This window comes from Myroides oncorhynchi (assembly GCF_020905415.1).
Lineage (GTDB): Bacteria > Bacteroidota > Bacteroidia > Flavobacteriales > Flavobacteriaceae > Flavobacterium > Flavobacterium oncorhynchi_A.
This window is the reverse complement of sequence record NZ_JAJJMP010000001.1, coordinates 3,665,047-3,780,389: the sequence shown is the minus strand read 5'-3', so window position 1 is coordinate 3,780,389 and position 115,343 is coordinate 3,665,047. Positions and strand designations below refer to the sequence as shown.

The following is a 115,343-nucleotide window of genomic DNA, read 5'->3' as shown; positions in this document are numbered from 1 at the left end:
ATGTACAAGGATATTAACGCAATGCAAAAGGTCAACAGAGACCGTTACAGCTATTCGATAGGGAATATGTTCTTGGCGTATAACCGCTATGAGTCTAATTCTTTTGAACGCGTAAAGCATAAGATACAGAATGCCATCAAGCACGAGTACCGCCTAAGCAAACTAGAACTTGATTTGCTAGAATATACTGTGTGGACCAAAGAAAGTATTGAGACAAGAGGTCGCCTGATGATGGAAGCGTTTATCGAACGTTGGGAATTACCGATGATCCAAGACACAGAGATGAAGAAGTTGCTATTAGATGAGGTTTAATTAACATGGTTTACAGTTGTCGGTTAACAGTGTATAGTTTTAAATTTGCGTTTAAAAGCCTATTATTCTTATAAATGTAGAGACGATTACCTTGCGTTTAATCGTTACGTAATAGTCTCCCAACTTTGCGTTATAATATTATCCCATATAACAAAAACACCAAATTATATAAGCACTATACCATTTAGTTCAAGTATTTTTGCCTTATCAAAATACCAAAATACAATGAACACATCACACAAACCGGATATATACCACTATCTATTAGCTTTTGTTTTTATTCTTTTGATGGTCGTAGTGGCTACTTATTTTCAAGATCCAGAGATAGTACTTCCTGAAGTAGCAGCATTAGCAGTAGGTCTATGGGTATTCCAAGAGAAAGCGTGGCTAAGACAGCCAGATAAGATATTTATATTACCTTCATTAACTGCTCTTATGGGCTTTGGATTAAATATGTTAGCACTTCCTTATATCGTTAAGATAGTGGTTATTTTAGTCTTGATGCTTTTAGTGATCAGAGTAGTGAACTACAGTTTACCACCTGCATTAGCTACAGGATTTCTACCGATAGTAACTAATGCACACGCGTGGTCTTTTATCTATGCTATTTTAGTGACTACTTTTGTATTAATGATTGTGGTATATGTATTAAAGCTAAATAAAGGAATAGATCCCAAAGGCAAGGTTAACACAAAGATGATGTATCCTTATGTCCTTATAAGCTTAGTTTGGATAGTGATTGCTTATTACACAGGTAACGAGCAGATGGCAGTCATCCCGCCTATCGCTGTAGTACTATATGAATCATTAAATATGAAAATGTATTCTCTTAAGATCGCTGTAAAGCAAGTCGCTATTCTAACACTTGCCATAGGTATAGGCGTACTACTATATCAGTTTATTGAGCATTGGCTAGTCTTAGCCTCGTTATTTATGGTATTGATGTATGGGCTATCACAACTGTTTAAAATACGTGTACCGGCGGTATATGCCTTTCCATTTTTAGTCTATGTATTCCCTGCAGAGAAGGTACTTAATCTTCCTATCGCTACATTTGTTGTAGCTACTTTTTCTTTCGGAGCAGTCTATGTGTTTAGAGCTTACGTACAACCTAGATTAGTTACACAAAGCAAGGTTAATGGATGATAGTTATCAGTTAACTGTGTAGAGTTTTAAACTTGCGTTTAAAAGATTATCATTCTTATGAAGTGATAAATTGAAGTGTTTTTTATGTATAATATATTATTCATATTAAATATTTTTGGTATATTTGAATAATATAATATTCAATATATGTTTGATGTACTTACTATAAAAGAGGTTAAGAATACCATCGGGGAATGGTGTAAACAACTGCGTAAAGAATCTAATATGTCACAGCAGGAACTAGCCAATGAACTAGCGATGTCACGTATTACGATATCAAATCTAGAGAATGGAGACAACTGTACGTTAGATACACTCTTAAAAGTATTACAGTACTATGATCAGATGCAAGGACTGTATCAATTCATTAATCAAAAAGCAGAAATAACAGACTCATTGTATTAATTATGGCAAAGAATCAGATTATTAGTGTGTTTTATCAGGGCATAGAAGTTGGTAAATTAGGTTATGATGAAGATAAGCGTAAGGCCTCTTTTCAGTATCATCCTAGTTTTATAGACGATCATTATAAATCGTTGTTTCCTTTTGTTATTAGAAAAACTAAGAATGTCCAATTGTTTGATGAGTATGCAGGAGAGACTTTTCGTGGTTTACCACCTATGATAGCTGATTCATTACCTGATATGTTTGGTAATATTGTTTTTAAAGAATGGTTAGAGGCTAGTCATAGAGAGATGTCCTCTATCTCGCCATTAGAGCAGTTGACCTATGTTGGCTGTCGTGGGATGGGAGCTTTAGAGTATATGCCGATAAAAGAGGTTGGTCAATCAGCAACTATTGATATTCGTGAGATTACAGATGTGGTGAAAAAAGTGATGGATGTTAAGACCTCTATTCAAGAAAAAGGACTAAGTGATTCAGCTCTGTTAAACATTTTTAAAATAGGGACTTCAGCAGGTGGTGCTCGTCCTAAGATATTAGTATCTGAACACAAGGTGACAGGAGAATTAATCCCAGGAGATAGAGTGACCTCAGATGAATATAATCACTACTTGATCAAGTTAGACATTGATGAGAGAGCACACTATTCTAAAGAAAAGATAGAGTATATTTATTATCAGATAGCTACAGAGATAGGGATAGAGATGATGCCGTCTAAGTTAATTGATGATAAGCACTTTGTAACTATTCGTTTTGATAGACAGAACGGAGAGAAACAACATATTCTAACAGCATCGGGGATGACAGGGTGGGATTTTACAAAACCTGATAATTCATCGTATGACAATCTATTTAAGTTAGCAGTAGCTCTTAAACTTCCACATAGGGATATACAGGTATTGTTTAAACGGATGGTATTTAATGTTGTATTTGCTAACATAGATGACCATTTAAAGAACTTTAGTTTTATCTATAATCCCAAGGAGGATAAATGGAATCTATCACCTGCTTATGATTTGACTTACCCTTTAGATGCGTTAATGAATTACACTCGTATAAGTAGAGCTATGTCTATTAATGGAAAGCGTACAAATATTACCATTGATGATTTAATGCATATAGCAAAAGAGTTTGCTATAAAGGAGGCAGGTAATATAGTCAAAGAAGTTCAGAATGCAACAGTTCTATTTAGAAGCTATAGCGTAGAGCATCAGATTCCTAATAAGGTTATTGATGTTATAGAACGAGCATTTATTCGTTTAGTGTAATAGTTAACTGTTTTAAACTTGCATTTAAGAAATTATCATACTTATTAATGATAATTGAAATGTTCTTTTATACCGTGATTATCGCTACGCAATAGTCTCCCGACTTTGCATCATTAATGTACTATCTCAACATAATTACCTTATGAGGAGATAAAGTACCACTTACTATTATAATCTAATTAACAGCTATTTATACGATTAATCAACTTAGAACGTTATCATAAGAATTACTTTTATGTAAATTCTTATGCTATGAGAAAGATACTATTATACACTGTACTCGCAGGAGTGTTATTGACTTCGTGTGGTCAAAAAAGAGAGGCAGAAGATCGCCTTGATATGTCTATAGCAGAGACCACTGCGGATGTATCAGAGGAGGTCTCTAATACAGAGACCTGGAAGAAATCCTCTATCGATGAGAATGCGATGCGTATACAAGTTGGTGATGAAGATTTTTTACCTCTAGAGGATGCGCAAGTAGCCGTACAGGTAGATGGAAGCCGTGTACGTGTGTTGATAGACGCATACTTCTATAACGATAAAGGCAACGGACTAGAGGGAACCTTTAAACTAAAGTTGCCTGCTGATGCAGTACCTTATTATTTCGCTTTTGGTGAAGCAACTATGCTTGATAGTGATAGAGGTAGAAGATCAGCCAAAGACATTGACTCAGCGACGTTATTTAATTATAATACAGACAATTTTGATTTGTCTTATGAGACACTACCTACTCGTAGAGATCAGCATAACACTCGTGAAGCAAAGATAGTAGAGAAGGAGACTGCCTCTGAGGCTTACTATGGTACTAGAGTCAGAAGAGTAGACCCTGCACTTATGGAATGGTCAGGAGCAGATATGTTTAACTGCCGTATATACCCATTACAACAAGATAGACTTCACCACGTCGTAGTTGGTTACGATATTAGTATGGTAGAGGCTACTACTTTTCGTGAGTTTGGACTACAGTTGCCTGTGGTGAATAACCAAATGCGTGTTGACTTAGCACTTGCTAATGACAAGTTATATACAATCTCTGATCGTGATAAGGCGACGATAGTGCACAAGAATAATAAACAATATCTAACTTATCATAACCCTAGTATTAAGGCTATAAATATTAAGCTTAATACCATAGAACCTATTGCTTTAGTACAGAAAGATAACGAAGGAGAGTATATCGCAGGTACGATGCGTGTATCACTGCCTAAAGTAGAGAACACAGATATTGCCCCTGATGTAGTCTTTATGTTAGATACCTCTTTAAGTTCTAATCCACAGCTTTTCGGCATATGGGTTAACCTGATGACGGAGGTATTGGAAAAGAATGAAGATGTGATAAAGCGTTTCTCAGTACTTAATTTTAATATAGGAACTACGTGGTATAAAGAAGAATATACAACGAATACGAAAGCGAATAGAGCTGCGTTAAAGACTTATCTTGACAACTTAGCACTTGAGGGAGCTACAGACTTAGGCCGTGCCTTAAAAGAAGCTTCTACACCTCGATGGTTAGCCGCTACTTCTACTCCTAAGAATATATTACTGCTAAGTGATGGTGATCTAAATTGGGGGAATGAGTCTAAGGATGCTTTACTGAGTAATATCAAATCAGGTGATCGCATCTATACTTTTAAGACAGGGATAGCAGGAGCGAATAGTGAGGTGTTAAATTACCTGAGTCATAAAACAGGAGGTAGTAACTTCACAGCGAACAGCGGTGAGCAGTTAGTAGAAAGTGCAAAAGCATTGCGCTATAAGACTTGGAACATAAATAGTATATCAGGTGGTTCTGTTAGCGATATCTTGATAGAGGGTGGTGTGACAGACTTGTACGATGGACAAGTATTACAGTTCGGTGCTCGTGGTGATATGAGTATGCCGATCGTGATTAAAGCTTCTTCAGGTAAGAGCATGGCTACTATAGAGTTTAAGCCTTCTTATAGAGTGTCTTCTGATCTAGCATCTCGTATCTATGGTAAGATAGCTGTAGGCAACCTTGATCAAATAGGGGATGCGCTAAAGTCAGCTGTGGTTAATTATTCAATCAACTTTAGAATGGTGAGTAACTATACTTCATTTTTGATGTTAGAGACCCCACGTGATTATGAGAACTATGGGATTAACCAGGGGAGTAAAGCGAAAGACTTCGTACGTGATTTTACGGTTAGTGAACTAATGAAAGAGTTCTTACATGCTAGTCCTTTTGATGTGAAGAAGTTATTTGAGAATTGGATTGTTACTTTGCAAAAACAAAATATACTAGGCAAAGATGACGATATGCTGAAGAGTTATTTGGAGTCTATGACTAATGAAGACTTTATAATCAAACCTAAAGACCAAAAGTATAAGATATGGTCTAAGCAGCAGCAGACTTCTGCTGAAGGCGATGTGTTAAGTGATGCAGATGTGACCTTTGATAAACTATATGAGTTAGCAAACTTAAGAGCGCATAATAAGATGGATGCTGACGCCTTAAAGCTATTGAGTTCTATCGTAGAGAAGAATGGTGGAGATACTGATGTACTTAGAGATTTATTGACCTATACGATGAATATAGGATATGGATACGACGCTTATTACCTAGGTCAGAAAGTATTAAAGACACGTGAGCAAGACCGATTGATCTACTTTAATATGGCTAGAGCATTAGAGCAGACTAACCCTAAGTTGGCATTAATCTTCTATTACATCGGAACTTCTAATGGGTTTAAACGAGGAGATTACGGAAGTATTAAAGCGATTAATGGACTATTTGCCTCTAATTTTATTAAACAACTAGAAACAAAGAATTCAAATCAGTCGATAAAAGACAAGATGTTCGTCAAACAACTTAAAAGCCAAGTAAACGATGATTATATAGCCGAATTCAAAGGAGAGATAGAGAATGATCTTGTTGCTTTAGTATATTGGAACGTGGAGAGTACAGATCTTGACTTACACGTCTTAGAATCGAATAGAGAAGAATGCTCTTACCGCAATAGAAATACTAAGCAAGGTGGACATATCTCTCTAGATGTAAGACAAGGGTATGGACCTGAGATGTACGTATTGCCAAAAGCGAAGTCAGGGAAGTACGAGATCGCGATTAACTACTTCGCACAGAATGACGTTAAGACTAGATCAGTTGCTAAAGCCTATGTTGAGGTATATAAATACTTCGGTACAAGCAAACAACAAGTCACTAAAAAGACCATTATCCTAAAAGAACGCAAAGAAAAAGAGATAGTAGAAACAATCAAATTTTAAATAGTATAGTATTCAAAGCCGCCTTAACTGAGGTGGCTTTTTTGTTTACAGTAATCGGTTAACAGTTTTTAACTTGCGTTTAAAAGATAATTCCCCTTACGAAGTGATAATTAAAGTGTACTTTCATAAATCCCTTCCCTCTTCCTGATATCTGCTAAATAAGTGCGTATTTATTGCTCAATGTTTGCTCAGAGGGCCTTATTCAGCAAGAAACCCTCACGGTTACTTCTCGCATTGCCCAATGAGATAGTAGACGAAATGTGTATAGCATTCACTACCCTAATGGCGAAGGCAATCATTCCTAATTCATCATTTTTAATTCCTAATTAACCTCTCCGGACTAGCTTTTTTCTTTAAACTGGCTTCCATATAGTCCACCTAGTCGCTCTAGTTTTGTGCCATAAACGAACACAAGATGAAACAACTATTAAATACTATCGTAGCGAATGACACCCTACATAGCAAATGGCTAAATGCCTTGTCCTTTATGGAGAATACAGGGGCTCGTAAGATATCTGCCTGCGAGAATCCATATGAGGTAACTTTCCTTCAACTCAAGCACGTCACAGAGGAGCACAGACACGCCTACTACCTAAAGAAGCAAATCAAAAAGCTATCCGTTCCTTTTCCGGAGCGATATGATACTGTTAGCTTATTAGCACCTATACAAACACAACAATACTTGCAGCGCCTCGATATCTTCTGTGTGAGATACCTAAAGGAGACTTTACAGTTAAGTGGTGCGTCACTTCGCTTTGCCGCTTATTTGCTAGTGACTTATGCGATCGAGGTACGAGCTGATTTGCTCTATCCTATTTACCAAGAGGTATTAGAAACGCATTCATCTAAGGTGATGGTCAAGTCAATAATAGCGGAGGAACAAGGACATCTAGAGGAAATGATCATTCAGCTGGAAGCATTTTCTCCTGATTGGGAGAAGCATGCTGAGGTGATCCTTCACTATGAACAGCAACTTAGTCTAGCGTGGTTAGAGGCAATTACAAATGAGATAGCTTAAGGGATGGAGATATTGCCTTTATCCTTAAGGAATCGCCTTCAAGAGCGGATTGCTCAAGGAAACTACCGCCAACTAAGACAATATAGCTCTATAGCGACAGACTTCTTCTCTAATGATTATCTCGGACTGAGTCAAAACAAGGCGTTTGAGCAGCGTTTATTAGATGCGGTATATGCTAACCCAAAGCTATTAGGCGGAAGTACAGGATCTCGGCTTATTAGTGGGAACTCACAGATAGTGGAGGATGTAGAGCAGTATATCGCTACGATACACAGAATAGAATCAGCCTTGTTATTTGGATCGGGGTATCAGGCAAATCTCGCTCTTTTTGGCAATCTGCCGACTCCTAGAGATACTATTATCGTAGATGAGTATATCCATCGGTCAGTACATGATGGGTGTTCATTATCTAGAGCGAGCAAATGGAAGTTTAAGCACAACGACTTGCTAGATCTAGAACGGCTACTTCAGCAAGCCACAGGAGAGGTATACGTGGCGATAGAGAGTCTTTATTCGATGGAGGGAGACTTAGCTCCTTTAGAAGAGATCGTTGTTTTAACGCAGAGATATGGCGCTTTTTTGATAGTGGATGAAGCACACGCTATCGGAGTCTATGGATTAGGTAGAGTAAGTGAGTTGGGGTTATGTCTTCAGGTATTTGCAACTGTGGTAACCTATGGCAAGGCGATGGGAGTACACGGAGCAAGTGTTCTAGGTAGTGCAGCATTAAAGTCAGCACTAGTAAACTTCGGTTCGCCCTTTATCTATAGCACTTCGCCAAGCCCTCTGATGGCTGTGAGTATGAGGGTAGCGTATGAGTTTATCTTGACTCATAAAGACTTGCAAAAGAAACTTCAAGGAGTAATCCATACTTATCAGTCTTTAGCTCCTAAGGGTATGTCTGTAACTGCTAGTCCGATACAAACTATTCGTTTAAACAAGGTAAATAACGTCACTGATTTAATGACTGATTTACAAAAGGCAGCCATCAATGTCTGTGTGATTAGACCACCTACTGTAGCGGTGGGTACGGAGCGTTTGCGCATATGCTTACATACATTTAATACACAAGAAGAGATTATACAACTATTTCAAATTATAAAACAACACAATGGAACCCATTAAACTTTTCGTCACAGGAATAGGCACAGGTATTGGCAAGACAGTCGTATCTGCCGTATTAGTAGATAAATTTAAAGCAGACTATTGGAAACCAATCCAATCAGGTGATTTGCACGATTCAGACAGTATGAAAGTCAAAGCACTATCTGAAGGCACTGTTATTCATAAAGAACGCTACGCATTAAAGATACCTGCTTCACCACACGAGTCTGCTGAGAGAGAGGGGATAACGATACAGTTAACCGACTTCACACTGCCTGAGACGAATAATAACCTTATCGTAGAGGGTGCAGGAGGGCTATTTGTACCTATTAATTCGGATGTCTATATGATCGACCTAATCGCTCATCTTAACCTCCCTGTAGTCTTAGTCACTAGGGATTATCTCGGGTGTATTAACCACACGATACTGTCTATAGAAGCATTAAAATCAAGGGGAATACTTATCACTTATCTAGTGTTTAACGGGAAGTTCAACCCTTATTCTATGGAGGCTATTAAAAGGGGGATAGGTGAGGAGACGGAGGTTATGTATGTTGATGAAAAGGTTTACAGTTGACGGTTTACAGTTTGATTCTGCGTTTAAAAGATGATATATCTTGAAGAATGTATATCTACAAAGGTGGGGAATTAAGAATTGTTGCCTTCGGCATAGGGTGATGTGGTCTGTGGATATAGACGTCACGACATCACAAAAAAACAACATCACAAAAAAACAACATCACAAAAAAACAATAAAATGACAAAACAACAAGAATTAGTAGATAGAGACTATGCAGTTAATTGGCATCCGTATACGCAGATGAAAACGGCAAATAATATTATCCCTATCGTTAGGGGGCAGGGGAGTTATATATTCGACGCGAATGGCAAGCAATATATAGATGCGGTGTCTTCGTGGTGGGTGACTTTACATGGACACGCACACCCTTATATCGCCAAGAAGTTAAGTGAGCAAGTAACTACGTTAGAGCAAGTGATCTTTGCGGGGTTTACACATCAGCCCGCGATAGAGTTGTCAGAGCGATTATTAGCGTTATTACCTGAGAGTCAAACGAAGGCTTTTTATACAGATAATGGGTCTACAGCTATAGAAGTAGCACTTAAAATGGCACTACAAGCTGATTATAACAAAGGAGGAAATAAGCACAAGGTTATCGCATTTAAGAATGGGTATCACGGAGATACTTTCGGCGCAATGTCTGTGAGTGGTAGGGGGATTTGGACTGATCCTTTTGGAGAGATGTTGTTTGAAGTACTGTTTATAGATACGCCTACAGAGGATAATCTAGCACAGACTAAGGCATTTATCGATATGTACGCCTCTGAGATGATATGCTTTATCTATGAGCCTTTAGTGCAAGGCGCAGGGGGAATGCTGATGCATAAGGCAGAGCATCTATCGGCGTTAATGAAACACTGTAAAGAGAGAGAGATACTCTTGATACAAGATGAGATATTTGTCGGTTTTGGGAGGACAGGTAAGCTATTTGCTGTGGATCACTTGACTGAGACACCTGATGTGATGTGCTTCTCTAAGGGGTTAACAGGAGGTACGCTACCTCTAGGGATGACTACGTGTACAGAAGAGATTTACCAAGCTTTTTATACAGAAGATAAGACGAAAGCCTTGTTTCATGGGCATTCGTTTACGGCTAGTCCACTAGCCTGTACAGCAGCATTAGCGAGTATGGATCTACTATTAGAACAAAACACCCAAGATAATATCACTCGAATAGCAAGTAAACACAAGGCATTTATCAATCAGTTAAAACAGCACACTAAGGTGTTAGATGCCCGTCAGTGTGGAACTATTTTTGCGATGGAATGGAAGACTTCAGAGCATACTTCTTACTTCAGTGATATGCATGATATATTATATCCCTTCTTCTTGGAGCGTGGAGTGTTAATGCGACCTCTTGGAAATATCATGTATCTTGTGCCACCCTATTGTACATCCGACGAAGATTTGGATTATATATATAGCTGTATATTAGAGGCTTTGTCGATGATGTAAGTCAGTGATTAAACAGTTATAATGATTGTTTTTTTTCTTCTTTATTACTCTTAAAATAACTCCTTAAAAAAGCATAAAATAAAGATGATAATTTAAGTTTTTCTTCACATATACTTTGATAAATTTGCACCGCTTTTAGCGTGATGAATTATAGAGGTAGTTTTGATTGGCATTATTATTGTCTAATAGAGATAAAAAGTAAAACAATGAAGAGTTATTTATTAGTTACATTATCTGTATTTAGCTTGTTAGCTTTTGCTGGTAATTATAGTTCGGTAAGCTATGCTACCTGTACAGGTTCATCAAATTGTAAAACGTGTAAGAATTGCAAATACTGCAAGCACTGTTCTCAGAAGGGGAATAGTTGTGGAGTGTGTAAGTAGTGATTTTTTATAACGTATATCAAGGCTAAAGCAAGGTCTTACTTAGGTTGAGGTATTTTAAATAGGATAATGAAACAAATCGTTCTGTTATTTGCGGGTCTAACATTATTGTTGTTCGCTTGCAAAAAAAGTGCCGGGTCACACGGTTTTACCATTTATGGTGAGAGTGACTATTATACAGATGGAACTTACTGCGCAGAGATTAAGTATGCGAATCCTTTTACAGGAAGTAGCAGTACGTATCAGTTGAGCGTAGAAGTGAAAGGTGGAAACTTGACTGAAATCAATTGGCCTGAGGAAGGCTGGTTAGATAAGGCAAACTTTGCTCCTCAGAACATTACAGATGGAGAGTGTGCGTTCACTAGTGAACGTGGGTATAAGTACACTGTGACCTTAGGAAGTAAAGGAGGAGACTGTTATGATGATAGTATCGAACTTCAGCAGCGAGTGAATGAAGATACAGCGCAGGTAACTTGTCCTGACTGTGGAGAGATGAAGAAGATTAAAGAGAAACGCTGCCTATACTGTACTAATGGACTTGTATTAGAAGACAATTGGGATAGATATATGTAGAAAAATAAAGTAGATGAATAAAACCGATGTTGCGAAAGCGATGTCGGTTTCTTGTTTTAAAAGCAAAAGAACTAACTGAGTAAACAATTACAGTATTTCAGAAAATAAAATTTAAAATAAAAAAACGCCTCTAAAGCATTTGCCTAAGAGGTGTCTTTTGTATAATAGGTATTTAAGGGAATATCTTATTCTGCTAAATAATCATCTAATATATCTAGTGAAGGAGCGAAGAATAAAGTACCTGATATAGCTTTACTAAAGTCTAGTATTCTGTCATAGTTACCTACAGGCTCGCCTATAAACATATTTTTAAGCATCTTTTCTGTTGTACTGAACGTAGATGCGTACGAGATGAAGTACGTCCCTGCCTGTCCTTTAGAAGGATTAGCATAAGGCATATTAGCTCTGATGATCTTTAGTTCGTTACCATCTTCATCTTCGATAGCTGTTAAAGCAGTATGCGCATTAGAAGGTTTTTTATGTTCTTCCATTTCGATATCTGTTGTTTTATAACGCCCCATTACTTTCTCTTGTTCTTCCACAGATAGGTTATCCCAGTCTTTCATGAAGTGGATATACTTCTGAACAAATAGGTAGCTACCTCCTTTATAGTTAGGTTCGCTGTCACTCACAATCCCGAAGTAGTTTCTGTCTTCTCCATTAGGGTTCTCAGTGCCATCAACAAAACCGATAATCGCACGCCCATCCCAATACTTGAACCCTTGTACTTCATCGATGCACTCTGCTACAGGAAGTAGTACTTTAGAAATCGCCATTGCCATATCATAGCATATCGCAGAATTAACAGCGCTTAAGTGTAAGTGTAGATCTGCATCAGTAGATACAGCGGTGTGTTTATCTCCTTTTATTTCTTTAAAAGGGACTAGCTCTTTAGGCAGTGGAGTAGGAAGACCAAGCTTTAACCAAGCATCGTGGCTAATCCCTAAGATACAACTCGTAGGACCTTCTGTTATACGAACTTTAAATGAACTATTAAGATTATTTACTAATCCACACAAAGCTTCAAAAGCTTCTTTAATCTCAGCTCCTTCTTTAAACTTCCAAACCGAAAAAATAGTATTGTTATTCGGATAATCAGTAACATTCTGTGGTTTTTGACTCATTTTATTTGTTTTAATAGTTAATGTAAGTCATGTAAAGATACCTATTTTTTAGGCAAAACGGAGGGATTATGCTTTTAAATAAGAGGTTTATGATTCAATATATTTGTTTAGTTTTGTTTAAAATTAAGTATTGTATGCAAATAGTATTGTGGGGTATAGTGAGTTTAGCTTTTTTAGGAAGTTTAGCTATGTTCGTTCCATCGCTTATGTCTCTTGGTTCACCTAAATCAAAAGACCTTAAAGGACTTTATTATTGGAATAATTTGGTTTCAAAAACATTCTGTGTCTTAGTGATGCTTTATCCGATTTTATTTTTGATAGCAGTTATGTTTTATAACTTTCTTAATACTCCTGTTCTTCCATGGTTAGTTATCTATACCATTCTTTTAGTTGGATTTTTTATAGGTTGGCATATGTTAGATAAAAAAGTGAATGGTTTGATAAAAAAGACTTAACTCTCTAATGATATAATCTCCTATAAATAATGCACATTGCGAATATTTATTCTTATATATGTTAAAATTATTTTTTAACATTCCTATAAGGTTTAGTGCTTAGTTGTTTTTATTTTGAATAATAGTTTTGTATTTATCCTTCTTTGTACATATTGTTTAAAATACGCTGTGAAAAGCTAGAGTATATCACGGACTGTTGTAATTAGTGGACTATTAGTATATGTGACTTTTTTGTACCTTCTCATCACAATATGATAAATTATAAGGTTTTTGAAAATGTCTTTTTTAACAAAAATAGCTATATGAGACAGGGGGAACTCAATAAAAGAGTCAAAAAAAGTAGCCCTGTAAAACTATTTTTCTTTCTTCTAACAGTATTTCTTATTTTATGCATTCCTTTTTATCAAGAAATGCTTTTGAAAGAGTCGTTTAATTTTTTCCCTTTACTAGCTAATATTATTTTGGTATCTCTTTTGCCTTTTTTTACGTATTCTCTAGTTAAAAGAGAAGCTTATAAGTTAATTATAGTAGGAGTTGTTTTTTTGGTTCTAAATCTGGTAGAACACCATTTTAATTGGTTAGAGATATGCTTGTTTAACCTTTATAGTGTGATGTATATTTTGTTTTTTTATTGTTATGCTAAAAAGATTACTATAGAGAATAGATTTCAGAAGGGATATACGTGTTTTATTAATTATTTTCTCATTTTTTATGTTGTACTCTTGAACGTTGGAATCGTTTTTGATACTTTCTATCACACTATACATGCCGAGCAGTTTATGTACTTTAATATTGGTATTAAGTCGATTATCTTATTTATTAGTGTGCTTACCTTATGTTCATATATGATAACTGTATTAGTGAAGACTAGTAAAATATTAAGAGTAGACACTGTGATACAATTAAAAGAGTATCTGAATTTTAAATAAACAGATATCATATATGTAGATCGTAAGCTAAATAAAAGTAGTTGTGTTTCAATTCCGAATAGAATGAGGCAGACAAATTTTAGAAGATAACCATAAGGTTTAATTTCTAATAGAACTGTACATAAATTATATAAGCTCCCCCCCAAGCGTTTAAATTATGATTTTATTATTCTTAATAGTATTACTTTTTGTTAGTTATGTCCTTGTTTTTAGTCATAATATGTCCAAGGAGATTGGAGATAAAAAGGTATTTTACCTCTCTTGTATTCTTGTAGTATTAGCATTTCTAGTTTATTTCATCAAGCGAGATAAAATTGCTTTAAATTTCTCCTTAGGAGCTTTTTTAGGACTGACTATAGGTCCATTATTACTATTGTTATTAAAGAATAAGGAGAGTAAGATTTATTACCATTTGCTTCCTCTTATTATCTTTTCTGCAGTAGATATATTGAGTTTCTTTTTTGTTCCTTCTTTTTATTCGTGGTATTTGCCATTTGTAGATGATATTCTCTTTGCAACAGTAGCATTGAGCTGCATAATCTATGGAAGTTATGGTTATCTCTACGTAGTTCAAGAGGAACTCAGTTTTGAGCACAATAGCATTGTTATTTCTTATATCGTATTAGTATTCAGTTGTGCTTTCTTTTTTGGTTTGCTTTTTTTTAAATCTCCATCAGCATTTGATATAGATTATGTGTATATGATATACTGCTTCTTCCTGATAGGAGTGGCGTTGTTGACAGAACTCAACGTTGCTTTAAGCTGTAGAAAGCAGAAAACTGATTCTCGTATCTTAGATCAAATGGAGTATCTTATAAAAGGGGAAGGAAAGCAAGTCGTTTGGTCAGAATTCTTACAAGAGTTACCTGATGAGCATAGAGAGACTAAGAAGGAAGTGGGGGACACAGAGAAGCAAGAACGAATAGAAATTATTCGCCAGAAGCTGTCTAAAGATTTGATAGAAACCAAACTTTACTTAGAGCCTGATCTAACGATAGATCAATTAGCTACTGTTATATGTATCAGTAAAAAGGAATTGGTATTGTATTTTAAAAATAGCCATTCAACTAATTTTAGACAGTATATTAATCGATTAAAAGTAGAATATGCAGTTAATCTGATTCAAGAAAAAAATAAGGATATCACAGTAGAAGAACTAGCATTTTATTGTGGGTTTAATACTCGGTTATCTTTTTATAGAGCCTTTGTTCAGTGGTATGGTTTTCCACCTTCAGCTTTATTAGATAAGTAAAAATAGTCAGTTTCGTGCTGATCCAAGCGGTATTCAATATAGAGTACCGCTTTTCTTTTTAAGGAGTGTATTCAGTGATTTTGAAAGAAAAGTAGTAAACCATACCTTAATTTACCAATATCTACCTCTAGACTCGTTCTATTGTATAGAAATTCAAATAATGATGTTTTTAGTTGTTAAAAAAGTAAACTAAATAAAGTGATACTGTGCTTTTTTAACGTTTGATATTCTTAAAGTATGTACCATTAGGCTTTAGATGAGGAGAGAGAGCCTGTTTTGATACATGGAATTAACATAAGGCTTCTAGTTTTGTTTTTCAAGTTTAAGTATATAAACACTCTTCAAATCCTATTTATTTAGATATCTATTTTTATTAAATGTAGCATGTGTTACCCTTTGGATAGTTTTTGGACTAATAAGAATATTACAAATTTTTTATTGTGTCTATCAAAGTAGTCAAAAAAGTGAAGAGTTTTTTTCTTTTAAAGAGATTTTATGTACAGAGTTTAATTGTTTTCTATTTACAATTTATTATGGTTCTACTGTTTTTGATTCTCCTTTTTTTTGTTAGCTATGTTGTTCTTTTTAGTTTTAATAAATCAAAACGCAATATAGATAAGAAGATTTTTTTTCTATGTTGTATTTTAGTTTTATCCTCTTTTCTAGTGTATCTGATAAAGAGAGATAAGGGGATTATTAGTTTTTACTTAAGCGCTTATTTTGCGTTGACAATAGGTCCTTTATTGTTTTTGCTATTATATAATGTCTCTATTAGGATTTTATGGCATCTATTACCTTTTATAGTTTTTCCAATATTTTGTTTGTTGTCGAAGCTATTTTTACCTAATTCTGAATATTTACTTTCGATAGATAGAATACTTTATGTGTTGATAGTAGTAAGTTGTTTGTTATATGGAAGTTATGGTTATTTATATATGATAAAATATGAATTAGATTTTAAAAAAAATAGTGTGATTGTGAGTTATATTTTATTAGTGTTAAGTTGTTCTTTCTTCTATGCTGTGCTGACATTTAAGCCTATTGGAGTTTTTGATGCCGATTATATTTATGTATTCTATTGTCTTATTTTGCTTATTGTTTCTTTTTTAGATGCTATGAATAGTTATATAATTAATAATTATAAGGGAAGATTAAAGATAAAAAGTGAAGCAATACAGTTATTAATAGGAGAGCAAGAAGGCCCAAACTTAGATAATCAACCAGAACTTGAAGAGCTAGAAGTATCAATAGAATGTAACAAAAAAGAGGTTGACGAACTTTGTTTGGACACAAAGGAATTTCAATTTACTATGGAGAAAGAACAGCGCATGATGGTTATTCGTCAGAAGTTATTTGAACAGTTGATTGAAAGTAAACTTTATTTGAATGTAGATTTGACCTTACAAAAGCTTTCTGAAGTATTAGAAATAGATAAGAAGGAATTGTCAGAGTACTTTAAAGAATCTAATTCTATAAGCTTTAGACAATATATAAACCGGCTAAGGGTAGAGTATGCAGTGGGATTAATTAAAGAAAAAAATAAGGATGTGACAGTAGAGGAATTAACTAGTTTTTGTGGATTTAATAATAGATTGTCTTTCTATCGTGCATTTGTTCAGGTATATGGTTTTCCCCCTTCTGCTTTGTTGAGTAAGTAATGAAGATTTTAGATACTTATTTTAGAAGTATTGCTTCTGAATTAATAAAATACTTTGGATTTTAAAAGATAATATATGTTAAAATAAAATATTAACATATATATATATAATTTTAAATATATGATTTTTAAATGAATTATATTTTATGTTTGTTCTTTTAAAATAGATTTATGTGTTGTTTATTAGCTTTTTTGTTTGTTCTTTTTTTTGATTTACATTTAATAACTATTCGCGCAAAGTGACTTTTTGATAATTTTAAGTCTTAAGTTGTACAGATGTTGATTCAATGTGAATTATTGTATTAAAAAAATATATGTAATGCGACTTATGTTTGTTAATAAAATAGCTAAGAAATGTTTATCAAAGTACATGCTTTATGTATTATTACTGGTTTTTGTTACCTTCTGCTTAGTATTCTATACAAGTACAATAGAGTGTACGGAGTTTAATATTTTTCCATGGGTGGGTAGTATTATCTTACTTTCTCTTACTCCTACAGTTAATAATAGAATGATATTGTCAGAGCTATACAGTATTTTAATATTGGGAATAGCTGTTATTATTGTACATACATTTTTTCATTTAGAGATTTGGTTAGAAGATTCATTGTTTAACTTTTTTAGTATTATGTATTTCTTGTTTTATTTTACTCGCATTAGTAGAATTGCAATTGAAGATAAAATACATCGAGGATATATTCATTTTATTAATTTCTTTTTGTTATTTGACTTTATACTCTTTAATGTAGATTCTCTATTAGGACTGTTATTCAGAGAGTCTATAGCCTTACATATAAAGTATATAGATATAGGAATAGATGCTGTTATCCTGTTTATTTCTTGTATTACTTTGTTAAGCTTAATAATTAATAAATTAATATTGAAAAAGAAGTCATTCACTTATAAAATATCAAGTAAAACAGATCTAGATGTGGAAGAAGCAAAAGATCAAATAATTATAAGTCAACCATTAGTAATCTTTACAGAAGAGGAGGTGTTAATTGTAAAAAAGATAGCTGATTTTTTTGAACAAGACTTATCTTATTTAGAAAATGATTTTTCTTTGAGTAGATTATGCGAATTGATAATTGAGGATAACAGAAGTACGGTTAGTAGAGTAATTAATGACTGTTTAAATACGACATTTTATAAATTAGTTGGTAAATATAGGGTTAATCATTCCCTTAGATTATTAGAAAGGAAGGAGAATTGGACATTAGATGTAGTTGCAAATAGTTGTGGATTTAAATCTGTAAATACTTTTAAAAAGCATTTTGTTGATTGTGTTGGAATAACGCCTAATGAATATAGAATGGTTGGTTTTTAGATGATATTCTTTTCTGCTAATACTTGAGAATAATTACATATCTCCATATCGTTTAATTATGAAGTGACTTTGTAAGTTTATTTTTAGGAGAAATTTATCCTTATTTTAAAAGTAGATCTTAATTACATAAGTGAAGTAGTCTTGACTTTTGGAAAATAAAGAAGGGTTATAGAAATTTGTGTCGCTAAACAAACAAAACCTACAACCCCATGTACCAAGTACTCCACAAAGATAGTATAGAATAAGATATAGTACCACACTTACTCCTACCAAAAAGAGGGTTTAAATCAAAAGCTCTACTTTATGAGATAGTTAATGCAATATTATATAAACTAAAAACAGGTATCCAGTGGAGTTATTTGCCAGCTCAAGCTTTATTTAGTACTCAAGTATTAAGTCATAAAACAGTATTTGGTCATTTCTGTAATTGGTGCAAAGCTGGTGTATGGCAATCTTGTTGGAGTGAATTATTAAAAAAGAATAAGTCTTTTATTGATTTATCAAGTGGAGATTTAGATGGAAGTCATACCACAGCTTTAAGAGGAGGTGAACAGGTTGCTTATCAAGGTAGGAAAAAACATAAGACGACAAACTCCTTATATTTTACAAATCGTCAAGGCATACCTTTAGTTATGTTAGAACCAATAGCTGGAAATCACAATGATTTATTTGATAAAGAAATCTGTTTTGAAGATATAACCAATCAATTAACTAAAGCAGAAATACCTCTATCGGGATTGTTTATTAATGCTGATGCTGGGTTTGATTCACAGAAACTTAGAAAAATATTTATTGTAAGAACGAATGCTCGGGTAGATAGTTTTCGTTCTTTACTCAATAGATTTGACACCACACTTTCTAGTTGGATGGCGTGGAATTTCTTGGCTTTTATTGTTATAGGACTAAAGAAATTTAAGAAAACTAAAAAGTCAAGATGACTTCAAGTGATAAACGGCTATCAATTTTTAATTGGTAGCCGTTTTTTTTGTATAATCTATCTCTAGCTTTTTCATGACTAAAATTTAGACTTGGTAAGGAGTAGTACTTAAAAGAATAGAAAGAAATATATAGTATACTATTCTTGTTTTTTATTTTGAGAATATGATATTATCATTAAATACTAGAGCTGTTTTTTTTTACAAGTAAAAGCCAACGTTCTTGATTATCCTTGTCCTATTGTTACCCCTTCTTTTTGTACTAATCTACTTTAGTAAAGTTAGCAAAACATTGACATTTTTATGCAAAACTAAGAGTAAAAGAGTTAATAATAATTAAATATAACTGACATAATATTTCAAAATTAGTTTTGTATTTACTTTGTTGATTAGTAGTGTATTGTGTTTTTGTTTCATTCGTTAAACCATGTATCAGTACGTTTCATTTAATCATTTTATTCTCTTTTTGATACAATTATTAACAATTGGTGTAAATATATTTGCTTGTCAATAATTTCTGAACAAGGAGTTAATTGTATTTCTATTCTTTAGTACTTTTTACGGAATAGGATGTAGTAATATAAATCAAGTATTGTTAGGTTGAAATAAATTGTAGAGAAATATATGAAAAAAAGAGTACTATCTGTAGCTGCTTTATTAGTAAGTAGTTTTGCTGCTAATGCACAAGTAGGGATTGGAACTTTGACTCCAAACAAATCGGCAGAGTTAACTATTGAATCAACCAATAGAGGGTTATTGATTCCACGCATTGCATTAAAGGACAGTAAAGATGTTGTTACAATTAGCGAGTTTCCTAAAAATGGAATTAATAGCATGCTTGTGTACAATACTGCTACTGTTAAGAATGATTTGAAACCAGGATATTATTATTGGTATATCGATAAGTGGAATCGATTAACTACTGTTGCAGATATTCCTGATGCTGTAATTAATAATTACCAAGAGATTTTCAACAATAAGAATATTGTTGAAGAGATTACTAATATTATTAATACAACTAAAGGCAATGTTGTTTATGAAGGTGATAAATTATACTACATAAGCGATAATGGTGAAAAAGTAGAAATAAAAGAGAAAGTTACTAAGATAGAGTATGATGAAACTTCTGGAGATTATATTTTCTATAATGAAGATGCAATTGACAGAAATGGAAATCCTATTTTAAATAAAGGATATAGGATTAAACTTCCTAAGAGCGTAATTAAAAACTTCAAGGAGATTGTTAACAATGAAATAGTTAAGAAAGAACTGTATGAAGTAATTAACAACAGCTATGTAGGTGGGAATGTTTATTATGATGGGAATTCATTTACTTATGTAACAAAAGAAGGAGAAGTAAAGAATATTTCCTTTAACGATATCGTTAAAGGAAATGAAACGGTTACTACATTGGTAGATAATGGAAATGGAACATTTACATATACAAATGAAAAAGGTGATGCTGTCACTATTGATTTAGCAAAGGGACCTAAAGGAGATAAAGGGGCCGATGGGAAGTCTGCTTTAGAAATTTGGCAAAGTTTACCTGGTAATGATGGAAAGGATGGAGAAGCTTTTATAGCGGCTATAAAAGGTGACAAAGGAGAAAAAGGAGACACAGGTTTCAAGTCAGAGTCACAACCAGGTAAGACAGGTGAACCAGGGAAACCAGGAGAAGCTGGCGGGCCAGGAGAAGGCGTGACTATTGTACACAATGATTCAGGAGTATGGGTTTATGACCCAACGACAAATACGTGGACAAACATCTTAGGTCCTAAAGGAGACAAGGGAGATACAGGATTCAAATCAGAGTCATTACCAGGTCAGAGTGGAACACCAGGGACACCAGGAGATACAGGTAATCCAGGAGCACCAGGAGAAGGCGTGACTATTGTACACAATGATTCAGGAGTATGGGTATATGACCCAACGACAAATACGTGGACAAACATCTTAGGTCCTAAGGGAGACAAGGGAGATAATGGTTTCAAAGGTCAAGATATGACAGGAGCTCCAGGAACACCAGGAGCAGAGGGAATGCCTGGAACACCAGGGGATACAGGTAATCCAGGAGCGCCAGGTGAAGGTGTAACTATCGTCCACAACAATGACGGTACATGGATACTTAACCCTGATGGAACTTGGACAAACATTAATGGTAAAAAAGGAGATAAGGGAGACAAAGGAGATACAGGATTCAAATCAGAGTCATTACCAGGTCAGAGTGGAACACCAGGGACACCAGGAGATACAGGTAATCCAGGAGCACCAGGAGAAGGCGTGACTATTGTACACAATGATTCAGGAGTATGGGTTTATGACCCAACGACAAATACGTGGACAAACATCTTAGGTCCTAAAGGAGACAAGGGAGATACAGGATTCAAATCAGAGTCATTACCAGGTCAGAGTGGAACACCAGGGACACCAGGAGATACAGGTAATCCAGGAGCACCAGGAGAAGGCGTGACTATTGTACACAATGATTCAGGAGTATGGGTATATGACCCAACGACAAATACGTGGACAAACATCTTAGGTCCTAAAGGAGACAAGGGAGATAATGGTTTCAAAGGTCAAGATATGACAGGAGCTCCAGGAACACCAGGAGCAGAGGGAATGCCTGGAACACCAGGGGATACAGGTAATCCAGGAGCGCCAGGTGAAGGTGTAACTATCGTTCACAACAATGATGGTACATGGATACTTAACCCTGATGGAACTTGGACAAACATTAATGGTAAAAAAGGAGATAAGGGAGACAAAGGAGATACAGGATTCAAATCAGAGTCATTACCAGGTCAGAGTGGAACACCAGGGACACCAGGAGATACAGGTAATCCAGGAGCACCAGGAGAAGGCGTGACTATTGTACACAATGATTCAGGAGTATGGGTTTATGACCCAACGACAAATACGTGGACAAACATCTTAGGTCCTAAAGGAGACAAGGGAGATACAGGATTCAAATCAGAGTCATTACCAGGTCAGAGTGGAACACCAGGGACACCAGGAGATACAGGTAATCCAGGAGCACCAGGAGAAGGCGTGACTATTGTACACAATGATTCAGGAGTATGGGTATATGACCCAACGACAAATACGTGGACAAACATCTTAGGTCCTAAGGGAGACAAGGGAGATAATGGTTTCAAAGGTCAAGATATGACAGGAGCTCCAGGAACACCAGGAGCAGAGGGAATGCCTGGAACACCAGGGGATACAGGTAATCCAGGAGCACCAGGTGAAGGTGTAACTATCGTCCACAACAATGATGGTACATGGATACTTAACCCTGATGGAACTTGGACAAACATTAATGGTAAAAAAGGAGATAAGGGAGACAAAGGAGATACAGGATTCAAATCAGAGTCATTACCAGGTCAGAGTGGAACACCAGGGACACCAGGAGATACAGGTAATCCAGGAGCACCAGGAGAAGGCGTGACTATTGTACGCAATGATTCAGGAGTATGGGTTTATGACCCAACGACAAATACGTGGACAAACATCTTAGGTCCTAAAGGAGACAAGGGAGATACGGGATTCAAATCAGAGTCATTACCAGGTCAGAGTGGAACACCAGGGACACCAGGAGATACAGGTAATCCAGGAGCACCAGGAGAAGGCGTGACTATTGTACACAATGATTCAGGAGTATGGGTATATGACCCAACGACAAATACGTGGACAAACATCTTAGGTCCTAAAGGAGACAAGGGAGATAGTGGTTTCAAAGGTCAAGATATGACAGGAGCTCCAGGAACACCAGGAGCAGAGGGAATGCCTGGAACACCAGGGGATACAGGTAATCCAGGAGCGCCAGGTGAAGGTGTAACTATCGTTCACAACAATGATGGTACATGGATACTTAACCCTGATGGAACTTGGACAAACATTAATGGTAAAAAAGGAGATAAGGGAGACAAGGGAGATAATGGTTTCAAAGGTCAAGATATGACAGGAGCTCCAGGAACACCAGGAGCAGAGGGAATGCCTGGAACACCAGGGGATACAGGTAATCCAGGAGCACCAGGTGAAGGTGTAACTATCGTCCACAACAATGATGGTACATGGATACTTAACCCTGATGGAACTTGGACAAACATTAATGGTAAAAAAGGAGATAAAGGAGCAAAAGGATCAGATGGTAAGTCGGCATTAGAGATCTGGCAAAGTCTTCCTGGAAATGACGGAAAAGATGGAGAGGCATTTATTGCATCTTTAAAAGGAGATAAGGGAGATAAAGGAGAAATCGGAGCAGATGGAAAATCGGCATTAGAAATTTGGCAGAGCCTTCCTGGAAATGATGGAAAAGATGGAGCAGATTTCATCGCATCAATCACAGGAAAAGATGGAAAAGATGGAAAATCAGCATACCAAGAAGCAGTAGACAACGGATTTGTAGGAACTGAAGCAGAGTGGTTAATTAGTTTAATCGGAGCAAAAGGATCAGATGGTAAGTCGGCATTAGAGATCTGGCAAAGTCTTCCTGGAAATGACGGAAAAGATGGAGAGGCATTTATTGCATCTTTAAAAGGAGATAAGGGAGATAAAGGAGAAATCGGAGCAGATGGAAAATCGGCATTAGAAATTTGGCAGAGCCTTCCTGGAAATGATGGAAAAGATGGAGCAGATTTCATCGCATCAATCACAGGAAAAGATGGAAAAGATGGAAAATCAGCATACCAAGAAGCAGTAGACAACGGATTTGTAGGAACTGAAGCAGAGTGGTTAATTAGTTTAATCGGAGCAAAAGGATCAGATGGTAAGTCGGCATTAGAGATCTGGCAAAGTCTTCCTGGAAATGACGGAAAAGATGGAGAGGCATTTATTGCATCTTTAAAAGGAGATAAGGGAGATAAAGGAGAAATCGGAGCAGATGGAAAATCGGCATTAGAAATTTGGCAGAGCCTTCCTGGAAATGATGGAAAAGATGGAGCAGATTTCATCGCATCAATCACAGGAAAAGATGGAAAAGATGGAAAATCAGCATACCAAGAAGCAGTAGACAACGGATTTGTAGGAACTGAAGCAGAGTGGTTAATTAGTTTAATCGGAGCAAAAGGATCAGATGGTAAGTCGGCATTAGAGATCTGGCAAAGTCTTCCTGGAAATGACGGAAAAGATGGAGAGGCATTTATTGCATCTTTAAAAGGAGATAAGGGAGATAAAGGAGAAATCGGAGCAGATGGAAAATCAGCATTAGAAATTTGGCAAAGTCTTCCTGGAAATGATGGAAAAGATGGGGCAGATTTCATCGCATCAATCACAGGAAAAGATGGAAAAGATGGAAAATCAGCATACCAAGAAGCAGTAGACAACGGATTTGTAGGAACTGAAGCAGAGTGGTTAATTAGTTTAATCGGAGCAAAGGGATCAGATGGTAAGTCGGCATTAGAGATCTGGCAAAGTCTTCCTGGAAATGACGGAAAAGATGGAGAGGCATTTATTGCATCTTTAAAAGGAGATAAGGGAGATAAAGGAGAAATCGGAGCAGATGGAAAATCGGCATTAGAAATTTGGCAAAGTCTTCCTGGAAATGATGGAAAAGATGGAGCAGATTTCATCGCATCAATCACAGGAAAAGATGGAAAATCAGCATACCAAGAAGCAGTAGACAACGGATTTGTAGGAACTGAAGCAGAGTGGTTAATTAGTTTAATCGGAGCAAAAGGATCAGATGGTAAGTCGGCATTAGAGATCTGGCAAAGTCTTCCTGGAAATGACGGAAAAGATGGAGAGGCATTTATTGCATCTTTAAAAGGAGATAAGGGAGATAAAGGAGAAATCGGAGCAGATGGAAAATCGGCATTAGAAATTTGGCAAAGCCTTCCTGGAAATGATGGAAAAGATGGGGCAGATTTCATCGCATCAATCACAGGAAAAGATGGAAAAGATGGAAAATCAGCATACCAAGAAGCAGTAGACAACGGATTTGTAGGAACTGAAGCAGAGTGGTTAATTAGTTTAATCGGAGCAAAAGGATCAGATGGTAAGTCGGCATTAGAGATCTGGCAAAGTCTTCCTGGAAATGACGGAAAAGATGGAGAGGCATTTATTGCATCTTTAAAAGGAGATAAGGGAGATAAAGGAGAAATCGGAGCAGATGGAAAATCGGCATTAGAAATTTGGCAAAGTCTTCCTGGAAATGATGGAAAAGATGGAGAGGCATTTATTGAATCATTAAAAGGAGATGCAGGAACAGCAGGAACTAATGGTAAAGATGGTATTGGTGGTAAAACCATTCAAGGTACTGCCATCACTATTACAGGCGTAGGTTCAGAAGCTAGTCCTTATATTGTAAATACAGATGTCTCTAAGTTAATATTAACAGGAGATGTAACAGGTCCAGCAAATGCTAATAAGTTAACAACATTAAAAGGTAAACCAGTTAATCAGGCTGTTCCAACAGTTAATGGACAAGCATTAGTATATAATGGTACAGAGTGGGTAGCAGGTACACCAAAAGTTGATGTTACGGATGTTATAAATGCTAAGGATCTTACTGCAGCAGATGCTAATCCTACTATCGAAGTTGTGAGTGGTGGAACGAAAGCTGTTTTAGTAGATACAAGCCTAAGAGTGAAAGATGAATCTATTACATCTGGTAAGATTAAAGATGGAACTATTCAACCTATTGATATGGCTAATGGAGGTAATAACCAAGTATTAGTAACTGATGCTACAGGGAAACCTAAATGGGAAGATAAATCTGCTTTAGCTGTAACTGCTGATAATGGTTTAACTAAGACAATTAATAATATCCAGTTAGGTGGAAGTTTACTTAAAGCGACTGATATTACTACTTCTAGCACAAATACTTTAGCGTTAAAAGGATTGGATAAGAAAAATGTACAGGATCAACAGACTCAACATTTATTAGCTGTGGATAATAATGGAGATGTTATTAAAGCGTTAAAAGCAGCTATGCCGAAATTCTTCTATATGCCTTCTATTATTGTGCCAACTAGTTCAGAGCAAATGAATGCTGCTGGATCAGGTAGTTTAGCAGGGGATACTTTTGATGATTCAACATTATTAGGTAAAATAGATTTATACGGTCGTTATGTGAGTCAGTTTGGTACTCCAGTAACTTCTAGTCCTAATCCTAAATCTAGCCTACCTGTATTACCAACATCAGAGTTGGATTACTTTATTACTTGGTATGATACTACAGTGTTTAAAGTAGTGACTGTTGATAATAATGGGATTCTAAATTATGAACTTCAGAGAAATGCTGATATCACAACAGGCACATTTATGAACATAGTGTTCTCTGTTAGAAACGATAACTAATTTGGATAAGTTTATCTAGGCTTGCTTGTAAAGAGCAAGTCTAGATATAACTACTAATGAGTTATAATATAGAATTATTTTTAAAATAATTATAAGAATATGAATTATATAAAAAATATAAATAAGTATCTATTCTATCTAGTATTTGCATTAGTAAGTACAGGTATAGGTTATGCGCAATGTTCAGTTAATGCTGGAGGTAATGCGACAACTTGTGGTACTGAAAAAACGTTATCTGGAGCAGCAGAAGGAGGCGCAACTAATCTAAGTTGGACTATAGTCAGTAAGCCAGCAGGTGCAACTGATCCTGTTATTTTTAATGGAACTACATTGACTCCGAAAGTTACAGGTATGAATACTCCAGGTAATTATAAGTTTCGTTTATCGAAAAAGTGTGACGATGGAAAGACAATTGCTACATCGGAAGTAACGATTACTTCTTCAGGAGATGTATCTTCATTTAGCGCAGGAAGTGATATTGTAAATGTACATGCTACTTCAGGAATAGTAAATTTAAATGGGGTGATACCTGAGGGGTTTACAGGAGTATGGAGAGCAGAGAATATTTTTGAAAAGGTAAGATTTAATAGATTTAATTCAAATAATGCAACACTTAGTGCTACAAATATAGGAAACCCAACATTTAGTTTAATTAAGAAAGCAAATCATGATGCTGATCCAGCATATACTCTGTATTTAAGAATTACGTCTAAGTTTAATCCTAACTGTTGGTATGAAAAATCAATTATAGTACGATTTATTCCTAATCCTGAGATTAGTATTAAAAATACTAGTCAGTGTGCAACTACTTTACAAAAGAATAATGTGTATGTTCAGTATCAAGATAATTCACCAAAAATAGGTTCTTTCTATGATGGAACTACAGGTTATCCAGGTTTAGGTACAACAATTACTTTAAATGTTATAGAACAACCAGTAGATGGAAATCTTTCTATTTCTGAATTTGAAACAGGAAATGTACATTTTATAACTAATGCAGTTGGATTGTATAGATACACAATTACATTGAGTAATTCAATAGGGAGTTATACTACTCCTGAATATATGATTGATATAACAGGTGTAGAACCTGGCGCTATTAGTTTTATTGATCCGGTTTATCCTGAGCAATATATGGTTTATGCAGGAGGTGGAACTGGAGGAGAAGTTCTGTGTAATATGGTAGGAAGTTCAACACCTGTTAATATAAATTATTCTATAGCTGCAAATGATGATCCAGCAACTATAAATACGACAGCATCTGTTTCTAATCAATACGTTCCAGGAGGTTTAGTACCAACTATTGAGTCGTTTGGAAGTGGATTAGCAAAAAGATATTTCAAGGTCACTCCTCCTGTAGATGGATGGAGAATAGGAACTTATTCTATTTCAATATCAACTAATAAAAACGGAGCTTGTCCAAAAGGTACTACTTATTATATTCATGTATCAGATGGAAAAAGACCTAATCTTAGTATAGAGGATGTGGTTGTTTGTTATCCTGGTTCAGGTGTAGTGGATGCAACTGTTTTTTTACCTGCTGCTTTTCAAGAAGTTGTTGATCCTACTTATATGTTAGGGTATTCAGGGAAATATGAAATTTCATTAGTATCTAAACCAGAAGAATCGAATATACCTAGCTATGATCCTTATAATACTACAAGAACATTAAGGAGTACTCAGACAGTTATACATAATCTAAATATGCCAGGAGAATATGTTTTTAAGGTTAAAGCAGAAGGATATATTGAATCTGTAGATTGGCTTTTAGCAGAAGAATATGCCTGTTCAGGAACGTCTAGAGAAACTACTTTTAAAGTTACTGTATCTGCACAAATTGGATCAAATGCAGGTAGTAACCAGAATGATGTATTCTGTAGAGCACGTACAGTACTTGTAGGAAATGATCCAGGTGCAGGTCAAGGAAAGTGGACTGTAGAATCTGCACCTGCTAATATGAATCCAACTTTTAGTGATGATACTAGTCCTAGAGCGGTAGTAGCGGGGATGGATGCAACAGGAATTTATAAGTTTAAATGGACTATTAAAACAGGAGATTGTGAGTCTTCATCTATTGTAGAAGTGATTACAGATCAAGATAATTGTAAAGCCCCTAAGATTATTACTAATCCTATGGTTCCTACTAAAACTAAAAGAAGATAATTACTATGAAAAAGAACATTATTTGTTTAGGAGCCGTTTTGTTTGTTGTGCCGATTATGGCACAACAGACAAAACAAGATCAAGTCTTGGTAAACAAGGGGAAGTTATCTGTAGCTGAAGGTGGATTGTTGTCAACTATTTATGATTTTTCAAATACAGATTCTGGTATAGTGGAGAATAACGGTTCTGTTTATTATTATAATAATTTTAATAATGATAATCTCTATTATCATAAAGACAATGCTATTAAATCAAAAGCAGTATTCACTAAGTATGAAGATCTGAAAGGCAAGCAAACTATATCAGGAAATAAACCATCTGATTTCTATAATGTAGTACTTGATAACACTGAGGCTAAAGTTGCATTTGATCTAAAGAATGAAGTAAACATACATGGAAGTGTAGACTTCCAGAACGGAATTATTAAAGTAGATTCAGTTATTAATAAAGCTACTAATCTACCTTATGGAACTTTGACTTTTCACCAAGGAGCTAAAGCATTAAAGCCAACAGATAGAAGTCACGCAGAAGGATATGTAGAGAAGATCGGAAAAGAAGAGTTTCAATATCCTAAGGGAGATAAAGGACTTTATCGCTATGCTAGAATCACTGCCCCTGAGAATGTAAAAGATGCTTATCAAGGGAAGTATAACCTAGATGATAAGAACTTCTTTAAGGCACGTGCTACTAAGTCAGGTGTGATTAATCTACTGGATACTCGTGAGTATTGGACCATTGATAAAGGTAATGACAATAGTCAAGGAGATATTATGCTAACGTTAAGTTGGGATGAGCGTACTACTCCTAAAGAGCTTTTAGCTAATCCAGAGAAAGAGTTGCACATTGTACGTTGGGATGCCAAACAGCAGTTATGGGTAGATGAAGGTGGAGTAGTCGATTTAGATAAAAAAGAGATTACAACTCCTACTAGTGTAAGAGGTTATGGGTTTTTTACGTTAGCGACAGTTAACACAGATCTAATCCTAGATGGAGACATTGTTATTTACAACCTTGTAACCCCTGATGGAGATGGTAAGAATGATTACTTTATCATTGACAATATTACTAAGTTTCCAAATAACACAGTGGAAGTTTATAACCGCTGGGGAGTTAAGGTTTATAATACAAGTAATTATGACAGTGCAGGAAATGTATTTAGAGGGTATTCGGATGGTCGTGTGACAATTAATAAGAACGAAAAACTACCAAGTGGAACGTACTATTACATTGTGAACTACGAGTATAAAGATGCCAAAGGTTCACGCATGATTAAAAAATCAGGTTACCTACAATTAGAAAGCAATAAGTAAGAATATATGAATATTCAACAAAATATCAAGAAAATCGGAATCAGCCTAATCGCCTTAGGCTGCTTCTCACAAATGCAAGCGCAACAAGACCCGCAATACACCCAGTATATGTATAACACCAATATGGTTAACCCAGCTTATGCAGGAAGCAGAGGAACGTTAAACGTATTTGGGATGTACCGCACACAGTGGGTAGGATTAGATGGAGCCCCTAAGACAGCGAATGTATCTGTATCTACACCATTAGGTGAGAGCGGACTAGGGTTAGGTGTAAACTTTACCAATGATCGTTTAGGAGCGATGGATGAGAATAATATCTCAGTAGATTTATCGTATGCAATTGATTTGAACGCAGATTATAAATTAGCTTTTGGATTAAAAGGGACAGCTAATTTACTGAACGTGGATTATACAAAATTAAACATCCACAATCCATCCGATCCACACTCACAGGAGAATATCAACAATAAGTTTAGTCCAAATATCGGAGCAGGAGTTTACTTATATTCAGACAAAGCGTATGTGGGGTTATCAGTACCTAACTTCTTAACACAGAATAGATACGATGATAACGAGCGCAATACAGATCTAACAGTGATGCGTCAAAAAGCACACTTCTACCTAATGGGAGGATATGTATTTGATGTTAGTGAGAATGTATTGTTTAAACCAGCAGCATTAGTAAAAGCAGTAAGTGGAGCACCCTTACAAGTGGACTTGACAGCTAATGTATTGTTGTATGATAAATTTACATTAGGGGCAGCTTATCGTTGGGATGCAGCAGTCAGTGTACTGGCAGGCTTCCAAATAAACGACAATATGTTTATTGGATATGCTTACGATTTTGATACTACTAAATTGCACAATTACAACTCAGGATCACATGAGATCTTTATGAGATTTGAGTTATTTAACCGCCGTAGTACGATTAATGCGCCTCGATTCTTCTAGAAGAAGAGGAAAAAGACACAATTATGAGAAAAGAGCTATTGAAAATAAGCTTATTTGGTATGTTACTTTTAGCGGGAGTGAATACTCAGGCACAGAGGATAGCAGAGAAAAAAGCGGATAAAGAATATCAAACCCAGGCGTATGTCGATGCAATCAAGATTTATGAGCGCATCGCTAACAAAGGGTACACAAACGCAGATATGCTAAAGAAATTAGCAGATGCGTATTACTTTAATGGAAAGTTACCAGAGGCAAATAAGTGGTATGAACAGTTGTTTGAGGGTGAGTACGGCGATAAAGGTAAAGAGGCTATCTCATCAGAGTACTACTATCGCTACGCTCAGACGCTAAAATCTCTAGAGAACTACGATAAGTCAGATCAGATGATGCAGGAGTTCTCTAGATTAGAAAGTACAGATTCTCGTGCTCAGTTATTTGAACAAGACAAAGATTACTTGCAAAAGATAGAAGATAAGAAGGATCTGTATGATATACAACCTTTGGGTATTAACACAACGTTTTCGGATTATGGAGCAACTATTTTAGGTAATAAACTTGTGTTTACTTCTGCAAGAAATCAAGATGTAAATAAGTCAGTACATGAGTGGACTAATGAGAGCTTTACTGCTCTTTATAGTTCGGATATAAATACCGATGGGACCTTCTCAGAACCAGTACAACTTGCTAAAGAGATAAGCTCTAAAGTTAATGATGCAACAGCCGTATTTACTAAGGATGGCAATACGATGTATTTTACACGTAATAATTCAAGTGAAAAAGGGAAAAGAAGAAACAATAAAGACAAATCATCTTTATTAAAAATATATAAGGCCACTAAGAACCAGGATGGCTTGTGGGGACAAGTGTTAGAACTTCCGTTTAACTCGGATTATTTTAATACAGCCCATCCTAGTTTGACACCTGACGGTAAGTGGCTTTATTTTTCTTCAGATAGAAAAGGAACACTTGGACAGTCAGATATCTTTAGAGTAGCTCTTTATCCAACGGGAGAGTACGGAAGTGTTGAGAATATTGGAAGTAAAGTTAATACATCAGGACGTGAAACATTTCCATTTATCTCAGCGGATAACTTCTTGTTCTTCGCCTCAGATGGACATCCAGGACTTGGAGGATTAGATATGTTTGTGGCTAAAATTAATGTAGATGGATCTATAGGACAAGTAGCCAATATGGGAACCCCTATTAATAGTCCATTTGATGATTTTAGTGTTTATATAGATAGTAAATCTCATAAGGGATTTGTGAGTTCAAATAGACCAGGGGCAAGTGGAGGAGATGATATCTATTTCTTTAAAGAAAAACCGTGTAAACAAGCTCTTGAAGGTATAGTGTATGATAAGAATACAAAAGAGCCACTTGCTAATACAAGGGTGGTAATATCTGACGCATTATATCAAAAATCGGACACGATTATGACTGATGCAAAAGGATACTACTTATCAGAGTACTTAGACTGTGGAGGGAAATACCGCATCAAGGCAGAGAAACAAGATTATAATACTGTAGAAGTGGTATTTGTGGTAGAACGTCAACAAGGAATAAAACGAGTTGATATAGGGCTTGAGAAAACATTAGAACCTATCCAGAAGGATGATGATTTGTTTAAGAAGTTAAAACTTAATCCTATTTACTTTGATTTTGACAAGTCTAATATACGACCTGATGCAGCGGCAGAGTTAATCAAAGTAGTAGAGGTATTAAAAGAATACCCAACAATGAAGATAGATGTGCGTTCACATACAGATAGTAGAGGAAATGATGCGTACAACCTTAAGCTTTCAGATCGCAGAGCTAAATCCACAATAGAGTGGATGGTTACTCAAGGAATTCACAGAAACAGATTAACAGGTGATGGTTATGGAGAGACTAGGCTTTTAAACAAGTGTAGCAACTCAGTACCATGTACAATTGAACAACATCAGTTAAATAGACGAAGTGAGTTTATTGTTTTAGAACTATAATAAAGTCTATTGTAACTATTTTAATACCTGTTTTGAACAAAACAACAAATCAATTTTTTTTTCGACCGATCCCACTGTTGATCTAAAACAACAGTATTAGCCAATGATAGCCCCTATAGCAGGGGCTTTCTTTTTTTGTTTATTTTATTAGTGATATCAAGTAATATGGTAATAATTAACAGCTAATAGTTATTTTAATTATTAACTCAAGTTTCGCACCTCAAAAAAATTATGTAAGTGGTTGATGTTTAAAGTTAACAGTATTTAGTAAGAGTTCAAAATCTTCTATACTTGATATTACTTTAGCTGTAAACTCTACAATATCAATGTTGTCAATGAATTTTTCAATAAATTCCAAAATTAGACTTACAACAGCTAATATCCTTATATTTAATTTGTGTTCAATATAGTCTTGTTTCAAATCTTTAAACAACCCGCCTAAGGTTTCATAAGCTTCCATACGGTATCGAATACTAGCAAGTAAATACTGAGTCATTGTAATTGTTATTTGTGCAATGTGAACATCGAAGTTCGTTGACTGACATTTTCCAAGTTTAAAGAGTTGCTTCGCTTCTTTAAAAAAAACTTCAATTGACCACCTAATACTATAAATTTCAATTGCTTTGATAAAAGTTAATGCGGTGTCTGTAGCTATTAAAGTATGCCATTTACCATTCTGACCACGTTTTGAAATAAAAACAGCAACTTTAAGTCCATCGATTTCAGATATGTAGTGATAATAATAGTAATTAAGTTTACGACATCTTTTAGGCTTAAGTTGCTGTTTCTTAAGTTGTGAAATGGTCTTAACTTTGGATTCAACTTCAATTTTACTATTGTATTTATACATTCCAATAATATGAATTGTCTTGCCAAGACTACGTATTTTTTTAAGTAAACTAATACTAGTAAACCAAGTATCCATTAAAACATAATCTATTGCTATTTTACGCTTTATAATCCTTGAAAACATTTGTATTAGTACATCCGTCTTCTTTTTGTTTAGTTCTGTATATCTTTTTGCAGCAACCGTTTTAGGGCATCTAGTGGTCTTTTTTTGCTCTATACGTTGCTTTATTGTTAAACCATATTTTTGTTTTGATTTTTTATTCTCACGATGTAAACTAAAATCAATTGGAATAAAAATACTCCCATTCCAATATCCTGCTACTAGTAATTTGAATCCTAGATAGTATGTCTTTGAAACATGATTGTATATTTTTGAGATACCTTCGATAGTTTCTCCTGTTTTATGAAGGTCTGTATCATCAAAAATTAAACACTTCGTTGCATTTTCTGTTGAAGTAAAAAGCTCCTGCTTTTGTAAATATTGTTTTACAAACTGAAATAGAAATGATCTCCAATTGATGTTTTGATTTGCTAAAAGTCGATAGTAAGAATCTTTACCACATAAACTTATACCTGAGTTTTTGCTACTGACAAGTTCATTAATGCTTTGAATACCAATAATAGAAAAGACTAAGAGTGAACCGATTAATTGTTCAAAAGAATAACCCGCTTTCTTGCACCAGTTAAATTGGTTTTTAATTTTATTGAATCCTAAAATATTTAGATGCGCCTGTAGATATTCAGAACTCATCCAAACCTTTTTAAACTTTCCTTTTAATTCTTCAACTTTAGTAATATCTTCGTGTTGTAGCATGTTTTGTACTTTGTGTGTGGTAACTTAAAGATACAATAAAACCAAGGGAACCCCCCTTGGTTTGCATGCTATTTTTTTATCCTTTTAAACCCTGTGAAATAGGGGTGCGAAACTTGAGTTATTAAATAATATTGTAAATTACAGCTGAGTAAAAGAAAGATATAAAACTATGATTGATGTCGATGTACTATTGAGTTATAAAGGTGTTGTTAAGGAGTTTGATAAGGATCAGATGATTGTAGAGCAAGGGGAAGAACCTAGATATTACTATCAAATTATTCAGGGTAAAGTAAAGATGAATAATTACAATGAGGAGGGCAAAGAGTTTATTCAGGGAATGTTTGCCGATGGGGAGAGCTTCGGTGAACCACCTTTGTTTATGGAGATTGGTTATCCTGCAAATGCTATTGCTTTAGTTAAGTCTAAGATAGTTCTTATTAAAAAAGAAGACTTCTTTTTACTCTTAGAACAAGAGAAAACATCGTGTTTTGGTGTTTTTAAAGCCTTGTCTTCTAGGTTGTATTATAAATCTATTATGGCTCCTGATATATCCTCTAATGATTCTTATAAAAGGATATTAACACTGCTTCATTATCTTAAAGATCAAAGTGAGGTAGACAAGGGGAAAGAGTTTCTTATCGATCTAACTAGGCAACAGATAGCTGATTTAACAGGTCTTAGAGTAGAAACAGTTATAAGAACAATTAAAGAAATAGAGTGTAGAAAACAACTCCGAATAGAAAGAGGTAAATTATATATATAAGAATCAACAAGACATTGTATCTTGTTGATTCTTTCTGTGTTTAAAAGTTCTTCTTTTTAGCTGTTAAATAAATAGCTAAGATGGGAATACAAGTCCAAAGTAATAAAATAGCAAAAGAAATAAAGCTTCCTATATTACCACCAAAGAATTTTTTAAATACAGCACCTGTGTATCCTAATAAAGCAGATACATCTAGTTTTAATATAATTAATATACGTGAAAGGTCGATTGGGTTTAGAACCGTACCTATTAGAGAGATATTCTCTAAAGGATAATCTCCGAAAATCATTAAGATACTCAAGAAAATGCCATCATATACTACTGCTAAGAATAACCATAAAAGGATAGCAAATCCAAATCCTTTAATCTTATTCTCGTTTTTAAGGCCTATATTATAAGCTAAGGCGCTGAATATAAAGGTTAGGAAGGTCCCTGTCACAAGTAGTAATAGAAAGTCAAATATGATGTCTGAAGCAAATAGTCCATAGCATATAAAAGGAATGCCTAATCCGATTAATAAACTCATAGATAAGGATAAAGCAACTCCTAGATACTGTCCTAAAAAGATAGAAGATCTCTTGATGGGCAAGGCCAATAAGAGCTCTGTGAATTCTTTAGAATCATAGTAGTACATAATGCCAAAAATAGTACTAATCAGAGGCACCAATACAATGATAATATTCATCAGTGTTATAATAGCTTTGCCTATGTCGTTGTTTAAAAATAATAGTACAAAGCCAAGAGCTAAATAGAAAAGTAAGTAAATGTAACTCCATCTACTTCTTATTAGGTCGTAAAAACTATATTTTAGGATCTTAAGCATGATTATCAGTTAAAATATTAGCAATAGCATGTTCAAAGTTGTTTTGTCCTGTAGTATCTTTTAATTCCTGAATAGTTCCTTTAAAATAGATTTTTCCTTCTAATATAAAGATAATCTGATCAGAGATTTCTTCCACAAAACTCATAATATGAGAGGTGACTAATATGATTTTTCCCTTTTGTTTTTCTTTTAGAATTAATTCCTTTAAAGTGATTAATGCAGCAGGGTCTAGCCCTGTAGTGGGCTCATCAAGTATTAGGATAGGATTATCAAATAAGAAGGTCAACAGCAGGTTTACTTTTTGTTTTGTTCCTCCTGAGAGATTGTTGAGCTTTTTATCTAAAAAAGGACTAAGTTTAAAAAGATCAATCAAGTAGCTTTGGTCTTTCTTACTTTCTCCTCTAAGGTCTTTAATCATTTTAATTAATTCAAGAACTGTTATATTATTTGGGAAATTAGCTATTTGGGGTAGGTAATCTATGTCTTTTCTATACTCCCACTGTTTTGAGATAGGTTGTTGATTGACTGTTATAGTTCCTTTATCAGGAAATACCATGCCTAGAATACACTTGTTAAGCGTAGTCTTTCCGCTACCATTAGGACCAAGAATAGCAATCACACCTGTTTCAATAGATAAATCAATTCCTTTGAGTACTTGGATCTCTCCAAATTTTTTATGTAAATCACTTATTGTTATCATGTTTAATTTGCTTTATAAATGGTTTAGAATCAAGTAAATTATCTGGAGTAAATACAGGCGATACTTTTTCTGAAAAGTCGATAATATCAACAAATAAGCTTCGTAAGAATATGATAGATTCAGGTGTCTTATTCACAACATATGAGAATAGTTTGATAGGTCTGTGTGGAACATCTCCGATGCCATCTTTATCAAGGTCATATCCAGCGTAATTGCTCCAATAATTATTATCAAAGCTATTTTGATTAAGCTGACCTTGATATAACAAGTCAAAAGAGTTGTTTAAGAAGTTGTTATTCTTAATTGTGTTTTGATAGTTTGCTCCTCTAGAGTTAATCGCCCAGCCATTGCTAATAAAATCATTGTGTAAATACTCAACTCTATTAGATCCTTCAATGTTGATAGCGGTTGTATTGGCTTTAAATGTGTTATAGGTAATACTGGTGTCATTCACTTCTTTAAGCAGGACTCCATAGGCTGCCGATCCCCAGTTATGACTAAAAGTGTTCTTAGTCATTGTCATAAATTTAGAGAACATAATAGCGACACCAGCGCCATTGCTGATATAAGAACTATTAGTAACCACATCATTGTTAGAAAACATAAAGTGAAGGCCATATCGAACATTGTCTCTGCTTATGTTATTGTCTATGGTACAATAGTTAGAAAACTCCAAATAGATACCATCTCTAACTTTCTCCACATAGTTATTTTTAATCTGTATATTATTACAGTACCAGAGCTGGATACCGTTTCCTGAGTTAAACTCATTTTTAGCTTTACCGTATATTTTGTTATTAAGTACTTTTCCGTTTTTTGATTTTTCTAAGTAAATTCCAAAAAATAGATCGGCGATAACATTATTCTTGATTGTGAAATTTTTGCTCTCACGAACTCTAATCGCAGCATAATCTTTAATATAACTAGTACCAACATTAATGATCTTAAAGTCTTGTATAGTTACATCATCTGCTTTTATGATAAAGATTTCTCCTTTGTTATCACCGTCTATTGTAGCATTCTTTCCTATTAATGTTAGTGGCTTATTTATAAATATATCTGTTTCTTTATAAGTACCTTTTTCTACCTCGATTATATCGTTATCCTGCGCTAGTTCGATTGCCTTTTTAATAGATGTAATAGATGAGTTTTGACCAACAGTGATAGTCTTAGCGATCCCACAAAAACTTTGGATAAGTAAAAATAAAAACAAGAGATTTTTAGTTACTGTTTGCATGTCAATAGTGGGTGTTATAATATTGTTTTAGTGCTTCTTGATTTGCTTTACTACTTGATCATAAGTGTATAGATTACCAGTGTTTTCTTTGATTAGTCTATCTGCATCATTTGTTGACTTAGTAGCAGATAAAAAAGCGCCCATTGGGCTAGGTATATTCTTAGAGATTATAAAAGCAGCATCTTTAGCAGGAATTAATTCCCCTGGGTTTAAGATATCTGATACTAGAATATGTGAATAAGAACCTTGCTCTTTTTCGTTTTCTGCAACATAAGAAATCATACATTCGATAGCATCGAATTTGTAGTTCTTACCCTTTGAGGTAACTATCTGAGAGGCATGTTTGTTGTCTACTATCCCCATTGTACAGAAGTCACAACTATCAGTACCATACTCGATAGGAGTTACTTTTACAGTACACGAAGTGAGTAGGAATATTATGCCAAGTAAGTAAAGTGATTTCATATTAATTCTTTTTAGATTGGATCCCTACAAAGTAAGCGACAAAGGTTAGTAACATTCCTAAAGCCATTAGATATGCTCCGATATGAGGGTAAGAATAAGCGTCAAAGTTTAGAATCTTACGATGACCAAATAGGGGAGGTTCATAAGTAAGGGGATTACCCGCAGCATCAACCATCTTCATAATAGCGTGAGGATCTAGATCACTACCATATTCCACTAACCATAGATTAAAATCATACATACCTGCGATACCTAGTAGCCCCATAAGTATTAACCATCCTAAAAAAAAACCAGGTTTTGCCTTATTAAAGAATCCTGCTACCCCAATAGCAATACCCAATATTGACATTGAAGCTATTACAATCGGGAAAACAGAGAATTCCCACATTTGTTCTGGTTTAGGGATGGTCTTCATTCCTATGTAATGGTTAAGACCATCTATGTTCTGAAGGTCAAATTCTTGTACTCCTTTAATTCCATTTATATAGATATCCATACCTAGTGGCACTGGATATTGAGGGGCTCCTAATTCTATATTCCACAAAGGGAAATAGAATAATGATAAAAGTAGACAAGAGCCTATCATCATTAATATGGATGCTTTTTTCATGATATTATTTTTAAAAAGGGCAAAGACAGTGCTTTGCCCTTTAATGAACTAAAATGTAAACTAACAATTATGTATTTAGCAATACTTATTCGTCATCTAATGACCAAGAAAGTTCTATCTTAGAGTCTGCTGGAGATACTCTAACATATCCCTGCATCTCTTGGTGTAATGCAGAACAGAAGTCAGTACAGTAAAATGGCCACACACCAACTTGTTTTGGTTCCCAAACTATAGTTTCTGTCTTACCTGGAGTCACTAATAATTCTGAAGTATTAGCCCCAATCATAGCAAATCCATGAGGTACATCAAAGTCTTGTTCTAAGTTTGTAATATGAAAGAATACTTTGTCACCTACTTTTACCCCTTCTATATTATCAGGAGTAAAGTGACTGCGTATCATGGTCATATATATGTGTACTTCATTTCCTTTTCTAATTACTTTAGTATCATTTGGAGATTTGGCAACAGCAGGGTGTTTATTTTCGTCTAGCTTATATATCTGTCTTGATTTACTTTTTATCTTATCAGCTTTAATAGCAGCAGCATAGTGCGGCTCACCAATAGTAGGGAAGTCTAGAATAAGTTCCATTTTATCTCCAGTGATATCATAGAGTTGAGCAGAGTGGTTAAGATCGGGTCCTACAGGAAGGTATCTGTCTTTAGTGATCTTATTCATCGCTACCATATATTTACCATCAGGTTTTCTAGAGTTACCACCAGGAATCATTAGGTGACCTACAGAGTAATAAGTAGGTTTTCTATCTATGATCTCCCAAGTACCTAATTTCCATTTTACTACTTCAGAAGATATAAAGAATGTAGTATAGGCATACCCTTTACCATCAAACTCTGTATGTAAAGGTCCTAAACCAGGTTGCTCCACTACACCTGCTAATACATCATCAAATTTTAAGATAGGAAGACCATAGGCCTCACCATCAAATTTTTTCTTCTCGATAGCATCTAGCATTTTAGTAAATGAGTGCACTGTAAGGTTGGCAGATAATTTACCATTACCAATAATGTATTCCCCAGAAGGGTCAACATCACAACCGTGAGGTGATTTAGGAGTAGGCAATAAATAAACTAACCCAGGAAGCTCACTAGCATCAAGAACAAGTACTTCGTCTTTCATTGTACTTGTAGCAGTATGTGTTTCATTGTTAAACTTGTTATGAGCATATTTAGTAGACATTTTTTTACCTTTTCCTGCTTTGATATATTCCTCTGCTTTTTTCCAGTTAACAGCAGCGATAAAGTCTTTGTCATTTTGAGAAGCATTAACTTCTAATAAACTGTGTGCTTCTTCTGTATTATACGTTGTAAAGAAGAACCAACCATGTGATTTACCTCTACCAGGGTGAGATAAGTCATAGTTAAAACCAGGCATGTGAATTTGGAAAGACAAATCCATATCTCCTGTTTTTTGATCTACTTTAATAAAAGAAAGTGAGCCTTTAAAGTTTCCTTTATAATCTTTAATCGGCATGTCGCGCTGTGGAATAGGAACAGAAAATCTAGTACCAGCCACTACGTATTCTGTATTTTCAGTTACAAAAGAAGAACTGTGATTCCCTGCACTATTAGGTATTTCAATAATCTCTGCAGTACTAAAATCTTCTAAATCAATTCTAGCGATACGTGGAGTATTGTTTCCATTAATAAATATCCATCGACCATCTAGTTCTCCATTAGTTTGAGAAATATCAGGGTGGTGAGAGTCATCCCAAGGTACAAAACCATGAGAAGTCATTAACATTGGCTTAGTTTCTTCACTATAACCATATCCTTTTTCTGGATCTTGAGAGAATACAGGAATTACTTTAAAAAGCCTTCCTGATGGCAATCCATAAACAGATAATTGTCCACTGAATCCACCTGAGAAAAATCCGTAATATTCGTCATATTCTCCAGGTGCTACATAGACTTTTTCTGCAGCATTTGTTGCTATTGCTCCTTTATTACCTTGCTTGGAATTATTACATCCCATAAGGAATAATGATGCAACACAACCTGCTAATACTAGGTTAATGTTTTTTTTCATATTATTACTTTTTATGCTTTGATGTTCTATAGCGTTCTGAAGTATTCAAGTACTGCTCGAGCGTCTTGTTCAGTTAGATTTTGATTAGCCATAGGAGCTCCATTAAACTCTTTAAGTAAGTCTTTAGCTAATGGATCTTTTTCAATCATGACCTCAGGGCTTAGAATCATATTCATAACCCATTCAGGAGAACGTCTATCTAAGATACCTTTAGGAGCGGGTCCTATGAATTTTTTGTCTGGCTTGTGGCAAGCAGTACACATATTTTTATAGATATCTTGCCCTTTATCAGCTAACGCTTTATCTATATCACCAAGTTTTAATTCTTTTATTGGACCAAAACCTTTATTTTCTAAGTCAATACGCTCTGATGCAGGTGCGGTGTTATCTGTAGAAGTTGTTTTAGTCTCATTTGTAGTTGTCTCTACATTTCTCTCGTTGGTTGTAATTTCTGGATCAGATGTTGTTTTGTCTGCTTTTGTATTACAACTCGCAATTAGTAATGAGCTAAAAATTAATAGGGGTAGAGTACTTGTTCTCATGTTATAGTATTATTAAGTTTATTTTCTGCTAAATTACTGCCAATAATTAGCCACTTTTTATGACTTGAATCACAAATGGTGAAATAAAAGGATAAAAATATCCTTTATAATAATATGTTGATTTTTAATGTGTTGTATTTTTTATTTTGATTACTTATATAAAGTTAATTTAAAAAACAAGCTTATTTACAACTATGGAAATTTTTGATTTTTTATCTATATTTTGGTATTAGTAAGTTATTTTAAATCGCATTTAGTAGTTTCATTATCTCAAACCTTTTTTTAGTTGTTAATTTATTGAATATTAGTTGTTTTGTTTTATGTATAGATTAGAATGTGTTGGTATATTTTTAAAACTACAATTGCATCTTCGCCAAACATATGTATTTTGTCTTTTTTATTTATTAAAGAAGTTGATGCTACTTGTTCTTGAGAAAGTGGCTATGGATTGAGTATATAGTATGGTTCTAATGTAAAATATGCAATAGAGATAAGTAGTTTTACTAATATATGGTGTTTTAACGGAGTTATATTGGATTGCATCAAACTTACCTGAATCAAAACTTGTATAAGTCCATTATAGGTGTCCAGTTGTTTTATTTATTAAAAGGATTTAAAGCCAATGGGAGTTATCTTTTTATAAAATAGATATAATAGATTTTCATTTTTTGGAGTATTTGAAAGTAAAAAAGGATACTTATTAGACGCGAAAAGGGCGTAGAAATAAAAAACGCTAGTATTTTTTTATATTTATCATTGATAAAAGTTATTTATTGAATTAAATGTTTTAGTTTTGTTAATATATTAGTTGTCTAAGCTATAGGTGTTTTGCAAGTGAGATGGAGAAAAATAAAGAATTAAAGCACACAAAAATAGAAAATGACAACGTAAAACAATTTGTTAAATTTATTGTTTTATTGCTATGAGTAAAAACCTTCAACAATATACAACTTTAGATCAATCATACTTCTTCGATATCGATGAAGTGTATTGTGGTGGAGAAATCGCTGTCCAACACTTAGTTAATTATGATTTATATCTGAAGCTTCATTCGGATCAATGCAAGCAATATTCCCAACAAGAATTATGTCAAAAATATGAAAAAGCTATATTGACAGAATCAGTAATATTAGACAAAGGAGGTTATATAATAAATAATAACTTTTTTTATGGAGAGTTCACTATAGGGGATTGCGGATTATTGCATGGAGAGTGTCAACTTAAAAGTAAGGAGAATGATAGTTTGTTTGATCTTCATTTTGTCAAAGGAGTTGCTGTCAAAGGACTTATAACAGAATCAGGTACGGTTGTTTCTCGATTTGTTTTGACTGATAGTCTGTTTACAGTAGAAAAATTAGAAGAAGGACAATTATCAAGTAAACAAGTAATTGATTTTAATTTGACTCCTGAATCAAACTCTATATTTTATGTATACTATGACAATGGAGAAATAGAAAGTATAGAAGATAACATAAATCAAACTCAGAAGAGTTTTTATCGAAATGGAAATATTCAAAAAATAAATGATTTATTTAATGAGCGAACTCAATTCTTTGATAGTAATGGTGTATTGACAGAGGAATTTTATATTGAACAGGGATATAGATGTTCTCTTACGTATGAAAATGGATTATTGACTGATAGAACTTGTATTGGTGAAGAGGATGAGTTTTTTTATTTTTATAAACATGGTAAATTAGATTTTTACGAGGTATTAGATAAAGCAACTAATATAACTAGCGTTTATAGAAGTAATGGCGATTTAGTACAGCAAGATAGTATTTATCAACTAGGTTATACATCCTGATAATGAAGCTTTCTAGAAATTTAGAATAGATTTGATTTATTTTTAAAAAAAAGATCTTGCAATAGTGCATATTTACTATAAAAGTAGTAATATTGCAGTGTTGTTGAAATCTGTTATTTGACAACTCGCTCCCTAGTCAGGCTTCCAATTCTGATTAGGGAGTATTTTTTTATATCTACCTTATTTATTACCTTTTCTAGTTTCATGTTTTAGTAGAGTCTTTCTTTATTCATAGTCTACAATGTTGAACTTGTCCTTACAATGTTATTTTTAAACACTTTTAGGGGAGATTGCCCAGTTGTTGGGGTTTTTATGGCTGATTAAAACTAATTGGAAGTATTGGTTAAATTATACGTTTATAGGTTATTATGAATTTCAAAGTATTTAAATGATTTTTTTTTGTACTTATTATTGCGTATTTACTATAAAAGCAGTAATATTGCAGTGTTGTTGAAATCTGTTATTTAACAACTCGCTCCCTAGTCAGGCTTCCAATTCTGATTAGGGAGTATTTTTTTATACTTACCTTATTTTTATTTTATCCTATAATACTAGAAGAGACCTTATTACTATTATTTGTATGAAATGAGATATTCTGTTAAAAACAAGTTTACCTTTAGTGAACTATTATAGATAATCAAAATTCATTGATTACATTTGCGATTGTATTGATACAAACTTTTATGAAAAGACTTCGCCAAATTAATTTTCTATTAGTTGTAATCGCTTTAGTATTTGTTAATTGTACTCGGTCTCATATAGATAGTAAGACAGACTACGATCAGCTATATGCTGTGTGGCATGATTATGATTATAAGGACAGTTTAGCTGATGTACTGAGGCCAGCAGTAGAGAATGCTTTAACTTTAAGTAATACTCCAGACAATAGAGTTACTATAGATAGTGTTTTGTCTCACTTAAGATGGACACGTGATTCTATTTCTTTTTTTAAGCTCAGTAACAAGGCTATTAAATATGCTAAGAGCAAGTCAGATCAGTATATGTTGGCGGGAACTTATAATAATATAGCAATGTATTACCATGATTTAAATGTTTTGGATAGTACATTTTATTATTATATAAAAACGGAGAATATCTATAATCAATTAGGAGATTCTATTAAAATAGGGGAGATGGAATTTTATCAGGCTCGTCTATTATTAGAAAAAGGATTGTATATGGAAAGTGAGGTAAAAACTTCTAATGCATTATCAATTTTGAAAAATCATCCACTAAATCCCATTCCTTTTGAGGCAAACCAATTAATGGCTTTATGTTTGATTGAACGCAAGGATTATAGCGAGGCTAAGGTTTATTTAATCCGTGCTTTAGAGTTGATGCAGAAAGACATTAAAAGTAATAAAGTTTTGAATAAAGACAGATTAATGCAAGCCATTACAGCAGTCTATATTAACTTATCTGAGGTTAGTTTTTATTTGGGGAAATATAAAGAATCCTTAGACTATGCTGATGTAGCATTTAGTTATATAGAACCAGAATTTTCTTCTTTGATAATTGGGTATGCGAAAGCTACAAAAGCTCGAGCTGGCTTTATGCTTGAGTTGAAATATAAATATAAAGTAGATGTAGATAAATATGCAAAAGAAATAGAAAAAACTTTCATAGAAGCTTTAGATGTTAACAATTATTACATAGCCAATACTATGGCTATGATGGTTGCAGATATGTTTTTCCAAGCAAAAGAATTAGATAAAGCTTTTCGATGGGCTGAGAAGGCATATGCTATTGCTTTAGAGCGTGATATGAAACCATTGCAACGTGAGGCATTGGAGTTTTTAGTAATTCATAAAGAATATGAGAATCGCGATCAGGTCAAGGAAGTTATTCGGCTTACACATGTTTTGGATGAGTTAGATTATATGACTCGTAATCGCTTTGCTCGTATAGAGTATGAAACACAGAAGATAGAATTTGAGAATGTTGAACTTAAAGGGGTTATTTCAATATTGTTTATCACTAGTGTCTCTATTATATTGGCATTAATGTTAGGGGTGTATATCTATAGACTTAAAAACAAGACTAGAGAGATTAAATTAATAAAGGGACAACAAGCAGCTAATGAGAGTATCTATGAGTTAATTCTAGAAAAAAGCAGTATAGCCACAGAAGTAAAAAACAATGTGCGAAACAAGATAGCTAAAGATCTTCACGATGGCGTGGTTAATGGAATATTTACTATCCGCTTTAATCTTCAACAACTAAATTCGGACAATGAAACTTTAAAAAATACACTAATTTCTGAATTACAACATTTAGAAAAGGGAACAAGAGATATTTCACATTCTCTAATCGATAATGAATTATTTAAAGAGACTAAATTCTTGAGTTTAGTAGAGGATTTGGTATCACTTCAAAAAAATAAATGGAATACTAAATTTTTGCTAGACTATCAAGGACAATTAAATTTAGAAGATCTGTCAGCCATTGATAAAGTCAATACCTATTTTATTATTAGAGAAGCTATTCATAATGTCAATAAGTATTCAAAGGCATCACTTTGTACTATAAGTTTTATTGGCAATGTTAATGAGACTGTTATTAAGATAAAAGACAATGGAATTGGCTTTGATGTAGAAGCTAAAAGTGGTGGTATGGGATTACAGAACATGAACGAACGAGCATTATCCCTACATTCAGAGATTGTAATCTTTTCAGAAAAAGAAGTAGGTACAGAAGTTTATTTTAAAGTAACGTGTCAAGAGGTTTCAAGTAATTAAAAAAAAACAAAAATATAATACTTTTGTTTCTAATGTATTATAGGTATTGCTCAAAACTAATCAGTATTTAATCAGATCTTAAAACAATACAGTATATATTTAATATATTGTTACAAACTTTTATGAAAAGACTTCGCCAAATTAATTTCCTATTAGTTACAATCGCTTTAGTATTTGTTAATTGTACTCGTTCTCACATAGATAGTAGAACTGATTATGATCAGCTATATGCTGTATGGCACGATGATGCCTATAAAGATAGTGTTGCTCAAGTACTTAAGCCTGCAGTAGAGAACGCTTTAAATTTAAAAAATAGTTTTGATAATAGAGTTGTTATAGATACTATTTTGTCTCAATTACGATGGACGCAAGATTCAGAATCGTTCTTGAAACTTAGTTCTAAAGCTATCGATTATGCTGACAAAAAATCTGATCTATATATGTTGGCAAAAACATATAATCACTTAGGTGTTTATTATAGTGATTTAGGTATTTTAGACAGTACTTTTTATTATTATTTAAAGACAGGTAATATTTATAGACAGTTAGGAGATTCTTTAAAAATTGCAGAGACAGAGTTTTATCAAGCAAGAGTTCTATATGAAAAGGGATTACATATGGAGAGTGAAGTTAAGATTGCAGAGTCTTTAGGTATATTGTATAAATTTCCTAAAAGTCCTGTTTCTTTTGAAGCTAATTTAATGATGGGCTTATGCTTATCTGCTAGAAAAGATGATGATGGAGCAAAAAAATATTTGCTAAAAGCATTAAACTTGATGAAAGAAGACCTTAATAAAAATAAAGTCTTGGATCAAGATAGGCTTATCCCAGCTATTCTTATGGTATATATAAACTTGTTTGATATAGCATATTATTCAGACGATTATCAAAAAGCTAAAGAGTATGTGGCTGAAGGTTCAAAATATTTAACTAAGGATACTCCTCCTTTATTAATCATGGTATTAAAGAGTAATCTAGCAATGTGTAATTTGTCAACTGAATTAAAATTAGGTAAGTTAAAAAATTCACTTCCTTATTTAGATGATATGTTTCCTGTTTATTATGAGGCGATTAAGGTTAATAATTTGATGGCAGCAAATTATCAAGCTATAACTTTAGTTGATACATATATAAAAGTCAAGGATACCTTAAATGCTCTTAAATGGGCTGAAAAGTCTTATAAAATATCAAAAGATAGAGGTATAAAAGTTGATCAACAAGTAGCCATAAGATTTATGTTGGAGCATAAAAATTATGAAAACAGTGATCGTGTTAAAGAAATTTTAGCGCTTAATCAAGATATTGAAGAAACAGATTACTTTACCCGTAATCGATTTGCACGTATAGCATATGAGACAGATAAGATAGAAGTAGAGAATACAGAGTTAAAAAGTATTATTACAATAATAATGGTAACGGGTTTATCTATTATATTGGGATTGCTTCTTATTGTATTTACATATCGACTTAGAAATAAAAATAGACAAATCAAATTGATTAAACATCAACAAGAAGCTAATGAGAGTATCTATGAGTTAATTTTAGAAAAAAGCAATATAGCCACAGAAGTAAAAAACAATGTGCGAAACAAGATAGCTAAAGATCTTCATGATGGTGTGGTTAATGGAATATTTACCATCCGCTTTAATCTTCAACAACTAAATTCGGACAATGAAACTTTAAAAAATACACTAATTTCTGAATTACAACATTTAGAAAAGGGAACAAGAGATATTTCGCATTCTCTAATTGATAATGAATTATTTAAAGAGACTAAATTCTTGAGTTTAGTAGAGGATTTGGTATCACTTCAGAAAAATAAATGGAATACTAAATTTTTGCTTGACTATCAAGGACAATTAAATTTGGAAGATCTGTCAGCCATTGATAAAGTCAATACCTATTTTATTATTAGAGAAGCTATTCATAATGTCAATAAGTATTCAAAGGCATCACTTTGTACTGTAAGTTTTGTTGGTGGTATTAATGGAATTATTATTAAGATAAAAGATAATGGAATTGGCTTTGATGTAGAAGCTAAAAGTGGTGGTATGGGATTACAGAACATGAACGAACGAGCATTATCCCTACACTCAGAGATTGTGATTTTTTCAGAAAAAGCAGTAGGTACAGAGGTCTATTTTAAAGTAATGCTTCAGGAGGTTTGCTAACTAATCTATAATTTAGAAAAGAAAAATATATGATAATAAAATCAGAGTTTATTAAGTGCTTTCCTGAATATGAACAAGTATTTGAGGGAGATTTGGGTCAATATAAGAAACATTTTTTGCCAATTTGTTCTATAAATTTACAATGTATTGTTCCAGAGGAAAATCAGTGGTTACATTTTGTTTCTGTCAAAGAGATTTACGAGGGGTGTGTGGGGCAGGAAACTCATGAATTTCATTCTAGATACTGTAAAGAAGATATGTTAGGTTTTGATGTTATTGGTGATAAGTATCAGTTTGAAGCTGACTGGAATTTCTTTATCTATGAGAAAATGAGTATTCAGGGTAGTGTTATTAGTAATCAAAATATGATTCAGCATTATAGAATAGAACGTGTTAATATTCAGACAGTAGAAGAATTAGAAGCATGGTTAGTGAAATATGAGTATAATACTTATCCTGATTATAGAAATAAACTAAAAAGTAAACATACCTATTTCATAAAACCAGATTTAGATCAAGAGCTTGTAGAGAGTCTTTTGGATCGATTAGAGCAGGAGGCTAATGAATCGGATTACGGAACTGTCTTAGGAGCTTATGAGTTAAATACAAAAACATATGAGCTTGCTAAAGAGTATTATCAGAAGCATGGTAAGATTTATCCAATGACAATTGGGAATTATTCTTCTAAAATTGAAACTTTAGAAAGTTTAGAAAAAGGTGTTGAAGATAATAAACAATATATAGAGTACCCAGAGATAGGAGGGATGCTTAACGATGTTCAGTTTCAGAGTAAAGAGGATAGACATTGTTTAGAAGAGTATGAGATTACTTTCGAAGAAGCAATGCGATTTGAAGATTCTACTAACCTAATTGAACTACCTTATGACAAAGAGGGAAGTATATTTACTTATATTGGTAGATTTACAGGTTATTTATTTCAACAGTACGGAGCTGATAATGCTTATTTATTTTATAATAAAGAGCTTAAAAAAGCAGTGATGTGCCTAGAATACACTTAAGTAAGTAGAGATAAATGAAATCCTATGTAAACAATTAAATGAAAAAAGGCTAAACATCATTTGTTTAGCCTTTTTTTAATTTTTATAAGTAGGAAAATAATATTCGAACTTATAAGAAATAGGTGATTACGCTCTTCTTACGTTTACAGCGTTAATTCCTTTTTTTCCTTCTTCAATTTCGAAAACTACTGTATCATTTTCTTGAATTCTTTCGTTTAAGTTTGACACGTGTACGAAAATGTCTTGTCCTCCATTGCTTGGAGTGATGAAACCAAATCCTTTAGTTTCGTTGAAGAATTTAACTGTTCCTTCTTGCATAATATTAAGTATTTAAATTTTATTTACTTCAATGGCGCTTAAGCCTCTTGGAGTCCTTTCTTTCTTGAAGGTAACTTTGTCACCTTGCTGTAATGGCTGATTAGATTGACTGCTATGAACAAATATGTTTTCTTTAGAATCATCTTCTGTGATAAACCCAAATCCTTTACTACTAAAATAAGTAATTACTCCAGTGCTTTCAGTATCTGGTGCAGAAGCTGCTGCTAAGCGCTCTTCAAGCTCTCTTTTTGCTGCTTCGATGTCTTGCTCTTCAGGTGGAACGTTCGTAAGATTACCGTTGTAGTCTACATAAACTAATAAATCTTCTAGGTCTTTTCCTTTGTTATTATTTAGTTTACGTTCCTCTTTCTTTAATGCTTTCTCTTGTCTTTTCTGTGCTTTCTTTTTATTATTTTCTTTCTTTGAAAAAGAATCAGCCATATTTTTTGTTTTTTTTTGGTTACTACTAAATTACTAATTTTACCTTATATAATGCTATTTTGTAGCTAAAAATTAAGGTTTTACTTGCATTTTGATTCCAGTGAACTTCTGAATGGCATTCCATTCTTTCTTTTCTTCAGGAGTACAAAAGCAAATAGCAACTCCATTAATCCCTGCGCGACCTGTTCTACCAATACGATGTACATACGTTTCTGGTTTATCAGGGATATCATAATTGATGACATAAGGGAGTTTGCTTATATCTATTCCTCTAGCTGCAATATCTGTAGCTATAAGGATGTTTATTTTCTTATTTTTAAAATCATCTAGTGCCTTTACTCGTGCACTTTGAGATTTATTTCCATGAATAGCCATCGCTACCATATTTACTTTTTGTAAGTATTTTACTAAGTTGTTGGCCTCATACTTTGTTCTTGTAAAGACTAAAGTAGGCTCTGTGTTCTCTACTAAAATAGAATGTAATAGGGCTCTTTTTTCCTTTTTCTCTGTAAAATATACTTCTTGTTGTATTGTTTCAGCAGTAATAACTTCTGCGGCCACTTCTACTTTTATAGGGTTGTTTACGATACTTCTAGCAAACTTTTCTATATCTTTAGGCATCGTCGCAGAGAAAAATAAAGACTGTCTTTTGGCAGGGATATGAGTAAGGATTTTTTTTAAATCGTGTATAAAACCCATATCAAGCATTTGGTCAGCTTCATCTAATACTAAAATCTCTAGATTAGAAAGCTTTACTATCTTCTGATTAATTAAGTCAAGTAATCGACCAGGAGTAGCTACTACTATATCTGTGCGCTGTTTTAAAGCTCTAATTTGAGGAGGAAGTGGAACGCCACCGAATAAGGTTAATGTGGTAAGAGGTAATTCTGTACTGTAATCTAAAAAGCTATCCTTAACTTGGATTGCTAGTTCTCGTGTAGGTACAAGTATTAGTGCTCTAATAGCTTTATTTGTAGACTTGCTAGCATTTAATCTCTCTAATATTGGAATAGCAAAAGCTGCTGTTTTACCAGTACCTGTTTGAGCAGTACCAATAACATCTTTACCTTCTAAAATAACAGGAATAGCTTTTTGCTGTATTTCTGTAGCTTGAGAATAACCTATTTTAGTGAGTGCCTGTTGTATTTCTGAGGATAATGCTAAGTCTTTAAAATTCATTTGTAATTGCCTGTTCTTATTCTGTTTATACTCTTTAGAGTATGTGTAATTGTTATGTGTATTATCCTTGTCAGAGTATTCATCTCACAGGTATAGGGTCTTTATTCGAAACAATAAATATGATACACATTTACTTTCAGAAGTTTCTTCTATAATTCGAAACAAAAAGAATCAAGAGTTAAAAAGGAAAGACTAATAAAGGATTATTTATCCATTATTATAAAGTCACTATTCTATTAACTAATAATACGAGTGCAAATGTACAACTAATTATCGAATAACAAAGAATTTATTTAAGAGGTTTTTAGGTGTTGTAATTAAACTTCTATTTTGTTTCATTGTTGTCCGATAAAAATATGAGATAAAAAAAGAAGCCAGCATGCTGGCTTCTAAAAAGTTATCGTAGTTTAGTCTTGCAAACCATAAACACGATGAGTAAAAGTACATATTTTTCAAGTAAATCCGTATTCGGACAGCTGATTTCTTTAATAGATGATGAGATTATTAAATCGGCAGTAGTAAATACTAACTCTGATTATTATGTAAAGAAATTCAAATCCAAAGACCATCTAATAAGTATGCTTTTTTGTTGTTTTGCCAAATGTAATTCACTTCGTGAAGTATCTGGTGCAATGCTTGGCTTATCAGGGAAAACCAAAGGATTCCAATTAAATCATATCCCTAAACGTAGTACTTTATCAGATGCTAATAAAAATAGAGAAGTGAGGTTTTTCGAAGATGTCTATAATCAACTTCTTAGTAAATACACAAATAAGTTATCGGACAGCCGAATTAAAGATGTTATCAAAAAGCAAGTAAAGCTTGTTGATAGTAGCACCCTAAGCCTATTTAAGGATATATTAAGCTGTGTAGGTCGTAAATCCAAAGATGGAAAATCAAAAGGAGGTATAAAAGTTCACTCAGTGATTAATGCTGATGAAAAGGTTCCCAATATGGTGTGGTTTAGTTCAGCAGCAACACATGATCATAATTTTTTAAAGAAACTTAAATGTGATGATAATACCATTTATGTTTTTGACAAAGGGTACAATGATTACAAGGCATTTAAACATTTTTCAGAGTACCAAACTGGCTTTGTAACAAGGATAAAAGACAATGCAAATTATGATATAATAGAAGCTAATCAAATCCCTGAACACCAACATAGTGGTGTATTACAAGACCAAATCATTGAAGTTAGTATTAAAGAAAACAATATCTTAACCAAGCTTAAACTACGCAAAGTGAAATTTTATGATAGAGAAAATAAGAGAGTTTTTGAGTTTATTACTAACCTCTTTCAATTAAGATCAGATATGATAGCTGCTTTATATAAACTTAGATGGCAAATAGAACTTGTCTTTAAACAGCTCAAACAGAATTTCCCTTTAAAGTATTTTTTAGGAGATAATGAGAATGCTATTAAAATACAGATATACTGTGTCTTAATAGTAAATTTACTTATATCTGTAGTTAAGAAAAAGCTTACACGAAGTTGGGCTTTTTCAAACTTGGTGAGTTTTTGTAAGATTCACCTGTTTAACTACATTAAACTATTACATTTCTTAGAAAACCCTGAACAAGATTGGATTATTGAAGATCAAGAGATAAAACAGCTCTCTTTGTTCTGACAGCCTATTTTTAGCCTTAGTAGGAAATAAAAAAAGTATAAAACTTATTATCAATACAATATGACTAAAAACTCTATTGATAATAAGTTTTATCGGACACTAATGATTTTGTTTCATTAATACAGTAGTAATAATTGATTAAGAATTGGTATTTTTGGAATAATTTTGAATAGAATAATAAGTTGTTCATGTGTACATTCTTTAGGTATTATAATATAAAAATATATAACACTCTTTCTAATTGGAGCTTTATAAGCATTATTTTCTTTATGTTTATAAATGGTAATGTATTGGCACAAGAGCAAGAGGAAGATCAAATGAGTATTGTCAAACTGTGGCGTGACCTCAATGGTGATAATCAACTAACTATTCATGTAGGAGCTACTTGTAATAATTATGACAGTAAAAGGCTTTTTGCAAAATCAGGGTATCCTTCGCTAATTTCTATCGAATTATTTAATGAAGAGAATAAAGTTAATTTTATATATGGGCAACGTCTTGCTGATCATCAGATGTTGATGTTTTACGATGAAGGGATATGGTTTTCAGAACACAATGATATTCAGGCCGTGTTTATTCCTGTTTTTTATTGTCGCCCTTATTTTGGTAATGAAATGCCGTTAACCTATATTGTGCTTTATAATGGAAAACGCTATGTGTATCATTTTGATTATCTATGTGGTTCAGGAGTATTAGATACATGCGCACTTCCTTATAGTAAAAGAGAACTTGCTAAAAGATTAACAGATTTGCCTAAAGAACTAGCAAATAAATTTTCAGATTATCTTTGGAAGGTATATACTTCCCGTGAAGATTTGTTTCCTAATCATTTAATATTTAGATCAGAAAAATATACCAAGACACACTTTCCTTATGATTTAGCTACTGCTTATAATGCGACTTATCCTTATGTCTTATTAGATAAGGTGAATGGGTATTTACAAGAGCAAAAGTATTCGTTGGCCAGTATATATTTAGCAGAATTTGAATATGTTTATCTTATTGGTGAACTAACTGTAGATGTTGCAGGGTTTTATGTACAAGATAAAACAATTGGACAAAAAGCAACATTATATCGCACCAGGATTGGTACAGACAGGGAAAAGCTTTTAGAAGAAGCGAAGTTCTTGACTCGTCGTAGCCAATATCAAGAAGCTTACCTTATTTATAGAGTGATATTAGACAAAGAGACAGAGGTAGATAACTAGTAGGGGAAAGCTAAATTGAGTTTTTCCTATAAAACTCAAGTACTATTGAGAAATAGCTATAAGATAATTAAGTATATTGCGTTTAATAGATGTTTAGCTAATCTTACCCTGGTGTTATGTTGCCTTAAGAGAGTAAAATAATTAGAAAAATTAAAAGTATTAATGATACTTTATAGATAATATATGAAAAAGATTCAAAAGATTTGTTGTGTAGGTGCAGGGTATGTAGGTGGGCCTACTATGGCTGTGATCGCGCAAAAAAATCCACATATTCAGATTACTGTAGTTGATATTAATCAAACTCGTATTAAAGCCTGGAATAATAGTGATTTAACTCAATTACCTATTTATGAGCCGGGTTTAGATGTTATTGTGAAAGAAGCAAGAGGTCGTAACTTGTTTTTTGATACAAATGTGGATAAAGCAATTGAAGAAGCTGATATGATTTTTATCTCTGTGAACACTCCTACTAAGACCTATGGAAAGGGTAAGGGAATGGCTGCTGATTTAAAGTATATCGAATTATGTGCTCGTCAAATAGCAAGAGTAGCTAAGACGGATAAGATTGTTGTGGAAAAATCAACTCTACCTGTACGTACTGCACAAGCTATCAAAAGAATATTAGATCAAACAGGTAATGGAGTTGAATTTCAGATTTTATCTAACCCTGAGTTTTTAGCAGAGGGGACAGCTATTGCGGATTTGATGAGTCCTGATAGAGTACTAATAGGTGGTGAGCAAACAAAGCAGGGACATGAAGCTATTGAAGCTCTTGCTTCTATCTATGCTGCGTGGATACCACAAGAGCGCATCCTACGTACTAATGTGTGGTCGTCGGAACTTTCTAAATTAACAGCTAATGCTTTTTTAGCACAACGTGTATCTTCTATCAATGCTATATCAGAACTATGTGAGGTATCTGGAGCAGATGTAGAAGAGGTATCCAGGGCAATTGGGACGGATAGTCGTATTGGTGGCAAATTTCTAAAAGCTTCTGTAGGCTTCGGAGGGTCTTGTTTTCAAAAAGACATTTTAAACCTTGTTTATATCGCTAAGTCCTATGGATTAGATGCTGTAGCAGACTACTGGGAGCAGGTAATTATCATGAATGATCATCAGAAGCATCGCTTTGCAGAGCATATTGTTAGTACTTTATTTAATACAGTAAATGATAAGAAGATAGCATTTTTAGGTTGGGCGTTTAAAAAAGATACTAATGATACTAGAGAATCGGCAGCTATTTATGTGGCTAATGATTTGATAGAGGAACAAGCCCAAATACATGTCTATGATCCTAAAGTAACGCAGATACAAATGCTTTCGGATTTAGATTATTTAGCCACACGTAATCAAGAAAAAAATCAAAACTATCTAAAGGCGCATGAAGACCCTTATACTGCACTAGAACAAGCACACGCAATAGCAATATTGACAGAATGGGATGAGTTTAAAACATATGACTGGCAACGTATCTATGATAATATGCAGAAACCTGCTTTTGTGTTTGATGGTAGAAATATTATCGACCGCATAGCTTTAGAACAGATAGGTTTTGAAGTGCATAGTATTGGAAAGGGAGCTATAAATTCCTTTTAACTAATGGTGATGTTAAAATTGTAATATTACTATAATATCTGATCTGTTTTAAAAAAATAAAATGAACGCTCTAAAAGCAATATTCAAGTATATGTACTTTATATTCTATTATCTTGTAAAGGGGATGAATTATTTGGTGCTTATTATTATTGTGTTATTAGCACATCTTTACTACAAGATAAAGCATCAATTTACTAGAGCTTAAATACATGATCAAGCTGAGAAATATAGATGAACTTTATTTTTTTAATTTTTAGATAGTTATTTGCCAAATAAGAGTATAGGTTTAGTATCAGTGTGGGGATTAGAGTAATATTTAAGTTTTAGCCTAAAATAAGTGGTGTAAAATAAATACAATAATGTAGATCAATACAACAATAATTAATTCCAATCGTCAGAAAATTTTAGTGTAGAATAACAGTCCTTTTTACACTAAAAGCCCATGTTGTATTAAAAAAAAATTATGGACTTTTATTGTAACTTTTTTATTTTATTGCATTTAGCAAGAAGTAATTAAATGTATCTCCGTTTAGTGTCATACTGATGATTTATAGATTAAAGGAACTGATCATGTAAACAAGTAACTAGTTAATATACAGTAATTGTAAAAATTGGTATTATCTAGTTTAATGGGATAATTACAACATTACACCCTCTTATTACATCAAACGGACATACATTAGTAATTATTATAGGTTTTAGTTGTGATAGATTAACATTCGTGCTAATTTAACACTTCTAAGACATCTATTTGTAGTGATGTATTGGTCATAAAAGAAGATAGGTTAGTAGATTTATCATTTGGTATGCCTATAGCTAAGTTTCCTTTATATTGATCTTTTAATCTTGGTATTGCAGCTACTCTTAGAGTGTGTTTGCCTACAGGAAGATTCTCTACTGTAGCTATTAGTGTTACAACTGTAAAAGACATTGCTCCTCCATAAACGCCGAAGGGTTTAACAGCTTTTAGCTTACCGTCTATAAAAAAACCTATAGAAAAGGTAAATGTAGGATCATTACCACTATCGTAGTCATTGGAAAGATGACCAATTGTTTGTAGGGTTAAATTAGTTTTGTTCTGTGGTTTTGTTATTTCTATAGTGTATATTAGATCAGCAAATGGTTTCCAAGCTGCATCTGTGTTTGCTCCTGTAGTTATATCTTCATTTTCGCTGTACTGCCTTTTACTACTACCGTTTTGGAAAACTACTCCTTTAGAGTCAATTAAGACATCGCTTTTTATCATAGTAAAAGATCCAGCAGGAACTATAGGTATGCTTAAAGCAACCCATTCAGGTGATTTGTCTGAACCTTTAGACATTAGTACTTGACCTACTTTTCCAGGTGTACCCTTACTTGTTCTACTGCCCTTTACATTTAGATCTTTAGTAACTTGTAAGCTACCATTAAGATGAAAATCTGTCATTGGAGTTACTGTATTAACACCTATTGGCTGAGCCAATAAATTACAAGTAGTTAGTATCAATATTGCTAGTATAATTTTTTTTATCATTTTATGTGTTTTAGCAAGGTGAACGAAATTATTTATTTAAAAGTTCAAAAACCTCTATCTTTAATGATGTCTTAGCCATAAAAGGGGAGATATTATCGCTTTCAGGTGTGTTTGGTATACCTATTGTTAAGTCACTTGTATAATTTTCTCTTATTCTAGGTATTGCTGCTATTTTTATTGTATAGTCACCTATTGGTAGATTTTCAATAGTTGAAATCATTGTTGGGATGGAGAAGGAGCTGCTGTTTCCTTGTACAAAAAATGGCCTTACAGCTTTCAATTTGTCATTTATAAAAACACCTATAGCAAAACTAATTTTTGAAGAAACGCTATTTGCCGGTTTCATATGAGCTATAGTTTGTATTGTAAAATTGATTTTATTTATTGGATCTACGATTTTAATTGTGGATGTTAGTTCGGTGAATTGATACCATCTATTATTACCTGTTAGAATTAGATCTTCATTTTCTTTAAAAATTGTATTATTGGGATTTGTTACTATTTTAACACCTTTAGTGTCAACCTGTACAAGTGACTTTGTAAGTGAAAGAGCACCAGGTACAATCTTAGGAATGTTTAAGGTGACCCATTCAGGGGTATTGTTGGCTCCTTTTGAGCTTAATACTTGCCCTTCTTGTCCTGGGTTACCTTTAGAACTACTGTTTCCACCAACACTTAATTCATTGCTAAAGGTCATATTTCCATTCACGTGTAAGTCGCTAGCAGGAAGTGACGTATTTATTCCTATAGGCTGGGCTAAGGTCTTAAAAAAAAGAAATAGAAATATTATATTTAATGCATATTGTTTTTTCATAATCGTAAAGTAGGAATTAATTAATCACCTCAAATACATCAATTTTTAGAGTTGTATTTGCCATAAATGTTGATAATAGATTAGGGTCCTCAGAGTTGGAACATCCTATTGATAGATTTCCACTATTTGAAGAACTTTTTAATCTAGGCATTATAGCTACGGTTAATTTAGATCCGGAGATAGGTAAATTTTGTAAAGTAGATATTACTGTAGTGACCTCAAATACATCTTTTGTTCCTTCTGACTTAAATGTTTTTACTGATTTTAGTTCATTGTTTATAAAAAAACCAATAGCATAGGTAAAAGTTTCTTTTGATGAAGTCTTTGGAGCTATAGATGATATTGTTTGTAATGTCAAATTTATTTTGTTTTTACTATTATCAATTACAATAGGAATATCTATTAGCTGTGGAAATTTTGTCCATACTGCTTTTAGATCATTACTTGGTGGTGGGGTATCTAATTTTTCATTTAGTTCATAAACTCTTCTGCCTGCTCCATCTCTTAGTATTACTCCTTGATGATCAACAAAAACAGAACTATTTGTCATTGTAAATGAACCTGGTGAAACAATAGGTATAGATAGTGTGCTCCATTCAGGAGCTTTTCCTTCACCATTAGATTTTAGTATTTGTCCATTAGTTCCTGAGAATCCTTTTGTAGATTCTGTTCCTCCAAAATTTAAATCTTTTGTTATTTGCAGTTTACCTTCTATGTGTAGATCACTTAAAGGTAATAAGACATTAATACCAGTTTTTTGAGCATTAACTTTTAAAATTATAAGAAAGAATAAAATAGTTAATTCTGTGTATTTATTCATTTATGTTCTTTTTTATGGTTAATTATACAAATTTATTGTATTTAATTTACAGAAAAAAGGTTTTTTTGATATTGTAATTAGATTTGTAATACTAACTTCAGATTAAGTAATATATTATGTAATTGATTTTTTATTGATTATTTTGTTATTGTAATTGTAATTATTTTTATTTTTTATTGATTAATTATTTTTATTTTTTATAAATTGTTGTTTTTCGGGTGGTGTTATTTGATTTTAATGGTATTATTGATGTGTATTAGAAGTCTATTTGGCTAATTTGTGGCAATGATTTATTTGCGAATTTTTATTAGCATCATCTACTCGTTTTGTGAATATTTATATATACTATTGGTATTAATACTTAAAGGCATGGCATATAAACGAGAAGTAATTATATAAATAGCAATAAAATAGAGTTGCTTTGTACTATTTGGTTAATACTGATTCTAGGTTAATACTTTATCTTTTACATTTTGTAGGTATGGTAAAATTTTAGTATTGATGTATGTAAACTGTTTTGATTGTGTTTTAATAAAGTGATTTTGATTTGTTGAGTATGATAGGCAAAATGCTGATCGTTTTTGATCAAATCTAGTTGCTGTAAATTAGCAAGCTATAAATTGTATTGTAGGTACTTTATTGTATGGATAGGTATTGTAATTGCAAAAAAACGCCCTACTAAAATCTAGTAGGGCGTTTTTATATATACTATAAACGATTAGTATTATCTTAATTGAGCACTTAGAACATTCTCTAATTGATACTGTATTTTGCTCATTATTTTGTCAACTTGATTGTCTGTAAGAGTTTTTGTATTGTCTTCCATTAAGATAGAGATAGCATAAGATTTCTGACCGTCTTCGATTTTATCACCTTGGTAAACGTCAAATAGCGTAACGTCTTTAATGATCGCTTTGTCTACTTGTTTTACTAAGTTGTAGATCTCTTCAAAAGTAACTGATTCATTGATTAATAAAGCATAATCACGTTTAACAGAAGGGAACTTATTAATCTCAGCTATTTTGATCTTAGCAGAAACAGTTTTAAGAACGTTATCCCAGTTAAACTCAGCATAACATACTTCTTGTTTAATATCGAAGTGTTTAGTTACTGATTTCTTAAGAATACCGAATTCTACGATTAACTCTTTTCCTACATAGTAAGCGATACCTTCAGAGAATAAATCAGACTCTACAGGTTGGCTAGTGATTTTAGCAAAACCTAGACGAGTGATAATTCCGTTGATATACCCTTTAAAATCAAAGAAGCTAATAGGTTTCTGCACAGAGTTCCAACTTGCTTTAGTGATGTTACCAGTTGCTAATACAGCGAATCGTTTATACTCTTCGTAGTTATTAAGCATTTTGTGGTAAGTCTTACCGAATTCAAAGAATTTTAAATCACCACGCTTTCTATTGATATTGTAAGCGATAGACTCTAAACCTCCAAATAATAATGACTGTCTCATTGCTGATAGGTCAAAACTTAATGGGTTTAAAATATCTACTTGGTAACTTGCTTTAATGTTTTCGCTTAATTCACTGTAAGCAGGTGTAGTTAATGAGTTATTCATAATCTCATTAAATCCTTGTGCTACTAATTGATTAGCGATGATATTTTGTACTTTGTGATCTTCTGTTCTAGAACTATTAGCGATTGTAGCATTTAGTTTAGAAGAGAAGGTAATGTTATTGAATCCGTATACTCTTAAAATCTCTTCGATAACGTCAATCTCTCTAGTTACATCAGCACGGTAAGCGGGTACTGTAATACCGATACCAATATCAGACATACTGTGTACTTTAATATCTAGTGAAACTAAGATTTTCTTGATTGTCTCTTTTGAGATTTCTTCTCCTAATAATCTAGTGATATTATCGAAATTTAAGAATACAGAATGCTCTTCTACTTTCTTAGGGTATAAGTCAATGATATCAGAAGTAATTTCACCACCAGCTACTTTTTGGATAAGTAGAGCGGCGTGTTTAAGGGCATATTCAGTGATAGCAGGGTCTACACCTCTCTCAAAACGGAAAGATGAGTCTGTATTTAAACCATGTCTCTTAGCTGCCTTTCTAACTGTTACAGGGTTAAAGTAAGCACTTTCTAAGAATATAGTAGTTGTGTTCTCAGATACAGCAGATTTACTTCCACCAAATACCCCAGCGATACACATCGGTCCATTCTCATCACAGATCATTAAATCATCTTCGTGAAGAATGCGTTCTACTCCGTCTAAGGTAACGAATTTAGTACCTGCATCTACAGTCTTAACGTGTACTTTACCACCTTTAATCTTCGCAGCATCAAAAGCGTGTAGAGGTTGTCCTAAATCGTGTAACACGTAGTTAGTAACGTCTACGATATTGTTCTTAGGAGCAATGCCGATTGCTTTTAATCTATCTTGTAACCAGTCTGGAGAAGTTTTAACTTCTATATCAGAAATAGTAACACCACAGTAGCGCGGTGCTTTTTTATAATCATCAACGACAACATCAATCTTAAGTGTTCTTCTTTCAACTTTAAATTTGCTGACAGAAGGGGTGATTAATTCTTTGTGTTGAGTTTCTTCTTTTGAGTTTTGTAATAGACTAGCTCTAAGATCTCGAGCTACACCCCAGTGGCTCATTGCATCTGAGCGGTTAGGAGTAAGACCAATTTCAAAGACCTCGTCTGTTGTGATATTGAATAGAGTAGCGGCAGGTGTACCTGGTTCCCACTTGTCCTCTAATACTAAAATACCACTACCATCTGTACCTATACCAAGTTCTACTTCAGAACAAATCATACCAAAGCTTTCTTCTCCGCGAATCTTGCCCTTCTTGATTTGGAATGCATTTCCTTCTGCGTCGAACAATTCTGTACCAATAGTAGCAACCGGTACTTTTTGCCCCGCAGCAACGTTAGGCGCACCACATACGATCTGTACCGGCTCACCTGTTCCTAAATCAACTTTTGTTACGTTTAATTTGTCTGCATTTGGATGTTTTGTACAAGATAATACGTGTCCAACAACAACTCCTCTTAGACCACCTTTAAGACTCTCGTATTGAGTGATTCCTTCTACCTCAAGACCTAAGTCTGTTAAGATTTCTGAAGTTTCTTCTGATGTTATGTCTAATTTAATGAATTGTTTTAACCAATTGTATGAAATATGCATTCGAGAATATTTTTTTATAAGTACGCAAATATAAGCATTGCCTAAGTTTAATAGAAATTATTTATGATTAAAAAATCACAAATTAGCGTTAAGTGGCCAAATCAAAGAAATTTCTGTTTAATATCCTCACTAGGAATCATACAGCTCTCCTTTTTTCCGTACCATTTGTATCTGTTTTTAGCGATGTAATCATATAAGGGATCAGTCAATCCTTTTGGTAAAAAAGAAAAAACACCTATTAATGAATACATTCCTCCAAGTGTAGACGCGATTTGAAAAGCCGCCTTTGACTTGATGTAATACGCTATTCCAGGTTCGTATAATACGATACTATCTATCTTTGCTCTATCTATTCCGATATAGTTTAGAATCTCCTTGCCCTTGTCAGAGTCAAGAGAGACAAATCTAAACTGATCGTCTTTATCAGCAGTAATGATCTTATTAACGGTAGTATCACATAGGTTACAAACTCCGTCAAATAAGACTATCTTTTTATCACGTGGTATGTCTAACATTATTTTTTGCGTTGCACCATTTCTAATTGATCTATACTTACTTTAGAAGTAAAGATACCATAGTTAACAGTGGCTTTGTTTTTTTCGATCACATCTATTGTTCCTACAGAGCGACCATCTATCATTCTAACTCTATCACCTACTTTAAGCAGGAAGTTAGTCTTGTTCTGAGTATCTTGTAGTTGTTTCTTCGCTTTTTCTTCTTTTTTCTCCTTTCGGATAACTTCTACTTTCTGCTCTACTTCTTTGATCAATTCTTTTTGGACTACCTCTTTCTCTTTCTTTTCTTTGACTGTAATAGGCTTGCGTTTAGAGTTTTCGATTTCCACTACTTTAAGTACTTCTCCGAACAGGGTTTTCTTGCTCTTGTTATTAAAGTATTTTTCAGATAGATCATCTAGACGTTGACCTAAAGCTACTAGACGTTGGTTAGAGTCAAATAACTCTTGGTAACGCTCCAGTTTGTCTTGAATCTTAGCATTGATGGTCTCCATCTTTTTGCTTTCATCTCTTGCTTTCGTTTCTTCTTCTTTTAGATTTTGAGAAGTTCGTTCTAGCTTGTGTCTTTCTTTCTGTAGATTAGCGATAGTTTTATCAAAACGAACTTTATCACCCTCTACCTTCTTCTTAGCTCTGTTGATTAAGCTAAATGGAATACCATTCTTCTGTGCTACCTCGAAAGTGAACGAACTACCTGCCTGACCTACGTTTAGTTTATACATAGGCTCTAGAGACTTCTCGTCAAAAAGCATATTAGCATTTGTCGCATTAGGCAACTCATTCGCTAGTATCTTTAGATTAGTATAGTGTGTAGTGATAATCCCATAAGCCTCTCTGTCATACAGTTCCTCTAAGAATACCTCTGCTAATGCACCTCCTAGTTCAGGGTCAGATCCTGTACCGAACTCATCGATTAAGAACAGTGTATTCGCATTACATTTCTTTAAGAAGTAATTCATATTCTTAAGTCTGTAACTATATGTACTCAAGTGGTTCTCGATAGATTGATTATCACCGATATCTGTCAGTATTCTGTCAAATAAGAAAGTCTTGCTTCGCTCGTGTACCGGAATTAGCAGTCCTGACTGTAACATCAGCTGTAACAACCCAATAGTCTTTAGAGTAATACTCTTACCACCAGCATTAGGACCAGAGATAACGATGATACGGCTGTCCTGTCCTAAGCTTATCGTCTGTGGATAAACGGGCTTATTCTTAGCGCGGTTATTCAATAATAAGATAGGGTGGAAGGCTTCTCTAAAGTACATCTCACGTTCTTTGCTAATCTCAGGAAGTAGTCCGTTAATCTTATTAGCATACTTCGCTTTACCAGCTGTAACGTCTATATAAGTAAGGAAACTCTGATATTCTGATAGCAAGTCTCTAAATGGACGAATCACATCAGTCAGATGCTTTAAGATACGCACTATCTCTTCACGCTCTTCATACTCTAGATTGTTTAATTCTCTCGAATATCTAAGCGTCGCTTCAGGTTCGATGTAGACGATACTTCCTGTCTTAGAAGTACCTAATACACTCCCCTTAACTTTGCGTCTATGCATAGCGATAACGGCTAGTACACGTCTGTTCTCTACCACAGTCTCTCTAATATCATCTAGATATCCAGAGCTGTTATATTGGCTCAGTGCACTTCCGAAACTCTGATTAATCTTCCCTCTAACTAGGTTAATATTCTTGCGAATATTCATTAAGTCTACAGAAGCATTATCCTTAATCTCTCCGTATTTATCCAGTACATTATCGATCTCTTTAAGAATCGACTTCTCTAGTGGCGTTTGTTCCGCCTCAAAGTATAAGTTAGGATAGTACTCCTCAAACTTCTTAAGAAATGCGATAAGTGTAATCGTAGTCTCAGCAAGGGTAGCGATCTTCTTAAAGCTACTTACTTCTAAGAAACTGTTCTCGATGCCTAAGAACTTTAATTCGTAATCTATACTATCAAAATAGTGATTCGGGATGATGTTATTATTCGTATAAGAAGAAACGTATTCAGAAGTCTGTCTCAACGCTCGCATTGTACTCTCCCTTGTTTTAAAAGGGTGTATCTCCATAGCAGCTTCTTTACCAGCCTCTGTCGTACAAAGTGCTGATATTGTTTCTAATACTGTGTTGAATTCTAAGTCTTGTAATGTTTTTGTATTTATTGATGTCATTTTGATAAAATGAGAAGTAAGTACAAAAATAACATTATTTGGCTGAATTACCTGTATTTAATTCAGTTGAGCTATTTTTTTTATGTGAATGGCGGAGGTGGTGTGATGTGTTAGGAAAAACATTTAGCTTAAACTATTTATTTTTTTAAACGCTAAATCTGTTAGTACTAAGAGTCAGTACCCTAATATTGCCTATGTCGTCTTTGAAATCAATTCAAATTAGTGAACTTATAACCACTTTGGTAAACTATGTGTTTAGTTGAAATGATTGTTATTTCAAACATTATTGCTGTATTTGTATGAAATAACAATCATTTTGAGATGAGGAAGCAAGCTGTATTACCTAAATATAAGACGGCATTAGAGCAAATGGACGAAAATATAAAGCTTGCTCGAAAGCGTCGTAAATTAACTGCAGTACAAGTTGCTGAACGCGCTGGTGTTGCTAGATCGACATTGTACCTAATTGAAAAAGGGGAGCCAAGCGTAGCTATGGGAGCTTATTTTAATGTACTTCGTGTGTTAAGTTTACAGGATGATTTTTTAAAGTTAGCAGCAGTTGATCAATTGGTAGAAAATTACAAGACTTAAATCTATTGTAAGGTGGTTTTACAAAAAACAGATTAATGGAGTAGCTGTTTTACCTTAAATATCTCGTGCTTTACTTCCCTTCCAGTCAGATTCCTCTCTCGTTCCTAAAACAGGTCCTTCTTGGGAACAAACAGGCAATCTTGGGAAGAACTTGGGAACAAATGAATTGTTACTAAAGGAATGTTTTATCTTCGTCAAAATTGAAGGAAGTTATGCAAAGCAATGAATTCGTATCACGATTATTACAGGATTTGGAACCTAAGGTGTTGTATAGAGTAATGAAGAAAGGGGAGGAGATACTGAGCCTTGGTGAGGTGTGTGATTATGTAGGGCTAGTACGTACAGGCAGTTTACGTATGTATTATATAGATGCAGAAGGTAGAGATGTGTCTTTCTCATTCTATCTTAGTGATGATGTGTTTACGAATTATGAGGGGCTTCTTACTAATACACCTTCTCAGTTAATCATCGTGGCGGTGGAGGAGACGGAGGTAGAGTTAATTAGAAAGGTTGATTTGTTTGAGTATTATGAGCGTTCTTTAGAAGGGCAGCGATTAGGTAGATTAATGGCAGACCAAATCTTTTTAGAAGCGAAGAAGCGTATTGATTTTCTCTTGTTTCTAACACCTGAACAACGCTACCTACAGTTGGTAAATACTTCTCCAAAGGTATTTGATTATATTCCACAGAAGCATATTGCTAGTTATATCGGGGTAAAACCTCAGTCTTTATCTCGTATACGCAAGAGGTTAAGTGAAAAGTAACGTTAACTTAAGTGAATGTTTCTCTCTTTTTAGTAAGGTATTTTTGCTTCATTCAAATACATTAGCATTATGAGTTTAGAGGTAATTATTAAGATAGTGAATGTCATTATTTTTTCATTTCTATCAGGAATACATATTTATTGGGCATTCGGGGGGATGAAATTAAAAGCAGGAACTCTTCCAACTAAAGATGGAGAGCTTAAACTTCATCCTAGACCTCTAGGTACACTAGTAGTGGCAAGTGGATTAGGGATGTTTGCATTCTTTAGTGGTGTTGTCATAGTAGGGTATCATTGGATATATTTAGTGATGGGAATATTGTTTGGACTAAGAGCGATAGGAGACTTTAGGTATGTAGGTTTGTTTAAAAAAGTGAAAGACAGTGTATTTGCTAAAAATGATACGGGAATTTTCATTCCTCTTTGTATTTATTTGGCACTTAGTAATGCATTTTTATATTTCTGCTAAAAATCGAGATAACACAGTGTTTACTGATATAAATCAGTTGAATACTGTTGGAAAATTACGTAATTTGGAACTGTTATTAATAGAAAAGACACCCTAGGTGTTTAGTCATTTCCAAATACTTTAAATATGAGATATGTATCAGCTGCAGAAGCTGCAAAAGTGGTAAAATCGGGAGACCGTATTTATGTACATGCAGCAGCTGCCACTCCTAATATATTAACTAAGGCGATTAGTGATAGAGCAGAAGAACTGCGCAACGTAGAGTTCTGTCACATCCATACTGAGGGAGCTGCTCCTTATGCAGACCCTGCTTTAGCGGGTAGTTTTCACGTTAACTCTTTCTTTATTGGTAAGAATGTTCGCCATACTATAGCGGCGGGTAATGGGTCGTATACACCTGTTTTCTTAAGTGAAGTACCTAATCTATTTAGAAAAGGAGCAGTTAAAGTAAATGTGGTTCTTATTCAAGTATCTCCTCCTGATGAGCATGGGTTCTGTTCTTTGGGAACTTCTGTAGAAGCGACTGTAGCTGCTATGGAGTGCGCTCAGATAACTATTGCACAGATTAATAACTTTATGCCTCGTACTTTTGGGGATAGTGTATTACATATTTCTAAAATAGATATGGCGGTAGAGCATCACTGTCCTATTTATGCTCAGAAGCAAGTAGAGATATCAGCTACAGAAGCGAAGATAGGAGATTACGTAGCTAATCTAATAGAGGATGAGAGTACATTGCAGATGGGGATAGGTTCTATACCAAATGCAGTGTTATCAAGACTTCAAAATCATAAAAACTTAGGATTGCACACGGAGATGTTCTCTGATGGTGTGATTGATTTAATAGAGAGTGGAGTGATTAACTGCTCTAAGAAAACGATAGCAAAAGGGAGAGCGTTAGCAACATTCTTAATCGGATCTGAGCGTCTGTATAAGTTCGTAGATAATAACCCATTTATTGTAATGAAAGAGTCAAGTTATGTAAACGATACATCTATTATTCGCCAGAATCCTAAAGTAGTTGCCATTAACTCAGCGTTAGAAGTAGATTTGACAGGACAGATATGTGCAGATTCACTAGGAGTACATATGTATTCTGGTGTGGGTGGACAAATGGACTTCGTACGTGGGGCTTCATTAAGTAAAGGAGGTAAGGCTATTATCGCATTATCATCTACTAGCAATAAAGGACATAACCGTATCGTCCCATTCTTAAAACAAGGGGCAGGAGTAGTGACTACACGTGCTCATGCGCAGTATATCGTCACAGAGTATGGAGTAGCTGACTTATATGGTAAAACATTAAAACAACGTACTGAAGCATTAGTAGGTATCGCACATCCTGATTTTAGAGAAGAAATACTAAAAACATATCACGACAGTATTAAGTAGTTATTTATAGGAGAGTGTCTTTTGTGGGAGACTCTTTGTTTATCAAGTTTGATCAGATTAATAACTACTTGATTTGTGAGAATAAATAGGAATGAAAAAGCCATTGATCACTCAATGGCTTTTTTACTTTATGTTGTAAAAGATTTTTATTTGTTTTTATATCCGAATAACTCTTTCTCTTTAATGATTTTAGAGATACCTGGAGGAAGTTGTTCTTCCCATCCTTCTTTGTTTTGTTGTAGAAGTTTAAGTACATCTCTTGAGAATATAGATAAGTGTTCTTCTTTATAATCTTCGATATCGATGATTTGGTTGTTCTTTTTAAAGAATTTATAAAGCTCTTTAATATGTAAATCTACTTTTAGATTTGTTGAGTCTACTATCTGTCCTTCTGTACCAAACATTGGATATAGATAAATCTTCATCGTATTTCTAAATAATTTACCTAAACCTTCTAAGATACCACCTGTTAGATTAGTGTAGTATTTCTCCTCGAATATGTTAAGTAAGCTACTTACTCCCATTGCTAAGGCTATTTTCTGATCAGTGTATTTAGAGAAGTATTCTGTCAGTTTATAGTATTCTTGGTAGTTAGAGATCATTACTGTTTGTCCTAGAGAGCATAATAAATCTGCTCTTTCTAAGAAGTCTGCTTCGTCAAGTTCTCCCTCAGCTAATAAGTTAGATAGCGTAATCTCAAATACTACGGTAGTGTTCTCTTTAGCTAAGTTATTATTGGTCATAAACTTGTCTAATGATTTCTGATACATATCCATATTAACGATAGTAACAGGTCTAAAGCTACCTCTTAAAGCAAGGATGTTTTGTTTGTATAATTCGTTAGCTGCTAGTTCACAACGTCCGTCAGGATTGAACATTACTGCGTCTGTCATTCCGTTTTTAACCAACTGTAAACTCATTAATCTGTTGTCTACTTTATCAAAGATAGGACCAGAGAAGTTGATACTGTCGATTTCTATTTGATCCTTATCTAAGTGATCATATAAGCTATATATCAGCTTTTTAGGATCATTATGTTGGTAGAATGCACCATAAATAAGGTTAACTCCTAGTATCCCTAGTGTTTCTTGCTGCAACTTAGAGTCCGTTTCTTTAAACTGTATGTGTAGTACTATTTTGTTATAAGGTTGTCCTGATTCAGCTTGAAACATAATTCCTACCCATCCGTGTCCTTTATTCTTTTTGGCATAATCGATAGTAGCTACAGTGTTAGCATAACTAAAGAATGTCTTATTAGGATTCTCAGCGCGTATTAGACGCTCTTCTATCTTTTTTGTCTCATAATCAAGCATCTTGATTAGGCGACTTTCTGTTACATAACGTCCATCTTCCTCTACAGAATAGATTGCATCACTAAATACTTTGTCATAAGCAGACATCGCTTTAGCAACAGTTCTAGAAGAACCACCAGCTCTAAAAAAGTGACGTACCGTTTCTTGACCAGCACCTATCTCAGCGAAGGTTCCGTAAATGTCGTTATTAAGATTGATTTTGAGGGCTTTATCTGATATTGCAGGTTGGTGTTCTATGAATCTGTCACCATCTAATTTTAAGTCTTCCGCAAAGTTTTTCATTGGTTAGCTATTTTAAACAAACGTAACAAATATCGTGCAACAAAAAAAGATAAAGCGTACTTTTGTGGAAAAATTAAGTCATTTTGGAAGTTTATTTTTTAGGCACAGGTACTTCTCAGGGAATTCCTATAATAGGTATAGATCATCCAGTTGTTCATAGTGAAGATCCACGCGACAAGAGGCTGAGAACATCCATCTTGGTTGAATGGGATAACAGTACATTCTTAGTGGACTGTGGTCCTGATTTTCGTCAGCAGATGTTAGCAGTTGGTTGCACTAAGTTAGATGCGATATTATACACCCATGAGCACGCCGATCACATCGCAGGACTAGATGAGATACGCCCCTTGACATTCTTACATGGACCGATGCCATTATATGCATCAGATCGTGTGATGACGGCGCTGGAGAAGAGGTTTGACTACATCTTTACTAAAGAGGATAGGTATCCTGGAGCTCCGAGTGTAGAAGAGCATATTGTCACTTCTGACACGGATATCGTGATTAATAATAAAACGATCATTCCATTAGATATTATGCATGGACCATTACCTATATTTGGATATCGATTTGGAGATTTAGTTTACATTACTGATGCCAAATATATTTCGGATAAAGAAATAGAAAAGATAAAAGGATGTAAAGTTTTAATCGTAAATGCACTGCGAATTAAAGAGCATCCTACTCATTTTAGTCTAGACGAAGCGCTGACTTTTATTGAGCAAATAAAACCAGAGAAAACCTATCTAACGCATATAGCGCAAGATTTAGGTTTTCATAAAGAGGTGCAGAAAATACTGCCAAAAGATGTATATTTGGCATTTGACAATCTAAAAATCACTATTTAATTTATACTCATAATTATGAAACATAAAGCTTTCTTCTACTTATTCCTTTTTTCTTCAGTACTATTAGTATTGTTTTATGCCAATAATAAGAATATGTATAAGATGGAAGAGAAGAAGATAGATATAGCTCATAAGCGTATTGATATTGTTCGAGATTCTTTAAAACAGGTTACTAAGGAGTTTAACGAGTCTAATTATTTCTCTATTGAGTATAATAATGATGCTCAAGAGTATTTTAACTATAAAAATATTGATAAATCTTTAGCACTTATTAAAGAAGAAGTATTAGCTTTAAATCATCAGGAGAATGGTAATCCTCTAGTTCCTTATGGTCCGATGAATGGTGATAAATGTTTGATTAATAAAGTTAAAGTTCTTAATCATAGATGGATAATAGCAGACTTTTATGCTGGTGAAATACATGGGGAAGTGCTAATTAAGTATTTCTACACAGAAGGGAAACCTACAGAGTTTAAAACAATTGATACAGTATTGTATACTGCAAAATAGAATATAAAACTTAAATTTAATTAAGTATGAGAATATCAAGAAGTTTGTTTTTTTTGTTGCTTTTGATGTTGACTTCATGTGACTTTATTTTAAAAGATAAGGAGGAGACTGGGTTGGGGACAGTTGTTACAGATGGGAGCACTGAAATTGTTGTACTAGAAGATGAGGAGGATAATAATGGGTGTGCTTATTCAGCAGGATATAGATGGAGTGAGTTAGAAAGTGACTGCGTTAGAGTCTTCGAGAAAGGATTTAGATTAAATCCCGTAGAGGTAGTGGGGAATGATGTGGAAGAAAATGAGATGGAGAATAATGATGTTAGTTGCTTTGTTATTTTTGCTCAGGATAAAAAGAAAGCAGAGATCTATTTGCCTAATCATAAAAAAGGTATTGTTTTAGATCAGTCTAAGGACAAAAGAGTTTATACGAATAGTGGATGGGAGTTGTCTAGTGAGCGTATGGAGCTTAAAAATAAAGGAGAAGTAGTGTTTACTGCAGCTAAAACTATCGAATTAAAGGTGATTAACAGTGATCAACCTATAGAAGATGAGAATGTAGGTGAATAAATATAAAAGTTAAAATAAGAAAATGGCTAGCAGATATATATCTACTAGCCATTTTCTTATTTTGAAGACTATTCTAAAAGAAAATCTTTAAAGTCTTTAAAGTTTAAAGGATGTACTCCGTGTCCTACAGGGTATTCTTTATAAATATGAGTTATATCTAGACTGTCTAATATAACAGGTGTTCTTCTAGCCCAATCAATAGGAATAACCTGATCTACTGTCCCGTGAGAAGCAAAGAATTTAACCTTATTTAAGTTGTTCTCTTTGTAGTTCTCAATGATGATATTCTCATTAAAGTAACCACTTAACGCTACTACTTTATTTATCTTTTCAGGGTAAGAAAGTGCAATTGCATAACTAAGGATAGCTCCTTGACTAAACCCTACTAGATTAACGTTATTAGTATCTATAGGATACTTAGTAATAAGTTCATCTATAAATCGAACAATCAAATCTCTAGATTCGATAGCTTGGCTATCATCAGAGAATTTGTTAGCATCAGCGTCAAAAGTAATAGCATACCATGCATATCCGTAAGGAGGTACTGTAAATGGTGCACGCGCTGAGATCACATAATAATCCTCAGGTAATTCAGGCGCAAAAGAGAATAAATCCTCTTCGTTACTGCCATAACCATGTAGTAAGATGATAACTGGGTTACTGTCTTTGATAATTTTAGGTTCTTGAACCAAATATGAAATAGAAAGTGATGTATCCATAATTTATGCAGATAATTTGTCAAACCATTTTTGAAAATATACGCCAATTTTTGGTAATGGCTTAATTTCCCCGCTTACTGCTCCGATAAAACTGTATGCCCATAGCGTGATGAAACAAAAGTAGAAAGGACCAGATATAAGCCAAGTATCAAAATTACTAGCTATAGAGCCTAAAGCAAAAAAGAATAAGGTTAGTCCAAACGCTTGTTTGATGTAAAAACCAGAGAAGCGATTCTTTGGTTCAATATTCATAAATATAGCTATTAAAGTTCCTAAGATAAATAGATGTGCTACTACAGCCATTGTTCTACCTGTCTCTATTTCTTTTTCGTTAAAAGTCTTCAGCATTTCGTTTGATTAATTAATTTATTTTAATGTTTTTCTGTCTCCGTTTATTACTCCATATACTTCACCATTCATAACGTGGTTTAAAAAAGCAGAGTTTTTAGATTTAGACAATATATTTTCTTTGGTAAAGATATACTCTTTTTTAGGATTGAAAAGTGTTAAGTTCACTTTGTTACCTACTTCTATAGGATGTTCTTCTATTTTGAAGATTGTTCTAGCAGCTGTTAGTTTAGCGATTACTACTTCGATTGGAAGCACTGTATTTAAAGCGGCGAATGCTGATTCTAAACCTATAGTTCCGTTAGAGGCGCTGTTAAACTCTAGTTTCTTGTGTTCTATATCTAGAGGATTGTGTTCAGAAGTGATACAGTCGATCGTACCATCTAATACACCGTTGATTAACGCTAGTCTATTCGCTTCATCTCTAAGTGGAGGTGATACTTTAAATCGGGTATCGAAGTCGTTAAGCTTCTCGTCAGTCATCGTTAATAGATGTACAGCTGTGCTACATGTTACATTTAATCCTTTTAGTTTAGCTTCCTTGATTAGTTCTACTGATTTAGCAGTAGAGATAGTAGGGAAGTGTATTTTACCACCTGTATATTCTAGTAAGAATAAGTTGCGAGCTATTTGTATTTCTTCTGCAAGAGTTGGAATGCCTTTTAAGCCTAGTTTTGTGCTTTCTATGCCTTCATTAGCGACACCTTTACCCTTTATGCTATTATCTTGAGAAAAAGCAATTACAAGGCCATCAAAATCTTGTACATACTGAAGAGCAATCTTAAGAACATTGGCATTTTGGATTGATTTTTTGTAATCTCCAAAAGCAATAGCTCCAGCATTCTTCATATCAAATAATTCAGCAAGGTCATTACCTTCAGATTTCATTGTTAAGGCTCCGATAGGGAATAGCTCAGTTGTCTGGCCGAATGCTTTTTGTTTGATAAAACTTACTATACTTTGAGAGTCAATAATAGGGTGGGTATTTGGTTCTACTGCTACTTGTGTAAATCCGCTTTTAGCAGCCACTTCTAGTCCATGTGCGATGTTCTCTCTTTCTTCAAAACCTGGCTCACCTAGACAAACAGAGCTTTCAAACCAACCTTGAGAGATATGTAGGTTGTTGTATCTTACTTGTTCAAATTCATTGTTATCGATTTGATTAGCAATATTAGTAATTACCCCATTCTCTATTTGAATGTCAACAGTTTGGTTGTGAAATGGGCTAGCAGAATCAATTACTTTTGCAGTTTTTAAAATGATATTCATTTTCTGTGAAGTAGTTTATATTAGTGATGTGTTGTTATTTGTACAAAAATAAGTTTTATTTCTATTTTATCATATTTACAATTGGTGAAAATAGAGCAAAAAAAATACATCCGTTAATTGGATGTATTTTTCTTTTTTGTTGCTAGAACTTTAGAGCTATCATAACAATCATTTAAAGCTTGGTAGATTTGAAAATCTGTGGCTGTATAGATGAACTTATCACTGTAATTACAATTCTGAAGAGACTTTACAATATCTTCTCTTGTAATCTCTAATAAGCCACATACGATTTCTCTGTCGTATCTAGTTTGCATTAAGGCGATCATATTTTGATCCTCTTTAATAGCTTCTAATTTCTTAAGTTTCTTATCTTTTCCTTTAAATAAATTGTAAACAACATCTACAGGGCTAAAGAAAGTACCCATAGCTGTTCCATAATAAGGAGTCTGATTACGTCTATAAAAGTCAAATTTCATCTTGTCATTTAACTCGATTAATTTAGTGTCTACTTCTAAATAACCTGTTAAGTCAAATTTTTTGATGACAATTTCGTCTAAGACGATTGTTTGTTCAGTAAGATATATTTTTAGATTATCATTATTTAGCCAGTCATTAGTTACCTTTAGTTTTATTGGGATATAACCAGGGTAAGAAAAGTGAATAGAATCGTTCAGATTCGCTTCGATACTAAAAGAACCATCTCTTTTGCTGATTGTTCCTTTAACTTGTGTAATATTGATAACGTTAACGTCATCAACTGGTAAAAATGATTTGTCATTTAGAATAGTTCCTTTTGCGTTGTTTTTACTCTGTGCAAATACAGCTAGTGAGGAAAGTATTAAAAATAATAAAACTGTAAAATTTCTCATAGTTTTTAAGATTGCTTAAAAGTAAAAGATATTTTACAGTTTTATATACTATTTGGTAAAAATTAACAATTTAGTCTCTTCTAGTTCTTCTAGATGAGTCACCATCGCTACTTCTTCTTGATCCACGTTCGTTACGAGGAGCTCTGTCAGATGATGATCTATCAGATGAAGAAGATCTTCTCTCTCCACCTCTAAATCCACCTTCAGATGACGATCTTCTGTCGTTACTACGACCTCCAGATCTATCAGATGAAGAAGATCTTCTTTCTCCACCTCTAAATCCACCTTCAGATCTTCTTTCTCCACCTCTGAATCCTCCACCACTTCTACCACCTCCGCGGTTGTTGTGATCGCGACGTCCACCACTACGGCCACCGTCATTATTAGAGATTTCAACATTCACACGACGTCCTTTGTACTCAAGACCATTTAAAATCTCCATTACTTTTTCAGCGTGTTCAGCTTCAGTGTTGAAGAATGAGAACCCGTCCTTAACATCAACTTTGAATAAGTCATCACGACCTAATTCTAAAGTATCACGTAAGAAATCTTTTAATGTCATCCAATCTAAATCATCTTTCGCACCTAAGTTAACGAAGAAACGAACTGCACCATCAGTAGGTACTTCTTTCGAATTGTTTCTTCCAGCAGATACGCTAGCCATTGTATTAGAAGCTTTTTGGTAGTATTCTAAGAATCTGTTGAACTCTACAGAAACTACTTTTTTAATAATTTCCTCTTTATCAAAGTCTTGTAATAATTCAGTGATAGCTGGTAAATAAGCTTCAATTTCATTATTAATTTCAACTTCTTTAATTTTGTTAGCTAAGTGGAATAATTGAATTTCACAAATCTCAATTCCAGATGGAACAGGCTTCTCTTCAAATTTATTTTTGATGATACGCTCGATTTGTTGAATTTTTCTTAATTCACTCTTAGTAACGATAACCATAGATGTTCCAGATTTACCAGCACGTCCAGTACGTCCACTACGGTGAGTGTAAGTCTCGATTTCGTCAGGTAATTGGTAGTTTACTACGTGAGTAATATCATCTACGTCGATCCCACGTGCAGCAACGTCAGTTGCAACAAGCATTTGAATTTGTTTACCACGGAATGATTTCATTACAGCATCACGTTGAGCTTGTGATAAGTCACCGTGTAATGCAGCTGCGTTATATCCATCCTCGATAAGTTTTTCAGCTACTGATTGAGTATCTCTTTTTGTTCTACAGAACACTACAGAGAAAATATCTGGATTTGCATCTGCTAAACGTTTAAGCGCTGGGTAGCGATCTCTAGCAGATACTAAATAGTATTCATGGCTTACATTTACGTTACCTTGGTTTTTATGACCAACAGTAATTTCTTCTGGTGTTTTCATGAATTCTCTTGCAATACGCGCAACTTCTTGCGGCATTGTAGCAGAGAATAACCATGTGTTTTTTTCTCTTGGAGTATCAGATAAAATAGATGTGATATCCTCATAAAATCCCATGTTAAGCATTTCATCAGCCTCATCTAATATACAATACTGGATGTTTTTGATGTTAACCATACCGCGGTTAATCATGTCTTGCATTCTACCCGGTGTAGCTACAATGATTTGAGCTCCACGTTTTACGTCTTTAGCTTGTTCTGTTATGCTAGCACCCCCGTAAACAGCTACTGAGTGAAGTCCTTTTACATACTTCGAGTACTGTTTAATTTCGTTTGCGATTTGCAAACATAACTCTCTAGTCGGCGATAAGATAAGACCTTGTGTGTTCTTATTAGAAACGTCTATCTTTTGAATCAAAGGAAAACCAAAAGCTGCGGTTTTCCCAGTCCCCGTTTGGGCTAACGCAACAATGTCGGTATCTTTCTCTAATAGTAATGGAATAGCTTTCTGCTGGATCTCTGATGGATTTTCAAACCCCATATCCTTGATCGCAGATAAAAGAGATTCATTTAATCCTAATTGTTCGAAATTGTTCATATAAATATTAAAATAGCCGCAAATATACTACTATTCAGCTTATGATTGTAGTTATTGCATGTTTATTATTCAAAAATAATTTAAACCGTAGTTTTAATCATTTTCCTTGAAGTATGTGTAATTGAGTTCTACCCTTGTAAATAGTGATATTGTTACTTGTATTGCTGATTATTAGGTAGTTCCTATTCATTTTTAAGTAATGAATTGACTTGTGAATACTATTTTTATTTAACACTATAAAAATATACCATATCCAACTAGTTCAGTCTTTTTAGAGAAAATATTCTCCTTTTTTTGTCATCTTGTGATTTTAAAACAGCGAAAAGCGTGCCGAAAAAGAAAATGTCAGGTAAAAATAATGTGTTTTTTATTAAAAAAAGAGTTGATTTGTAAAATGAAGAGCAGTATTGAAGTTAATTACTGCTCTTATATATGGGCAGAGTTATTATCCTTCTAATAAAAAGTCAACTAACTGACGTACTGCTTTTCCTCTATGGCTGATTGCATTCTTTGCATCCGTATTGATCTCTGCAAAAGATCTGTCCATGCCGTCAGCAACGAAGATAGGGTCATAACCAAATCCTTCTGTACCTTGGCATTCTTTTAAGATCTGTCCATCTATGATACCTGTGAAGAAGTGTGTCTCTGTATGTAGATTCAGGCAAATCACAGTTTTGAAGTTTGCCTTTCTGTTTTTTTCCTCTTTTAAAGTGTCTAATAATTTGTTGATATTAGCATCATCACTCTTTTCTTCGCCTGCATATCTCGCAGAATACACTCCAGGCGCTCCATCTAAAGCATCTACTTCTAATCCCGAGTCATCAGCGAAACAGTCGTATCCATAGTGTCTCTTGATAAAGTCAGCTTTTAACTTGGCATTTCCCTCTATCGTATCTGCTGTCTCAGGAATATCTATATTACATCCGATATCTTCCAGACTCAATATCTCTATGGTATCAGGTAACTGGTTTTTGATTTCTTTAATCTTGTTTTTATTATTCGATGCGAAGACTAATTTCATAGGTGTTGTGTGTTAACTTATATAGTTCCAAATAGTTGTTGAGCTATTCAGAAGGTTTAATTTGTTTTTGATTCTTTGGTTTTCAGGATCTTCTAATGTAGGGTCTTCTTTTAATAGCTGTACAGCATTATGTCTAGCATAGACCATAATATCTTGATCTTTGACGATATCTGCTATTTTTAGAGGAAGTGTACCACTCTGTTGTTTTCCCATAATGTCACCAGGACCGCGAAGCTTTAGATCGACTTCCGAAATCTCAAAACCATCATTTGTACGACACATGGTCTCCATTCTAATCTTAGAGTCATTACTTAGTTTGTCTCCTGTCATCAGGATACAGTAACTCTGCTCTGCACCACGACCAACACGTCCTCTAAGTTGATGTAGTTGTGACAGCCCGAAGCGTTCTGCACTCTCGATAATCATCACAGAAGCATTTGGTACATTTACCCCAACCTCAATTACTGTAGTTGCTACCATAATATTAGTCTCGCCCTTGATGAATCGCTCCATCTCTCGGTCTTTCTCAGCAGGAGTCATCTGACCATGTACAATACTGACACTGTACTCAGGCAATGGGAAGTCTCTAGAGATCCCCTCATAACCCTCCATGAGGTTCTTATAATCTAAGGTCTCACTTTCGTCGATCAGAGGATAGACGATATATACTTGTCTACCTTTGGCTATTTCGGTCTTTAGGAAGTGCCATACAGCTAATCGCTTTCCTTCGAAATAGTGGTTGGTCTGTATCGGTTTACGCCCTGGAGGAAGCTCGTCAATCACAGAGATATCCAAATCTCCGTATAAACTCATCGCAAGGGTACGCGGTATAGGCGTAGCAGTCATTACTAACACGTGCGGAGGAAGGGTATTCTTAAGCCAAAGCTTAGAGCGCTGTTCTACTCCGAATCGGTGTTGCTCATCGATGATAGCCAATCCTAAGTTTTTAAAGATTACTTTATCTTCAAATAAGGCATGTGTACCTATTAATATATGTAGTTCTCCTGACGCCAACTCTTCGTGTAACACACGGCGGTCAGCAGTCTTGGTGGATCCTGTTAGTAGTTTGATATTTAGACCTAGCGATTTAGCTAGTTCTTGAATTCCAACAAAATGTTGGGTAGCTAAGATCTCAGTAGGCGCTACAATGCAGGCTTGGAAGCCATTATCAAGCGCCAAAAGACACGTCATAAACGCGACAATCGTCTTACCCGATCCTACATCTCCCTGTAGTAGTCTGTTCATCTGAGCAGGAGCTCCCACATCGTTTCTGATCTCTTTGATCACTCTTTTTTGAGCACCCGTAAGCGGGAAGGGTAGGTGTTCCTTATAAAATGTATTGAAGTAATCACCAACATTCTCGAATGGGTAACCTTTGATTTTATCTTTGCGAGCGATGTTCTTAATCAGCAATTGTAGCTGTACGTAGAACAATTCCTCAAACTTTAGTCTGAACTGTGCCTTGCCTAACATATCCGCACTCTTAGGAAAGTGGATATTGATTAGTGCTTCCTGCATAGAGATTAAGTTGAGTTTTCGCTTAAAGTCGTCTGATAAGGTATCTATAAATAAGGAGTGTGTCTCATTAATGAGTTGCATCATCATCTTGATAATCGCTTTATTCGATATTCTAGCGCCAAATTTCTCTGTAGAAGGGTAGACCGCCTGCATAGATGTAGCGATGTTCTTTTGGTGATCTTCTAGCAAGTCTAGCTCCGGATGAGGCATCGAAAACGTATTGCTAAAACTATTTATCTTCCCGAAGGCAACATAAGGCGTGTTTAACTTTAGATTCTCTTGTATCCACTTATATCCTTGAAACCACACTAGCTCTATCTGTCCTGTGCCATCAAAGAAAGTAGCGACTAGGCGCTTGCCTCGTTTTTGTTCTACGGTCTTGATATGGATAATCTTCCCGATTATCTGTACCTCGCTATTGTTATTATAAAGTTCATTGATCTTATAATATTGCGTTCTGTCGATATATCGGTTCGGGTATAGGTGTAGTAGGTCTCTATAGGTGAATATACCTAGCTCACGCTTAAATATGTCAGCACGCTGTGGGCCAACTCCTTTAAGGTATTCGATAGGTGTATCAAGTAGATTCTTAGACATATTGTTTAAATAAATACGTGGCTAAGATACGAATTAGATGTCCTTTGGGCAATTAGGAAGTGTAAAATCAGGGTGAATTGCTATAGATTATAGCTTAAGTATGCTAAATCAGTATATCTAAATTAAAGATAGCTTCGTGACAAGAGTAAAAAAGCGAGCCGAAGCTCGCTTAATTACTATTTTTTAGTTTTTGAAATCTCTTTTACTAAGATGTACTTGATAGACGATGCATCAGCAGGTACATTCTCAAGTTTCTCACGTTTAATCTCAACTACATACTCGTAACCTTCTTCGTAAGTAAATCCTTCAATACCAGTGTACATATTAGTCCACTCATCAGAACCTTCTTCCTTAACTTGCATACATTTCATAGGTGCTACTCCTGTGCAGTCTACTAATTTAGAAGCAATAGTCAGTGTTTGGTTTCCTAGAACTTCCTCAGGTGCAGCCTCAGTTGATTCTGTAGGAGTTGTTGTTTGTTCAGTTGTTTCTGTCACTGGAGTTTCAGTTTCTCCATCTTTCTTACAAGATGTAAATGCGAACCCTACTACTGCAGCTAATAATAAAATCTTTTTCATGATAATTGTGTTTTATTTAAACAAATATACGTAAAATATTGCTTTAATGATTGGTAAATAAGAGTTTAATTGGTTTTTAACCTATTGTGGGGTTAGTTTTATTTTTGGGTTATGATTTCAAAGAACTTAGGAGTAATATTTTTTAGTTTAATGTGTTAGGTTTTTTAGATACTTGATTGTTGTTGTGTTAGTTGATTTGTTAATAAGATTGATTAGTTTATATGATTGTAATTCACTGCAAATGTAAAGGGGATAAAAATGTTGTTCTGAACAAAGGGAAATAAACGCCACTTTTTGCCTAAAATTGCCTAAAAAGATCTTTTTTTACCACTTTTGTTTATTTAATATATTGATTATTAGTGTTCTGAGTAGTTTTAGTTATGCTTTTGTTCGGAACTCCTTCGGAAGAGTTCAGTGTTTCTTCGGAAAGAGCCCCCTTTTTCCGAAGAACTTCCAAAGCGTTTTACAACAACTCCCGAATAAACCCTATCTTAAGGTGTTCTCAGGTTAGTGATAGCAAGGGATTAGAGAGTATATGTGAAAAATCAAATAAAACGGAAGGTTATTGTACTTGATACTAATTTTTAAAGTAGATAATCATCGTAAATGATGATATGCAAAGATACTAAATTTTGGGTTATCTTTATGAAACTGAAAAGTTAGATTATGAGAACATTGTACGATATCATAGTAAGGGAGTTAAGGATGACTAGATCAACGTTAAAAGTTGGGAGGAAAGTGTAAAATAATATCTTTGCCTTATGACGGATAGCAAATAAATATTAAAACTAATCTTACCTACTTACTTAGTAGAACACTTTAATATTATTAAAATAGAGGAATTAGCTGAAGTTAGTGTTGGAGGTAAATGGTGTTGTGATAGTTGTGGAAGCACAAGTTGGTTAACATCAGATGGAATCGGAAGATACTCTTTAAGCTAAACTACTTCTTTGAAGTAGGAAGAAAATTACTTGTATTTCAATATGCAGTAGATTTTTATTTAACTTCATGTATGTTTTAGATTTTATAAAAAGGTTAAGAGTAAGAATGAAGTTATGTTTTTGTAATTATGAATTTACCTAATAAATTAATTATGCTAAAAAAATATGTTTTAGGTTGCTGTTTATTATTTATAATAGTAATTGTATCTGCGTTATGTAAGTTTACAAAAGAGGAATTTGCTAAAAAGGAAAATAATATAGAGAAAGGAGAAGGATTTGTAACTTTAATATTTAAGAAATTTCCAGATCAAATTAATCAAGGAAAAGGTTTGAAATCAAATGTTATTTCATTTTTTGATGAAGAAAATTTGCAAATTAGAGATGTACTGGTTTTAAATTTTGTTGAAAATGATACTATTTTTTTTCATGTTGAAAAAGAAAAATATTTTCAATATTATTTGTCTAATGGAAATGATATAAGAATAAATAGTTTATATAATTTTCAAAGAGGAGATACTATTATTGTAGATTTCTTAAATGGAATCCCTGACATTAATATTAGAAATAGAGTAAAAGGAAATTTTGAATCTAATTACAGTATAAACTTAAATATAGATGCTCCAATTGAACCTATTGTGTTTAGAAATAGATTCGGAAGAAACCGTACTAAGGAGGAGAGTGAAGTATATTTAAAAGAAAGAGATGAATACTATAATAAAATTTATAAGCAATTAGACTCTTTAAAAAGAAAAAATGTACTTAGTGATAGAAGCTACCAATTATTATATTATAATATTTATTATTCTCAAATTAATGTTGATAGGGGGGGATATCAGTTTAAAACTATAGCAGATAGTCATTTGAAACAAGATGAACTTTTAATATTAGGAAGCTATCGTTTTTTTTTAGAAAATTTTGTTCAGTATGCTTATAATGTGAAAGTACCAGAACCTAAAGTTCCTTTTGTAGTTGATTATAAAGATGCTTTTGATAAAGTAATGAATAGTAATGATTTTAGTACAAGAATAAAAGATTATTTATTGATTTATTATTTTAAAGCTATTATTTCAGAGGGCTCTACTAAAGAAGACGCTATCTACTATTTTAAGCAACTACAAGAGAGTCTATTTAATAAACAAGTTTTACTTAAATTAAAGGAGGAATATATAATACTCTTAGATGGAAATACTTACGATGAAGAGGGGGCTTTATTGATAGATGCCTATGGTAATGAAATAAAATTAAATGATTTATTAAAATTAAATAATGGTAAAATAATTTTAATTGATTTCTGGGCAAGTTGGTGCGGCCCTTGTTTAGAAATGATGCCATATTCGAAGCAACTAAAGAGTGATTTGATTAATTATGATATTGTTTTTGTGTATGTATCGATTGATAGTAATATTACTTTGTGGAAAAATGTTTCAAAAAAAATAGGCTTAGATGAAGTAGAATATAATTTTTTAGCTAAAAATTATCCAGAATCTAAATTTTATAGAGATATTAATTTAAAGAGTATACCTCGTTATATTATATATGATAGAAAGGGTAAAATAGTTACTCTAAATGCTCCAAATCCAAATAGTGATAGTTTAAGGAAAATATTGACTAAACTTTAATATAATAAGTTTTCCTTTTCAGATTAACTAGGCTTCTATCTATTTAAAAAGAGGTATTGTGTATATAAAAATAAGACATAAAAAAAGCTTCACTTATTAGTGAAGCTTTAAAAGTAGTGGGCGATGAGGGATTCGAACCCCCGACCCTCTCGGTGTAAACGAGATGCTCTGAACCAACTGAGCTAATCGCCCTAAACAGGAGTGCAAATATAAAACGGTTTTTTAATAATTGCAATACTTGCCTAAATTATTTTTGAACTTTTTCTATATCGTAGATTTGGATTCTCTCAGGGTAGTTGATCACCTTGATTAGAATGTTTTCATTCTTAGCATTTCTACCTAGGATTACATATAGTTTTCCCTTTTCGAAGTCGATATTACTTTCAGAGAAATTAACGTCTCCGTATTTAAAAGATTTGTGGACATCATCATTAGTTACCCATCCTTCTTGGAATTTAGCTTCTACTGTCTTAGAGAAAGTAACTGGCTTGCTTCTCAAGTCTTTTAGTACTCTACAGTTAGGTAAATAACAGAACTCTGTCTTCTTCTCTCCAAAGAAGAAAAATAAGAATAATCCACCGATTAATAATCCGAATAAATAATATGCTAAACGCTGTGAAAACTTCATTTTGTAAAATATTTACGCAAAAATAGCAATTCAAGAATGTAAAACTAAAGTTTTATCAAAACTTTAAATCTACGACAAGGCTATTGTCTTTGTGAAGTTAAAAAGTGAACAAGTGTATGTCTTTAAAGTCAAGGTCAAACCACTCGGCTACATTTCGATTCGTTACAAGTCCTTTATAGCTGTATATTCCTGATTTGATGACGCTTTCGCAGTTGACGGTTCCATCTAGATCTCCGCTGTCTGTATATTCTAATAGGAGAGGAGTGATGATGTTGCTCAATGCCATAGAGGCTGTGCGGCTATATCTAGAAGTGATATTCGGTACGCAGTAGTGTACTACCCCATTCTTTATAAAGGTAGGGTGGTCATGTGTGGTTAACTCTGAAGTCTCAAAACATCCCCCAGTATCAATAGATACGTCGATGATCACAGCTCCTTTTTTCATATTCTCAACCATCGTGTCACTGACTACGATAGGCGCTCTGTTTTTTCCTCTAATTGCACCGATAGCAACATCACATCGCATTAGGGCTTTTAGTAGAATTTTCTCTTGTATCGTAGAAGTAGAGATGCGCTGAGGCAAGTTGTTCTGTAGTCTGCGTAGTTTTAGGATAGAGTTGTCAAATACTTTGACGTTAGCTCCCATTCCCATTGCTGTACGTGCAGCATTCTCAGCGACTAGACCTGCTCCAAGGATAACTACTTCTGTAGGGGTAACCCCTGTAATATTACCAAATAATAGACCTTTACCATTATTAGTGGTAGTCATTAGTTCGGACGCAATTAAGATAGAGGCAGTACCTGCTATCTCGCTTAATGCACTTACTGCAGGGTAGGTACCATGCTCATCGTGGATAAAGTCAAAGCCGATGGCAGATATCTTCTTCTTAGACAGGGTCTCGAAGTACTTTCTAGTCAGTGTTTTTAGTTGGACAGTAGACCATACTACAGTATAAGGAGCTATTAGTTTGATCTCCTCAAGAGTAGGTGGCGCTACCTTCACAATAACAGGACAGCTAAATATCTTTTTGGTATCTGTGGTGATTTCGGCACCCGCTTTACTGTAATCTAAGTCAGAATAACTAGCAGCTTCACCTGCTCCTTTTTCAATCAATATCCTGTGTCCATAAGTACTAAGTGTCTGTACTGCTTCTGGAGTAATACAGATTCTCTTCTCGATAAGAATATTCTCTTTAGGAACACCTATAAAAAGATCACTTCTCTTGCGTTCTACCATTAGACATTCCTCTTGAGGAATAAGGTCTTTCATTGAAAAAGGAGTTAGTGTTGCCATGCTGTTATTAGTTGTTGTTTAACGTAAGTTTTCTATCGCCGTTCTCTAGGATTTTAATTTCTATAATAGCGTGATCATCAGGGATGATATTAGGTGTCTTCTCAGGCCACTCTATAAAGCACCATTGATCAGAATATAGATATTCATCCATCCCCATATCATAAGCTTCCTCCTCGTGATTTAATCTATATAAATCGAAGTGGTACACCTTGTCCTTAGATAGGGTAGAGTGGTACTCGTTAACAATAGAAAAAGTAGGACTACTAGTCATATCCTCTACACCTAGTTGTTTACTGATTTCTTTAATAAGTGTGGTTTTTCCTGCACCCATTTCGGCATTAAACAAGACAATACGGTGTTTTAACTTGCTTAATACTTCAGAAGCTACTTCATTTATCTGATTTAGAGAAAAAACTATTTCAGTCATTTTTATACTTTTGGGTTTAATATTATAAATGGTACGATCATTTCTTCTAACGAAATACCACCGTGTTGATATGTATTTCTAAAATACGCAGCATAATAGTTGAAATTATTCTGGTAGGCTAAGAAGAAATCACTTTTTGCAAAAATATAAGAACTACTTACATTAATATTAGGTAGCTGTACTTTTTTTGGTTCTTTAACATAGTACACATCTTTTGGCTCAAAAGTCAAACTCTTACCTGTTTTATATCTTAGGTTTAAACTTGTGTTTTTATCTCCGATAACTTTAGAAGGGTTCTTACAATTAATAGTACCGTGATCTGTCGTGATGATTAGCTTATATCCTAGTGCCTGTGCCTGTTGAATGATTTCAAACAAAGGCGAATTCTTAAACCAACTCACTGTCAGAGAGCGGTAAGCCTTATCATTAGAAGCAAGTTCTTTAATAACCTCCATCTCAGTCTTGGCGTGTGATAACATATCTACGAAGTTATAAACTAGCGTGATTAATTTGTTGTCTTTTAGAGATTTAAAATTGTCTGCTAGTTTTCTACCTTCTCTCAGGTTCGTTATTTTAAAGTATTCATTCTTGATATTTAGACGCAATCTCTGAAGTTGGTGTTGTAAGAACTCATTTTCAAACAAGTTTTTACCTCCTTCATCTGTATCGTTCTTCCAATACTGAGGCAGCTGTTCTGACATCTCAAGAGGCGTCATTCCAGAGAAAATAGCGTTACGAGCGTACTGTGTAGCTGTAGGTAAGATAGAGAAGAAGCTGTTCTCTGCTTCTACTTTATAGTGATTAGTCACGATAGACTCAAAGGCTCTCCATTGGTCATATCTCAAGTTGTCAATCACAACAAACAGTATCTTAGAATCCTCTTTCTTCAGTTCAGGAGCAACCCACTTTCTGAATATTTGGTGAGAGAATACAGGGCTATCTTCAGGATCGTTAATCCAAGACTCATAATTCTTCTCTACAAACTTACCAAATAGGCTGTTCGCTTCTGTCTTTTGAGAATCAAGGATATTAAACAGGTTTTGATCCTCTATGTTTTCAAGGTTCTGTTCCCAATATAACAATTTTCTATAAATAGAGATCCAATCCTCATAATCTCTCGCTTGCATAAGATCCATAGAGATATTTCTAAACTCTTTTTGGTAACTAAGAGAAGATTTCTCAGAGATTAAACGCGAATCATCTAAGTTCTTCTTAAGCGACAGTAAGATTTGGTTAGGATTAACAGGTTTGATTAGATAATCTGATATTTTGGCACCAATAGCCTCCTCCATAATATACTCTTCTTCACTTTTAGTGATCATTATAATAGGAGTATTGCTCTTAATGGCTTTAATTTCGTTTAACGTCTCTAAACCAGAAAGGCCAGGCATATTCTCATCAAGGAAAACAATGTCATATTGGTGCTCTTTAAATTGTTCGATAGCATCCTGCCCATTGGTACAAGTGCTCACGATATAGTCTTTTTTTTCTAGAAATAAGATGTGTGGTTTTAATAAATCCACTTCATCGTCTACCCAAAGTATATGAATTTTGTTCATTTTAGTTGTTTTAGTTGCACCCTTTATTGATAGAAATGTTCAAAAAGAGTTATTCGTTTAAAATAGTATTGATAAATATAGGAATGAATTTCCGTATTACAATAGTTAACGATATTTTTGTGATTGTATTATAAAAAATTATAAATGTATTTTTCGTTTATCATTCCTGTTTACAATCGCCCTGATGAAGTGGATGAATTGCTAGAGAGTTTATCAAAGCAAACGTATAAGCAGGATTTCGAAGTTGTAATAGTAGAAGATGGTTCTAAAGAAGATTCGCGTGCTATCGTGAGTAAGTATGAAGACAGATTACAAGTGTCCTATTATTATAAGAGTAATTCTGGTCCTGGGGCATCGCGTAACTATGGTATGGAACGCGCTAAGGGAGATTACTTTATTATCTTAGATTCTGACTGTATCATTCCTCCAGACTATCTGACTATCGTCGATCAGTATTTAACGAAAGAGTATGTGGACTGCTTCGGTGGACCTGATGCAGCGTTAGCTAGCTTTAGCGATGTGCAAAAGGCGATAAACTACGCGATGACATCTGTGTTAACGACAGGGGGAATTAGGGGAGCTAGTGAACGCATTGGTAAGTTTCAGCCGAGAAGTTTCAATATGGGGCTATCTAAGAAAGCATTCCTAGCAAGTGGAGGATATGGCAAGGTACATCCTGGTGAAGATCCTGACTTAACGATTAGATTGTGGAATCTAGGATACGATACCCAATTATTTAGTAAAGCTTATGTCTATCACAAAAGAAGAATAGACTGGAGTAAGTTTCGCACGCAGGTGAGTAAATTTGGGAAGGCGCGTCCAATCTTGAATCAACGATATCCAGAAACTGCCAAGTTGACTTATTGGTTTCCAACAGTGTTTATGGCAGGCTTATTGTGTAGTATTTTATTGACATATTATACATTTGGTTTTATTTTATGTTATTTACTTTATTTTTTATTGGTTTTTATAGGATGTTTTATAAAAGAGCGTAATTTTAAGATAAGTTTATTAGCAGTTGTGGCAATTTTTATTCAATTTTACGGCTATGGTACAGGGTTCTTAAAATCGAACTATATTCTATTCATAAAAAAGCAAAAAGCAGAAGAGGGTATGCCAGAGATGTTTTTTAAATAATAAAGAGATATGGCACTAATCGTAGGATTAACTGGAGGTATTGGTAGTGGGAAGACTACTGTGGCTAAGATGTTTGAAGAGAGTGGGATACCTATTTATATCGCTGATGATAGAGCTAGGCAGATTATGGATCGCAAAGATGTTGTTAACGCTGTGCAATCTATCTTTAAAGAAGACGTTAAAATAGGAGAGGTATTAGATCGGAAGAAAATCAGAGAAATAGTCTTTGATAATAAGGATCTTTTAACGCAATTAAATAACATCGTTCACCCTGAAGTTAAGAAGGATTTTGAAGAGTGGAAGGTGGAAAATGACACTTCGCCATTCGTTATTAAAGAAAGTGCAGTCCTTTTTGAGAACAAATTGGATACACAGTGTGATTTGGTTATCTTAGTGACAGCGCCAGAAGAAATACGTATAAAACGAGTGATGGAGCGGGATAATGTATCTTATGATAATGTAAAAAGTATCATAAGTAACCAAATGCAGGATTCTGACAAAATACCACTAAGTGATTATGTTATTATTAATATTAATAAACATTTGGTAAATAAAGAGGTGAAAACGATAATTAATGATATAATATTCAAAATTTAAACATTTATCATCGTTAATTTTATGTTAATCGCCGTGTAGAGTATTTTTTTTAATGTTAATTTTGAAAAAATAATGAGTAAGGTCAATTTTCGACTTTTAGTAGGAATAATGAGTTTTTCTCTTATAGGGATAATCGTTGTTCAGATGTACTGGATTGTAAGCTCTTATAGAAATAATGAAGAGCAGTTTAAATATCATGTGCAGCAGGTATTAGGAAATATCGGTAGTGGACTTCAACAGAATGAAGCTACAGAGTTCTATCGTATGTATAATCAACTTAAGGATAGTATAGGTACGCCACCTAAACAGAGCGAGTTGAAACAGTACTATATAGTAGAGCGAAACCCTACTACTAATGAGCAAATCGTTTATTCGAATATTCTAGTCTTAGAGGACTATAATATAAAGAGTTCGTTCTTTGATAAGAAAGCAGATAGCTTGAAAGTCAAAAGTTTCGTGTCAAAGCGAAAAACAGAGATTTATAAAGGAGATGATTTTGATAGAAATAATCTTAAACAAAACTATCCTGATGAAGTAATAGAACAGTCAGGTAATCTAGATGTCTTAGATAAAGCGCAGTTTGATATTTATTTTAAAGATATCGTAGCGTTAAGAAGTATAGATGAAAGAGTTTCTAAAACTAAGTTAAGAGAGTTGTTAGAACAAGAACTTAAACTATATGGTGTAAACGCTAAGTTTGAGTTTGGGATCTACAACAAGGGGTTGTCAACAAAAATAAAGTCTGAGGATTTTATCTATGAAGAAGGGTCTACTTATGGTGTGCCTATCTTCACAGATAATGAGAATAGAAGTAAGTATCAGCTATACATTACTTTTCCAGAGAAGAGTAAGTATTTATTCTCTTCTTTAATCGGGATAACATTGTTATCAGTGTTATTTACGATTGTTATTATCGCTGCATATTTGAATGCAATTAATCAGTTGATAAAACAGAAGCAAATCTCAGAGATCAAGACGGATTTTATTAATAATATGACGCATGAGTTTAAGACACCTATAGCTACTATTAATTTAGCTTTAGATGCTATTAAAAATCCTAAAGTTATAAATGACCCTGAAAAGGTAGAACGATATCTAAGGATGATTCGCGAGGAAAACAAGAGAATGCATGCACAAGTTGAAAATGTGTTACAAATCTCGAAGTTAGAGAGACGTGAGTTTAATGTAGATAAGTCTGCGATGGATGTGCATGAAATTATTGAGAATGCAGTAGACCACGTAGGATTAATCGTTCAAGATCGAGGGGGAGAGATAAATCTACATCTAGATGCTCGCAGAAGTGATGTCTTAGGAAACGATTTTCATTTCACGAGTGTTATAGTAAATATCTTAGATAATGCTGTAAAGTATTCGATAGATGTTCCTATTATAGATGTGTACACTGAGAATGTGAAGGATTTTATATTAATTAAGATTCAGGATCACGGGGTGGGAATGAGTAAACAAGCTCAGAAGAGAATCTTTGACAAGTTTTACAGAGAACACACTGGTGATTTACACAATGTAAAAGGGCATGGCTTGGGGCTAGCTTACGTACAGCAGATCGTAGAAGTACACAATTCGCAAGTATATGTAGAAAGCGAGAAGGGGAAGGGTAGTACCTTCATTATTAAAATGCCATTAATAAATTAAACAATATGGAAACAACAAACAACAAAAAGATTTTATTAGTAGAAGATGATCCAAATTTCGGAGCAATCTTAAAAGATTATTTAGCCATCAATGATTTCGAAGTTACTTTAGCTAAAAATGGAATGGAAGGATTCGAAAAATTCAAAAGAGATACTTTTGATTTATGTATCCTAGATGTTATGATGCCTTATAAAGATGGATTCACTCTAGCCAAGGAGATCCGCGATAAAAACAAAGAGGTGCCTATCATTTTCCTTACAGCCAAGTCAATGAAAGAGGATGTCCTAAAAGGATACAAAGTAGGAGCAGATGACTACTTAAATAAGCCATTCGATTCAGAAGTATTATTAATGAAAATCAAAGCGATTATTCACAGAAAATCGTCAGAGGTTAAAACTGATAACACGAAGTTCGAATTCCAAATTGGTAAATTCCATTTGAACTCTAAGTTGAGATTCTTAACTTTTGGTAATGATGAACCAATAAAACTTTCTCCAAAAGAAAACGAATTGTTAAAAATGTTAGCAATTTATGAGAATGATTTAATGCCAAGAGAAGTTGCATTAACTAAGATTTGGAGAGATGATAACTATTTCACTTCACGTAGTATGGATGTTTACATCGCTAAATTAAGAAAGTATCTTAAATTAGACGAAAGTGTAGAAATCTTAAATATTCACGGAGAAGGATTTAGACTTGTAGTTAAAGAAAAAGAAGAAAATAATTAATTATTAGCCAAGAAAAAGGGAAGCATTTGCTTCCCTTTTTTTATATCCATAAATTAAATTATCCTTTCTTCGGACTGATTATTTTTACATCTTGAAAAGCTATAGCTCCTCTTACGATACTTAAAATAACGTCATATAAAGCGTTTATAATCTGTAGTTTTAGTTCGTTATCTGTGTAGATTAAACTTATCTCACGAGCTGGCTTCGGATCTGCAAATTGCAATAGGTTCTTTTTGTCATCTGCGCTTAGAGAAAGCGTATGCAGGTATGGTAATAATGTGTATCCTAAGCCTTCTTTTGAAAGGTTAATTAATGTCTCAAAACTACCACTTTGCAATTTAAAGTTCTTGTTTTCACTCGCTAGCGTATTGTTGCAAATATTGATTATTCCATCTCTAAAACAATGCCCGTCCTGAAGAAGTAATAACTTTCTCAAATCAAGATCATCTTGCTTTAATTCTGCTCCCATATCTTGTCTAAAGATAGGGGGTATGTATCCTACGAAAGGCTCATAGAATAAAATTCTCTCTTTGATATCTGTTTCATGGAGTGGAGTAGCTACTATAGCAGCATCTAAATAGCCATTGCGAAGTTTCTGTATAATCTCCTCTGTAGTGTATTCTTCTATGATTAGGTTAACCTTAGTGTATTTATTTAAGAAAGTCTTTAAAAACATAGGTAACAAGGTAGGAGCAATAGTAGGAATCATTCCTAGCTTAAACTCTCCGCCAATAAATCCTTTTTCTAAATCAATTAAATCTTTGATTCTATCAGATTCGTTTACTATCTTCTTTGCTTGTTGGATAATGACCTGGCCTATAGCTGTTGGTTGAATAGGTTTAGTACTACGATCAAATATCTGCACCTCTAGTTCATCTTCAAGTTTTTGAATTTGCATACTCAACGTAGGCTGTGTCACGAAAGTCTTTTCTGCTGCAAGAGTGAAATTCTTATGCTCTGCAACAGCTAATACATATATTAATTGTGTAATAGTCATTTATATTCGATATTTTGTCTAAGTTAGTTAAAATAACGGATATACTTTTTATTCGTAATCTATTTTTTCAAGCTCCTTGTAGTTTTTCATTAATCTTTTAATTAGTAAACCATAGATAAGTCTATAATATAACCATAATAAACCTAAGAAAATAGAGCAGATTACCACAATAATAACAGTGCTAATAAGTGCAGTTGAAAAAGTTAATTTATCTTCATGCGTTAAAATATCTAATAACATTATAAAAAATGCGATGATAAAAATAGCAAGATTGGTATATATGTAATAGTTAACTGTTTTCTTAGTCTTAAGAATTGTTTGCATCAATAATCGAGTGGAATCAGCAACACATATTTTTTTGTAATTTATATAAAAAATGCTAATAAAAACTGCGGAAATTATAAGTGATAACCAATCCAAATTATTTATCATAAATGAATATACTGGTCCTATATTTTCGTCTTTATCTTCTGAGATAAATAGATAACTAAATCCATTTAATACAATGAATTCAATGATACTGATAATAAATATCCACATCACAATAGAAGAAGATTTTTTATGTATCATCTTATGAATCTCTTGCGAAGAAATTTGTGGAAATTGCTGATCGCTATTCCAATGTTTTTTTAGTAAATCTAACTCCTTCATATTCTTATTCGTCTAGGGATTTAATATTTTTTTTAGTTTAGTTTTAATTCTATTCATTTTAACCCTTGCATTAACCTCACTAATACCTAAGGTTTCGGAAATTTCTTCATAGTCTTTTTCCTCTAAATACATGAAAACAAGTGCTTTTTCAATATCATTTAATTGCTGTAATGCTTTATACATGAGCTTTAATTGTTCCTCTTCTTGGTAGTTGTATTCAGTATATTCGAATTTGCAAAAAGAACTGTCATAGGGAATGGTATTTACTTCTCGGGTCTTTTTTCTATATAAAGAGATTGCTGTGTTCAGTGCTACTCGGTACGCCCATGTAGAAAATTTAGAATCACCTCTAAATTTTGGATAAGCATGCCATAGCTGAATAGATATTTCTTGAAACAAGTCTTTATGAGCAGCTTCATCAACTGTATATAGTCGACAAACTTTATGGATAAGATTCTGATTCTTATCTAATAGTGCTACGAATTCTTGTTCAAGATGTTTGTTCATATTCTATAAGTAGTCAGTGAGTGTTTTTTGTTACATCTTTTGTTATAAAAATTATTTTTTGTTGACATATAGATAGTAAAAGCAGTTCAATAATTTGTTTTAATTAGGAATAATTGCAGAATTATTCTCTGTCTAATTCCTGTTCTATGATTTGTTTAAGGTTGTTTTCTAGATGATTGACATCTATAACTACACCATTTTTATCAAGTATGAAAACAGTAGGTATGTTTTTTACCCCGTATTGTAATTGTACTTCATATAGATTAGCTATATGAAACCAATTTAGTTCTTCTTTTTTAATTGTATCTATCCATTCTTGTGTATTCTCTTCTAATGCAACACTAAAAATATTTAAACCTCTATCTTGATATTGTTTATTGAGCTCTTTTATTACAGGTAGTGTTTCATGGCAAGAAGGACACCAGGGAGCCCAAAAATGAAGTAGAGTTATCGTGCCTAAACTATTGTAAAGAGAAATTTCTTTTCCTTCAGGACTATTTCCTCTAATATCAATAGCTTTATCTCCTACTTGAATTAGGGTTTGGGAACTAGAATTATCAATTAATTTTTTAATTCCTAATCCGATATTAGATTTTTTTATATCCTCTTTATAGCGATTGTAATATATTCTTGCTTCCTTAGGCTCTATGTTTTGATTATCTAATCTCTGATGAAGGATTACTGCAGATGTATAAGTATCGCTGTAATCTTTTAGCTGGTTTGTGATAATATCATTGATTTGACCAACATAGACTTTGAATTCTTGTGATAGTTTTTCTAGAATTTCTTTATCGTTATCAGTTATTGCTTTTGTAAGGATATCTTGATTAATATCTCTATAATGATTGGCATCTTTTTGTACTTTTTTTATACTATTGTGAAAAGCATTTAATTGATTATTATTCTTCGTACCTGTAGCTGAAGTTCCAAGGTCGTCGTTTAGGTCGTACTTAAAGTTTATTTCTCCATCTTCTAGTACTACGATTTCTGTTACATCTTTAGAAAGTTGTAGTAGAGCATAAGTAGGGTATTCAGTATTACCTTTAAACTCAAATATATTGTTTTTAAGACGGGTCGAGTCTATTGTGTTAAAAGAATTAGTATTAGGATCCAATACTTTTAGATAGATCATTTCACCTTGTGGAACATTTTTAGTACTTCCTTTTAATAAATAACCTTTGTCTTTAGGAGTGAAACTTATTAACATTAAGGCTGTTATCAGTAAAGGTATTGTTTTCATTATAAGTTCTTTTTGTTGAATTTGTACAGAGCTAAATATAATAAAATAATATTTAGCTTGTATCGAATAAATATAGAGCATAAAAAAAGGGTTATAGAACCTTCTATAACCCTTTTTAAAATTTTGATAATCTAATTATTTTAATAGTTCTGCTACTTTAGCTTTAAGTTTTTTACCTCTTAAGTTTTTAGCGATAACAACGCCATTTTCATCTAAAAGATAAGTCGCAGGAATTGCACGTACTTCATAACTTTGAGCGATAGGCTCTTCCCATCCTTGTAAGTTAGAAATGTGATTCCATGTTAATTTATCAACAGCGATAGCCTCTACCCACTTATCTTTATTTTTATCTAAAGAGACACCAATGATATTTAAACCTTTATCATGGTATTCTGCATATAATGCTACTACATTAGGATTCTCTTGACGACATGGACCACACCATGATGCCCAAAAATCTATAATAGTAAGTTTTCCTAAGCTTTCTTTTAAAGAGATTTCTTTTCCTTCTGGTGATTTAGCAGAAAAATCAGGTGCTTTATCTCCGATTTTTACTTTAGCATCAGGAATAGCATCTATTGTAGTTTTAAAAGCTTTGGCAACAGTAGATTGTTTTAAAGTCTCGTCTAGTTTGTTATATTTTTCTTGTAATTCTTCTTTAATGTACTGATTTGTATTAGCAGCTACATAAGTAAGTGTTGTAAAACTACTAGGATTTTCATCTACATAATTATCTACATAGTCACCATACTTTTCAGCTAATGCCATATAGCCAGCCATGATAGCATCTTTCTTAACTTGATCTTTACTTTCACTTGCAGCTTTGAATGCATCTTGGTTATCACTTTGATATTGGAAGATAGCTTTTTCTAACTCACTTACTTTATTGTTAAAAGTCATGTATTCGTCATTGTTTTTAGTTCCCGAAACAGAACTATTTTCAAGGTGAGCTACATCATATTGAACAACAATATTTCCATTTTCTAAGACAAAAGGAACTCGTCCTTCTTGTTTTGCAAAGGTTAAGAAATTTTGATCTAATTGATCTGCTACTCCTTTGAATGAGAACGTGTTGTTTTTTACTTCTGTTGAGTCAACAGCAATAGGGTTGCCTGTTGCAAGATCTATTTTTTCAATATATACTTTAACACCATCTTCTAGACCTTTAGTTTCCCCTGTGATAGTGTAGCCAGTAGCTTCTTTGTTACATGAAGCTAGTAATGCTACTGCTCCAAGTACTGTTAAGAATTTTTTCATTTATAGTTTTTATTTAAGGTTTTATAATACAATAGTTTTTGAACTATTAAAACAAATATACTTAAAAAAGGATATAAAATTAAAATTCTGTGAAAAATGCTAGAGTATAGTAAGTTTATAGAACGCGTATAAGGTTATAATTTAATGAATTGGATTAAAAGTATTACCCATCCTATGACCATACATAGTCCGCCAAGTGGTGTTATCGGTCCAAATATTTTAATTTTCTTCTTAAATGTTGCACTTAGGACTAATCCATAGATACTAAATGAGAATAAGAATACACCTATGATGATGATATTAATCGCATTTTTAAGATGTAGTTCAGCTGGCATGATTCCTAACACAAGAAGAACGATGGCATGATACATCTGATATTTTACTCCTACTTCGAAGCTTTCTAATCGTTCATTAGTCATGTGTTTTTTTAAAGCGTGAGCACCGAATGCTCCAAATATAATAGCAAGAGAACCGTAGATAGTTCCTGCGATTAGCGCTGTAGTATTTACTATTTCCATATTGTTAATTAAATGTAAGTTGGCCTAATATTTCTTCTGACATAAACGGGCCTCCAGGGTATCGGGCTGTATAGTCTAGATTTAACCATATCTGTCCACGTTCGTCTATATGATAATGTATCTCTTTTCCTTTGCTTTCTTCTTTAAAAAGAACTTCTTTAATTAAATAAATTACTTGGTCTAAGTCTCCTTTATTAGGAATAAGTAGCTCTGGATACATGTGTTCTTTTGTGTGTATTAATCTAGGAGTGGCGCCTATAGCTCTTACTAACCCTGCCATTAAAACAGAGTAGTCATCGCAATCTCCAGAGAAATGCTGAAGTGATTCTGATGCTGTAGCAATGTATTCTCTACCCTTGGGATCATTGACATAATTCCACTTTGTACGTACTTCTTTGAAGATGGCTAGAGACTGTATGATTTGTCTGTACTGATGTGCATTAGGTATATTGGTAAAATGCTTGCGTGTAGTAGCTAGCGCATAGTTTCTTACTAGTGGCTTGTCATACTCTATAGCAGGTATAATTTTGTTTTTATTGGGAAAAGGCAATAATTTAGATATGATTAAATCCTGTGGTTTAGGATCTTCTGCCATAGCATAAATCATAACTTTATAATCATCAAAAACTGCATGATAACCATATCCTCCAAATAATGAACCAACAACTAAGACAATTAGATAGACTGCCAACAAAATATTCAAAATAAGTTTCATTTTCTGTAATAGAAACTGTAAAACACCTATAATTGATAAAAATAAAATGACACGATCTAATTGATATGGCCAGTTCGGATCATCTATGTTTTGGTGAACGATGATGAATATCGGAATGGTAACAAGTATGTTGAGAATAAGTATGATGATATTATCCCATGGTTTTGGGACTCTTAGATACTTAAGCCATTTTTTTTCAGAAGGTTTTTTAGCTAATTCGGGAGTGCTATTCATCTTAGTTTATACTCAAAACTATATTATAAAACGATGTCATGGTAACTAATAGTATTCGAGATGATACTTAAATCTATTAATTGTTTTTGTACTTTAGTAAAGTGTCTTTCTGATAGTGGTCTTTGAGACCATTGTGTCATTCCCATCCATTCTCTGATGTCTTCTATCTCGATGTCAAACTTAGTGGCTAAAGTACGATCTATAGAAGGAATCATTTTGAACTCCTCTGTAGTTGTATTGATACACTCTAATAAGCTTGTTATTAACCCTTTATTCTTTGCTAAGAATTCATTATTCGCTACTATCACAAATGATGGCCATGGAGTAGGGCAGTCCCCTAATCTTCTAAATACACCTTTATCTACGATAGGTTTAGTCATAAAGTGTTCCCACATAAAGTAGTCTGCTTCTCCCTCAGTAAGCGAATTTACAGCATTATCAAGTGTATTGACGATCACGAACTCTAGTTTAGTGATATCCCAATTCATCTTCTGAGCATGTACGATAGCCATCAGATGAGATCCCGAACCATATCTGCTAATCGCAATACGCTTACCCTCTAGATCTTCTACTTTAGTGAATGGAGAATGATGTGCTACGTGGATTCCCCATTGTAGAGGAGAGGCTACGTATTCTTGTATAATAGTAGATGGATTGCCTTCAGAGATGTCTTTTATGATTCCTTCTGTTAGAATTACAGCTAAGTCAGTTTCTTTATCTCTTAGCATTTGACACATCTTACCGGTTCCTTCTGGAATATCAGTCCATTGTAAATCAATGCCAATTTCTTCAAATTCACCATTTTCGATGCATAGCTGCCATGGAAAGTTAAAGTGCTCTGGTACCCCTATTATATTTACGTTTGCCATTTTAAATCTTGCTACATTTTTATGCTAAGATAATAAAATGAGGCTTGAATTATACATTAAAATAAGAGTAAAGCAAAAAAAAACTCTACATCAAAAAGAGTAGAGTTTTTCAGTTATATTATGGTTTCATTGAACCTTTCTCTTGGAAGCGAATATGGAACTTGAAAGCTTCTTCTAAAAGATGAGGAGTATGTCCTTGTCTCTCTTTAGCTCTTTCGTAATAGTCTCTTAATTCTGCTTTATATTCAGGGTGTACACAGTTCTCTATGATCACTTCAGCACGCTCTCTAGGAGATAACCCTCTTAAGTCAGCTAGTCCTTGATCAGTCACTAAGATATCTACATCGTGCTCTGTATGATCTACGTGAGATACCATCGGTAGTACGTGAGAAATGTTGTTTTCTTTGGAAGCTGCCTGCGTTACGAATACACTTAAGTAAGCATTACGAGCGAAGTCTCCTGATCCACCGATACCGTTCATCATTTTACTTCCCCCGATATGCGTAGAGTTTACGTTACCATAGATGTCAAATTCGATAGCTGTATTGATAGCGATAATTCCTAATCTACGGATTACCTCAGGTGCGTTACTGATATTCTGTGGACGCAATACTAATTTGTCTTTATATTGACTGAAGTTATTGATGATCTTAGCATAACAATCTTCTGTCACTGTAATAGAAGAACCAGAAGCGAATGTCATTTTACCTGAATCAATAAGGTCAAATGTACTGTCTTGAAGTACTTCTGAGTACATCGTTAGATCGTGGAACGGTCCGTCGATAAACCCTGTAAGTACAGCATTAGCTACTTTACCAATACCTGCCTGTAGAGGAAGTAATGAGTGTGTTAGTTTTCCTTTTTTTACCTCTTCTTCGAAGAATTTAAGTAAGTGTCCAGAGATAGCAGATGTCTTCTCGTCTGGCTCAGGTAGCTGTGCAGGAGTATCTTCTATACTAGAATACACTACCGCGATAACGTCATCTGGATTTAATCTAATAAATGTTTCACCTACTCTGTCTTTTACAGTATGGATAGGGATAATCTCTCTACGAGGTTGTTTTTTAGGTACACTGTTATCGTGTACACCTTCTATTTCTAATGGAATAGCAGTGTTAACTTCTATTATTATTTTACGTGCTACACTAGCGAAGTATGCAGAGTTACCGATCGATGTGGTAGGTATGATAAATCCTTCTTCGTTAATATAAGTCGCCTCGATAATAGCGATATCTACTTGAGGAATGTGTTTTTCCTGAAGTTGTTCGATCGTTTCACTTAAGTGTTGATCGATATATTTGACTTGACCACTATTGATTGTTTTTCTCAATACTGAATCCGCCTGAAAAGGCATTCTGCGGATTAAAGCATTATTAGTAGCAAGGTCAGCATCGGTAGTCTGTCCTAGAGATGCTCCTGTAATTAAAGTGATAGCCACATTCTCTTTAGCAGCTCTCAAGGCAAATGCAGGTAATACAGACTTACTGTCTCCTGCTTTAGTGAATCCACTAGCCCCAACTACTGCTTGATCATGTATTAAGAGAGCAGCTTCTTCAGCTGAAACTATACGCTCTCTAAACGGTGCGTATTTTATCCTCTCTAATTTCGAGTCTTCTTTCGTCATTTCAAATAAAAATTTTAAGCTCCTTAAAATAACCATATTTATTTGGAACAATCAAATAAAATAAATGGATATAAGTAAATATGCGAAAATGTGAGTTGTTATTGTTAATATATTGTGGTTATATTTATAAAATTAAGATATAAAAACAGAAGTGGTGCCTATCTAAAAATTAACTGACTTTTCTTTGGCAGGTTTTAAATCAACAAACTACTTTTTTGCTTTTTTTTCTTATCAAATCCTTAAATAAAGAAGGAAAACTACTAGATATTGCGTTTCAGAAACAAGAATAACTTTATACTTATTATGAGAATACGCAGAATAGAAGATGATTCTTAGCGAACTTTTGAGTAGTAGTGAAGTTCTTTAATGTAGAGAAATAAAATGATATTGTACGCGATATTCTAACTTGTTTTGGGTAAATGTGGTAAAATGATGGGTTTGTTCGGGAAGGGTTGTAGCACTATTTGGTCGTTCTTCGGAAAACGACCCCTTCGTCCGAACAAATACTGAACTTTTCCGAACGCGTTCCGAACAAAAGGATGTTTTTAGTATTTTATATTATTGAAAATCAATTATTTGTGTTTTAAAAAATGGCAAAAAATGGTCTTTTTTGACAAAAAGTGGTTAAAAATGGTTTTTTTCGGTAATAAGTGGACTTTATTTCTCTTGAGCCAAAATGTTAATTTAAGCGTCCTTATTTTTGCAGATAATTAGAATGAAGTGTTGATGGATGTGTGTGATAAAAGAAGGGATAGTTGTCAAATATTAAATATTTTATACTAACTGTAACTAAATTGTCAATCTGTCGTCTTATTCCAAAAATCAAAAGCCAAAGCAATGAAAACATTACTATTATGCTTAATAACGTCTTTATTCGTAGGGATAAGTCTTAGTCAAGCACAGAAGAAAAAGAATGCTCAGATAGATGAAGAATTCTTTATTCCTGTGGAGAAGTCTAATCTATATGCTAATGCAATAGGAAATGCAGATAAGCCGATTATTATAACGTTACACGGTGGCCCAGGGGCATTCTCTGTAGATCACGCATTCCTTAAAGATGTCTTTGAGAAAGATTATTTGGTGGTGTATTTTGACCAACGAGGAGGAGGGAAGTCAGATGAGTGTACAGACAAGGCAATGTTAACAACAGATCAGTTCGTGCAAGATTTAGACAATGTAGTCGATTTTGTCAAAACTAAATATCCAAATAAGAAAATCAATCTGTTAGGTACATCTTGGGGTGGACTTTATGGATTTTTATATCTAATCAAATACCAAGAGAAGATTAACTCATATATTAGTAGCTCTGGGTTTGCGGATAGTCCACAGCGAAACTTTGCATTGATTAACCATGAACGCAAACTAGCAACTGACCTACTTAAAACGACTACTGATCCTGCTAAAAAGAAGATATATCAAGATATTCTGACTTCACTTAACGAGATCGAAGGCAAAGGATTTAAAGACTTCTTTAAAGATATGAATCTAGTAAGATACGAGTTTCCTAAAGAGTTGGGCTTTGATGTGTACTGGGCTAATCCTGCAAATAAGGCAAAAAAGGACAAGGTACTAGCAGATCCTGACTTTTTCAAAAGTGTAAAATACACACCAGAACTTGTCGAGAAGGCGATGGTAAGACTTGAATATATCAATGAGGTATTTATGAACACAGAATCATATAATAATCTGAATATTGTAGAGGATCTAGCTGTGATTAAAACTCCTGTACTGGTTATCCAAGGAGAATTTGACTATGCGATAGGAGTGGATCAAGGTAGAACGATATTTAAAGGGCTTAAGAATGTTTCTGAGAAAGATAAGGAATTGGTTTATCTAAAAAACGCTTCACATAATACTCCATTCGAGGCACCTGAGATGTATTACGGGTCAATGAAAGCTTTTTATAAGAAGCATAATTAAGAAATACACAATGTATAGATACAAAAAAAGCTACCTGATATAGGTAGCTTTTCTTGTTATAAGTAATCTTACTATTTAGCAAGTTTATCTAATGTATAGATGATTAACTTATCTACAGCAGCATAAGGATCTTCAGAGAAGGTACCATTAGCTCTATTAGCGATAATTGTGTTAAGAGATACAGCGTGGTGACCTAGTAATTTACATAGACCATAGATAGCAGAAGTTTCCATCTCGAAGTTAGTGATACGGTATTCACCGAAACTAAAGTTATCGATCTTATGGTTTAATTCAGGATCTTGGATACCTAGACGAAGTACACGTCCTTGAGGTCCGTAGAATCCACCTGCAGTACCTGTGATACCCTTGAATGTTAGTTCACTTTCAAGTTTAGCTTCTAGTTCTGAACTGTTTTTCATAAAGTAAGGACGTCCTTTTCTTAAATCCCAATTCGTATGCTTAATGAAAGCATCTTCTAATGCTACATCAGATACATTATCGATAAGGTAAGAACGCATTACGTTGTCTAGTCCTAGTCCATATTGAGATAATACGAAGCTATTTACTGGAATATCTGCTTGTAATGAACCAGAAGTACCAATTCTTACGATATTTACAGAAGTAAGTTCTTTTTTGATCTCTCTTGTTTCTAAGTCAATATTGAATAAAGCGTCGATTTCATTCACTGCGATATCAATGTTGTCAGGTCCGATACCTGTAGAGATTACAGATATACGTTTACCTTTATACGTTCCTGTAGTTGTTTTAAACTCTCTTTTTTGTGTTGAGAATTCGATAGCATCGAAATGTCTAGTGATTCTGTCAACACGATTTTGATCCCCTACGAAGATGATGTCTTTAGCAACATGTTCAGGTCTTAAGTTTAGATGGTAAATACTACCATCAGGGTTTAGAATTAATTCAGATGATTTAATCTTCATAATATTAAATTTTTAATTATCCACCTACACGTTTTACCTTGTAGCCTTCTTTTATTAAATAATCCATTATTTTGTCGCGAAAGTTACCTTGTATGATAATTTCGCTATCCTTTGCACTTCCACCTACACCACATAGTGTTTTTAGCTTTTTAGCTAGGTCTTTTAAGTCATCTTCAGTTCCTGCGAATCCCTTAATAATAGTAGCTACTTTACCGCCTCTATTCTTTTTGTCAAGATGGGCTTCTAATCGCTGTTGGTTAGGAGCTAATGTATCTAGAGATTCTTCTTGTTCGAACTCAAAATCTTTATTAGTAGAGAATACAAATCCTCCTAAGGCATCTAAACTATTTATTTTTTTACTCATATAAGTATTAAATGTGGTGCTTTTATAAAATAATAATACCCCTGTAGATAAGATAGATAATAGTGATCTAGAGCCTGTCTATTGTGGGTATATGTAAAGGTACGAAATGTGTTAAAAATTATTGATATACTGTAGTAAAAAAATGAATACTTAAAAAGTATTTCTCAATAAATAAAAAAGAGGAGGTTCTACACCTCCTCTTTTAAGAATATGTCTTGAATAGGATTAATTAATTAAGCTTTAATCAAACCTAATTCTACTAGTCTCTGATATAAGAAGTCTCCTGAAGTGATATCTTCATATAACTTAGGATGATTCTCGTCGATACAGTTTTCTAAACAGTTTAGCGGCATCGTGCTTACAGGATGCATAAAGAAAGGAATAGAGTATCTAGATGTTCCCCATAATTCACGAGGAGGGTTTACCACTTGGTGTATAGTAGATTTTAATCTATTATTAGAGTGGCGAGACAGCATATCACCTACATTGATCACTAATTCGTCATCAGCTGCGATAGCATCGATCCACTGTCCATCGTGGTTCTGTACCTGTAAGCCTTTACCTTGAGCACCCATAAGCAGTGTAATCAAGTTAATGTCCCCGTGAGCAGCTGCTCTTACAGCGTTCTTAGGTTCATCTTTGATAGGCGGGTAGTGGATAGGGCGTAAGATACTGTTTCCGTTTTTAACGAATTTGTCAAAGTAGAACTCATCTAAATCTAAGAATAAAGCAAGAGCACGCAATACGTACACACCTGTTTTTTCTAGCATTTGGTAAGTTTTTTTTCCAACAGCGTTGAACTGAGGTAATTCTTTTACTTCTACATTAGCAGGGTAAGATGCTTCTAGAGCAGGATCATTGTCAACGTATTGACCAAAATGCCAAAACTCTTTTAAGTCACCTTCTGTTCTCCCTTTTGCATGTTCTTTACCAAAAGAAACATATCCCCTTTGACCACCAATACCTGGTACTTCATAAGAATCTTTAGTTTCTAATGGAAGATTAAAGAAGTTGCGGACTTCTGTGTAAAGATTCTCAACTAATTGATCGTCTAAAAAGTGTCCTTTAAGTGCTACGAATCCAATTTCTTCGTAGGCTTGGCCGATTTCATTTACAAACTTTTGTTTACGTACCGGGTCATCCGATAGGAAATCACGTAAGTCAACACTAGGAATGTTTTGCATTTACTTAGTTGTTATTTATGCTTACTTGAGTTATTTGACGCAAATGTAATTTTTTTTTCCACAAAATACGGTTGATAACTACATTTTATCTTTTTATTAGGTCTAATTTATTCGAGAAATGAGATTTAAATATTGTTTATTTCGGAATAATGATGGGGAAGTAGGGTTGTGATTTTTTCAACAAATGTAAAAAAGTAATGAATTTTTTTATAAATTGCCGTAATAACCATTAAAAAAGAAAACTATGAAATTACCTATTGAATTAAAAAATAATGAGTTTGTAGTCTTAGTAGCAGTAGACGTTGATCCTAAATATAAGTTATCAAATATGGATGAGTTCTATGCTACATTGCCTAAGAGCTTTAAGCCAATCTTCAAGAAGCTCGTAGGTTCTTCTTTGAATATTTATTGTGTATGTGATAATCAAGATGACTTTATGTTTTGCTTAAGACAGACTGGGTATAAGACAACATTATTGTAGATTTGCCATTTTAAGTAGTAAGTACAATTTTATAAAATGAGTAAAAAAGTAGCTAAAACAAATGCATTGCGTATCCTGGATAGTAAAAAAGCTAATTATGAGATGTGTGAATACGATATTTCAGACGAATTAATAGATGGGAAGTCTGTGTGTGAAAAGCTTGGTATAGGAGAAGAGATCTCGTTAAAGACACTTGTGGCACATGGTAAAGGAAATGAAATATATGTGTTTGTAGTTGTTATTAATAGTGAATTAGATTTGAAGAAAGCTGCTCAAGTGTGTGGAGAGAAAAAAATAGAAATGCTAGCGGTTAAGGATTTGTTGTCAATTACAGGTTATATTAGAGGAGGGTGTTCTCCTGTGGGAATGAAGAAGTTGTATCCCACATTTATAGATGAACAAGTTAAGGAATACGTGAAGGTATATGTAAGTGGTGGGCGAAAGGGATTAAGTATTGGTATTAATCCAATAGATTTACTTCATGTTATAGATGCTAAGTTTGCGGATATTGTTAAAACTAGTTGATAATAAGTTGTTTAAAATTTGTTTCTGTCTTGTTTAAAGAAGTTTTATTAGTTCAATTCGTGCATTTATATTAATATTTTGTTATAATTATGACAATAGTTGACAGAACTAAATATTGATTAGTTAATGTTGTTGTATCTTTGCATGGACAAATTAGATAAAAGTTTAATAAAAGTAGTGTTTCAGAGTTAAATTAATACTAAAAAAGATTGAATGATTTATTTAGCTGGTAAGTAGAACATATCTTTGTACACTGTAAAATTGAAAATATGATATTGGCATTAACTGTTTCGTTGTTTCCTTCTTGTGGAGTAGATCAAGTAAAAGAAAAAGGTTTTAAAGAGGCGAATAATAAGCAAATAGATCTATTAAGTAAGAATGATTTAGAGGGGACTTTTTTTAAGGCAGTGGCGCAAGATTCACCACAAGTAGTGTCTATAGGTAAAAAGGGGATTGTCTATTCAAGTACAAAACCAAATCAAAAGATTATATTTCCATTTGTAGAGCCATTAGTTGACGGAGAATGTAGGATATATAGATCAAGTACTAAACATGAGGAGATAGAAGTAGTGATTTATGAAGATGAAACAGCAAAAGAGTTTGGTGATGGTAGATTTGATCATTCAGTAGCTATTAGATTGATTAAAAATCAAAATAGTACTGAAGAAGAAGTGTTAGATTTTGCTTGTTTTGGTCATTATTTATATACAGATAAGTTATCAGGAAACTGGATTTTTCAGTCTTACGAAGATAAAAGAATAGAAGAGCTAGGTATAAATCAAATACCTATGATTTGTATTGATATTAATACGAGAAGTTTCTCAGGTAGTGGTGGTAATCACATGATTTATGGTGATGTGAGATGTGAAGGGGATAGTATTTTCTTTAAAGTAGTTCTTTCGCCAGAATATGTAACAGAAATGTATCAAAAGGAAAAAGAGTTGTTGTCAGTACTAGATAGTTGTGATCGTTTTGAATTAAGAGACGATTGTTTATTTTTATATTCTGAGGGTAAACAGAAACTAATGTTTTTAAGAGATACTTACAATCAGTAGATTATAGAAGAACTAAAAAAAATGGAAGGTTTAATTACCTTCCATTTTTTTTAGTTCTTCTATTGACATTTTATCAGGTCGCTCTTCGCTGATTTTATAAGCTTCGACAATCTTTTTAACTAATTTGTGACGTACAATATCTTTGTCGTCTAAGTATATCATTCCGATACCTTCTACATCTTTTAAGATATAAAGTGCTTCTTTTAATCCAGAAGAAACTTTACGAGGTAAGTCTATTTGTCCAGGATCTCCTGTAATGATAAACTTCGCATGCTTTCCCATACGAGTTAAGAACATTTTCATCTGAGAGTGCGTTGTATTCTGAGCTTCATCTAAAATAACAAAAGCATTATCTAATGTACGTCCGCGCATAAATGCTAAAGGAGCTATCTGTATAGTGCCTTTTAGGATATAGTCATCTAGTGTCTGTGGAGGAAGCATATCTCTTAATGCATCATAAAGTGGCTGCATATAAGGATCTAACTTCTCTTTCATATCACCAGGTAAAAAGCCTAAGTTTTCTCCAGCTTCTACAGCAGGTCTAGTTAAGATAATCTTCTTTACCTCTTTGTTTTTAAGTGCTCGAACAGCTAATGCTACTCCAGTGTAAGTCTTCCCTGTACCTGCAGGTCCAATGGCAAAGACCATATCATTTTTCTCTACATACTTCACGAGTTTCTGTTGATTCGGTGTGATCGCTTTGATCATTTTACCAGATACGCCATGTACTAGGATATCATCTGTAGGAAGTGAGGTAGGTGCGCTATCTAAGACTAGTCTCTCTATGATATTCTCATCAATGCGATTATATCTAGTAAAGTACTTGATTAGACGGTCAAAACTTTTCTCAAACTCGTCTAAAATCTCAGGATCACCATAAACTTTAAGTAAAGTTCCCCTCGCCACAATTTTAATCTTCGGATATAACTTCTTAAGTACATCTAAATGAGTGTCTTGTGGACCCCAAAAATCTTTAGGGCTAAAATCTGTTAATTCTATTATCCTTTCGTTCAATACCAATGGAGTTAATTAAAAAAAATAATCTAATTTTGTATATTCAAATCTACTATAAAAAAATCATTTTTCTTAAAATATATTGAAAAATAATAATGCAAAGAATAATTACACTAACAACAGATTTTGGATATAGAGACCATTATGTAGGGGCTTTAAAGGGGAAGATATATTCCAATATCAGTGGCTGTAATATAGTTGATATCTCACACGAAATAAGTAAATATAATACTGAGGATGCTGGATTCGTTATCGGAGCAGCTTATAACCAGTTTCCTCAAGGTACAATACATATCATAGCAGTCGATGCTTCTGTAACGGATTATACAAAAGCAATCTGCGTAGAATATGATGGTCATTATTTTATCACCGCTGATAACGGGATAGTAAGCATCATCTTAGGAGAAGAAAGTTTCGATAAGGCAGTTCACATCAAGCACGATGGAATGATGAAGTCAAATGACATATTCGTGTATTGTGCATATCAATTATTAGAAGGTCGCAGATTAGAAGAGATAGGGAATTCACTAGAGTCTATCTATAACCCAAGCCGCTTAGCGATGAGCGTTTCTCTATTGCCAAATAAAATTACAGGAAAAGTTATATACGAAGATTCTTATGGAAATCTAGTGACTAATATACACAGAAGCGACTATGATGTAGTTTCAAATGGAAATACTAAATACGCTATTCGATTTAAGGATTACCGCATCTCGCGTATTAGTAATCACTTCGCTGATTTTAAAACAAATGATATCGCTACTTTGAAGGAGCGTGCAGGAGAACTAGTGGCTGTCTTTAATGATGTTGATTTGTTGACGATTGGCTTGTTTTACTCTAGACCAGATTCTCCTGGAGGTACGCCTCGTCAGTTGATGAATCTGAATTTAAATGATACAATCATGATCGAATTTGATCCTGAAGCACAATATTAAAGTAAAAACTATGTTTATAAGAATTGTAAAGCTAACCTTGCTTGAAGATAAGGTGGATGATTTTTTAGCACACTTTGATACTATCAAAGATAAAGTACGTCATTATCCAGGATGTCAATTCTTAGAGGTATATCGTGATAAACAGCATACTAATGTGTTTTTTACGTATAGTTACTGGGAAGATGAGAGTAATCTTGATGACTATAAGAAATCAGAACTTTTCGGTGAGTTATGGCCTTATACCAAAACTTTGTTCAAAGAGAAGGCAGAAGCTTGGAGTGTGGATAAAGTGGTGACACTTAAATAGTAAATAGTTTATGAAGGCAATCAGTCTTAGAGAAATTAAAGCTTTTTTTAGTTCATTAACAGGCTATCTAGTTATAGTCTTGTTTTTAGTGATAAATGGTATTTTGTTGTGGTTTTTAGATGGAGAGTATAATGTGTTGCAAAGTGGCTTCGCAGATCTGTCTCCTTTTTTCTATTTGGCACCGTGGGTGTTGATATTCCTAATCCCAGCAGTAAGTATGAAGAGCTTCTCTGAGGAGATTAAGAATGGTACGATAGAGCTATTACTAACTAAACCGTTATCTGTATGGCAAATCGTTTTAGGGAAGTTCATCGGTGTATTTGCTTTAATCTTTATTGCTATTATTCCTACTATAGTATATGTGTTTATCCTTAAAGATTTAGTCTTAGAGGGGCAACATATAGATTACAGTAGTATCATTGGTTCGTTTATAGGGCTACTATTTTTAGTGGCGTGTTATGTATCTATGGGGATATTCTCTTCTTCATTGACAGAAAATCAGATTGTAGCTTTTATCACAGGAGTGGCGCTGTGTCTATTCTTTTCTTTAGGGATAGATGCGTTAGCTGGACTATTCGGAGAGTGGTTTGAGAAGATAGGTATTCTATACCACTTCAGAAGTATCTCTAAAGGAGTTATCGATACGAGAGATTTGATCTATTTTGCTTCAATGACTATCTTGTGTCTTGGACTTACAGTATTCAAAATTAAAACACTGCGCAAATAATGAAGAAGTTTCAAAAAAACGATATTAAGTTACTGATACGTTTACTTGTAGCATTAGTAGTGCTTAATGTTATCGGTACTTTTGTATATAAACGATTTGACTTTACACAAGATCATAGATATACTCTTTCTGCTAGTACAGTAGGAATAGTAGATCAGGTGCAGGAGCCAGTGGTGGTAGATGTGTTCCTAAAAGGCAACTTCCCACTAGAGTTTAGACGACTTCAGAATGAGACTAAACAGCTCCTAGAGGAGATACAATCTATAAATTCGAATATCAAGTTTAGATTTGTCGATCCTAATGAGGAAAGCCTAAATAAGAAAGAAGCAGTAGAGAAGTTATATAATTTTGATCTGAAACCCGTTACGATTACAGTAAGCGATAAGGGAGCTCAGAGCCAACAGTTAGTATTTCCTTGGGCTTTAGTGACACAAGGGGGAAAAGTAGCAAGAGTGCAACTGTTAAAGAATATGATGGGAGCGAATACAGAAGAGAAAGTTGTCTCATCTGTACAGCACTTAGAATATGCATTTGCCGAGGCAATCAATAAAGTAACGCAAGAGAAATATAAGAAGATCGCTATCCTTAAAGGGAATGGGGAGTTAGAAGATGGCAATATCGCTGACTTCTTAATGACAGTGAGAGAGTCGTATCATATCGCGCCTTTTACACTTGATTCTGTGACAAAGACTCCACAGAAGACTTTAGAGCAACTAAAAGAATATGACCTAGCGATTATAGCTAAGCCAACTAAACCCTTCTCTGAAGAGCAAATAGGAGTGCTGGATCAGTATGTAATGAATGGTGGTAAGGCACTATGGCTAATCGATCAGGTGCAGGCAGACTTCGACAGTCTTAGACAAGATGGAAGAATGCTAGCGTATCCAAAAGATCAGAGCTTAGGAGAATTATTATTTAAGTATGGAGTGCGTATTAATCCAGTGTTGGTTAAAGACGAAATAAGTACTAAGATAAAGCTAGCGTCAGGAAGACAGGGGAGTGAGACAGTGTACACTGATTTCTTATGGAAGTTTGCCCCTTTTGTATATCCAGATTCAGATCATCCTATCGTTAAAAATATAGAAGGAGTGAAGTATGATTTCGCTTCTCCGATCGATACCTTAAAGAATGGTATTAAAAAGACAATCTTAGTGAAGTCATCTAAATACTCAAGTTTAGTAGGTGTGCCAAATGAAATTAGCTTTGAAGTAATCAACGAACAAGTTACACCTGAGTTCTATGAGGGCAAGGGAAGTTATATTTTAGGAGTGTTATTAGAAGGTAATTTTTCTTCTGTGTTTAAGAACCGTGTGATGCCTTTCTCAGTAGAGAAGCCACTTTCAGAGAGTAAAAGTACTCAGATGATCGTGATATCAGATGGAGATATTATCAGAAACCAGCTAGATGAAAAAGGGATGCCTCTGGAGTTAGGATATGACAAATGGACTAATATGCTTTATGGAAATAAAGAATTAGTACTAAATTCAGTCAATTATCTACTAGATGATACAGGACTTATTAATTTGAGAACCAAAGAGGTTAAGATCCCAATGCTAGACAAATTAAGAGTAGAGCAGCAGTATACATCTATACAGATGAAAGTATTGGTTGTCCCAATAGTGTTGGTTGTAATTTTCGGTTGTGTATTTATTCTCATTAGAAAACGAAAATTCATAAAAAAGTAAAGTGATATTTCTTTTATTATTGGTAATAATCGGATATATTTGTAACTGTAAAAGTATTTTTACATATAAAACAATTATAGTATGAAGTTTATAGTATCGAGTTCTTACTTGTTAAAGCAATTACAAGTTCTAGGTAGTGTAATAAACAGTAGTAATACCCTACATATCTTAGATAACTTCTTATTTGAGTTAGATAATAATGTATTAAAGGTATCTGCATCTGATTTAGAAACCACAATGTCTGCTACTTTAGAAATTGAATCTACAAGTCAAGGAAGTATAGCTGTTCCTGCAAAGTTATTGTTGGAGACATTAAAAACATTCCCTGAGCAGCCATTGACTTTTTCAGTTAAGGAAAACAATACGATTGAAATTAGTTCAGACGTAGGTAAATACGTCTTAGCATATGCACAAGGAGATGAGTTCCCTAAAGCTGAGTCATTAGAAGATCCATCTAAAACGGAAGTTCCTGCAGGAGTATTAGCAACTGCTATCAGCAAAACAATCTTTGCTGCTGGAAATGATGATTTACGCCCAGTTATGTCTGGAGTATTCTTTCAGTTCTCTCCATCAGGATTAATCTTCGTAGCTACTGATGCACATAAGTTAGTAAAGTATTCTCGTACAGATATTGTTTCTTCTAACGAAGCAAGCTTTATTATGCCTAAGAAGCCACTTACTATCCTTAAAGGTATCTTAATGGCTTTAGGAGCAGATGTTAGTATCGAGTTTAACGAATCTAATGCACAATTCTCTTTTGAGAATTATACATTAACTTGTCGTTTGATTGATGGTAAGTATCCTAATTACGAGGCTGTTATTCCTAAGGAAAACCCTAATAAACTTTTAATCAATAGAACACAATTCTTAAGTTCTGTTAGACGTGTGTCTATTTATGCAAATAAAACGACTCACCAAATCAGATTAAAAGTTGCAGGTACTGAGCTTAATATCTCTGCTGAGGATATTGATTATTCTAACAAAGCAGATGAGCGTCTAACGTGTGATTACCAAGGAGATGATATGCAAATTGGTTTTAACTCTAGATTCTTATTAGAGATGTTAAACAACTTACAGTCTGATGACATTCTTTTAGAAATGTCTTTACCTAACAGAGCAGGTATCTTAACTCCAGTAGATGGATTAGAAGATGGTGAAACTGTAACAATGTTGGTAATGCCTGTAATGCTTAATAGTTAATCAATAAACGAATAGTTTATAGAATAATATATAGGAAGCTTCTCTTCATTTCGAAGAGGGGCTTTTTTTTGCTCTATACTCTAGAGTGTATTAGTTACTCGTAACTGTACATAATCCCAGAATCAGCGTTTGCCAAATACTACAAAGCAATTCTACTTCATAGTTCTTTCATTAATTCTAAAACCATACTACAGTATACTTTAATTATTAATTCAGATCTATTTTGTATAATTACTTTTCGTTTATCTGTCTATCATTTATTCTGGGATACTTAGGCGTATCACAACGAAAGTGTAATAGTGTATTGCTCTTTACTTAATGGTATGTGTACTCTTATGTACAAATGGAAATAATATCTATTCTAGTCGATTTAATATAAGACTTATCAGATAAGCTATGATTATCAGCGTAATTATAGTAGATACGGTGGTGAATATAAGGCCTATTCTGAATGAGTTATCAGTATCTGTGTGTAAATGTAGTAGTAAATAATCAAAAGCTAAACTATTTAAGTAGATCGATATAGATAGTAAGAGTAAGTGTATTAGTAGTTTCAATGGTTTATATATAAATGTTAAATATATAACCACTAAAAGCATACCATAAAACACGTATTGTCTCAATACAGCTATTCTGGGGACAAATACTTTGAATAGTGTAAGGAATATTTTAACTAATGGGTATTAATGTTGTTTTGTTGTTGTGAGTTTGGCTAATGGGTAATCAGGATTTAGACTATTGCTTCAGTAGGCGAAGTTACATAAGCGTATTGATCTAAACTTACTTTGTTGTGGTTTAGTGTAGGTATCCCTAATAACTGTTTTAAACCTGTTAGATTCTTCTTGATTTCAGATCGGTCTACTTGTTCTTTACTTTCTAAAGAGAAGATCTGTTTAGAGATGATGTCTTGGATCTCAGTAGTCTTGTAGTTTAGAAGCTCCTGCTCATTGATTTGGAATAGGATTTTAATCTTATTTAGATCCTGTAAATGGTCATTTGTTAAATAGTGAACACTATTAAGAACCTCTAACTTAATGTCTACAAATAGATTGATTAACGTCTTTTTGATACTTACTATGTTTTCTATTTGGTTATTCTCTAGCATCCCGTAAAAACCTATTGAAGTTACGATGTTCTGAGATAAGTAAGAAAGTATTTGGTGTGCTGTGTTTTTACTTTCTAATTTGTCATTTAATGTAGCAAAGTGATTTTGCAAATCAGATGTGAATACGATCATAGTTACGTGTTTTTATTTGATTTCTTTTCTTTTGCTAAGATAGTTATTAATGTTAAAATTAGTGTTTATCTTCTTTTTTTTGTAAAATATTGCGTTATATCGGTTTTATTGTTTTTAATTTGAATTAATAATATCAATTTTTATTAATTATTGTTTTTTTTATTATATAGTATAACTGTTTTTAGTAATAACATATTGCTATTTATGGTCAATATGCGAATTTAATGTTGATTTAATATTAAATTTATGTTTATTCATCTGCATAAGTGCTTTTAGTCTCGTTGTGACTGATAATATTTAGTATTTATATGTATCAATTTAATTCTTTAGTTTTGCTTAAACATTTAAGATAATGGAAACCTTCTTAGTTATTATAGTAATCACCTTATTAGTTGTGATAGGTTGGTTGATTTATTCGATGCGTGCCATAAGCATTCGTCGAAATGAGTTAGAAACCGAGAGACAATTGTTTGATTCTAAAATTCGTTATCTACAGTTAGAGAATTTAGAGTCTAGATTAGATCCGCACTTGTTTAAGAATATATTAAACTCTATACAGTCTCATGCTTATCAGACGTACTATGCCTTAGATAAGATGGCAGGAGTACTAGATTACATTCTTTATGACAGCCAGAGAAAGATGGTGTCTTTAAAAGAAGAACACGAGTTCGCTTTGCGATTAATAGATATCAATAAGATAAAGCTTAACCCTCTTTTTAGATTAGATATTCGCTCTAGTATAGGAGAGACTGAGCCTTACTATACAGAAGATCTTATCGCTCCACTTGTCTGTGTCGAGTTGATTGAGAATGCCTTTAAGCATGCAGATTTAGCGAGCTCAGATGCGTTTATTTCTATTTTGTTTAAACTAAAGAATAACCAGTTTGATTTGCTTGTATCTAATAAGAAATCTAGAATGAAGACACTGACTAAAGATAAGGGGGGATATGGTTTGACAGCTTTAAATAAGCGATTAGAATTAATCTATGGACACGCTTATAAATTAGAAAAAAGCGAAGACGATCATATTTATTCAATGCACCTAAAAATTAACTTACATGATTTCAAAACTAAAATGCGTACTACTTGATGATGAAATGCTTGGACTGAAGTATTTGAAGATGCTTTGTGAGCAAATAGAAGAAGTTGAAATCGTAAAGATTTATGACAATCCTACTGTTTTTCTTGAAGAGCTTCCATTATTAGAGTTTGACATAGCTATATTAGATATTAATATGCCAGGGATGGATGGGTTAAGTGTAGCTCAGTTATTAGTCAATAAAGGTGTGATATTCGTAACGGCCTATAAAGAGTATGCATTAGAAGCTTTTGAGATAGAGGCGATCGATTATATCGCTAAGCCAATTAAGAAAGAGCGCCTTCACAAGGCTATTTTGAAAGCGATGCGACAGTTTAAGCCTGTGGATGATGTTAGTTTTATTACGATTAATTCAAATAAAGGAAAGGCATTGTTACACTTTTCAGATATTCTGTATATCAAGACCAATGAGATCGATAGTAGAGATAAAGATGTGTATCTAGAGAATAACCAAGTAGTGATAGCTAAGAATATGTCTTTAGATAAGTTCGTTTCTGTGTTACCTAATAGCAAATTCTGTCGTATTAATAAAGGGGAGCTAATAGCGCTGCGTATAGTGCGTTTTTTTAGTCATGATGAGATCACGACTATACTGAAGACCGTAGAAGGGAAACCACTAGAATTAACGCTTGGGATGACTTATAAGACTGATTTTCTAGAGAAAATATAATATTTATTACATAATAATGTCATTTCATTACAACTTCAGTGACTTTGGATTCATATTTGCTTTTTATCATACATATAATAGAGATGTTTGTACCAGATAAAAAAGTAATAGTATGTCAAAGTTTAAAAATTCTTTCCTTTATTTCATTATCATAGGAGGGTGTTCTGCCTTAATGTATTGGGTAGTTTCTAAAGGAGTACGCTTAGAATCAGATGTAGTTAAAATAGTATCGGATAAATCAGTATTCGAAAACTTTTTAGGTACAATACAAGATAACTTAAATTTACCGCTAGCGTTATTACTAGCACAGATCGTGACTATCGTACTTGTAGCACGAGTATTCGGATGGAT

The 115,343-nt window shown here is 33.7% G+C and carries 97 protein-coding genes and 1 tRNA gene (2 of these 98 only partly in view); 52 read left to right on the top strand and 46 right to left on the bottom strand.

Annotation, left to right across the window (positions count from 1 at the left end):
- The 10 genes from LNQ81_RS16430 to LNQ81_RS16385 all read left to right on the top strand — a co-directional run.
- On the top strand, positions 1-312 hold the 3' portion of the coding sequence (locus LNQ81_RS16430; RefSeq protein ID WP_229948624.1) for a DUF262 domain-containing protein. 1,623 nt of this gene lie to the left of the window's left edge; only the last 312 of its 1,935 coding nucleotides appear in the window; its start codon lies beyond the left edge, outside the window; its stop codon occupies positions 310-312.
- A gap of 225 nt (positions 313-537) precedes the next feature.
- Positions 538-1,458, top strand: a complete 921-nt coding sequence (locus LNQ81_RS16425) for a hypothetical protein (protein ID WP_229948623.1) — start codon at positions 538-540, stop codon at positions 1,456-1,458.
- Positions 1,459-1,605: 147 nt separating this feature from the next.
- Positions 1,606-1,863, top strand: a complete 258-nt coding sequence (locus LNQ81_RS16420; RefSeq protein ID WP_229948620.1) for a helix-turn-helix domain-containing protein — start codon at positions 1,606-1,608, stop codon at positions 1,861-1,863.
- Positions 1,864-1,865: 2 nt separating this feature from the next.
- Complete coding sequence (locus tag LNQ81_RS16415; RefSeq protein ID WP_229948618.1) at positions 1,866-3,128, top strand: type II toxin-antitoxin system HipA family toxin; 1,263 nt, start codon at positions 1,866-1,868, stop codon at positions 3,126-3,128.
- 252 nt (positions 3,129-3,380) lie between these two features.
- The gene (locus tag LNQ81_RS16410; RefSeq protein WP_229948617.1) at positions 3,381-6,374 is read left to right on the top strand and encodes a VWA domain-containing protein; all 2,994 of its coding nucleotides are present in this window, start codon (positions 3,381-3,383) and stop codon (positions 6,372-6,374) included.
- A 415-nt stretch (positions 6,375-6,789) separates the two neighbouring features.
- Positions 6,790-7,392, top strand: a complete 603-nt coding sequence (locus LNQ81_RS16405; protein ID WP_229948616.1) for a hypothetical protein — start codon at positions 6,790-6,792, stop codon at positions 7,390-7,392.
- A gap of 3 nt (positions 7,393-7,395) precedes the next feature.
- Positions 7,396-8,517, top strand: coding sequence for an aminotransferase class I/II-fold pyridoxal phosphate-dependent enzyme (locus LNQ81_RS16400; protein WP_229948614.1), 1,122 nt, complete (start codon positions 7,396-7,398; stop codon positions 8,515-8,517).
- Complete coding sequence (bioD, locus tag LNQ81_RS16395; protein ID WP_229948612.1) at positions 8,504-9,073, top strand: dethiobiotin synthase; 570 nt, start codon at positions 8,504-8,506, stop codon at positions 9,071-9,073. Before LNQ81_RS16400 ends, bioD begins: the two co-directional genes overlap by 14 nt.
- A gap of 180 nt (positions 9,074-9,253) precedes the next feature.
- Positions 9,254-10,531: an adenosylmethionine--8-amino-7-oxononanoate transaminase gene (bioA, locus tag LNQ81_RS16390; RefSeq protein WP_229948610.1), complete on the top strand. Its 1,278-nt coding sequence runs from the start codon at positions 9,254-9,256 to the stop codon at positions 10,529-10,531.
- 452 nt (positions 10,532-10,983) lie between these two features.
- Positions 10,984-11,487, top strand: coding sequence for an acetyl-CoA carboxylase (locus tag LNQ81_RS16385; protein ID WP_229948608.1), 504 nt, complete (start codon positions 10,984-10,986; stop codon positions 11,485-11,487).
- A gap of 185 nt (positions 11,488-11,672) precedes the next feature.
- Here LNQ81_RS16385 and LNQ81_RS16380 read toward each other — a convergent pair whose 3' ends face one another.
- Entirely contained in the window at positions 11,673-12,611 is a 939-nt protein-coding gene (locus tag LNQ81_RS16380; RefSeq protein WP_229948606.1) for a Dyp-type peroxidase, read from the bottom strand.
- A 134-nt stretch (positions 12,612-12,745) separates the two neighbouring features.
- On the opposite strand from LNQ81_RS16380, the gene LNQ81_RS16375 reads away from it, so the two are divergent.
- The 10 genes from LNQ81_RS16375 (at position 12,746) to LNQ81_RS16330 (ending at position 32,871) form a co-directional block, all read left to right on the top strand.
- Positions 12,746-13,066, top strand: coding sequence for a hypothetical protein (locus tag LNQ81_RS16375; RefSeq protein ID WP_229948603.1), 321 nt, complete (start codon positions 12,746-12,748; stop codon positions 13,064-13,066).
- 1,086 nt (positions 13,067-14,152) lie between these two features.
- Complete coding sequence (locus LNQ81_RS16370) at positions 14,153-15,247, top strand: helix-turn-helix domain-containing protein (RefSeq protein WP_229948601.1); 1,095 nt, start codon at positions 14,153-14,155, stop codon at positions 15,245-15,247.
- Positions 15,248-16,224: 977 nt separating this feature from the next.
- The gene (locus LNQ81_RS18220) at positions 16,225-16,905 is read left to right on the top strand and encodes a helix-turn-helix domain-containing protein (RefSeq protein ID WP_229948599.1); all 681 of its coding nucleotides are present in this window, start codon (positions 16,225-16,227) and stop codon (positions 16,903-16,905) included.
- Positions 16,906-17,223: 318 nt separating this feature from the next.
- A complete protein-coding gene (locus tag LNQ81_RS16360) occupies positions 17,224-18,231 on the top strand; it encodes an AraC family transcriptional regulator (RefSeq protein WP_229948597.1) in 1,008 nt (335 codons plus the stop codon).
- Positions 18,232-18,479: 248 nt separating this feature from the next.
- Positions 18,480-19,169 (top strand): transposase, encoded by a 690-nt coding sequence (locus LNQ81_RS16355; RefSeq protein ID WP_229949313.1) that lies wholly within the window; start codon positions 18,480-18,482, stop codon positions 19,167-19,169.
- 621 nt (positions 19,170-19,790) lie between these two features.
- Complete coding sequence (locus tag LNQ81_RS16350) at positions 19,791-26,465, top strand: collagen-like protein (RefSeq protein ID WP_229948596.1); 6,675 nt, start codon at positions 19,791-19,793, stop codon at positions 26,463-26,465.
- 99 nt (positions 26,466-26,564) lie between these two features.
- Positions 26,565-28,628 carry a hypothetical protein gene (locus tag LNQ81_RS16345; protein ID WP_229948593.1) on the top strand — a complete coding sequence of 688 codons (2,064 nt, stop codon included), beginning with the start codon at positions 26,565-26,567 and terminating at the stop codon, positions 28,626-28,628.
- 5 nt (positions 28,629-28,633) lie between these two features.
- On the top strand, positions 28,634-29,938 hold the full coding sequence (locus LNQ81_RS16340) for a gliding motility-associated C-terminal domain-containing protein (protein ID WP_229948592.1): 1,305 nt from the start codon (positions 28,634-28,636) through the stop codon (positions 29,936-29,938).
- A 6-nt stretch (positions 29,939-29,944) separates the two neighbouring features.
- A complete protein-coding gene (locus LNQ81_RS16335; RefSeq protein WP_229948590.1) occupies positions 29,945-30,889 on the top strand; it encodes a PorP/SprF family type IX secretion system membrane protein in 945 nt (314 codons plus the stop codon).
- Positions 30,890-30,912: 23 nt separating this feature from the next.
- Positions 30,913-32,871 (top strand): OmpA family protein, encoded by a 1,959-nt coding sequence (locus LNQ81_RS16330; protein WP_229948588.1) that lies wholly within the window; start codon positions 30,913-30,915, stop codon positions 32,869-32,871.
- Positions 32,872-33,100: 229 nt separating this feature from the next.
- Here the strand turns inward: LNQ81_RS16330 and LNQ81_RS16325 are convergent, their stop codons facing one another.
- Positions 33,101-34,534 (bottom strand): IS4 family transposase, encoded by a 1,434-nt coding sequence (locus tag LNQ81_RS16325; RefSeq protein WP_229948586.1) that lies wholly within the window; start codon positions 34,532-34,534, stop codon positions 33,101-33,103.
- A 169-nt stretch (positions 34,535-34,703) separates the two neighbouring features.
- Here LNQ81_RS16325 and LNQ81_RS16320 point away from each other — a divergent pair, with 169 nt between their 5' ends.
- Positions 34,704-35,297, top strand: a complete 594-nt coding sequence (locus LNQ81_RS16320) for a Crp/Fnr family transcriptional regulator (RefSeq protein ID WP_229948584.1) — start codon at positions 34,704-34,706, stop codon at positions 35,295-35,297.
- Positions 35,298-35,337: 40 nt separating this feature from the next.
- Here the strand turns inward: LNQ81_RS16320 and LNQ81_RS16315 are convergent, their stop codons facing one another.
- The 7 genes from LNQ81_RS16315 to LNQ81_RS16285 form a co-directional block, all read right to left on the bottom strand.
- Entirely contained in the window at positions 35,338-36,120 is a 783-nt protein-coding gene (locus LNQ81_RS16315) for an ABC transporter permease (RefSeq protein ID WP_229948582.1), read from the bottom strand.
- Entirely contained in the window at positions 36,113-36,820 is a 708-nt protein-coding gene (locus LNQ81_RS16310; protein ID WP_229948580.1) for an ABC transporter ATP-binding protein, read from the bottom strand. The genes LNQ81_RS16315 and LNQ81_RS16310 overlap by 8 nt, the downstream gene beginning before the upstream one ends.
- Complete coding sequence (locus LNQ81_RS16305; RefSeq protein ID WP_229948578.1) at positions 36,804-38,057, bottom strand: nitrous oxide reductase family maturation protein NosD; 1,254 nt, start codon at positions 38,055-38,057, stop codon at positions 36,804-36,806. The genes LNQ81_RS16310 and LNQ81_RS16305 overlap by 17 nt, the downstream gene beginning before the upstream one ends.
- Before the next feature lie 27 nt (positions 38,058-38,084).
- Positions 38,085-38,522: a nitrous oxide reductase accessory protein NosL gene (locus LNQ81_RS16300; RefSeq protein WP_229948576.1), complete on the bottom strand. Its 438-nt coding sequence runs from the start codon at positions 38,520-38,522 to the stop codon at positions 38,085-38,087.
- Between the two features lies 1 nt (position 38,523).
- A complete protein-coding gene (locus tag LNQ81_RS16295; protein WP_229948574.1) occupies positions 38,524-39,132 on the bottom strand; it encodes a hypothetical protein in 609 nt (202 codons plus the stop codon).
- Positions 39,133-39,217: 85 nt separating this feature from the next.
- Entirely contained in the window at positions 39,218-41,176 is a 1,959-nt protein-coding gene (gene nosZ / locus LNQ81_RS16290; protein WP_229948573.1) for a Sec-dependent nitrous-oxide reductase, read from the bottom strand.
- A 26-nt stretch (positions 41,177-41,202) separates the two neighbouring features.
- Positions 41,203-41,718: a c-type cytochrome gene (locus LNQ81_RS16285; RefSeq protein WP_229948570.1), complete on the bottom strand. Its 516-nt coding sequence runs from the start codon at positions 41,716-41,718 to the stop codon at positions 41,203-41,205.
- A 922-nt stretch (positions 41,719-42,640) separates the two neighbouring features.
- On the opposite strand from LNQ81_RS16285, the gene LNQ81_RS16280 reads away from it, so the two are divergent.
- The 4 genes from LNQ81_RS16280 (at position 42,641) to LNQ81_RS16265 (ending at position 49,453) form a co-directional block, all read left to right on the top strand.
- Positions 42,641-43,525 carry a hypothetical protein gene (locus LNQ81_RS16280; RefSeq protein WP_229948569.1) on the top strand — a complete coding sequence of 295 codons (885 nt, stop codon included), beginning with the start codon at positions 42,641-42,643 and terminating at the stop codon, positions 43,523-43,525.
- Between the two features lie 683 nt (positions 43,526-44,208).
- Positions 44,209-46,263: an ATP-binding protein gene (locus tag LNQ81_RS16275; protein WP_229948566.1), complete on the top strand. Its 2,055-nt coding sequence runs from the start codon at positions 44,209-44,211 to the stop codon at positions 46,261-46,263.
- Between the two features lie 122 nt (positions 46,264-46,385).
- Positions 46,386-48,434, top strand: a complete 2,049-nt coding sequence (locus LNQ81_RS16270) for a sensor histidine kinase (RefSeq protein WP_229948565.1) — start codon at positions 46,386-46,388, stop codon at positions 48,432-48,434.
- Positions 48,435-48,463: 29 nt separating this feature from the next.
- Entirely contained in the window at positions 48,464-49,453 is a 990-nt protein-coding gene (locus tag LNQ81_RS16265) for a hypothetical protein (RefSeq protein WP_229948563.1), read from the top strand.
- A 126-nt stretch (positions 49,454-49,579) separates the two neighbouring features.
- Here the strand turns inward: LNQ81_RS16265 and LNQ81_RS16260 are convergent, their stop codons facing one another.
- From LNQ81_RS16260 to LNQ81_RS16250, 3 genes are all read right to left on the bottom strand, one after another.
- Positions 49,580-49,771: a cold-shock protein gene (locus LNQ81_RS16260; RefSeq protein ID WP_229948561.1), complete on the bottom strand. Its 192-nt coding sequence runs from the start codon at positions 49,769-49,771 to the stop codon at positions 49,580-49,582.
- Positions 49,772-49,783: 12 nt separating this feature from the next.
- A complete protein-coding gene (locus LNQ81_RS16255; RefSeq protein ID WP_229948560.1) occupies positions 49,784-50,212 on the bottom strand; it encodes a cold-shock protein in 429 nt (142 codons plus the stop codon).
- Positions 50,213-50,284: 72 nt separating this feature from the next.
- The gene (locus LNQ81_RS16250; protein ID WP_229948558.1) at positions 50,285-51,391 is read right to left on the bottom strand and encodes a DEAD/DEAH box helicase; all 1,107 of its coding nucleotides are present in this window, start codon (positions 51,389-51,391) and stop codon (positions 50,285-50,287) included.
- A 431-nt stretch (positions 51,392-51,822) separates the two neighbouring features.
- Here LNQ81_RS16250 and LNQ81_RS16245 point away from each other — a divergent pair, with 431 nt between their 5' ends.
- From LNQ81_RS16245 to LNQ81_RS16235, 3 genes are all read left to right on the top strand, one after another.
- On the top strand, positions 51,823-53,022 hold the full coding sequence (locus LNQ81_RS16245) for an IS4 family transposase (protein WP_229948556.1): 1,200 nt from the start codon (positions 51,823-51,825) through the stop codon (positions 53,020-53,022).
- Between the two features lie 269 nt (positions 53,023-53,291).
- Complete coding sequence (locus LNQ81_RS16240) at positions 53,292-54,230, top strand: hypothetical protein (protein WP_229948554.1); 939 nt, start codon at positions 53,292-53,294, stop codon at positions 54,228-54,230.
- 183 nt (positions 54,231-54,413) lie between these two features.
- A complete protein-coding gene (locus LNQ81_RS16235) occupies positions 54,414-55,826 on the top strand; it encodes a UDP-glucose 6-dehydrogenase (RefSeq protein WP_229948552.1) in 1,413 nt (470 codons plus the stop codon).
- A gap of 724 nt (positions 55,827-56,550) precedes the next feature.
- Here LNQ81_RS16235 and LNQ81_RS16230 read toward each other — a convergent pair.
- The 6 genes from LNQ81_RS16230 to LNQ81_RS16205 all read right to left on the bottom strand — a co-directional run bounded on the left by LNQ81_RS16230 (position 56,551) and on the right by LNQ81_RS16205 (position 64,822).
- Positions 56,551-57,339: a hypothetical protein gene (locus LNQ81_RS16230; RefSeq protein ID WP_229948551.1), complete on the bottom strand. Its 789-nt coding sequence runs from the start codon at positions 57,337-57,339 to the stop codon at positions 56,551-56,553.
- A gap of 28 nt (positions 57,340-57,367) precedes the next feature.
- Complete coding sequence (locus tag LNQ81_RS16225; RefSeq protein WP_229948549.1) at positions 57,368-58,153, bottom strand: hypothetical protein; 786 nt, start codon at positions 58,151-58,153, stop codon at positions 57,368-57,370.
- Positions 58,154-58,169: 16 nt separating this feature from the next.
- Positions 58,170-58,973 carry a hypothetical protein gene (locus tag LNQ81_RS16220; protein ID WP_229948547.1) on the bottom strand — a complete coding sequence of 268 codons (804 nt, stop codon included), beginning with the start codon at positions 58,971-58,973 and terminating at the stop codon, positions 58,170-58,172.
- A 724-nt stretch (positions 58,974-59,697) separates the two neighbouring features.
- Positions 59,698-62,133 carry a phenylalanine--tRNA ligase subunit beta gene (gene pheT / locus LNQ81_RS16215; RefSeq protein ID WP_229948545.1) on the bottom strand — a complete coding sequence of 812 codons (2,436 nt, stop codon included), beginning with the start codon at positions 62,131-62,133 and terminating at the stop codon, positions 59,698-59,700.
- A 101-nt stretch (positions 62,134-62,234) separates the two neighbouring features.
- Positions 62,235-62,648 carry a thiol-disulfide oxidoreductase DCC family protein gene (locus tag LNQ81_RS16210; protein WP_229948543.1) on the bottom strand — a complete coding sequence of 138 codons (414 nt, stop codon included), beginning with the start codon at positions 62,646-62,648 and terminating at the stop codon, positions 62,235-62,237.
- On the bottom strand, positions 62,648-64,822 hold the full coding sequence (locus LNQ81_RS16205) for an endonuclease MutS2 (RefSeq protein WP_229948541.1): 2,175 nt from the start codon (positions 64,820-64,822) through the stop codon (positions 62,648-62,650). The genes LNQ81_RS16210 and LNQ81_RS16205 overlap by 1 nt, the downstream gene beginning before the upstream one ends.
- Positions 64,823-65,143: 321 nt before the next feature.
- Here LNQ81_RS16205 and LNQ81_RS16200 point away from each other — a divergent pair, with 321 nt between their 5' ends.
- The 4 genes from LNQ81_RS16200 to LNQ81_RS16185 all read left to right on the top strand — a co-directional run bounded on the left by LNQ81_RS16200 (position 65,144) and on the right by LNQ81_RS16185 (position 68,037).
- On the top strand, positions 65,144-65,413 hold the full coding sequence (locus LNQ81_RS16200) for a helix-turn-helix transcriptional regulator (protein WP_229948539.1): 270 nt from the start codon (positions 65,144-65,146) through the stop codon (positions 65,411-65,413).
- A gap of 212 nt (positions 65,414-65,625) precedes the next feature.
- Positions 65,626-66,177 carry a Crp/Fnr family transcriptional regulator gene (locus LNQ81_RS16195; protein ID WP_229948538.1) on the top strand — a complete coding sequence of 184 codons (552 nt, stop codon included), beginning with the start codon at positions 65,626-65,628 and terminating at the stop codon, positions 66,175-66,177.
- A 69-nt stretch (positions 66,178-66,246) separates the two neighbouring features.
- Entirely contained in the window at positions 66,247-66,645 is a 399-nt protein-coding gene (locus LNQ81_RS16190) for a DUF3995 domain-containing protein (protein ID WP_229948536.1), read from the top strand.
- 126 nt (positions 66,646-66,771) lie between these two features.
- Entirely contained in the window at positions 66,772-68,037 is a 1,266-nt protein-coding gene (locus LNQ81_RS16185; RefSeq protein ID WP_121965934.1) for an acetyl-CoA hydrolase/transferase family protein, read from the top strand.
- Positions 68,038-68,183: 146 nt separating this feature from the next.
- On the opposite strand, the gene LNQ81_RS16180 is transcribed toward LNQ81_RS16185, so the two are convergent.
- Positions 68,184-69,632, bottom strand: coding sequence for a TonB-dependent receptor (locus LNQ81_RS16180; protein ID WP_229948534.1), 1,449 nt, complete (start codon positions 69,630-69,632; stop codon positions 68,184-68,186).
- A gap of 83 nt (positions 69,633-69,715) precedes the next feature.
- On the opposite strand from LNQ81_RS16180, the gene LNQ81_RS16175 reads away from it, so the two are divergent.
- From LNQ81_RS16175 to LNQ81_RS16165, 3 genes are read left to right on the top strand one after another with little or no spacing between them, the layout of a single operon-like run.
- Entirely contained in the window at positions 69,716-70,480 is a 765-nt protein-coding gene (locus LNQ81_RS16175) for an MBL fold metallo-hydrolase (RefSeq protein ID WP_229948532.1), read from the top strand.
- Between the two features lie 15 nt (positions 70,481-70,495).
- Positions 70,496-70,990: a hydrolase gene (locus LNQ81_RS16170; RefSeq protein ID WP_229948529.1), complete on the top strand. Its 495-nt coding sequence runs from the start codon at positions 70,496-70,498 to the stop codon at positions 70,988-70,990.
- Positions 70,991-71,016: 26 nt separating this feature from the next.
- Positions 71,017-71,556, top strand: a complete 540-nt coding sequence (locus LNQ81_RS16165; protein ID WP_229948528.1) for a hypothetical protein — start codon at positions 71,017-71,019, stop codon at positions 71,554-71,556.
- Between the two features lie 68 nt (positions 71,557-71,624).
- On the opposite strand, the gene LNQ81_RS16160 is transcribed toward LNQ81_RS16165, so the two are convergent.
- The 8 genes from LNQ81_RS16160 to LNQ81_RS16125 form a co-directional block, all read right to left on the bottom strand.
- Entirely contained in the window at positions 71,625-72,275 is a 651-nt protein-coding gene (locus tag LNQ81_RS16160) for an alpha/beta hydrolase (RefSeq protein ID WP_229948527.1), read from the bottom strand.
- Positions 72,276-72,278: 3 nt separating this feature from the next.
- Complete coding sequence (locus tag LNQ81_RS16155) at positions 72,279-72,623, bottom strand: hypothetical protein (RefSeq protein WP_229948526.1); 345 nt, start codon at positions 72,621-72,623, stop codon at positions 72,279-72,281.
- An 18-nt stretch (positions 72,624-72,641) separates the two neighbouring features.
- Positions 72,642-73,892 (bottom strand): dihydroorotase, encoded by a 1,251-nt coding sequence (locus LNQ81_RS16150; protein ID WP_229948524.1) that lies wholly within the window; start codon positions 73,890-73,892, stop codon positions 72,642-72,644.
- Between the two features lie 113 nt (positions 73,893-74,005).
- The gene (locus tag LNQ81_RS16145; protein WP_229948522.1) at positions 74,006-74,761 is read right to left on the bottom strand and encodes a carboxypeptidase-like regulatory domain-containing protein; all 756 of its coding nucleotides are present in this window, start codon (positions 74,759-74,761) and stop codon (positions 74,006-74,008) included.
- A 70-nt stretch (positions 74,762-74,831) separates the two neighbouring features.
- A complete protein-coding gene (locus LNQ81_RS16140) occupies positions 74,832-76,739 on the bottom strand; it encodes a DEAD/DEAH box helicase (RefSeq protein WP_229948520.1) in 1,908 nt (635 codons plus the stop codon).
- A gap of 445 nt (positions 76,740-77,184) precedes the next feature.
- Complete coding sequence (locus LNQ81_RS16135; protein WP_229948517.1) at positions 77,185-77,760, bottom strand: non-canonical purine NTP diphosphatase; 576 nt, start codon at positions 77,758-77,760, stop codon at positions 77,185-77,187.
- 12 nt (positions 77,761-77,772) lie between these two features.
- Complete coding sequence (gene recG / locus LNQ81_RS16130; RefSeq protein WP_229948516.1) at positions 77,773-79,875, bottom strand: ATP-dependent DNA helicase RecG; 2,103 nt, start codon at positions 79,873-79,875, stop codon at positions 77,773-77,775.
- A gap of 176 nt (positions 79,876-80,051) precedes the next feature.
- The gene (locus LNQ81_RS16125; protein WP_229948513.1) at positions 80,052-80,453 is read right to left on the bottom strand and encodes a DUF4377 domain-containing protein; all 402 of its coding nucleotides are present in this window, start codon (positions 80,451-80,453) and stop codon (positions 80,052-80,054) included.
- Between the two features lie 1,069 nt (positions 80,454-81,522).
- Between LNQ81_RS16125 and LNQ81_RS16120 the strand changes: the two genes are divergently transcribed.
- The gene (locus LNQ81_RS16120; protein ID WP_229948511.1) at positions 81,523-83,013 is read left to right on the top strand and encodes a TlpA family protein disulfide reductase; all 1,491 of its coding nucleotides are present in this window, start codon (positions 81,523-81,525) and stop codon (positions 83,011-83,013) included.
- A gap of 117 nt (positions 83,014-83,130) precedes the next feature.
- Here LNQ81_RS16120 and LNQ81_RS16115 read toward each other — a convergent pair.
- From LNQ81_RS16115 to porX, 5 genes are all read right to left on the bottom strand, one after another.
- Positions 83,131-83,205: transfer RNA gene (locus tag LNQ81_RS16115), tRNA-Val, on the bottom strand.
- 55 nt (positions 83,206-83,260) lie between these two features.
- Positions 83,261-83,641, bottom strand: coding sequence for a DUF4258 domain-containing protein (locus LNQ81_RS16110; protein WP_121965953.1), 381 nt, complete (start codon positions 83,639-83,641; stop codon positions 83,261-83,263).
- A gap of 97 nt (positions 83,642-83,738) precedes the next feature.
- Positions 83,739-84,935 (bottom strand): alanine dehydrogenase, encoded by a 1,197-nt coding sequence (locus LNQ81_RS16105; protein WP_229948509.1) that lies wholly within the window; start codon positions 84,933-84,935, stop codon positions 83,739-83,741.
- 7 nt (positions 84,936-84,942) lie between these two features.
- Positions 84,943-85,362, bottom strand: a complete 420-nt coding sequence (tsaE, locus tag LNQ81_RS16100) for a tRNA (adenosine(37)-N6)-threonylcarbamoyltransferase complex ATPase subunit type 1 TsaE (protein ID WP_229948507.1) — start codon at positions 85,360-85,362, stop codon at positions 84,943-84,945.
- 2 nt (positions 85,363-85,364) lie between these two features.
- Positions 85,365-86,921 (bottom strand): T9SS response regulator signal transducer PorX, encoded by a 1,557-nt coding sequence (gene porX, locus LNQ81_RS16095; protein ID WP_229948499.1) that lies wholly within the window; start codon positions 86,919-86,921, stop codon positions 85,365-85,367.
- Between the two features lie 144 nt (positions 86,922-87,065).
- On the opposite strand from porX, the gene LNQ81_RS16090 reads away from it, so the two are divergent.
- The 4 genes from LNQ81_RS16090 (at position 87,066) to LNQ81_RS16075 (ending at position 91,036) form a co-directional block, all read left to right on the top strand.
- Positions 87,066-88,058, top strand: a complete 993-nt coding sequence (locus tag LNQ81_RS16090; RefSeq protein ID WP_229948497.1) for a glycosyltransferase family 2 protein — start codon at positions 87,066-87,068, stop codon at positions 88,056-88,058.
- Between the two features lie 9 nt (positions 88,059-88,067).
- On the top strand, positions 88,068-88,655 hold the full coding sequence (gene coaE, locus LNQ81_RS16085; RefSeq protein ID WP_229948495.1) for a dephospho-CoA kinase: 588 nt from the start codon (positions 88,068-88,070) through the stop codon (positions 88,653-88,655).
- Positions 88,656-88,799: 144 nt separating this feature from the next.
- On the top strand, positions 88,800-90,308 hold the full coding sequence (locus LNQ81_RS16080; protein WP_229949311.1) for a sensor histidine kinase: 1,509 nt from the start codon (positions 88,800-88,802) through the stop codon (positions 90,306-90,308).
- Between the two features lie 5 nt (positions 90,309-90,313).
- Positions 90,314-91,036: a response regulator transcription factor gene (locus LNQ81_RS16075; protein ID WP_229948493.1), complete on the top strand. Its 723-nt coding sequence runs from the start codon at positions 90,314-90,316 to the stop codon at positions 91,034-91,036.
- A gap of 58 nt (positions 91,037-91,094) precedes the next feature.
- Here the strand turns inward: LNQ81_RS16075 and LNQ81_RS16070 are convergent, their stop codons facing one another.
- The 9 genes from LNQ81_RS16070 to LNQ81_RS16030 form a co-directional block, all read right to left on the bottom strand.
- Positions 91,095-92,033 (bottom strand): LysR family transcriptional regulator, encoded by a 939-nt coding sequence (locus tag LNQ81_RS16070; RefSeq protein ID WP_229948492.1) that lies wholly within the window; start codon positions 92,031-92,033, stop codon positions 91,095-91,097.
- A 48-nt stretch (positions 92,034-92,081) separates the two neighbouring features.
- The gene (locus tag LNQ81_RS16065; protein ID WP_229948490.1) at positions 92,082-92,684 is read right to left on the bottom strand and encodes a hypothetical protein; all 603 of its coding nucleotides are present in this window, start codon (positions 92,682-92,684) and stop codon (positions 92,082-92,084) included.
- 12 nt (positions 92,685-92,696) lie between these two features.
- Positions 92,697-93,191 (bottom strand): RNA polymerase sigma factor, encoded by a 495-nt coding sequence (locus tag LNQ81_RS16060; RefSeq protein ID WP_229948488.1) that lies wholly within the window; start codon positions 93,189-93,191, stop codon positions 92,697-92,699.
- Between the two features lie 121 nt (positions 93,192-93,312).
- Complete coding sequence (locus tag LNQ81_RS16055) at positions 93,313-94,431, bottom strand: TlpA disulfide reductase family protein (RefSeq protein ID WP_229948486.1); 1,119 nt, start codon at positions 94,429-94,431, stop codon at positions 93,313-93,315.
- A gap of 135 nt (positions 94,432-94,566) precedes the next feature.
- On the bottom strand, positions 94,567-95,688 hold the full coding sequence (locus LNQ81_RS16050) for a TlpA disulfide reductase family protein (RefSeq protein ID WP_229948484.1): 1,122 nt from the start codon (positions 95,686-95,688) through the stop codon (positions 94,567-94,569).
- A 134-nt stretch (positions 95,689-95,822) separates the two neighbouring features.
- Positions 95,823-96,206, bottom strand: a complete 384-nt coding sequence (locus LNQ81_RS16045) for a DUF423 domain-containing protein (RefSeq protein WP_229948481.1) — start codon at positions 96,204-96,206, stop codon at positions 95,823-95,825.
- A gap of 4 nt (positions 96,207-96,210) precedes the next feature.
- Positions 96,211-97,155, bottom strand: coding sequence for a transglutaminase domain-containing protein (locus LNQ81_RS16040; RefSeq protein ID WP_229948479.1), 945 nt, complete (start codon positions 97,153-97,155; stop codon positions 96,211-96,213).
- 23 nt (positions 97,156-97,178) lie between these two features.
- Positions 97,179-98,024, bottom strand: coding sequence for a substrate-binding domain-containing protein (locus LNQ81_RS16035; protein ID WP_229948476.1), 846 nt, complete (start codon positions 98,022-98,024; stop codon positions 97,179-97,181).
- A 118-nt stretch (positions 98,025-98,142) separates the two neighbouring features.
- The gene (locus tag LNQ81_RS16030) at positions 98,143-99,648 is read right to left on the bottom strand and encodes a succinate CoA transferase (protein WP_229948474.1); all 1,506 of its coding nucleotides are present in this window, start codon (positions 99,646-99,648) and stop codon (positions 98,143-98,145) included.
- Positions 99,649-100,485: 837 nt separating this feature from the next.
- Between LNQ81_RS16030 and LNQ81_RS16025 the strand changes: the two genes are divergently transcribed.
- Positions 100,486-101,568, top strand: coding sequence for an alpha/beta fold hydrolase (locus LNQ81_RS16025; RefSeq protein ID WP_229948473.1), 1,083 nt, complete (start codon positions 100,486-100,488; stop codon positions 101,566-101,568).
- Between the two features lie 71 nt (positions 101,569-101,639).
- Here LNQ81_RS16025 and LNQ81_RS16020 read toward each other — a convergent pair whose 3' ends face one another.
- The 3 genes from LNQ81_RS16020 to LNQ81_RS16010 form a co-directional block, all read right to left on the bottom strand.
- Positions 101,640-102,509, bottom strand: a complete 870-nt coding sequence (locus tag LNQ81_RS16020) for a nucleoside phosphorylase (RefSeq protein ID WP_229948471.1) — start codon at positions 102,507-102,509, stop codon at positions 101,640-101,642.
- A gap of 16 nt (positions 102,510-102,525) precedes the next feature.
- Complete coding sequence (locus tag LNQ81_RS16015; RefSeq protein ID WP_229948463.1) at positions 102,526-102,873, bottom strand: translation initiation factor; 348 nt, start codon at positions 102,871-102,873, stop codon at positions 102,526-102,528.
- Positions 102,874-103,106: 233 nt separating this feature from the next.
- Positions 103,107-104,057 (bottom strand): isopenicillin N synthase family dioxygenase, encoded by a 951-nt coding sequence (locus LNQ81_RS16010; RefSeq protein WP_229948462.1) that lies wholly within the window; start codon positions 104,055-104,057, stop codon positions 103,107-103,109.
- Positions 104,058-104,301: 244 nt separating this feature from the next.
- Here LNQ81_RS16010 and LNQ81_RS16005 point away from each other — a divergent pair, with 244 nt between their 5' ends.
- The 3 genes from LNQ81_RS16005 (at position 104,302) to LNQ81_RS15995 (ending at position 106,118) form a co-directional block, all read left to right on the top strand.
- A complete protein-coding gene (locus LNQ81_RS16005; protein WP_229948460.1) occupies positions 104,302-104,538 on the top strand; it encodes a hypothetical protein in 237 nt (78 codons plus the stop codon).
- 36 nt (positions 104,539-104,574) lie between these two features.
- The gene (gene ybaK / locus LNQ81_RS16000; protein ID WP_229948458.1) at positions 104,575-105,063 is read left to right on the top strand and encodes a Cys-tRNA(Pro) deacylase; all 489 of its coding nucleotides are present in this window, start codon (positions 104,575-104,577) and stop codon (positions 105,061-105,063) included.
- Between the two features lie 269 nt (positions 105,064-105,332).
- The gene (locus LNQ81_RS15995) at positions 105,333-106,118 is read left to right on the top strand and encodes a hypothetical protein (RefSeq protein WP_229948457.1); all 786 of its coding nucleotides are present in this window, start codon (positions 105,333-105,335) and stop codon (positions 106,116-106,118) included.
- A 30-nt stretch (positions 106,119-106,148) separates the two neighbouring features.
- Here the strand turns inward: LNQ81_RS15995 and LNQ81_RS15990 are convergent, their stop codons facing one another.
- Positions 106,149-107,132 (bottom strand): PhoH family protein, encoded by a 984-nt coding sequence (locus tag LNQ81_RS15990; RefSeq protein WP_229948455.1) that lies wholly within the window; start codon positions 107,130-107,132, stop codon positions 106,149-106,151.
- Positions 107,133-107,227: 95 nt separating this feature from the next.
- Between LNQ81_RS15990 and LNQ81_RS15985 the strand changes: the two genes are divergently transcribed.
- The 5 genes from LNQ81_RS15985 to dnaN all read left to right on the top strand — a co-directional run bounded on the left by LNQ81_RS15985 (position 107,228) and on the right by dnaN (position 111,986).
- The gene (locus LNQ81_RS15985) at positions 107,228-108,067 is read left to right on the top strand and encodes an SAM hydrolase/SAM-dependent halogenase family protein (protein WP_229948454.1); all 840 of its coding nucleotides are present in this window, start codon (positions 107,228-107,230) and stop codon (positions 108,065-108,067) included.
- A gap of 10 nt (positions 108,068-108,077) precedes the next feature.
- Complete coding sequence (locus LNQ81_RS15980; RefSeq protein WP_229948452.1) at positions 108,078-108,374, top strand: putative quinol monooxygenase; 297 nt, start codon at positions 108,078-108,080, stop codon at positions 108,372-108,374.
- Between the two features lie 10 nt (positions 108,375-108,384).
- The gene (gene gldF, locus LNQ81_RS15975) at positions 108,385-109,101 is read left to right on the top strand and encodes a gliding motility-associated ABC transporter permease subunit GldF (RefSeq protein ID WP_121965978.1); all 717 of its coding nucleotides are present in this window, start codon (positions 108,385-108,387) and stop codon (positions 109,099-109,101) included.
- Entirely contained in the window at positions 109,101-110,786 is a 1,686-nt protein-coding gene (gldG, locus tag LNQ81_RS15970) for a gliding motility-associated ABC transporter substrate-binding protein GldG (RefSeq protein WP_229948450.1), read from the top strand. Before gldF ends, gldG begins: the two co-directional genes overlap by 1 nt.
- An 81-nt stretch (positions 110,787-110,867) precedes the next feature.
- Positions 110,868-111,986 (top strand): DNA polymerase III subunit beta, encoded by a 1,119-nt coding sequence (gene dnaN / locus LNQ81_RS15965; protein WP_121965980.1) that lies wholly within the window; start codon positions 110,868-110,870, stop codon positions 111,984-111,986.
- 730 nt (positions 111,987-112,716) lie between these two features.
- Here dnaN and LNQ81_RS15960 read toward each other — a convergent pair.
- Entirely contained in the window at positions 112,717-113,223 is a 507-nt protein-coding gene (locus tag LNQ81_RS15960; RefSeq protein ID WP_229948449.1) for a hypothetical protein, read from the bottom strand.
- Between the two features lie 352 nt (positions 113,224-113,575).
- On the opposite strand from LNQ81_RS15960, the gene LNQ81_RS15955 reads away from it, so the two are divergent.
- The 3 genes from LNQ81_RS15955 to LNQ81_RS15945 all read left to right on the top strand — a co-directional run.
- A complete protein-coding gene (locus tag LNQ81_RS15955; protein ID WP_229948447.1) occupies positions 113,576-114,313 on the top strand; it encodes a sensor histidine kinase in 738 nt (245 codons plus the stop codon).
- Entirely contained in the window at positions 114,282-114,992 is a 711-nt protein-coding gene (locus LNQ81_RS15950; protein ID WP_229948446.1) for a LytR/AlgR family response regulator transcription factor, read from the top strand. The genes LNQ81_RS15955 and LNQ81_RS15950 overlap by 32 nt, the downstream gene beginning before the upstream one ends.
- A gap of 112 nt (positions 114,993-115,104) precedes the next feature.
- Positions 115,105-115,343 carry the beginning of a cation:proton antiporter gene (locus tag LNQ81_RS15945; RefSeq protein WP_229948444.1) on the top strand. The gene runs 2,029 nt beyond the window's last position, so only the first 239 of its 2,268 coding nucleotides appear in the window; it begins with the start codon at positions 115,105-115,107; the stop codon falls past the right edge of the window.

Excerpts from the sequence above, each read along its gene's own strand:
- LNQ81_RS16425 (WP_229948623.1), top strand. The coding sequence starts at position 538 with ATGAACACATCACACAAACCGGATATATACCACTATCTATTAGCTTTT.
- LNQ81_RS16420 (WP_229948620.1), top strand. The coding sequence starts at position 1,606 with ATGTTTGATGTACTTACTATAAAAGAGGTTAAGAATACCATCGGGGAA.
- LNQ81_RS16415 (WP_229948618.1), top strand. The coding sequence starts at position 1,866 with ATGGCAAAGAATCAGATTATTAGTGTGTTTTATCAGGGCATAGAAGTT.
- LNQ81_RS16410 (WP_229948617.1), top strand. The coding sequence starts at position 3,381 with ATGAGAAAGATACTATTATACACTGTACTCGCAGGAGTGTTATTGACT.
- LNQ81_RS16405 (WP_229948616.1), top strand. The coding sequence starts at position 6,790 with ATGAAACAACTATTAAATACTATCGTAGCGAATGACACCCTACATAGC.
- LNQ81_RS16400 (WP_229948614.1), top strand. The coding sequence starts at position 7,396 with ATGGAGATATTGCCTTTATCCTTAAGGAATCGCCTTCAAGAGCGGATT.
- bioD (WP_229948612.1), top strand. The coding sequence starts at position 8,504 with ATGGAACCCATTAAACTTTTCGTCACAGGAATAGGCACAGGTATTGGC.
- bioA (WP_229948610.1), top strand. The coding sequence starts at position 9,254 with ATGACAAAACAACAAGAATTAGTAGATAGAGACTATGCAGTTAATTGG.
- LNQ81_RS16385 (WP_229948608.1), top strand. The coding sequence starts at position 10,984 with ATGAAACAAATCGTTCTGTTATTTGCGGGTCTAACATTATTGTTGTTC.
- LNQ81_RS16380 (WP_229948606.1), bottom strand. The coding sequence starts at position 12,611 with ATGAGTCAAAAACCACAGAATGTTACTGATTATCCGAATAACAATACT.
- LNQ81_RS16375 (WP_229948603.1), top strand. The coding sequence starts at position 12,746 with ATGCAAATAGTATTGTGGGGTATAGTGAGTTTAGCTTTTTTAGGAAGT.
- LNQ81_RS16370 (WP_229948601.1), top strand. The coding sequence starts at position 14,153 with ATGATTTTATTATTCTTAATAGTATTACTTTTTGTTAGTTATGTCCTT.
- LNQ81_RS16360 (WP_229948597.1), top strand. The coding sequence starts at position 17,224 with ATGCGACTTATGTTTGTTAATAAAATAGCTAAGAAATGTTTATCAAAG.
- LNQ81_RS16350 (WP_229948596.1), top strand. The coding sequence starts at position 19,791 with ATGAAAAAAAGAGTACTATCTGTAGCTGCTTTATTAGTAAGTAGTTTT.
- LNQ81_RS16345 (WP_229948593.1), top strand. The coding sequence starts at position 26,565 with ATGAATTATATAAAAAATATAAATAAGTATCTATTCTATCTAGTATTT.
- LNQ81_RS16340 (WP_229948592.1), top strand. The coding sequence starts at position 28,634 with ATGAAAAAGAACATTATTTGTTTAGGAGCCGTTTTGTTTGTTGTGCCG.
- LNQ81_RS16335 (WP_229948590.1), top strand. The coding sequence starts at position 29,945 with ATGAATATTCAACAAAATATCAAGAAAATCGGAATCAGCCTAATCGCC.
- LNQ81_RS16330 (WP_229948588.1), top strand. The coding sequence starts at position 30,913 with ATGAGAAAAGAGCTATTGAAAATAAGCTTATTTGGTATGTTACTTTTA.
- LNQ81_RS16325 (WP_229948586.1), bottom strand. The coding sequence starts at position 34,534 with ATGCTACAACACGAAGATATTACTAAAGTTGAAGAATTAAAAGGAAAG.
- LNQ81_RS16320 (WP_229948584.1), top strand. The coding sequence starts at position 34,704 with ATGATTGATGTCGATGTACTATTGAGTTATAAAGGTGTTGTTAAGGAG.
- LNQ81_RS16315 (WP_229948582.1), bottom strand. The coding sequence starts at position 36,120 with ATGCTTAAGATCCTAAAATATAGTTTTTACGACCTAATAAGAAGTAGA.
- LNQ81_RS16310 (WP_229948580.1), bottom strand. The coding sequence starts at position 36,820 with ATGATAACAATAAGTGATTTACATAAAAAATTTGGAGAGATCCAAGTA.
- LNQ81_RS16305 (WP_229948578.1), bottom strand. The coding sequence starts at position 38,057 with ATGCAAACAGTAACTAAAAATCTCTTGTTTTTATTTTTACTTATCCAA.
- LNQ81_RS16300 (WP_229948576.1), bottom strand. The coding sequence starts at position 38,522 with ATGAAATCACTTTACTTACTTGGCATAATATTCCTACTCACTTCGTGT.
- LNQ81_RS16295 (WP_229948574.1), bottom strand. The coding sequence starts at position 39,132 with ATGAAAAAAGCATCCATATTAATGATGATAGGCTCTTGTCTACTTTTA.
- nosZ (WP_229948573.1), bottom strand. The coding sequence starts at position 41,176 with ATGAAAAAAAACATTAACCTAGTATTAGCAGGTTGTGTTGCATCATTA.
- LNQ81_RS16285 (WP_229948570.1), bottom strand. The coding sequence starts at position 41,718 with ATGAGAACAAGTACTCTACCCCTATTAATTTTTAGCTCATTACTAATT.
- LNQ81_RS16280 (WP_229948569.1), top strand. The coding sequence starts at position 42,641 with ATGAGTAAAAACCTTCAACAATATACAACTTTAGATCAATCATACTTC.
- LNQ81_RS16275 (WP_229948566.1), top strand. The coding sequence starts at position 44,209 with ATGAAAAGACTTCGCCAAATTAATTTTCTATTAGTTGTAATCGCTTTA.
- LNQ81_RS16270 (WP_229948565.1), top strand. The coding sequence starts at position 46,386 with ATGAAAAGACTTCGCCAAATTAATTTCCTATTAGTTACAATCGCTTTA.
- LNQ81_RS16265 (WP_229948563.1), top strand. The coding sequence starts at position 48,464 with ATGATAATAAAATCAGAGTTTATTAAGTGCTTTCCTGAATATGAACAA.
- LNQ81_RS16260 (WP_229948561.1), bottom strand. The coding sequence starts at position 49,771 with ATGCAAGAAGGAACAGTTAAATTCTTCAACGAAACTAAAGGATTTGGT.
- LNQ81_RS16255 (WP_229948560.1), bottom strand. The coding sequence starts at position 50,212 with ATGGCTGATTCTTTTTCAAAGAAAGAAAATAATAAAAAGAAAGCACAG.
- LNQ81_RS16250 (WP_229948558.1), bottom strand. The coding sequence starts at position 51,391 with ATGAATTTTAAAGACTTAGCATTATCCTCAGAAATACAACAGGCACTC.
- LNQ81_RS16245 (WP_229948556.1), top strand. The coding sequence starts at position 51,823 with ATGAGTAAAAGTACATATTTTTCAAGTAAATCCGTATTCGGACAGCTG.
- LNQ81_RS16240 (WP_229948554.1), top strand. The coding sequence starts at position 53,292 with ATGTTTATAAATGGTAATGTATTGGCACAAGAGCAAGAGGAAGATCAA.
- LNQ81_RS16235 (WP_229948552.1), top strand. The coding sequence starts at position 54,414 with ATGAAAAAGATTCAAAAGATTTGTTGTGTAGGTGCAGGGTATGTAGGT.
- LNQ81_RS16230 (WP_229948551.1), bottom strand. The coding sequence starts at position 57,339 with ATGATAAAAAAAATTATACTAGCAATATTGATACTAACTACTTGTAAT.
- LNQ81_RS16225 (WP_229948549.1), bottom strand. The coding sequence starts at position 58,153 with ATGAAAAAACAATATGCATTAAATATAATATTTCTATTTCTTTTTTTT.
- LNQ81_RS16220 (WP_229948547.1), bottom strand. The coding sequence starts at position 58,973 with ATGAATAAATACACAGAATTAACTATTTTATTCTTTCTTATAATTTTA.
- pheT (WP_229948545.1), bottom strand. The coding sequence starts at position 62,133 with ATGCATATTTCATACAATTGGTTAAAACAATTCATTAAATTAGACATA.
- LNQ81_RS16210 (WP_229948543.1), bottom strand. The coding sequence starts at position 62,648 with ATGTTAGACATACCACGTGATAAAAAGATAGTCTTATTTGACGGAGTT.
- LNQ81_RS16205 (WP_229948541.1), bottom strand. The coding sequence starts at position 64,822 with ATGACATCAATAAATACAAAAACATTACAAGACTTAGAATTCAACACA.
- LNQ81_RS16200 (WP_229948539.1), top strand. The coding sequence starts at position 65,144 with ATGAGGAAGCAAGCTGTATTACCTAAATATAAGACGGCATTAGAGCAA.
- LNQ81_RS16195 (WP_229948538.1), top strand. The coding sequence starts at position 65,626 with ATGCAAAGCAATGAATTCGTATCACGATTATTACAGGATTTGGAACCT.
- LNQ81_RS16190 (WP_229948536.1), top strand. The coding sequence starts at position 66,247 with ATGAGTTTAGAGGTAATTATTAAGATAGTGAATGTCATTATTTTTTCA.
- LNQ81_RS16185 (WP_121965934.1), top strand. The coding sequence starts at position 66,772 with ATGAGATATGTATCAGCTGCAGAAGCTGCAAAAGTGGTAAAATCGGGA.
- LNQ81_RS16180 (WP_229948534.1), bottom strand. The coding sequence starts at position 69,632 with ATGAAAAACTTTGCGGAAGACTTAAAATTAGATGGTGACAGATTCATA.
- LNQ81_RS16170 (WP_229948529.1), top strand. The coding sequence starts at position 70,496 with ATGAAACATAAAGCTTTCTTCTACTTATTCCTTTTTTCTTCAGTACTA.
- LNQ81_RS16165 (WP_229948528.1), top strand. The coding sequence starts at position 71,017 with ATGAGAATATCAAGAAGTTTGTTTTTTTTGTTGCTTTTGATGTTGACT.
- LNQ81_RS16160 (WP_229948527.1), bottom strand. The coding sequence starts at position 72,275 with ATGGATACATCACTTTCTATTTCATATTTGGTTCAAGAACCTAAAATT.
- LNQ81_RS16155 (WP_229948526.1), bottom strand. The coding sequence starts at position 72,623 with ATGCTGAAGACTTTTAACGAAAAAGAAATAGAGACAGGTAGAACAATG.
- LNQ81_RS16150 (WP_229948524.1), bottom strand. The coding sequence starts at position 73,892 with ATGAATATCATTTTAAAAACTGCAAAAGTAATTGATTCTGCTAGCCCA.
- LNQ81_RS16145 (WP_229948522.1), bottom strand. The coding sequence starts at position 74,761 with ATGAGAAATTTTACAGTTTTATTATTTTTAATACTTTCCTCACTAGCT.
- LNQ81_RS16140 (WP_229948520.1), bottom strand. The coding sequence starts at position 76,739 with ATGAACAATTTCGAACAATTAGGATTAAATGAATCTCTTTTATCTGCG.
- LNQ81_RS16135 (WP_229948517.1), bottom strand. The coding sequence starts at position 77,760 with ATGAAATTAGTCTTCGCATCGAATAATAAAAACAAGATTAAAGAAATC.
- recG (WP_229948516.1), bottom strand. The coding sequence starts at position 79,875 with ATGTCTAAGAATCTACTTGATACACCTATCGAATACCTTAAAGGAGTT.
- LNQ81_RS16125 (WP_229948513.1), bottom strand. The coding sequence starts at position 80,453 with ATGAAAAAGATTTTATTATTAGCTGCAGTAGTAGGGTTCGCATTTACA.
- LNQ81_RS16120 (WP_229948511.1), top strand. The coding sequence starts at position 81,523 with ATGAATTTACCTAATAAATTAATTATGCTAAAAAAATATGTTTTAGGT.
- LNQ81_RS16110 (WP_121965953.1), bottom strand. The coding sequence starts at position 83,641 with ATGAAGTTTTCACAGCGTTTAGCATATTATTTATTCGGATTATTAATC.
- LNQ81_RS16105 (WP_229948509.1), bottom strand. The coding sequence starts at position 84,935 with ATGGCAACACTAACTCCTTTTTCAATGAAAGACCTTATTCCTCAAGAG.
- tsaE (WP_229948507.1), bottom strand. The coding sequence starts at position 85,362 with ATGACTGAAATAGTTTTTTCTCTAAATCAGATAAATGAAGTAGCTTCT.
- porX (WP_229948499.1), bottom strand. The coding sequence starts at position 86,921 with ATGAACAAAATTCATATACTTTGGGTAGACGATGAAGTGGATTTATTA.
- LNQ81_RS16090 (WP_229948497.1), top strand. The coding sequence starts at position 87,066 with ATGTATTTTTCGTTTATCATTCCTGTTTACAATCGCCCTGATGAAGTG.
- coaE (WP_229948495.1), top strand. The coding sequence starts at position 88,068 with ATGGCACTAATCGTAGGATTAACTGGAGGTATTGGTAGTGGGAAGACT.
- LNQ81_RS16080 (WP_229949311.1), top strand. The coding sequence starts at position 88,800 with ATGTACTGGATTGTAAGCTCTTATAGAAATAATGAAGAGCAGTTTAAA.
- LNQ81_RS16075 (WP_229948493.1), top strand. The coding sequence starts at position 90,314 with ATGGAAACAACAAACAACAAAAAGATTTTATTAGTAGAAGATGATCCA.
- LNQ81_RS16070 (WP_229948492.1), bottom strand. The coding sequence starts at position 92,033 with ATGACTATTACACAATTAATATATGTATTAGCTGTTGCAGAGCATAAG.
- LNQ81_RS16065 (WP_229948490.1), bottom strand. The coding sequence starts at position 92,684 with ATGAAGGAGTTAGATTTACTAAAAAAACATTGGAATAGCGATCAGCAA.
- LNQ81_RS16060 (WP_229948488.1), bottom strand. The coding sequence starts at position 93,191 with ATGAACAAACATCTTGAACAAGAATTCGTAGCACTATTAGATAAGAAT.
- LNQ81_RS16055 (WP_229948486.1), bottom strand. The coding sequence starts at position 94,431 with ATGAAAACAATACCTTTACTGATAACAGCCTTAATGTTAATAAGTTTC.
- LNQ81_RS16050 (WP_229948484.1), bottom strand. The coding sequence starts at position 95,688 with ATGAAAAAATTCTTAACAGTACTTGGAGCAGTAGCATTACTAGCTTCA.
- LNQ81_RS16045 (WP_229948481.1), bottom strand. The coding sequence starts at position 96,206 with ATGGAAATAGTAAATACTACAGCGCTAATCGCAGGAACTATCTACGGT.
- LNQ81_RS16040 (WP_229948479.1), bottom strand. The coding sequence starts at position 97,155 with ATGAATAGCACTCCCGAATTAGCTAAAAAACCTTCTGAAAAAAAATGG.
- LNQ81_RS16035 (WP_229948476.1), bottom strand. The coding sequence starts at position 98,024 with ATGGCAAACGTAAATATAATAGGGGTACCAGAGCACTTTAACTTTCCA.
- LNQ81_RS16030 (WP_229948474.1), bottom strand. The coding sequence starts at position 99,648 with ATGACGAAAGAAGACTCGAAATTAGAGAGGATAAAATACGCACCGTTT.
- LNQ81_RS16025 (WP_229948473.1), top strand. The coding sequence starts at position 100,486 with ATGAAAACATTACTATTATGCTTAATAACGTCTTTATTCGTAGGGATA.
- LNQ81_RS16020 (WP_229948471.1), bottom strand. The coding sequence starts at position 102,509 with ATGAAGATTAAATCATCTGAATTAATTCTAAACCCTGATGGTAGTATT.
- LNQ81_RS16015 (WP_229948463.1), bottom strand. The coding sequence starts at position 102,873 with ATGAGTAAAAAAATAAATAGTTTAGATGCCTTAGGAGGATTTGTATTC.
- LNQ81_RS16010 (WP_229948462.1), bottom strand. The coding sequence starts at position 104,057 with ATGCAAAACATTCCTAGTGTTGACTTACGTGATTTCCTATCGGATGAC.
- LNQ81_RS16005 (WP_229948460.1), top strand. The coding sequence starts at position 104,302 with ATGAAATTACCTATTGAATTAAAAAATAATGAGTTTGTAGTCTTAGTA.
- ybaK (WP_229948458.1), top strand. The coding sequence starts at position 104,575 with ATGAGTAAAAAAGTAGCTAAAACAAATGCATTGCGTATCCTGGATAGT.
- LNQ81_RS15995 (WP_229948457.1), top strand. The coding sequence starts at position 105,333 with ATGATATTGGCATTAACTGTTTCGTTGTTTCCTTCTTGTGGAGTAGAT.
- LNQ81_RS15985 (WP_229948454.1), top strand. The coding sequence starts at position 107,228 with ATGCAAAGAATAATTACACTAACAACAGATTTTGGATATAGAGACCAT.
- LNQ81_RS15980 (WP_229948452.1), top strand. The coding sequence starts at position 108,078 with ATGTTTATAAGAATTGTAAAGCTAACCTTGCTTGAAGATAAGGTGGAT.
- gldF (WP_121965978.1), top strand. The coding sequence starts at position 108,385 with ATGAAGGCAATCAGTCTTAGAGAAATTAAAGCTTTTTTTAGTTCATTA.
- gldG (WP_229948450.1), top strand. The coding sequence starts at position 109,101 with ATGAAGAAGTTTCAAAAAAACGATATTAAGTTACTGATACGTTTACTT.
- dnaN (WP_121965980.1), top strand. The coding sequence starts at position 110,868 with ATGAAGTTTATAGTATCGAGTTCTTACTTGTTAAAGCAATTACAAGTT.
- LNQ81_RS15960 (WP_229948449.1), bottom strand. The coding sequence starts at position 113,223 with ATGATCGTATTCACATCTGATTTGCAAAATCACTTTGCTACATTAAAT.
- LNQ81_RS15955 (WP_229948447.1), top strand. The coding sequence starts at position 113,576 with ATGGAAACCTTCTTAGTTATTATAGTAATCACCTTATTAGTTGTGATA.
- LNQ81_RS15950 (WP_229948446.1), top strand. The coding sequence starts at position 114,282 with ATGATTTCAAAACTAAAATGCGTACTACTTGATGATGAAATGCTTGGA.